The sequence below is a fragment of the Alkalihalobacillus phoenicis genome (assembly GCF_047302405.1).
In the GTDB taxonomy this organism is placed as follows: domain Bacteria; phylum Bacillota; class Bacilli; order Bacillales; family Bacillaceae_D; genus Alkalihalobacillus.
The window spans coordinates 1,903,157-2,018,499 of record NZ_CP154853.1 but is presented as its reverse complement, the minus strand read 5'-3'; the positions used below and the strand labels follow the sequence as shown (position 1 = coordinate 2,018,499).

The window sequence follows — 115,343 nt, the reverse complement described above, 5'->3', positions numbered from 1 at the left end:
GATAGCTATTTAGGTATTTATATCGTCGAACTTGGTGGGCCAGAATCGATGATCGGCTGGGCTTGGTTTATTGGTGTTGTCGCCGAGGCATTTGTATTTGCTTTAAGTATGAGATGGTTTAAAGATATTGAACCGATGAAGTTAATCATTGTCGCTGCTTTTATTTTTGTGATTCGTTGGCTCTTGATGAGCTTCTTTACAAATCCATGGTTTGTTATGCCGTTACAAGTGTTGCATGGGTTTTCATTTGGAATTGTTTATATTACGTCTCTTCAATATGTCAGCAAAATGTTTCCAGATCATCTTCAGGCAACAGGACATGTGTTATTTATTACCACTTTTTTTGCTTTATCAGGGATCATTGGGTCTTTAATTGGAGGAGCGATTATCGACTTAATCGGTGTTTCGGCTATGTACTTTGTGATGGGAATTAGTGCCTTTGTTGGGATGGTCCTCTTTATGGTTTATTATTCCGTTGATAAAAGAAAAGCAGCTACTCTTAAACAAATGACTTAAAAAAGTTAAGAGCAGCTTGCCACATATTTATTTTTTGTTAAACAAGGAGCTTACCTGTTGGACAATTGGTGACATTTCACTCACCGCTTTTGTGACTTGTTCAACCGTTTGGATCGTTTGACCTAAATCAAATTTTCCATCATGGCTCGTAAAAGCCTGCCTGAGAAAAGAAGGGGATTTAGCTTGTAAATTTCCTTCTTTTTGTTGTTGATTTTTTTTCGGTAATCCGAGTTTAAACCCTTTAGGTTGCTTTGGTTTTGGTTGCCCGTATGGATTAGGTGTTTGTAAGTTCGGATTACTTTGCCCCCCTCTCATTGGTAGCTGACCTATTCCTTGTGGATTTCTATCCATAGGAAATGGTTGGTTCGGCGGATAAGGATAGGGAGCTGTTTGGGGTCTATGCTGATAATGAGGCATCATTTGAGTAGGTTGACTAGGGTGCGAAAATGGAATTGGCTGCTGTGAATAAGGATGCCTTATATGCTGATTTGGGTTCGTATAATACATACACGTTTTCTCCTTTATTCCAAATTGATCGTTTTGTGTTTTTCCTGTAGCTTAATTTCTAACAACCCGTTATGAAAGTTAGCCTCAACTTTGTTATAATCAATAAGAAAAGGGACACGAATCGTTCGCTCACGCCTTTCATGCTTTGAACGAATCAATTGTTTCTCGTTTATTTTGTCTGTAATCCCCGTTTCTTCCTTATCATGAATAATAATTTGTACAGCCTGATGGTACACATTTAATTCGATTTGTTTTTTACTAACTCCCGCTAATTGAGCTGTTATATAAAATCCATCCGTTAGCTCGGCTACTCGAATTGGAATCGGTGAGACGAATAATGGTTGATATGGTAAGGAATCAAGTGAACGTGAAAAGAATTCATCAATTGACTGCATCATATGTTGAAACCCATGTCTCGCTTTTTCAGGTTGTTTTTGATCAGTCATTGTTTTAACCTCCATTAAATATTTTCGTTTTGTTATTCATATGTTAGAAAGCGAGATAAAGTGATTAATTCGCGGATAAGGAGTGTGGGCGATTGAGTATAAATTTAATTGACTCTCATTGTGACGTCTTGTTAAAGCTTATTCATGATAAAAAAAGAACTTTTTATTACGATGATAATATTCAAGCGAACTATTTGAATTTAAAAAAAGGTCAAGTGAAGGTACAGTTTTTTGCGATTTTCGTTGAGCCGGATATTGAACAAAATCAAAAGTTTCAAAATGTGTTAGAGCAGGTTGAGGCTTTTTATGAAAGAGTGTTAAAACCTAATCCCAATATGAAACATCTTAAAAATTGGTCTCAACTTGAACAATTAAAAGAAGATGAAGTTGGGGCAGTATTAGCTCTCGAAGGGTTGGATGCGATTGGAAATGATCAAACGAAACTTTCACTTTTATATCAGTTAGGTGTTCTATCAATCGGAATCACTTGGAATGGAGCGAATTTATGTGGGGACGGTGTTGGGGAGCCGCGCGGGGCTGGTTTGACCGAATTAGGGAAGACGATCGTCGCTAGAAATAATCAATATTCTGTTTTAACCGATGTTTCGCATTTAAGTGAAGCTGGTTTTTGGGATGTACTTGAACTTTCAACGTTTCCAATTGCCAGCCATTCGAATGCCAAAAGCATTTGTCCGCACCCGAGAAATTTAACGGATCGTCAAATTAAAGCACTTGTTCAAAAAGGTGGCTATATCGGCCTTGTTCTTTATCCATTATTTGTAAACGGAACAAAAAAAGCGACGGTTTCAGATTTAATTCGACATATTGAACATTTTCGTATGTTAGGGGCAGGAGAGCATATTGGTATTGGTTCCGATTTTGATGGAATTGATTGTTTTATTGATGGGGTGGAACACTCTGGGCAATACCCAACTTTATTTTCACAGCTATCCAATTATTTTTCTGATGACTTTTTAAAAGGGTTAGCCGAACAGAACTTTAAAGCTTTTTTAGCTAGGAAATTGGCCGATTAGATTTACACTATTTTTTAGAATTCACGTCATTTTGGCAGCTTAGAAGCTTGAAGCTAGATTTTACCTTCATACATTATGAAATCTTTTTTTACAATAAAATAAATTGTTGAAATTTGTTTTCCTTCCAAGTAAACGATTGAATGACGAACGTTGATTTATGATACAATAGGGACAGCTTTAACTATTGAAAGGGGTCTTTATTGAATGTATAAAAAATGGAAGATCGGATTATTTTCACTTCTAACTTTACTCTTACTTGTTGCTTGTAATAGTGGAAATGAAGAGGAAGCTAATAATTCTACAGGGGAAGAGCAAGAGCAAATGCCACAAGTAGAATTGGATACAGAAGATTATCCAGAAATAATCGCAACCGTAAACGGCGAAGATATTCTTAGAGAAGAATATGTGCCATTCCTTGAAAATCAAGCTGGTATGATTGTGGCGTTTATGGGAGTTGATATAGAAACGGAAGAAGGTCAAGAAGAATTACGAAACCTTGAGGAAATTGTTGCCGATCTTTTTGTCAACGATAAGCTCATCGAACAAGAGATTGCAGCAGAAAACTTTGAGGTCACAGAAGAAGAAGTTGATCAAAGAATGGAGTCCGTTATTTTACAACATGGTTCAGAAGAAGAACTTGAAAAAACTTTAGAGGAATACGGTTTTACGATGGATGAATTACGTTCTGATATTGAGGTTGAATTAAAAAGAGAGCAATTTTTAGCAGAACAAATTAACATTGAAGAAGTAACAGAAGAAGAATTGCAACAATTATATGATTCAAAAATCGAAAATGGCGAAGAAATCGGAGAATTTGCGGAGGTTCGAGATAATCTTGAAGCTGAAATTTTGAATTCTAGAGAGACAGAAGCCATCCAAAACTATCTAGATACTTTAAAGGAAAAAAGTGAAATTGAGATTCACTTATAGAATATATACTATCTAATAAAGCACCCCTTTATTAGGTAGTTTTTTTTGTTATATAAGTCTTTTTGCCCTTTTATTAAGAACTTCTTGCTAAATCAATCTTTTATCCTATAAACTAACAATAGATAATAAGAAATAGGACTTTGGGCTTTATATAGCTTATGAAAAAATTCCTTGTTCGTAGGCAACCGTAATATAGATGGAGGGGAAAGTATTGAGCCAAGATATTTTATTAGAAAGTGGTACAAATGAATTAGAAATTGTTATGTTTGAAGTGGCTGGAAGTACGTTTGGAATTAATGTTTTAAAGGTGAGGGAAATCATTAATCCACTTCCGATTACATCAACACCAAATAGCCATCAGCATGTGGAAGGAATTATTCGTTTACGTCAAGAAGTTATTCCTGTAGTGGACTTAGCAAAGGTATTAGCTCTACCAGCTTCTAACAAACCCGAAAATGATAAGCTGATCATTGCGGAATTAAATCAAATAAAAGTTGCTTTTCATGTACATACAGTCTCTCGCATTCATCGCATATCGTGGCAACAAATTGAAAAGCCAAGTGAATTATCAGCAGGTTTTGAAAATCATACAAACGGTATCGTTAAGATGGATGAACACTTAGCATTACTGCTTGATTTCGAAAAAATTATTGTTGATATTAATCCAAAGGCAGGCTTAAATCTGGATGCGGTAAAGGCGTTAGGAGAAAGAGGGCGCTCAAATAAACAGATTATCATTGCGGAGGATTCGGCGACTTTAAGGAAATTACTTGAAGACACTTTAACTACAGCTGGTTATGGGCAATTGCGCTTTTTTGAAAATGGCCAGCTTTTATGGAATTACTTAGAGCAACAACAAGATTTGCAAACTGATCCTCTCGATTTAATCATTACTGATATTGAAATGCCTCAGATGGATGGACATCATTTAACGAAACGAATAAAAGACCATTCATTGTGGGGGGATATTCCGGTTGTCATTTTCTCCTCAATTATAACTGAAGACCTTTATCATAAAGGCGAAGTTGTTGGAGCAAATGCCCAAATTTCAAAACCACAAATTGCAAAGTTGATTCAAACATTAGATGATTTATTTATTAAGCAAACAAATTAATCTTCACTCTAGGACTGTCTCAAAAGGTCATTTGGCGTTTTGAGAGGTCCTTTTTTTTATGAATGCCGCAAATTCCAACGAATGCCAGTCTCTTGTCAAAAAGCGAGAAGAGAGAAATGAAAAGTGAAAGGCTGTTGAATGAGAGCTGTAAAGGGAAATGAAGGGGGTCAATGAAGTCGAAAGCGGTAGAACCAAGGCAGCAAAAGGAATCATAGAGCCTGAATGAAGTCAAAAGCCGGTGAATCAGGGGTGCAAAGGGAATCATAGAGCTCGAATGAAGTCAAAAGCATGTGAATCAGGGGTGCAAAGGGAATCATAGAGCCTGAATGAAGTCAAAAGCATATGAATCAGGGGGGCAAAGGGAATCATACGAGCCTGAATTACTGCGAGGTCCGTATAAAAATATTTGTTTGACCAACATAATCAACACTTCTTAAAATACTCGGCATACAATGAAACATCACCGAGGAAAGAAGGGTATGTTGTGGCTAAAGCGAAAAAGAAAGTTCAACCGAAAATAACCGCACAAGAGAAATATCAATTTACGATGAAAAAGGTTACATCCGAGACGTGTATTGCTTGTAAACAGCAATGTAGTCGCGGTTTAGAATATATGGAAAAGATGAGCAAACCAGGAGCGATCGGAAAAGGGGTCCCTTGCCATTTAACAAAGGGTAGAGGCACAAAATAACAGTCGAATCTCATGCTGATTCGACTTTAGTTTTTAAAGAGAGTTAGACAAGCTCATCATTTTTTATTATTTTCTTTTTGTTGGTTTTGATTTATATAAATCATTCAAGTTTTCTACTTCGGATTGAGATAAAAGGCCAAGTTTTTTTAAGAAATAAGAATAAGCAATGATTTTCTTATTTGACATTGTTGTACCTCCTTTTTGTATCGTATTCAATTAGTGTCAAAAAGTTTCCTTAGGTAAACTTTTTTGTGTCGAACTTAAAAATGGACATCAGAAAAGGTGATTGATATGATAAGAAAGAGGGAATTAGTTTATGGAGTTCGTAGCTTGTATTTAGGAATAGGAGTGTTGAGAGTGGATATACATGTATCAAAACCAGCGATTCAATGGTTTAAAAAGGAATTTAATTTAGAAGGAAACGGAGAATATGTCCGATTTTTTGCGAGATATGGTGGATGTGGGGCTGTGCAATCTGGTTTTTCACTTGGGGTTAGTTTAGATAAACCTTCAACAATTGGAGCAAAAGAAGAAATTGACGGTCTCATCTTTTATGTTGAAGATACGGATCTTTGGTATTTTGATAGCCATGATCTTCGTGTTAAATACAGTCGTAAATTTGAAGAAATTGAATATGAATATGAGAAATCAACCCAAGAAAAGCAATGAACTCATTGCTTTTTTTGTTTATTTAATCCTTTATGGATACACTGTAGGTGAAGAGCAGGAGTAGGAGGGGGATTTGTTTGATGTTAGGTTATGCTTGTCTTAATTTATCTCTGCCTAGTTCTTTTCGAACATGCCGTTTGCAAACGTTAGAAACAAAGGGGATGGGTTATATAAAAGAACTAGCGTTACATAATGTGAATCAATTAAAGGAAATTCTCCTTTGGAATATCGAAAATCGTATTTTCTTTTTTCGGATTACAAGTGAGTTAATTCCTTTTGCCACTCATGAAAAAATGACTTGGAATTGGATGAAGGATGATGAGATGCTAAAGGCATTTAAGGAAATCAACCAATTACAAAAGGAATATCAGCTAAGGTTAACGGTCCATCCTGGTCAATATACACTTATTAATTCACCGCGTGAAGAAGTTTTACATAATGCAGTGAAAGATTTAAATTATCATGCCGAATTATTACAATTGGTCGGCGGAAGCGATATGATTATCCATACAGGTGGCGTTTATGGAGATAAGGAAGCTTCTATGCAACGTTTTATTCTTCATTACGAGCAATTATCGCAAAAGGTTAAGTCGTATTTAAGACTAGAAAATGATGATAAGAACTACTCTACTCAAGATGTATTAGACATTTATAAAAAATGTGGTGTTCCAATTTGTTTTGATCTTCATCATGAACGTTGTTTTGAAGCGGAGGAAAGAGAACTTCCTCTATTATTTAATCAGGTTGTTCAAACATGGGATGGTATACAAGCTGTACCAAAAGTTCATTTAAGTACAGGAAGGCAATCTATTACTGATCGATCTCATGCGTCTTACATCTCGGTAAGTGACTATTTGCTCTTAGAACAAATAACAGGTGGACAAAAGGTAGACGTCATGTTGGAGGCGAAAGCAAAGGATCAAGCATTGTTACAATTAAGAACAGACTTAGAGGCAACTTGATCGTCTTTTTCAAGCGACCATGCTATACTAATTTTTAAACAAATGAATTTAGGTGGAATGTTTATGTCAAATGCAATTGAAAAAGCGACATTTGCTGGGGGCTGTTTTTGGTGTATGGTGCAGCCATTTGATGAATTACCAGGCATCATTAAAGTGGAATCAGGTTATATGGGTGGTCATACACAGAACCCGACCTATGAAGAAGTCAAGACCGGTGAAACTGGTCATTACGAGGTTGTTCAAATTACATACGATCGTAATATCTTTCCATATGAACGCCTGTTGCAACTTTATTGGCCTCAAATCGATCCAACAGACCCAGATGGTCAATTCCATGATCGAGGTTCACAATATCGTACAGCGGTTTTTTATTATAACGCGTTTCAAAAAGAAGAAGCAGAAAAATCAAAAACACAACTAGAACAGAAAAACATTTTTAAAAAACCGATCGTTACGCAAATTTTACCTGCAATGAACTTTTACCGTGCGGAAGAAGAGCACCAAGACTTTTATAAAAAAGAACCTAGTCATTATAAAGAGGATCGTCAAAAATCAGGGCGTGATCATTTTATCGAGTCCCATTGGGAAAAGAAATAAGGAATAGTGATTTTACTCCATAGTTTATTTTTGAAAAAGAACTAGTGATCAAGATTTAATCGGTTCTTTATATGTATTTGATTTGCAAGGCTCAGCTAATTAAATTGGTTGGGTCTTTTCGTTATAGGCAAAAGATTAATGGGGCTTATTTAAATTAAAAAAATATGTCGATTTCTGAAAAATATGACTATATAATTATGTGAAATTCTAAAATAATATGATACAATATTAGTATAATAATATAATTCTAAAAAAGTAACAAACTATAGATGACATCAGGAAAGGGTGACAAATATGAAACTGGGTAGAAGGATGAAACGAATGTTTTTAGCTTTAGGCTTAATGGTCATTGGATTTGTCGCCACTATTGTCATCGTTGTTAATGTCATGTCCTATACAGAAGCAGGAAGAGTCCCAATTAAAACGGGTGTACTTTTACACGCGATTAATCATAATTTGGTTGCACCAGATATGAAGGTGCCTCGTATTTTTGCGGGTAAAGGAACAGCGACATTTACGAGTGACCTTCTAGAGATGCCTACAAGTGATGGGGAGAGTATTAACCTTAGAGTTTATCAACCCTTAAAAGAAGGTCCACACCCAATTATCCTTTATTATCATGGTGGGGCGTTTATTGAAGGCTACGGAAACATTGATACACATGATAATATCGTGCGCTCTTTAGCGGCACGTACCAATAGTGTAGTTATTGCAGTTGGATATCGAGTTGCACCAAAACATCCATTCCCAACGGCGATTGAGGATAGTTATGAAGCTTTAGTTTGGGCAAAAGAGAATGCTGATTTATTCAATGGGGACCCGAATAAAATGGCGGTTGTAGGCGATAGTGCGGGAGGCAATTTAGCGACCGTTGTTTCCTTAATGGCTCGAGACCGTTCTGGGCCAGAAATAGTAGCCCAAGCCTTATTGTATCCGCTAACGACATTTTCAGATGTTGAGTTTCATTCACGCGAACAATATGATAGTGGTTATTATTTATTATCTCGGAATGTGATGCTAAAAGCGCGTGAGTTATATACACCTGATCAGACCACTTGGACATCCCCATATACATCGCCTTTAGATGCGGAGGATTTAACAAATTTGCCGCCAGCTCTCGTCATCACGGCAGAATTTGATCCTTTAAGAGACGAAGGGGAAGCATATGCCCAAGCTCTTTCGGAAAATGGGAACTCCGTAAAAGCGATTCGTTATAATGGAGTCATGCATGGTTTTGTCTCTTTTTATCAAGTTTTATATCATGGCAATCATGGCTTAGCTCAAACATCAAATTTTTTAAATAGCGCTCTCCAAGATGATTATCATCAAGAATTTAAACCTTTTGAATTAACAGTTGTTAACGAGATTGACCAAGATAAAAAGTGGAGAGAAGAAATCGAAGCTTATGCGATCGGGACTTTCCTGATAGGGAAACAAATTATGCAAAGATTCGAATAGACCTCGGAGACTGTTCTAAAAATCATTTTAAGTGGAGGGGACCAGATAAGAGCTCATTTCTTTCTGGTCTCTTTTTTTATTGCCACTATCTATGGTTGTTGATTCCATGATCAATGTTTTCAAATTAAGTAGACAGCTTCTTAATTTGAAAACATTTTTATCTCTTGAAATACAAATGGAAGAACAAAGAAATCATCTCAAACGGATTAATCCCCATTTGAGACGATTTCTTACATTTGAGCACGTTTAACGAACCGTTCTTCATTTTCGATTAAACCACAAGCACCACATTGTACTTTGATAGTTGGACCTTGGTAAGGGAGATGAAATGGCTCTAATTGGTTAGCTTCATAAGTTTCGACGATATCGCCACTACTAGGATCTAGTTTGACCGCTTTGGGAACTTGTTCAATGATATGAAAACGACTTCGATTTGTTTTACAGCTAGGACAAGTATATGGTGAACTCAAATCGGACACCTCCTTTTTGTATAGCTTGCCCTCTTTTAATCATAATCACTCTTGTGAAAGGACGATTATCAGGTTAATAGTGAAGAAATTTTCTAGGGATATTTAATGGGGTCACTATTATTACGAAAAAGTACGTATTGGCCAGCATAAATATGACAAGTAAGTCTTTTAAGTCAAAAAGCTCGATGTTAAACAGCACAAATAAAAGCATCAATTTAAGAAGAGTCCAAAACCCAATTATATAATTTCATATACCATAATGAGTTAAAAAGAACCAAAATCCAGCTTAAGAAACATCTAAATCAAAAAGCTATCTCTAGAGGGGAAATATACCGTCTAAGAGATAGCTTTTTTGTTATACAAATGTCTTTTATTTAATTAAAAAGCCCAATTCCCATCACGGAAGACAGCTTCTTTTGAGCCGTCTGCTTTAATGCCATCGATGTTCATTTTGGCAGAACCCATCATGAAGTCAACATGAGTAATACTCGTATTTAAACCGTTTTCTTCGAGCTCAGCTTTTGACATTTCCTTACCACCTTCAATACTAAACGCATAGGCAGCACCTAAAGCTAAATGGTTAGAGGCATTTTCGTCAAATAACGTATTGTAAAAAAGAATGTTGGTATTCGAGATAGGTGAATCATGTGGAACGAGAGCAACCTCACCAATATAACGTGACCCTTCATCCGTTTCGATTAGGCGTTTTAGTGTCTCGTAGCCTTGTTCAGCTGTAAAGTCTACAACGGCACCATCTTTAAATGTTAAAGAGAAGTTATCAATGACTGTTCCACCATAATTTAATGGTTTTGTACTGTGAACCACTCCATTTACACCCGTCTTTTTGGCTGCTGTAAAAACTTCCTCTGTTGGCATGTTGGCAACAAAGGAATGGCCATCTTTATTGACACTGCCTCCACTTATCCATAAATGAGTTTCAGGTAATTCAATCGTTAAATCGGTTCCTTCACCTGTGTAATGAAGAGCGTCGTAATGTTTTTCATTTAAAATACTCATCTTTTGATCAAGTAAAGCTAAATGAGCCTTCCATGCTTTAACAGGATTTTCTTCGTTAATTCTCGTAGCCTGGAAGATTGATTCCCATAGTTTTTCAATTGCTTCTTCATCAGGTAGATCAGGGAATACTTTTTTCGCCCAACCTACTGAAGGGTTTGCGACAATCGACCAACTCACCTTGTCAGCCGTCATATAAGAACGGAACCCTTCCATTGCTTTTCCACTTGCTTTGTTCGCATTAGACACACGTTCAGGATCTACGCCTTTTAAAAGGTCAGGATCAGCACCTGTAATGCTTAAGAAGGCAGCCCCGTCTTCGCACATTTCCTCATACCCTTTTGCAATCCATTCAGGGAACTCTAAAAAGGTTTCGTCTGGTGCAAGATTGTACTTCAGTCTTGTAATTTCCTCGTCATTCCAATCGACATGCACGTTTTTAGCACCAATTTCATACGCTCTTTCTGTTGCAAGTCGAACGAGTGGAGCAGCAAATAATGGAGCACGAATAACTAATGTTTGTCCTTTTTGAACATTGACCCCAATTTCAACAGCTAAAGCGGCATACTTTTTTAATTTTTGATCAAAAGTTGTCATGACTATCCCTCTTTTTCTTTGAATTTTCAATCTTTTTACTTATGTAAGGTCAATGGATTGAAATATTGAACGAATTACATTCTTATCCAGTTGAACCAATTAACCATTCTAGTCATTATTTTAACAAAGCTTAAAAAGAATAGCTACCATTCATGTTTTTATGTTATGATGTTTGGTATGCTTTAGTGAAATTCGTACCATAAGAGGTTCGCAAACTCCCTCTATAAAAAACTATACAAGATCACTTTGTACTTAATTGAAGTACTTGGTCTTATTTTTTTGGATATTTTTTAATCGCTTTGATTTTCAAAGCTGGAGTGAACGGACGCTCTTTCTTCTAAAAACAAGGGGGGAAAGCGTAATGTTAAAAGATGAAAAAGCTGTTGTTGTATTTAGTGGAGGTCAAGATAGCACAACTTGTCTCGTTTGGGCACTGCAGACGTTTAAGGAAGTGGCTACGGTTACCTTTGATTATGGACAACGACATCGAGATGAAATTGAATGTGCAAAGGAAATTGCAGATGAGTTAGGCGTTTCCTTTAAAGTATTGGATTTGCAGCTCATTAGTCAATTATCGGCTAATGCACTGACAAGAGATGATATTGAAATTGAAGCTGGTAAAGACGGAGAACTTCCTTCTACTTTTGTTGAAGGTAGAAACCATTTATTTCTCTCTTTTGCAGCCATATATGCCAAGCAAATCGGTGCGAGACATGTTGTAACTGGAGTATGTGAAACCGATTTTAGTGGGTACCCAGATTGCCGTGATAGTTTTATTAAATCATTAAATGTCACCTTAAACTTAGCGATGGACCATCAGTTTGTGATTCATACGCCGTTAATGTGGTTAGACAAAAAAGAGACATGGCAATTAGCGGATGAATTAGGTGTTCTCGATTTTGTTCGAAATAAGACATTAACGTGTTATGAAGGAGTTAGAGGGGAAGGCTGTGGAAAGTGTCCAGCCTGTCAATTAAGAAAGAATGGTCTTGATTTATACCTCGAAGAAAAAGGGGAGGAATTATCATGATCTATAATTACTATCCTCAAGTTCCGCATTCATACCGTTATGAGTTAAATAAAGATATGCACTTATCTGCTGCTCATTATATCGATGATGATTTAGCAGGGAAATGTCAAAAAGTTCACGGTCATACGTATACGATAAATGTGACGATAGTGGGTGATGAACTCGATACAATTGGTTTTTTGATTGATTTTAAATTAATTAAGGATCAAATTCATAAAAAATATGATCATTCGATTTTAAATGATCATCCTGATTTTAAAGGGAAACACCCAACAACTGAAGTCGTAGCGGAAACGATAACGACGGAGATCAACCGGTTTTTAAAACAACAAACGAATCAGCCGAAATGTATTCAAACAATCGTTCGTGAAACACCGACAAGTTATGTTGTCTATCGTCCAAAGGCGAGTGAAATAGGATGAAGAAGATTCCGGTAATGGAGATTTTTGGTCCGACGATTCAAGGGGAAGGTATGGTCATCGGGCAAAAGACGATGTTTGTGCGGACCTCAGGCTGTGATTACAGCTGTTCGTGGTGTGATTCCGCCTTTACATGGGATGGCACCGGGAAAAGTACGTTGATGACAGCAGAAGCGATTGTCGAACAGCTTCAACAAATTGGCGGTGTTAACTTTTCTCATGTGACGATCTCAGGTGGGAATCCGGCTTTGCATAAAGGGATTGCGGCACTAGTTAATTTATTAAAAGAGAAACAAATACAAACAGCGATCGAAACCCAAGGTTCGATTTGGCAAGATTGGTTATTGGATATTGATGAAGTAACGATTTCACCAAAACCGCCAAGTTCGAAAATGGAAACCAATTTAGAAAAATTAGATGAGATCATTTATAAGTTAGCCAATCATAATATGAGTCTCAAAGTCGTTATTTTTGATGATGTTGATTTTGTTTATGCAGAAAACATTCACAAGCGTTATCCGAACATACCCTTTTATTTACAAGTGGGGAATGAAGACTCAAAAACGGAAGAGAATCACAACTTATTACAGCAACTTTTAAACCGTTATGAATGGTTAATTGAGAGAACGATTAATTCGCAAGTAATGAATGATGCAAAAGTTTTGCCACAATTGCACACACTATTATGGGGCAATAAAAGAGGCGTTTAGGAGGTTTTTATTAATGAGTGGTCGAAAAGATTCAGAATTAGATGGTGTGACATTATTAGGAAATCAAGGGACGAGCTATGAGTTCAGTTATAACCCAGGCATTTTAGAATCCTTTGATAATAAACACCCAAACCGAGATTATTTTGTTAAATTTAATTGTCCGGAATTCACTTCATTATGTCCAAAAACAGGACAACCGGATTTTGCAACGATTTATATTAGTTACATTCCAGGTGAAAAGATGGTCGAAAGTAAATCATTAAAGCTGTATTTATTCAGTTTCCGTAATCACGGAGACTTCCATGAGGATTGTATGAATATTATTATGAATGATTTAATTGAGCTCATGGACCCACGCTATATCGAAGTATGGGGCAAATTTACTCCTCGTGGTGGTATTTCCATTGACCCGTATACAAACTACGGAAAACGAGGAACAAAGTATGAGGAAATCGCGAATTATCGCTTGATGAATCATGACTTGTATCCGGAAAATATTGATAATAGATAATGGTGGGAAAAGCGAATTTGAATTCGGAAAGTGACCATTTGAGTGACCACTTTCAAACAAAAGTGACCAATATAAAAAATAATGAGTGACCAATTTAATATGTGATCATTGCCTATCGTTTGTTTAAGCGGTGGGCATTTTTGTATTTAAATTTAAAACTAGGGAGCTGATAAAATGACCACAACTACACGAACGCAAATCCGCTACAAAGTTGTCGCACAAGTTAAGGATTCTCAAATTACCACCAATGTTTTTACACAACGAGAAGTAAACAAAGACCAATTACGACCATTGGCCATTGCAAATGTACTCAACTATATGGAGCAAATGGAAATAGATGGTACTAAAGATGATATCAATTTAATCGGATTTCAAAATTTAGGAGTCTTTAACTAGGGGAGGGAAATTCATGACCACTTCAACTTTCAATTTTACCGAATTAGAAAAACAAACGTCAACGGAGTTTATTAAAGAGTTAAAAGACAATATCGACAATGATGTAATCGTTCGCTACTCTGTCGATCTACCATTTGTAAATTTATACACCAAAGATGCCCGTGGATTAAGTTTTAAAGTCATTATGGCCTATCACAGCAGCAACAAGCGAAAGGCATACTATACGTTCGATATTATCGATCACGTTGATTTTAGACGACTTGGATTAACGATCGAGGAGGATTAATTACATGAGTGAGAATGTTGCTATACGCTCTCACATCACAGTACAGACACAATTGTTATATACAGATGTAGAGTAGCTAGGAGTCTTAAAGACGAACCACACGCCATTTTAATCGAATCAGATGGCGATATATCGCTCTCAGTATTGAGGAAGCTGAGGAGCTAGCACATTCGCTTTTAGCATTGGTAAATCTAATCAAAAATTAAAATTAAAAAAAAGACACTAGGGGAGTTCACTGCTCCTCTAATGCCAACCACTGATAATATCTCACTGGTATTATTTTATCATACCCACCTCAAAAAAATCAACAGTTTTGTAGGTTTCTTTAAGTGTGTCGCAAAACACAACAGAGGGTGACAGGTTGGCAAGTGTCCTTTTATTCAAAGGAGACCAACAAAATGATCAATATCAATATTAATCCACTATTAAAACGCAATCCAGACTATGTATTATCAACAGACCGCCACACATTACAGTCACACGACACGCTAGATGGCTTAAATCAATCCGTATCCGCTCATATGGAGACTTTAAAGGCTTATTCATGTAAAGAGTCTATCGTGCAATTATTATCCATCATGAGTCAGCATAGCGTTGTTATACTTGGTGTTTCTTATATGTCCAACAAAACGATGGCCGATAAGCTAGGTGTCACGACTCGCACTATACAACGATATATTAAAGAGTTAGTCGATTTAAATATCATCACAGTCCATCAGACGCAAGATAATAGACGAAGAGGACAAACTAGTAATACATTTGTAATCGTTCCATTTGAGCCGATTGCAGAGGAATCTGAGCCTGTTGTGGAGCCTGTCACAGCCGATGTGCCGGCTACCTGTCACCCAAAACAATCTATTAATCTAACATCTAAAAAAACTAAAGATCATAATAACGTAACGCACGACAAATCTATTAAAAATCAGCTGATTTTGCCAACTTATATCCCTGAGCGCTTCGCCATGTATGCTAATTTAATCTCAAAAAACGAGAAAGATATCGTTAAACTCTACAACAAAGTCCAATTAGCTTACAGTAAGTGTGCTTTAGATTATTCGCTAGATAATTATTTGGACGCTGTTTATAGAGTATTAAAAGGTGTAGTTTACAAAGTTAAATATGGCAAAATCAAGAATGTATTTGGATATTTTTACCGTGGAGTATTGGCGACATTTGATAAGATTTTTGACGATGAGTTGGCTGCATTAGCTGAGGTGTCATCATGAATCTCATCAAACGATTTAGACGTTTAAATTCCGAGGAAAAATTCATTCTCATTTGCTCATTTTTACTATTAATTTGGCTCTTGTCTATTTAATGCCCTCTAAATCGCTCATATTTGCGTTGTGAGCAATTTTAGGATTGGGTATACTTATTACACTTGAAATGAATTAAAGTTTCTTAGGTGACGATTGTGGAGGTTGTTACTTTGCGGTGTAAGTCACTTTCATAGGGAGTTACACCACAAAGCACGACAGAGGGTAAGGATATGATGATCCGAGTTGGAACTCCATAATGTTAATTCAGGACAAGAAAAATAAGTTATTAAAATAGGTTAATTTTTTAACCTAAAATAGTTGACTTTATTATTTAATTGTTTTATTATCGTTATAGGCAAACAAGTTATCTGTTTTAAGAGGTGTTTAAAGTTGATTGGAATTGAATATATTTCAAGAGTATTTAAAATGAAGTATAAAGAATTAGCTGAGAAGATAGAAGTTAGTTCACCTACTTTGAATTATTGGGTATCAGGAAAGAAGAAAATACCAGAAAAAAGGTTAGAGCAATTATCTCAACTATTTAACCTTCCTTCGGATTATTTTCAAAAAGAATTAAATCGGGTTGAAATGGTGGATGTTGAATTAGCTTATTATGACAAACTCTCCAAAGAAGAAATGCAAATTGTAACTGAGACAGGGTTTGATTATGAAACGGAGGAGTATTATTCATATGAGGAAACGATTGACCCTTATGAATCAGAAAGAAAATATCTAAACCATAGGAGAGTCAAAGAAGGACTATTATTGCAAACTGAAAATATGCTTTTAAAGCCGATCGAAGTGCGTAAAGACGAAAATGAAGATTTAAGTGAATTAATGAACGTAATAAGAGATTCATCTTATATGGAAATGTTAGAGCATTTTAATAGAGTTTTTGAAAAAGGTGAATTTCAACATTTAGATGTATTGCAAGTAGTATTAGAGGCTCTTTGTATGTTTGGAAATTCACCCTCGGTAGCTAACAATGAAAAAACTAAACATCTGGCTGATGAGGTGAAGGAACTCCTTGCAAGTCATGGGATTTCAATACCGATTAAGAGAAAAAAATAAACCAATTAAGAGGAGAAAACATATGACTCAATCATTCGCAACACAATATAAAGCAATGTACTTAGCCTTATCCGAAGAAGATTATAAAGCAATTAATGACATAAATGAGTTTCCGGAAGTGGTTGATAGCGAAAGGGAATATGAGGAACTTTTAGCAGACTAGGGAGTTTAAATACTCCTTTACCTTAAAAATTAATTTTTATCAACGACAAATAAACCATTGACTTTGGTAGTCTAATAGTTCATTATCAAAGCACGACCCGAAAAAATCAGAGTTAGCCCTTTATTCATTTTTGAATTATCTTAAGTATAAAGGCTATCAACCTATAAGTCAATATAAAAATTATACACCGTATTATATGATAATTCGGAAATGAGAGGAGGTGAGAAAGATGTAAAGATAGCAGATTTACCTTAGTTGTACTTGTCACTGGTGTAATAAAAATAAACTAAAAATTGGAGGAAATATAACATGAAAAAAATTATCGATTTAAACAAGGTAAAGGAAGTAAAGAGCATGAGATTAGAAACGAAGTCAAAGCATTTTCCGGAGCAGAGTAAGGATGATGCGATGTTGGATATGGTTAAGGAGAGTGTGAAGTGGACAGAAAAATCTGTGGAACTAACAGAAAAAATCTCAAGTGATTATATAAAATTAGGTGAACAGTACAAATCAGATATGGAAATGTTAAAGAGTAGATTTGAAGTGCTGTTAGACTCAATTGATAGAATGGAGAATGATTATTCAATCGTAGCTGATTTTATTTGGGGCAGGGAAGATCTTCATGATGATTTTGTTTCCTATCTTAAAGATTTAAAGAGGTCGCCAGAAGGAGAGTATCAAAAAGGTAATATCGAAACTTTATTATCTGAGTATGGCGCAGATGAAGAGACAGAAAAGTGGTTGGCTGAAGAAATGAGAACTATGAATGGGGGAATGTAAAAATGGGATTCGCTAAATGTAAATGCGGAAATGATTCTTTTGGGATGGAAGATACAAAAGGTGTTTTGCAAACTAAGGCTGTTTTTTGTAAGGGTTGTAATGAAATTATTGGGATAGTTGAGGATATCGATTTCAAAGTTTGGAAAAATAAAATGTATTCAAATCACATGTTCTTTGAAAATAAAATAAATGAAATTCAAAATAAAGCTAAAAAATATAGGGATGAGAATGATGAAAAAATGATGTATCTTATTGAAAAAGTAGAAAGTTTACATCGCTTATTGAAATAAATGTGGAAATATTTTTCAAGGTGTGATCCTTCTTTCTTTATACCTTATTATGGCTTGAAACGTTTAATACATAACCAAAGGGGCTTCGGCTCCTTTAAATAAATAAAAATAAACTAAAAACTCGGAGGAATGTAAAATGGCAAATAATAAAAATGGATTTATTGGAGTAAAGGAATTTGAACAAATGGTAAGTGTGATTCACGGTAAAGCAAATGAATTTCTTGGTATGGATGAAGCTACTGCAAAGGGGTTTCAGTCTGAAATTACTTCAGCGTATTCAACTGAAACTTACAAACAAGCATTTGAAACGTTAGCTAAACATGTTAGAGGATGGGCAGAATATCATGATGATGGTAGTTTGCTAATGAGCTTAGTGATGGAGTCAAATGAAGATCTTGAAGATAAAAATGAAGACGCATTTGTTTTGATCGAACAAGCATTAACAAAAGGAGGGGTTCAATAATGAAAATGAACAATGATGATGTGTTATTAGGGTTAGTGACAAGACAACAAAGGTTTATTAATTACCTAAATGAATCATCCGAAAAAGATGGTTTATACCTAGAAATTATCAGTGGTTTTATCTTGAAAAATGAGCACTTGCATAATGATTATGTCGATTATTTAAAATCATTGAAGACAGAGCCATATTACGAAGGTTGCGAACGTGAGATCGAAACTTTACTTACTGAATATGGCTCTACAAAAGAGCATCTTAACAATCATTTAAAACTAATGAATACAATGGAAAGCAATCTAACTAATATCGAATATAGTGTGCTAAACAGAGCATTAGCTGATAATGATAAAATTGAATTAGAAATATTTAACAACTTGATTAATAATGAACGAGAAGTTAGCGGAATTGAGATTCAAGAATTTGTGAAAAAACATTTCCCTGATGAATATGATAAAGCAGCTAGAGAAGAATTGGGAGATATGATGTCTTATATTAACGAAGAGGCTGAAGTTGGGGGTGTTCAATAATGAAACAAGTATTAAAAAAAGACACAATGATTGCTGACTGGTTATTAATCGATAGCGAAGAGTTACCATCAGTTTACAAAGTGGTCAAAGAAGAAGATGAGAACCATACTATAGCTAGTTTGAGTCAGCTTGAAGATATTACGGATGTATTAAATAAGGCCGGACACAAAGATTCTTATAAATATTTATTTGAGAATAGAATCTTTGTAAAAGAAGGTGTTTTTGCTTGGAGTCCTTCACAAGCAAAATTTAATAAGTTAGAAGATAATTACGATGAAATTTCTTACAGTGTTAATGAATTCATTAACTATGACGAATTGTTATCAACTATTTATGATGTGATTGTAAATGTGCTTTATGAATATCGAAATTTTGAAGATATTGAAACTCATTTTGATTCCCTTTGTGTAAAATTTAAAGATATTAATGAAGAAATTGATGGTATGAAAATTGAAACGTTTTTAACAGACGAACTATACAATAGAAATATTGAGCTGCACAAACTAAATCTAGGTTTTTACTATCCAGATGGTGATACAATTTCTATCCAAATCCATGATTACACGAGAATTTCAAAAAGTCTGATCGAAGCATTGAGAAATTAATATAGAGGGGGCTTCGGCTTCCTCCATCAAATATAAAATAGAGGAGTGATTAGTTGAAATTAATGCTTGATTCGTGGGCATATAAAAGAAAGCCTACGCCAGATGATATAAGGAATCGAATCAACAAGAGTATTATAAAAAGCTCTATTGATATTAATGTGGAGCAGTTATCGAAAGAGTTAACGAGTGGTAAGACATTCATGTGTGGATATTTGGAGAAGGATTCAAATGGTGATATTAAGCGAACGGAGAGTTATTGGAAATCGCAACAAGTCATTGCATTAGATTTCGATAATGAGTACAGCTTCAGGAATGATGAAAATAAAAATGTAAAGGTTAGATATATTTCCGCAACGCTTGAACAGGCTCTGAACAATGAGTTTATTAAAAAATATGCAGCTTTTGCTTATCAGACATTTTCGCATACAGAAGAACATCCGAAATTTAGGGTAGTTTTTGTTTTGGATAGACCTATGTACAACCTAGAGAAATTTAAAGAGTTAATCAAGAAGTTGATAAATGAGAAGTTTCCAATGGTGGATATTTCTTGTACTGATGGAGCTAGATTGTTCTATGGAGGAAGGGGGTTGCATGTTGTCGCCTATGATAACAGGCTTCCTCTAGACCCCACCCTTTGGCAAGACATACAGGGTATAGAATATATATATCCGACAAGAGGGTGTAAAAGCAGTAAAGTGATTACACCTACAAATAAAAGTAAAGTTAAATCAATAACTTATAATACTAATAAGATAGCTAACAATTTAAAGTTAATTAATCAAAGAGATATTCAATCATTAAGAAGTGTTATTAATCCAATACCGATAACATTACATAACAAGAATCAAGTATACGACTACTTGAAGCAACAAAGTCTATTAATCTATCTTGGTACTCAATCAAATCAATTATACAACATATTCCACGATGAAGACAAGCCTAGTGGAAGTATTTATCAATCTAATTTAACAAATGGACACTGGTTATATAAATGTCATTCATTAAGTAATCCGTTTGTTGGAACAATTCTTCAAATTACAATGAAGCTTTTAGCTTGTACATTACCTGAAGCTGGAAAGTTTTTGATGGATGTATATGATATTACAATAGAAGAAAATGATGTTCAAAAACAGTTACGTGAAGAGATCGATGCTTATAAATACATATTGCAATCGGATGAGTTACAAGAACTCTATCCTAGTTTTTATAAAATGTTCAATAGATATGGATACATAGAAAATTTATATGTTTTGTTGGATTTAATTAAAGAAAATTTGCCAGCAGATAGTGATGATAAACGATTATTATTTTATCACTCGATTTCTACACTTTCAAAAAAGTTTAATAAGAGTAGAGCTGTAACAGGAGATAGAATGAATTTTTTTACTTTCTTTAATTTAATCTACAAGCTCCCTGAATCTGAGGTTCCTGAAGATATTATCAAATTTCAACTCCGTAATAAACGGAATAAAAAATATAAATATAGGAATTCGACATACCAAATGGAATTATACAGTTTCGACTTTTTTGCTGAATTGGATACTCGTTGTGAAGATTGGATGAAGAAAGGTTTAACTACAAAGTCGATGAATTATGAAGGAATTTTAAGGAATTACGGTCGTTCAGAAGCTGATAGAGTCTTTCCACAAGATCAAGGGAAAGTTATTGCTGAACTGAATGAGGACATAGTTTTACATATAGAAGTTTCGACATTGAATATCATAGGGCAAAAAGGTTGGGCAACGGAAAAGGAAATCCTTGAAGGTGTGAAGTCGTACTTTAAAGGACAAAAGAAATTCAAGGAGCAGCAACTTAAACGATCTATAGGAGAAATGTTGGATAAGTACAATCTAGAGATAGTTAGCTCCAACAAGTTGATTAAAGCAGAAATGAACATAACTGAGGAACATTTGAATAAGTCTAGTTTTCCTAAATTGATAAGGCCGATAAAAGAATAGTACATATGGAAAAAAAGTTAAACATAGCGTGTTGGATGAGAGAAGGGGCAAACGTTCTGCTCCCTCCTCTCAATAATTTAAAAATAGAGGGGTAGATGTGATTGACAGATAATAATAACTTATACATACCATCGATTAGTGCGGAAAGTATCTATAATATGAGTGTACGCGGCTTGGAAAATGTAATGAGATATGAATATAAAGGGATGATACCTTATTCATTAGAACTCATAAAACTCCGTTCATATAAACGGTTATTGTCGGAAAAGACCATTGAAAAAAATAATAAGGTTAAAAAATACTCGGATTCGATTATCAATATTAGTTTCATGGACAAAAAGAAGAATGGTGAGAAAATCCCTTCGTCTGTGCGTGATTATGATAGTGTGATGACACGATTACTGAATCAATATAAAAATTTGCGTAGAGAAGCCAGAAAGAATGAGGAGATTATCAAACAGATTAAGAATGCAAGGAAAAGAGAAAAGCTCCAAAAGAGTGTTAAGTATCTTAATAATAAAGCTGAACTTGTAAAAGACCACTTTAAAAGAATCAAAGAAAATAAGGATACTGATATATTCAATAAGATGGCAGCTCCTGATTTGCGTAAATATTTGTATACGAATGGATTTACTTTTAAAGGAAGGAAATATCGATTTTATAAACGAACTGCAAGCAAGTCAAGGCAATCTAATGCTCTTTTCATTTTAGATGAATTGTACGAGCCTATGATTGAGTGGTCGAATATGGGACTAGATTTAACTGGTAAGCTAGATGTAGCGAGTTTATTGGCCTATCAGTCTCTCGTTTCATCTTCAATTGAAACGACTATTGATATTAACCCAAAGAATATTTTTATTACTGACGATAAGTTTAGCATTTTTGAAGAAGGAGCAATTGAAGTAGGTAATGACCTTAAAGCGGTATACAATGAAAATGCAACGATTGAAAACAACATCTGGGATGGCGAAGGTTTGATTGAAAAATCGCTCCTAGATAATATTGGTCGAGGAGATAAAGGGATGATTCTCACTCGTCAGCATTTTTGGAAATCGTGCCTGTTTTCGTCCAATATCCAATTGTTTTTAATTGACAAGCATAAAGAGCTTACAGATCCGAATAATGCAAATTATGATCCGAAAGTAAACTCAGATTATCAAAAATGGAAGTTGACAGATACTTTTAGAAATAAGATATTAGCAAAAGATATACTTGTTATAAGTACGCCCAGCTCCACTAAATTCTTGAAATATGCTGACGGTAAGGAAAAAGAAGCTTATGCAAATTGGTGTAAGCGAGTGAAAAAAGACAAGTTTAAATTTGGTGTCTGTAAATCGGAAAAACCTTCCAAAAATGATGACCGCTCATATTCGTCTTATCAGATGATCAACACTCTAGATGTTGATGAAAGTGGAGTAAAAGATTTAGCTGAATTTGAAGTCGAACACATAAAATCTTTACAAGGTATTGTGGATGAGAATGGGAATGTAGATGATGAACCATTTATTGAGTATTTGGAAAATAATAAAGATATGAGTAACGCATATGAAATGTTGAGCGAGATTTATAAGATAAATCCAGATATTGTGAGAACTAAAATGTTTAGAAACTATAGAGCGAAGCAAATCAGTAATTATAAAACAAAAGTAAAGGGTGGTCGATTACTTTTGCAAGGTGATTATTGTACAGTTTGCAGCAATCCGTATGAATTGTTATTGAGTGTGGTTGATCAATTTGATAACGAATCTCATACCCTGCAAGATAATCAAGTATATACCACGCTATATGAATTTAATGAAAAATACATAGTCGCAAGAAACCCTCATAATTCTATGAATAATTATTTTGAAGTGGAAAATGTATATAATGAATTGCTTGAGAGGTACTTTAACTTTAAAGAAACGCCAAACATAATTGTTATCAATAGTATACGCAATAATATATTATCCCGACTTAATGGCATGGATATGGATTCTGACACTTTACTCGTTCTAAAAGATACGTATATGCAAAGTGCTGTCAATCATACCTTGAGTAATAGAATTTATCCAGTGATTTTAAACAAGATCAAATCGGAGCCTAATCCAACTGAGTTTAATTATAGTAATATTGCGGAGATTGATTTGAAGACGGAGAAATCTCAAAGTTGGATTGGTGAAACAACAAATGTTGCGCAGTATCAAGTTTCCTTATTTTGGGATGTGAAAATGAATGAAGATGATGGGGATTCAAAGGATGAGAAGCTTGAGCAAATACAAAAAAATATAGCAGTTGCGGTCGTCCTGTCGAATGTGGCTATAGATTATAGTAAAAAAATTGTTACTGTAGATGTTAATAAAGCGTTGCGTGAAATTCGTTCCTGCTACACAGCTAAATCATTACAGCCAGTATTGAATAAAGAAGGAGAAGAAGCTAGGTATAAAAGAAGTGGCGAAGTAAAAATGAAACTCAAAAGAAGGAATAAACCTGAATTTTGGAAATATGTTTCTAATTCGAATGTAAATAAAGAAGAATTTTATTGTCCTATGGATTTATTGATTAAGTATATTGATGAAATCGGCAAAGCGCCGTATCGGAAAAATCTTGCTTTTGAAAATTTATTAATAGATTTAGATAATGAAAAAGCGGATGAGCAACAAATCAATGACATAATTAACTTGGTAAAGGACTTTGATGAGAAGATAAAGAGGATTAACTCAAATGAAGAATGTGATAAAAAAGATGAAGAACTATATCAAGAAAAGAGGATTAAATTGGAAGAAGCTTACGACAATCTAGATGAAAAGCTTGCTAAAAAGACTATAAGGAGAGCCACAATACATAAGTTGTTAAAGTTGATTTCAATTGAAACGAATAAAAAGACTAGCACCAATCAATTATCTAGCATTTCTATTCATCTGTTAAATTCTCTCTATCGAACACATGGAAAGACATTTTTAAATCTCATAAAAAAGAAGTAAAAAATAGATATTTTCCCAAAAAAGTATATACATAACTGTCCATTTTCTTAATAAAAATGGGCTTTTTTCTTATTTTAAATTTCTACCCTAATGGAGAGAGGAGTGCACCACTGAATGACGATGAACCGTAAAGTCAGAGTAAGTGTAATTTTCCTCTTTATATTTTTTATTAAAAATGATTATTTATATCCATCTTTAGCATACCATTATTTTATATCAATAGCAATGATTATTTTTCATTAAATTTAAAATGCAATAAAACAGGTGATAGCGTTGAGCATTTTAAATTTAATGAAGGATTATCCAACATTAATCCTTTTTTTGTTTTATGAGTATCCATTACTAGTTTATGTATTTGTGATATTTTACAATCCCCCTGTTAATTGGGGCAGTTCTGACACTGCCCCCAATTTTTTAAATCAATTAATTTAATAAACATATTGAGTAAATATATTGAGTAAATATTAGGCGAAAGGAATGAAAGGATGATGACCAGAGATGAAATAACTTTATTATTTATGGAAAAGAAAAGAAAGAATATAACGAATAAAGCTTTAAGTGAACAGTTAAATTGTTCGCAACCGCTCATCAGTCGCTTTTTTAATTATCAATGCAACATTAGCAAAGAGAAAGAGCAAAAGTTGATAGCGATAATTAAAGAGGCTAAAGAGTATGAATGGCGAAAAGTACCGGTTGAGTAAGAGCCACGGACGTTATCGGTCATATAAGACTGCCCAGATTTACTTGCGTCCATTATAAATAAAAAGTAAATCATAAAATACATTTGCCATAAATGTATTTTCTCCGAGTTTTATTTTATTTTTAGTATGCATGAGAGGTAGTGGGCTAGATAATTGCTATCTAGCCCTGTTCGTGCATTCCTCGTATTATCCCCCTTCCTTAATTTTAAATTAAAAGAGATGAAAGGATAGATAAAATGAAACGTGATGAAATGGTGATTTTAACAAAAGAACAATTAGACGATATAATCTATTACACAACTAGACGTGCGGTAAAAGAACAGTTAGACAATTTATATAAAGGGTTGTCGCAAAGGTACTTTGAGCAATATGAAACTGATTTGCGTTTATTAAATGAAAAACTTGATCATGTGCTCGTACATGTGAAATATAAAAGTGAAACAAATGAGGAGAAGGAATCAACTTCTTTAAAAGACCAGGTCATTAATAAATCTGAGTTAGCTAGTCTCTTAGATAAAGCAAAGGAAAAAGGAATTGAATTACCTGAATTTAATCAAAGGGTACCAATGAATCACAACTTGCCAAAGATTAAATTAAGCGGTGTTCGATATGAGTAAAAAATATTTATATTTGTGTACTCCGCAAGATTTAGACAATGTTGAAGACATACGGCTATTTATTGCTGAAAATGAAGAGAAATGTGTTGAAGAAATCGCAAAGATTGAGAGCACAAATGAATTATTTAGGGAGAGCTATGAATTGATAAAGGGTGATTACTTCCAACTAGCTCTTAAACTTATTAAGAATGGAGAGTGGATGAAAGTAAACGTACGAAAGGTGGCTGAGATTGATGGAGCGGAAGAGTTCCAAGTATTGCACTAATTGCATGGTTATTGATGATAATAGCTATTGTGAACCCTGTGGAAATGAGAAAATAGAGATTGTCATTACCGTTCAAAATGGACGAAAAAACTATACCGATCCAGAATTTTATTCGAAAATGAGAAGTAACTATGAAATTATTGACAAAATAAAAGTGAATACGTTGCCTACATTACATGAGATAAAAGATTTTTATGAAGTACATATGTTTGATGATGGATACATAGGCGTATATAATACCGATTGGAAAAGGTATGTAAAACCGCATATTGGTGGTGATAGAACATATTATTTTCGCTACGGGTTGAGGAATAAAGATAATAGGTCTAAAACTGTGTATATGCATCGATTAGTTGGTTTGGGCTGGATTGATGGTTGGGCTGATGGTTTGGTTATTGACCATAAAAACATTAAGTTGTTCAGTAATCCTAAAGATAATCAACTTTTTAATTTAAAGGAAAATCTGGAATGGGTATTGCCAGAGGTTAATACTAAGCGAGCTGTTGCAAATGGATTGAGTGTAGGAAGACCTAAAGTTGAAAAGGTTATTAAGCCTAAATTGACGCTTTTAGAGAGGTCTGAAGCAACAAGAAATGGTAAAAGAGGATTGGATTACGAACAAGTTGATGAAGTATTTAAATTGTTTTCAAGTGGTTACGGTGTTGTGAAAATAGCTGAAATTTTTAATGTTTCACAACCATGCATAAGTCAAATTGTAAATGGTAAACGTTGGACAACCCATCCAGCGAGAGAGCGATATATGAGTATTGTTTGTTAAAGCTTATAAAAATGAAGGAATTGGATCAATTTCGCATTGATTGGAGGGAAAATAGAATGACAACCAAAGAACAGAAAGAAAGTTTTATCGCAGGATTAGAGCAATTTGCAGACATGATTGAAGCTCTAGAGGATAACGATACTGATATGAAAAAACAAGGTGACATTTATGAGTGAGGATTACTCTAAGTTTATGAGACAGCTTGAAGAGATGTTTGAAGAGTTAGAAAAAGATCCAAGATTAACTCAAGATGATGCAATTAATATCATAGATTCGATTTATGATGATCTTTCACATCATTTCATTGATGAAGATGATCTAGATGATAAAGATGAGTACATATTCGAACCTATCAAGTAAGTTAAATAAAGGGAGGTGATTGCGACCAATGCGATTACGTGAAAATGTAATGGATGTTTATAGTGCTTTAGTTAAAGACAAGGATTTGCTAAAACTATTGGTTTATCCTGCTAAAAATTTAAATGATAATGTGTTAATCGATACATTAGATAGGCCAGATATATTATCTCTTCCTGACAATGAAAAATGGGGAATTATCAATAGTCGAATTACTCCTACAGTCAGTGAAGTGGAATTAGAGACTGATGAAGTTCCCCGTGTTCTATTTTATCCTCACAATCGTTCCGCAACCGGTAACTACAAAACTGCCAGTCAAGATGTCATTATAGATGTTTTGGTTCCCCATTCATTTCAGAATGATTTCCGATTAGAGTGGATCTGTGACAAAATTGCAGATATTTTATTTAATAAACATGTGACGGGTTTAGGTAAGATGGATTTTGTAGGTGGCAGTCAAATTGGAGCCGTAAGCAAGCATTATGTAGGATTCAGGCTTCGTTTTGCTTTTGGGAGCGTTAAGTAATGCTTAAAAACTGGAAAGGTGAGCCTACTTATTTAAAAAGCATAGGTAATGTATATCCGATTAGGGTAAGAGATTATGATGAGTTCATGAAACTTGTTAGTATATTAACGCTTAACTATAATCATTTTGATGTTGATCACATGAAAAAAACCGTAGAAAATGAAGATTTAAAACTATTGGATTTACTTGGAGTTATTTCCATAAGCGATCCTAAAAGCAATGTAATAGATAATCTAATAAGATTATTTAAGCTCGTCATGCGAATTGATGATGTGAAATTGATATCGAGTCAACCAAGCTATCAATTAGCATTTAAGGTCGGTAGCAATGTCATCCATAGTAAAAATTATGATGCTTTGCGGGAACTTATTATGCAACAAAACCTAATCTTTGAGCCGCCTGTTTTTAAAAGTAAAATCAAGCAAGAATGGGCTGAAATGGTGTTGAGAGCAAGGGCTAAAAATGGGATAGATATGGACATAGAAGAATTTTTAACCACAATCCAAGTTGCAAGTGGTAAACATCCAAGTGAATTATTAGATTATACAGTTTATCAAATAAGGTCTGAGTTTGCTCGTGTAAATAAAATTAAATCTTATGAAGCTAATCTAGCCATGATTGGTCACGCAAAAGAAATTAGCAAGTTACATTTCGCTGAAAAAACTAATATCAGTAGCAACCCGTACGATGGATTATTCGTGAGTGGCGACAAGTTAAGCAATATAAAAGAGAGTATCAAGTAAGAGCAGTTAAATAGCTGGTCTTATTTTTTATTAAATAAAAAAATTAATGGAGGTTTTTTAATGTCTTTAGTAGCAGATGTATTTAAGGCTTTACTTATTTCAGCCGATGGTGAGGTTATCGCACAAGATGAGTTATCACAAGCGGATATCGGAATTGAAACAGAAACAAATGATGTAATTGCAGGAAGAAATGAGTTAATTGCCATTTTACACGGTAGACGTGAAATTACAATTGATTTCCAAACACCACGCTTTAACTTTAAAGCTTTAGCACAGCATGTGGGAACAGATGTAATCACAGGTGAGGGCGAAGCTTATGCAATGCCAAAGTGGTATAAAGTCGGAGAGGATGACACAATTTCCTTAGATAATACACCTCTTGGAGAAAAAGATATGGTAGTTGAGGATTCTGACGGGAAAGTAATAGCACATGAAAGAATCCTTATCACAGGAAAAGAAGTTGCATTTTCAAGCGGTGTGGAAGAAGGCGATTCTGTACGAGTTGTGACTTACAAATACAAAACACCTCAGACGACTCAAACAATTGAAATCGATTCTGGTAAATTTCCAAAGGATGTAAAGCTTGTTCTTGAAACTTTAGAAATCGATGATGATGAGCAAACAATGTCATTATTGCAATTTGAGTATCCTCGTGTTAAGCCTTCTGCAAACTTCTCAATTAGTACGGCTTCCGCTCGTGAAGCCGTAACACATGAAATGTCATTCCGAGTGCTGAAGCCAAAAGAACATTCTAAAATTGGAGCGTTCAAACGTATTCCAGTAACGGATACGCCCTAATAAACCCCAAGGATTAACAGTAAACTCCATAGATCATGAATCAGTAGAGTTTTCTTGGAGTCCTGTTGAATATTTTGGGGGAATTAAGCATTATAAGATTCGTAGAGATGGTCAAGTAATTGATACCGTTACGGATACGGAATATCATGATTCAGGATTAGATGAGGAAACAGAATATACCTATCGTGTATCTGCTGTTTCTGAGGACGGAGAGGAATCGGGATTGTCTGAACGATTAATCATAACAACCGATGAAGCCCCTCCTCCACCTGAACCAGATCCTGATGAGGAAGATTAATACATAATTAAGGGGAGTAACTTCCCCTTTTTATAAAAATAAAAGGTTTAAATAGTTTATATTTTCACGCTTTATTTTTATAAAAAAAGATTAAAAGGAGAATGATTAAACATGGCAAACAAGAAGAGTAAATTAACTATGACAAGTATCAACAATGCAGCTAAAAAGCTGAATAAAAAAGAGGAAGTTGAGCTATCAAATGGTAGTGTATTAGAGTTTTCTCCTAAATTCAAGGAAACTGATATTCAGGAGTTAATGAAGGAATTACAACAGAAAATTCTTTATGCAAACGATAAAAATATCACATTGGAAGCAGATTTTATTCCACAATATGTCATGTTTTTGTGCGTTAAATATTTTACTCATTTAAAGACAAGTGTTCCCGATGAATTTGAAAAGCAAATTATTTTCATGGACAACCTTATCAACAGTGGCTTTTATAAAGAAATTATTGAAGTTGCTTTTGATCCATCAGAGCTTGAAAAAGTTTGGGGATCTATGAGTGAAGTCGTAGCTCAAGCGAAAGTACAAGATGACTTTATGAAGCAAGCTGAACGGAAATTTACAGAATTAAAGATTGCGAATCAAGAATTGATTAATAATGCATTCAAAATTGAAGAGGAAAAAAGTGAGGAAGTGGGCTGATACGGTTCACTTTCTTTTTAATGGAAAGGAGAGTGACCGGTGAGCGATAATATTAGATTTCTAGTAACAGCGGATTTAAATAAAAAGTTGTCAACTACTGAGATTCAAAAAAGTTTAGATCTAATTGCATCCAATTTAGATTTGAATATTGGTGTTTCAACGAAAAACATTAAAGATATTCAAAAGCAAATTAATCAATTACAGCAACAAGTATTAAAAAATAATGGATTAAAAATTATCGATGATCAATCTGCTATAAAAGAGATCAATCAAAGTAAGCAAGGTGCTAAGGAGCTTTATACTGAAGTAGATAAAGCGGTAAAAAGATATTCCGAGCTTGGCCAAGTTAAAGTTGATAAGACGATTGATCCAGCGACAAAGCAAGTTAAAGAATTTCAATTAAACGTAGAGAAGGCTAATGGAACAGTAGAAAAATTAAAATTTAATCTTGTTTCGTTGAGTATGCCTGACGGGACTTTAAAGAATGGATTTGAGGAATCTTCACGAAAATTAGTTGATAATACTCAAAAAATAGCTGAACAGCAACTTCAAAATAGACAAAAGACGGAACAGGCTATAAAAAAAGAGAATCAACTACTAAATGAACAACTTCAAATTTTTAAACAAAAACAAACGTTGCAAGCCCAAGAATTAACGAGGAAATATCCTTCTGTTGATAAGGCGGCTTTAGATGCTCAATTAGCTTCTGTAAACAGGCTTAGAGCCGACACACCGAGATTAAAGCATGAAATGGATAAGCTTGCGTTATCTATGAGACAAGTTGGAGTTGATGCACGAAAAACTACTGCTGAGACAAATAGTTTAAGTTATGTTATTTCTAATGCTATGAAAAAATTTCCAATTTGGGTTGGAGCTTCATCGGCTTTTTATGGAGCGATACGTGGGTTAACATCTATTCGTGATATTATCATCGATGTAAATACACAATTAACTAGTATCGAAAAGGTTGCCCAAGACGGTACGAACATGGAAGCTATGCTATCTAATTCAATTGAGTTAGCTTTTGAATTAGGAAGGACTGTCGATGGCGTTTTGTCTTCTATGGAGACATTTGCAAAGATGGGATTCGACCAGATTGAAACAGAGATAATGGCAACTTCATCTTTATTACTAGCTACTGTTGGCGAGATGGAAGACGCTTATGCCAGCAACAGTTTAGTAGCGGCCATTAAGCAGTATGGGATGGATATTCAGGAAGTTACAAGGGTCGTTGATGTCTACAATGAAGTGTCGAATAATAGTGGAAGCACAAGTAAAGATCTAGCTGATGGTATTAGTAAGAGTGGTACTGCTGCTAAAACAGCAGAAGTCGATTTTGAGACGTTAACTGCTCAAATTGCTACAGTTACAGAAGTTATGAAAATTAGCGGTAAAGAAGCAGGTAACTTCTTAAAGACTTTCTACAATCGCATCCTTCGAGATACCACTATTTCTGATCTTGAAGATTTAGGTGTCGCTACAAAAGGTACATCTGGTGAACTATTAGCCGCTGATGTGATTATTCAAAACTTAGCTGATAGATGGGATACACTAAGTAAACAGCAAAAGAATGCTATTTCTCAACAATTAGGTGGAGTTTATCACGTCAATAAGGTTTCTTCTTTAATTGAAGGTCAGGCTCGAACAGTTGAATTACTTAATTATGCATATGATTCACATGGTTCAGCTCAAAAGGAAATGGAGATTTATTCAGAGTCGATTGCATTTAAGATTAATCAACTTACAGCAAGTTGGCAAGAATTAGCCTTAGTGATGGGTGACAACGGTGTAGAGTCTACAATTCGTGGTTTTATTAGTGTCGCTACTACTTTAACGCAAGGATTCACTGAATTAACCGATGCTACAAATGGGTGGAATATTAAACTTCCCCTATTGGCTGGTGGAGTATATGGATTAGTTAGAGCATTCCAAGCACTCAGTTTAGCTGGATTAGGAGCAAAGCTTTCATTAGGGTGGATTGGTGCCGGTTTAGTTGGACTTGAACTATTGGCAAGTGCTTTCATAGGTGGAGCTAGGGCATCTAATATTAATACAGATGCACTTGTTCAAAATGCTATTAAGAGTCAAGAGAGCACAGACAGGCTAAAAGATCTAATCGAGCAACATGATAACTTAAAAAATGAAGTATCCGATGGAGCCGACAAGCAAGATGAATTAAAAAATGTTCTAGAAGATATTCGTTCAATTTCTCCTCATTTAATTGAGTTAACTGGTCAATATGGTGATACATTAGAGCTTAACAATAAAAAAGCAAATGAATACATAACAACCCTTGAAAAAATGACCAATGAACAATTGAAGCAAACAAAAGCATTAGCTGAAATTGAATTAATTGAAGCTAATTCAAATGTTGCTGACATTGAAGAAGATTTAGGTCAAATAGAAGATAAAGTTAAATCATCTTATGATAAAATACAAAAATTTCAGGAGCAGTATAATGTTCATACTGTTCAGGAAGCCGATAAGCTACGAAGTGAGTTAGCTAAAAAAGTAAAAGATGCTGACACAGCTCAAGAACTTAAAGCCGCACATAAAGAGCTAAAAGAATATGAATCCCAGCTCCGTCATTTTAACAAAGCTATGTCTGATGATAAATTAGCTGAGTACACAAGCAAACATCAAGATTTAAATGAAGCAATATCAAATAGAGACGGTGTTCAACAACGCATAGAAACAATTGATCAATTAATTAATGGTACATATGACGGATCTGAAGCAATTGACGGGTTGATTCAATCTTTCGAATATGAAGAAGATGCTTTAAATGCTTCTAATAGTGCAATGGAAGAGAGAGTCGACATCACAGAATCTCTATTCGGAGTCACAAAAGAACTAACCGAAGCCAACGCACATCACGCTAACGTCTATTCTCTGCTTTCAGGTGAAGAAAATTTAAATAAACAACAAAAAGAAGCACTCTCTCAAGCTGTTCAACATTTATCCAAACAATATCCTCACCTAGTCAAAAATGGTCAAATACGTATCGATGCTATTCGTAATGAAATCAAAGCAGATGAACAACTATTAAAAGCCACTTCTGGTCTAGCTTCGGGTATGATGACCAATGAAGAAGCTAAAACAGCCAAACAGCTCATTGAGACTCAGAATAGAATTCAATTAATTAACGCTGAAATCAAAGCCTACAATGAAGCTAATCGCATGATGAGCAATGTAATGGCTGCTCTCAGTCCATCTGGTGTATTCGGCATAGCTAATCAAATGATTCACAACTCTGGTTATGGTGTATTTGCTAGAGCTATTGATCAGGTAAGTATACAATTACCAGAACTCACAAATCAAAAATACGACTTAGCCACATCATTAGATGAATTAACTTCTAGCACAGGATCGGCATCCAATGCAACAAAAGACAATTCCAAAGCTAATCAAGATTCTATCTACATAGCTGACAAATATAAAAATTCACTTGAAAAACTCAACGTTGAATTAGCAAAAGTCAATCAACTTAAATCGCAATATGCACCTCATTCAAAGAAATATCGTGATGCAGTTCAACAAGAAATCAAACTTTTAGAACAACAAATCAAACTCCAAAAAGATCAGCAAAAGAATCTACAAACTCAATTACGCACAAATAATTTCCAATCTACAGGAATGATCAACAATTCCTCCTCGTCTACGTCTTCATCTTCTTCATATTCTGGACGATATGCGAACGAAATTAATCAAGCGGCTCAAAAATATAATCTCGATCCAAACTTAATCGCAGCCGTAATCCAAGCCGAATCTAATTTTAATCCTAACGCTCGTTCTCATGCGGGTGCTCAAGGGTTAATGCAACTTATGCCTGCTACAGCTAGAGGATTAGGAGTATCTAACTCATATGATCCACTTCAAAATATCATGGGTGGAGCTAAGTATCTTTCTCAACAATTAAGTTCGTTTGGTGGAGATATTCAGAAAGCATTAGCCGCTTATAACGCAGGCCCCGGGAATGTACGTAAATATGGTGGTATTCCTCCATTTAAAGAAACTCAAAATTATGTACCTAAAGTATTAGGTTACTACAATAACAATAGTGGTGGTAACACATCCACTGTTTCAGCTCAAACTCAACAAGCACAAGTTCAACAAACAGCCGATCAAACTTTATCTGAGATTAACTCTATTACTCAAGATATTTTAAGAAGTCAAGATCAGATTCAACAACTTCATATGGAGTTAGTTAATTCAAAGGTGGCTGAGTTTGAATATCAAAAGCAATCGCTAAATGATCTGATTTCACTTGAAGAATATTACCTTTCTACTTATAAAGAAACAGATGCCACATATCGGCAAAGACAATCTTCTCTTGCTAACTTAAAGAAACAACAAGCTGATTATACTCAAAGCGCCATTGAATATATGAGTAAAGAGTTGAAGTCTAATAAGAATCTCAATCAAGCTCAAAAAGCTCAATTAAAAGATAATATCGCATCTGCTAAGTCTGAGTATTATGGGTTACTTCAAACAATTGATGACATCAACAGAAGCATTCAAGACTCATTTAATCGTGTAGCTGATGAAATCATAGAAGCCTATAAACAAGCCTATGAGAAACAAAGACAAATTGCTTTAGATGTTAATGAAAATGAAATGAAAATCTTACGTAAGAATCATGACGAGAAGATGAAGATGCTTGATGAAGAAATGGATCAATATGATCGTTTAATCAAAGCTAAAATTGACTCTATTGATAAAGAAGCAGATGAAGAAGATTATGCTAAGCAACTAGCTGATAGACAAAAAGAACGATTAGAAATTCAACGTCAAATTGACATCCTTTCAATGGATGATTCAATGGAAGCTAGAGCTAAAGTGGTTGATTTAGAAAAGCAACTAACTGACAAAGTTAGAGAAATTGAAGAATTTACTACTAATCGTGAGAGAAAGTTACGTAAAGATTCCTTACAACAACAACTAGACGATAGAAAAGAGTTAATTGACGCTGAACGAAAACTTGAAACCGATCACATGGAGCAACAGCAAGAACAACTAGAGACGGATAAAGAGAATATTGAACGTCATTATGATGATTTAATCAACGATGAACGTCAATTCGCCAAGATGAGAGAACAAGTCTTACAAGGCAATGTCAATAATATGATTAACACACTTAAAGATTTCTCAAAAGAAATCCAATCTAATATGAGAGTTATTGGTAAAAGTATTTCAAACAATCTGATTGATCAAATTTCAGAAGCACAGAAAATGTTGAATGGTATTAATCTCAGTGGAGGAAGTTATAACGTAACCACTCCTACTCCATCACCTAAGAATGTGTCAAGCTTTGCAAGTGGTGGATACACAGGTAACTTCAAAGGTGGTAAATTAGCTGTTCTTCATGAGAAAGAGTTAATTTTGAATAAGAGTGATACCGAGAATATGTTAAAAATGGTTGAAAAAGCTAGAAACATAGACTATAAATTACCAAAATTAAATAATTCTCATGCGGCTAATAACTCAACGACAAATAATACATCTAATCATTTTAACGTTGATGTCACTATGCACGGTGTTAATGACACTAAGAAATTTTACAAAGAACTTAATGATGGCCTACAAAGCAAGGGAGTTAGGTTTATCTAAACTACAATAGGAGGAACTAAAATGGAAGAAAATAATGAAAGTGTAGTTGAAACAGTCGAAACAAACGAAGAGGAAGTAAAACAGCCAGATGGAGTTGAGGAAGTAAAAGTCACAGATTTAACGGAATCAGAAAAAAGTGATGATGTTGATCATGAAGCTCAAGTAAAGGAGGTGAAAGATGAGTTAGATAAAGTCAAGGCTGATTATAATGAATTACTTAGCAAACAGCCAAAGGAGAAGTCAAAAGAAGAAATCGAACTAGAAAATCAAAAGAAAGAATTGTTCGATCAAAAAATTGCGTTTGAGTTTGAAAAACGTGGTTTATCTGAGTTTGCCGAACTAATTTCCATTACGGATGCTAAGGAAATTGAATCTAAGTTTGAGAAATTGCAAGCAGTCATTAATTCAACTGTATTGAAAAACTCATATGTTCCAACGGATCATAAGCAAGAAGATGCATATTCAGCAGCGGTTCAAGATGGAGATTATAAGAAAGCGATGAAAGAAAAATTAGGTAGTTTTTTAAAGTGGGGATAATTTAATCCCTGCTTTTTAAATATAAAAAAATTAAAAGAAAAGAGTGATTTATCAATGTTCAACACAACAAATTTCGTAGAAGGTCAGTCAGTAGATTTAAAGAATGAAATTATTTTAGCGAATCCAGTAGCGTTACCGTTTTCAACATTCGCATTAAACAAGACGGTGAAAGCTGATAGTGCAACAGTTAAATGGATTCAAGAAGAAATTGCTGATTCAGCAGTAACAATGGCAGAAGGTGGAGATGCACCTGCATATAAAAAAGATAACGCAGGATTATTGGAGAACTATTTGGAGATTATTGGTAATACAGTAACTGTTTCCAATACAGCACAAGCTTCTTCAGCAGTTGGAATTAACGATTTATTTCTAAGAGAGATTGATAAGAAGATTGTTGCCACAAAGAGGAAAACAGAGAATGTACTATTATATGGAGAGAAAGGGTTTGTAAATAGTACATATAAAACAGATGGTATCTTCAACTTAGTAAATGAAGAGCATCGTGTAGTAGGTGACATTACTTTAGCGAGTTTCAATGAAACGATTTCACGGTTGTATGATGCTGGTGTAGGTCATGAGATGCTTGCTTTCATGAACGCACATACAAAGCAAATTCTTAATGGTTATGCTGATGATGTAGTGTACCTAGGTAAAGACAAACAATACGGGTTTGATATCGCTAGTTATTCTACTGCTTTTGGCATGGTTTCATTTGTCGATGTGCCAATGATGAAGAAAGGTGATTTAGTAGTGCTTAATCCTAATTATATTGAAACTCCAGAGTTGATGAAATTAAATGTTAAGCCTGAACCTTCTTCAGGTTCTAAAAAATCAGCATACATGGAGCAACAGTTGGGGCTAAAACTATTAAACTCTAAAGCAGCAGCTACACTTCGACCTGAAACTGAAGAGAATGGCGAATAATAATTAAATAACAACTGTGGGATGAGCCTTTGTGCTTGTCCCATTTTTAATATATAGAACTTTAAAACAAGCATAGGCTATTAAGCTTGTATTTCTTTTAAAGTTCTAATAAAAAAGGAGAAATGAAAATGAACATTGACCAAGCACTAAGAAAAATCAAGGAAGATAAGTCTAGATATTTTAAATATAAGCATGATCTGTTTTTTAAAGACGAAGATAAGCCAGCAAATGATGAAGAATTTTTAGTTGCAACAAGAGCTAAAACATTAAATACATTTAGAAGATGGGAGCGTACTCCAGAATATGCGGCTCTATATGCTTTGTATTTGGAGGCACAATATCCTAGTGATTTGAGTAAAGCATATCAGCGAATGGCTGAGGGGAATGCAGATAAAGAGAGTATTGATGTCATGAGTAAACTATTAAAATTGAAAGAAGATATTAAAAGGAATGCAGATGAAGCAAGGAAAGAGTTAGGTTTTGGTAAGAGTAAAGGAACGAAAAAGACCGATGAATTAGATGATTTGGATACGAGTAAGTAGGAGGTGAAAGGATGGATGGTTATAATATCGAAGACTTACCGGTAAAATTACAATTAGTAATGAATGATTTTGAGTTGTTTGCTCGCAATTTCATTAAGATTATTGATAATAATAAAAATACCGTTCCTTTTATTCTGAATCCAGAGCAAAAGGAATTTTTAGAAAATATGGAAACTTATAATGCAATTCTAAAGGGTCGTCAAATTGGATTTACCACTTTCTCTTTAAACTATATGTTGTATTCAGCAATTAGACATCCAAATACTTCATATATGATCATGTCTCAGACAGCCTCTGTGTCTAAATCTATATTCAAGAAGTTAAAAGGTGTATATAAGAGATTGCCACATAAAGAGTATAAAGAGTACGGGATATTTCCTAAAGTGACGTTATCTAATCGAGATGAGTTTGAATTAGAGAATGGATCACGAATCGTAATTGCCACAGCAAATGGAGAGGATTCTATCTCTGGAAATACCTTCGAAATTATCCATTTTTCAGAATTTGGAAAATATAAACCATATGAGACTCAGGACGAGATTATTGCTACAGCTATTCCAGCCTTAGCCAAGAATGAAGATGCTCGTATTATCATTGAATCGACAGCAATGGGACATAATTATTTTTATGAGTTGTTCATGAAAGCATGGAAAGACAAAGATAGAAAAGATGAGATATGGACTCCATTCTTTTATAGTTGGCTTGCTAAAGCTTATGCGGATCAATACAAGCATACATATGATAAGGCCGAGAAATGGTTTAAGGGTCAAAATAAAGGTAAGCGTATGACTGAGGAAGACTTGACAGATGAAGAGTTAGAGTTAAAAGAAACATACGGTGCTAATTATCGCCAGTTAATGTATAGACGTTGGTATATACAGTTAAACAGCGAAGAAAAATTCAAACGTGAGTTTCCTACAACTCCTACAGAAGCATTTTCAACTAGTTCGATCAGTATGTTTAATATGGATACCATTATGGAGCGTATGCAGAATTTACCGAAACCGCTACCCAATAAGAAAGTATTAGAGAAAAGCGATTTTCCCGAATTGTTAAAGCAACACTTAGGGAAGTCGCTATTTTTATATGAGCTACCTTTGCATAAGAAATATTATGCTGGTGTGGATAGTGCATTGGGTAGAGGTGGAGATAGTAGTACAATTACAATCATTGATGAAGATGGCCGAGAAGTCGCTTATTTTAAAAGTAATAAAATTGAGTTGTACAAATTTGCGGACGTGGTTAATGCTTTGTGTCGTTGGTATAAGTATGCCTTAATTGCGGCGGAGAATAATGGCATAGGTAGTCCATTGGTTGAGAAGTTACGTGGTGAGTTACATTACATGAATATGTTGAAGTATAAAGCTTATGATTCCGGTGGTAGTGGAAGAGTACATCTTGGTTTCTATATGGATCGTGATACTAAGCATGTATTAATCCAGCAATTTAAAGAATACTTTGAGCGTGGAATGATACTGATTAACACTAAAGATACTCTTGATGAGATGTCTATTTTTATTGACATGAATGGAAAACTTGGAAATAAAAAAGGTGCAAAAAACCATGATGATTTAGTTATATCACATGCGTTAAGTGTACAAGCGTTAATTAAGGGACGAACAGGACTATGGTACGTTGAAGATCCACATGATTTTGGTAGAGAGGAGATAATTTAATGAAGAAAAATGACCGTTTGTGGTTTAAAGATTATGTCAATGATTATTCCAATAAAGCAAAAAAGAGAAGAATTATTGATTGGAATTCATATCTAAGTGGCAATCATAAAATTTTAAATGAACCTAATGAAATGTTTAACGGGAAAGAGTTAGAAGTGAAAAGGACAATTATCAATATTCCTAAAACGATTAATTTGTTCCATAAGACATATTTACTTGAAAATAATCTACAGATAACAGGCGAAGAAGAGATTGCTTCTGATTATAACAAAGTATATGAGAGAGGTGATTTCCATTCGTCTAATTTTAAGCTGTTAGATACGTTTATTAATCATGGTGAAGTGTATGAGTTTGTTTATAGTGATAAAAAAGGTATTATAAGATCTCATTTATTTAAGCCTCAGTATTCGTATCCGGTATACAATCATAAAAATGAGATGGAATCGTTTGTCTATCATTATACATACGGCAAAGTTGATTATTATGAAGTGTATTATTCAGATTTTGTTGAAACATATAGTACGGTTGGTAATGACTTATTGTTAACGAGTAGGAAGCCGAATGCATCAGGTATGTTGCCAATTCCATATTTACGTGAAGTGGATACTGAAGATGGAATTATTAAACCAGATATTGAGTTTTATAAAAGTTCAATTGATGACTTAGAATATTTAATCGCAAAGACTCACGATGCGGTGTATAAATTTATTACGGGAACCTTGCTGATACGTGGGCAAATGTTAACATTACCTGAAGGGATTAAAAATAGATTAGCGGGTTTTGCTCTTAATGTAGATGATAATGGTGATGCTGAATATATTCGTAATGATGTATTAGTAGAGGCTGCTAAATTCTTAAAGCAAACGTATATAGAAGATATTCTTAATACATCTGAGACTCCAGCTATTGCATTAAACCAAACAAGTATTGATAACATTAGTGAAGAATCCATTAGACACTTTTATAAAATTGCTGATAATAAAGCGTCTGAACATAAGAGATACTTGCGTAATGGATTTAATTTGAGACATAGAGCGATTAGGAAGTTATTAGAGTTGCAGGGTACGTCTTATTCAGATGATGAGTTTCATTCATTGAAGACCAACTTCCAAACTCTAAGACCGAATAATCATAAAGAGCAGATTGAAGTCATGAAGCTTTATCGTGAGGAAGGTGCGATGAGTAGTAAGACAATATTGGAGTACAATCCATATGTTACAGATAGCAAAGTGGAGTTGGAGAGAATTAAACAAGAGCAGGAAGAGGAGAAGGCAAGTCAAGGGAAAGATGAGACGGTTAGTGATCCTATGAATAGTGAGACATATATAATAGAAGAAACTGGTCAAGAAAGCGTAAAAGTTTAGGTGACAATTTAATAAGAATACTAATGTGGCAAGGGTTAGGGTGGTAAGGTACTATGCTATTTTGCACGCACCTGTTATATATACGGGTGGGGGTATATTAAATAGGGTAAAATCATCAAAATTCGACAAAATATGTCGAAAATGACCAAAAACGTTGATATATCAATGCTTTCGGCTGTTTTTGTCTACATATATCTTCATTTCATATGTTGAAAGGATAGCAGCATTGCATAGGTTAGGGACTCGGAATTTTAAAGAGTCCTTTTTTTATTTTATTATCAATATGTATTATTCATATAGAGACTTGAATGCGAACTAATCACAAAAGTTCGTATTCGTTTATTGTCTAAAATACTTATGTATCAAGGGTTACAAAAGATTTAGATAAATTTGTATTTCATATTGCTTCTTTGAATGCGAACTATTATAATTAAATTAGTAGTTAGTTCGTATTCGGAGGAGTGGTAAAAATGGCAAATGTAAAAGTTAATGGAGTCAGAAAAGCGGAGCAAGTTGAGCCAATCAAGAATAAGAAAGATGTCAAGAAGCTTATAACATATTTAAAAGCTACTAATGTTCGGAATTATACTATTGTAGTCGTTGGTATTAATGTTTTGTTAAGAGCGGGCGACTTACTTAATCTAAAATGGGCTGACATATTAGATGATGATAGGGATATTAAAGAGTATTTCTATATCACGGAAGATAAAACAGATAAAATTAGAAAAGTAGAACTAAATGATTCGTCTATTGAAGCGTTGAAGCTGCATAAAGATTCGATTAAGAACTTTAATATTAATAATTATATATTCGAGTCAAGAAAAGTTAATAAAGATGGTGAGAAGAAGCTTGATGTTAAGGCCTTGCATCGTATCATTAAAGAAACTTGCAAAGAGTTGAATATTAAAGGTAACTTTGGTACTCATACATTAAGAAAAACTGGTGCTTATCGTATTTATGCTGACAATATCGCTGAAAATCCTATGATTATATCGTATCTTCAAGAAATTCTTAATCATAGTTCGCAAAAAACAACCTTGAGATACATTGGAATTGAAGCAGAACGTATCACTAGCATCTTTAAAAACTTAAAACATTATTGAGACGGTCTAATTAGGACGGTCTTTTTCTTTATTCTCATCGTTATTAGACATTATCAGACGTGTATATCAAGCCATATAGCAATGTTAATGGAGCCAATACATATATGACTTGATAATCTAACGTTGGTTGTAGCGTGGCCTGATACCCCCTTAGAGCCGATTATTTCGCTAACATATGTCTTTACACACCCACGAAAAAAATAGAGAAATTTGGACTATCTAAAATTAAAATTAAATTTAAAAAGGAAAATTATCCTCTTTTGCCGAAATGTAGGTGAAAGGAGATGATTTATCCATGAAGAAACAATTAGGAACAAATGAGATTATATGTGATTATTGTAAAGATGATGTCAGAAAAGACAATGTTAAATTTAGCATAGAGTTGCCGCATGACATCATACCAAGAGAAGCAGTAGAAGCTTTAGTTGCCAATAGGATCGCTATTGCTAAAGGTGACTTTTGTAGTAACGATTGCTATAACTCAGTATTAGTCGATGAAACCATTAGTTACTTTCTGACTGCTGTATCGTTACCAGAGTTGAGTTTTCTTGATAAGAACTTTGAAAGTGATTTAAAAAAAGCAAAAGTCACATTAGAAAAGTTGAGAAATTACAAAGTTTCGAGAGAGCATCCGTAGCGGATGCTTTTTATATTCAAAATAACAAGGTGGAAAGAATCTTTCACAAAGTACCTCTTTAATTGTGATTTCAACCAACGCAAATTTTCGTTCGTCAGATTTTTTATAAAAAGTGGATTAGATGACAACCCAAATTTGGGTGCTGACCAATTTTTTATTACGGAGGTGAACCAATTGAACAACCGTTTAATCTATGCCACATCCCCTGAATCCTATAAGGATGCTGCAAATGAATTAAATATATTGTCGGAAGCTACATCCAGTATACATACATACTGCGTACAATGTATGAGTTTTATTAAAAAGGAAAAATGCTGTTCTAATAGCAAAGTTAATATAATTTCAATTACCGTACAGAAATAAGGAGGAAATAAATTGAACTACACTAATAAAGAGTTCCTTGCACTTGAAACTAAAGGAATCAATATCACAGATGAAGAATTAGAAATGTATTTTTACAAAGTAGGACTAGATTCAGCCGATACATATTCTAATGAAAATGAAAAGAAAATTCTAAAAGTTGCTGTCCTTATTCTTGAAAGCATTGCTAATCAACCTGATACAATGAAGGATTATAAGAATGATGATGGTATATCCGTCACGAAGTTTGCTGATAATCTTCATCGAAGAATCCAATATTTAAATGGAAAAATCCAAGAATTAGAACGGAAAGAAAATAGCCATTCAAATTCATCTGTCTTTTATATGTTTGATAGCTAAAGGAGGAAATTATGCCATCAATTAATCTATTTAAAAATTCAACAGTTGATGATTTTAGTTCAATATTGAATAATCTAGGGGAACCAATCCTAATCAATGATACTGAATCAATAGGAGTCGTTGCCACACCTACGCAAAGTCGTACTCCATCAGATGATGACCGATACATCACAACAAAGGATAAAATTAGTCGTGGAGATGTCATCAAATGGAGAGATAGAGAATGGCTTATCTTAAACGAAGTAGTGGCTGCACAAAAAGAATCATATAAATCACTCATGAGACACTTGGCTCATACTTTAAATATTCAAATCGGTATGAATCAAGGTGAAATCATAGGTTATGACAGTCTTGGCCGTCCTATTTATAGTGATCCGGAACCTATCTATGCTGAAATTGGAGTATTAGCCGAAGCAGAAAAGCAAGTTGCTGGGAATGGTTCTATTCGACTTGTAGACGGGAATATTAAGTTAATTGCACCAGACAATGAACAATCTAGGCTTGTTGAGGTCAATCATACATATACAATCGGAAACATTGAATATAGGATTTATGGAATTGATCCGACAGAAACTGGATTATTATTAATGTATTCAGAGAAGAAATAACTAAGGGTAGCTCGTTTAAATTAGAGCTACCCTATTTTTTTATTTTAATTATAGATATATAGTTCTATTCATTAGAATAAAATGGTAAAATAATAGTAAAAAATTGAGGAGAGTTGAGGGGATTTTATTGGGGTGTATAATTCCGGGTATTTTAATATTTTTTGGTTTATACCTTTTCACTATTGATGTTTGGTTAGGGACTTTTGCAACAATAGCATTTTTCTCATTAGCATTTTACTTTGTGTTTAAATCAGAGGGCAGTATACGAGAATTAAATAACACAAAAATGAAAAAACTATCTGATTTAAAAGGAAAGCTGGAAGGTTTTATTGAGTCCAAAGAGTTTGTCGCATATGATTTAGAGACTGCATTAATTTTAGATGAAGAAAATAGTAAACTTGCAATAATTAGACTAGAAGATGAGTATGTTAAAACTTACGACTACAGCGAGTTATTAGAATCTGAAGTGATAGAAGATGGTATAACGGTTAACAAAACATCTAGGAGTAGCCAAATTGGAGGTGCATTGCTCGGTGGTGTGCTCGCAGGAGGCGTTGGTGCTATTATCGGTGGTTTATCTGGGAGTTCAACATCAACTCAAGAAGTAAATAGTGTCGACATTAAAATTGTAGTCAATGATACTAGCGAACCAATATTTATAATCAATTTCGCTAAGGCCGATGTTCCCGATTTTAATGGAAAGCCATTTCCGATGAAGAAAGATGATGAAAAGTATAAAAAAGGAATTAAAAGTGCGAATTACTGGCATAGTTTAATTAGCGTTTTAATTAAAAAAGCAGATGACTTAGATAAGAAGAATGAAAAAGATGAAAATGAAGATTTCCAAAAAAGGCTACATGGTTCTGTGAAGTCCCATTCAATTGCAGAAGAGCTGAAGAAACTAAAAGAATTACAATTAGAAGGAATTTTAACTAGCGAGGAATTTGAATCTCAAAAAAAGAAATTATTATCATAATTAATTTCTAGGAGGATACTATGAATATTAAAAATAATAGTTGTAGCATTTGTAAATCTCAAACTAGTAAAGCGGTTGATGGAGTCAACCCATTTGAAGAAAAAGATCTTTCATTTGAGGGATATAATTTAGTGATAAAAGTTTTTGGGTTAAATAAAGATTCTTTCTGCAGTGATAAATGTCTTAATATTGCAACTCTTAAGCAAATGATTAATAATTATGAACTTGAAAATATATTATTTAATGAAACTGCTGATTTGCGTAGTAAAGATATGCAAGAGAAAGCAAAATTACTTCATCAAAAAGCTAAACAAATTTTAGCTGAATTAGAAACAAAGAGCTAATTTTTAAAAAGTAGGGCTACTTTAGTAATTGTTATTCATGCTTTTTGATTATTTTTTTAATTAAATACATAAACAGGGGGCGATTAGTTGAATTATAATAATGGAATTGGAAAGGTTTTATTTTACATTGGGGCAGGAGTAATTATATTTGGACTTTTGGCAGGTGTTATACTTGGCACGGAAGAAGTTGGATATAGTCGGTATGAATTTATTTGGAGTATTTTCTTTATTTATACTTTAAGTGGTCTAATAAGCGGGTTTCTTATAATCGGAATGGCTGAAATGATTGAAAGACAAACAGAAACAAATAAGTTATTGAAAAAATTAGTTTATCCTAATTCGGCATCAAATCAAGTAGCTGTATCGGTAGAGGAGAATGCTAATTCTGTTGAAGCAGTTAATTCAAACGAGAATAAATTGAAGCACAATGAAGTAGACTGGGATTTTGAAGGTGATGATTTAGTTAAGATACACGATTATGTTGAAAAGAGAGGTAACTTTATTCAAGATATCATTGCAACTCCTTTTAAATATAAGTATATAGCTGTCATCAAAAATGAACCTCAATTATTTATGATTGATAGTGAATACTCCAATAAATTAGTAAGCTTAAAATTATCAACGTATCCTAAAGTTGAGAAGTGGTGGAACGAATATAAGCATGAACTTAAATAAAATGAATCATTTCCCCTTTTAAAAGGGGATTTTTTTTATTTTTCATTCTTCATTCCTCTCTATACTCCCACAATTCATCTACTTTACAATCCAATCTCTTTGCCAGTTTAAAAGCCTGCTCTAAATTAGGCCTAGATTTCCCTGTTACCCAATTGCTAAATGTCATTTTGCCTACAGAAAACTCTTCAAAAATATCCACTTGTGTCAACTCTAACTCCGCTAATCTAACCTTTATTTTAGGTTTTAACATGATATTTCCTCCGATTAACCTCTTTTCACTTATTTTATATTCAATATTCCGAAGTATCAATCAATCAAATGAAAATAATATAAAAGAGCATGTAAATACAAATTAATTTTGTACTTTTTAGTTCTTTTTTTAATATTACCTGAGTATGATTTATTAATCTACTAATAAGGAGGTCATATTGAGCTATGACAAAATTACAATTCAAAGAAATGATTAAACAGATGCAACGAGCTGGGAAGATCTATTTGACAGAAGAAGGTAAAACTACAATTAAGAAGATGGGAGCAGATGCACATGGAAAAGCCAGAAGTAAAAAGCGTATCGTTCAATCTATCTGATCCGTATGAAAAGAAATTCTTTGACCATGCAATGAAATTTAAAGGCTTTTCTACTTATGTTAAGCGGCTCATTCATAAAGATATGGAAGGATGGCAAACGAATGATACCTCAAATAAGAACATTGTTCGTTCGGAAAGTGGAGGGATAAAGCTTGATTTGAGATAGTCATACTCCAGTAATACTCAACCTCCTCTCACTCCCCTTAACTTGTCCACTTTCAGACTAGGGGGCGAGGGGACTAGAGATAAGTTAGCAAACTCAACAAAATATAGGGTAGGGGAGTGGTTACTATTAAACTAAATCCTATGCTTAATCCATCTACTTCCACTAAAAAAGATAATTCACCAAGAAAGAAACGTTCGGATACTAAGGTGGATATACGTATTCCAGTAACTAAAGACAATTACAATTTCATTTTATATGCAGCTAGGAGCAGGAGAGAATCAATCACTAAATATAGCACGTCCTTATTGCTGAGTAGCCTAAGTCAAAACAATGATTTTCCAGAGCAAGAGTATTCCGTGACCGAATACATGGTGCACGTTAAACTGTCTAAAAATCAATATAGTTTACTTACGCATTTCTCCGTAAAATGGAATCTGAGTATAAGACGAACCGCACATAGAATATTTACAGATGCTATCTATAAAATACAGGGTGGTGTATATATAAGTGGCATACAGTGAGTGTGATTTAATTGATAAGGAGCTTAAACAAAATAGTTTTTTGAGTCGAATATTTGAGAGTAGAAATGTCCATGTAAAGCTGATGCTACCTAATGATATTTACTTTAGAGCTAAAGTGTTATGTGAAGACGTATATAACATGACAGATAAACATTTCACGTTAGATAACCTTGTCCAGATGCTTTGGAATGACTTTCTGAGCGATGTAATAGCCAAGCAAGACATAAAGTATATCTATAAATTATTACTTGACTATGACCGCGGTACGACTAATGTAAGACTAGAGCAATACAATGAGCAGAAAGTAGAAGATGTTCCATTATATCCAGTACGTAAGCGAGTAGATAAAGCAGAGCATGAAATATTTTATTGTAGATTGCCACGTAAAGATGTGCTAAGAGGAGAAGTGATGTTGTCGGACATAGATAAAGTTTACCCTAACCATCATTTAAAGATGGAGCGTGTGTTGGAGATATTATTGATTGACTTCATTGAAAAGTATGAGAAAGGTGAAGCCAAGTCGATAATTAAAGAATTATTAGTGGATGAATGAAGTAGAAGACCACTTAGCATTTATTTTGCAGAGTGGTCTTTTGTTTCATCTTCAAGTATTAGTAAATCGGCTATTTCAATATCAAGAACTTCACACATTCTGCCTATGGTTTCTTTCTGATATTGCCTAGATAAATTATGATACATGCGCCTAACAGTTTCATAATGAAGACCACTCAACTCAGTAAAACTTCTAATCGATATATTTCTTTCATCTAAAATATTTTTCAAATTTGAATTAACTACTTTTGCCATTATTTTCCCTCCCTCTATAATTAAATATATTATAACTAAAATAGGCTACATTTTGTAGTAATTAATTGTTGACTACAAAATGTAGCTAGGTTATACTTACATCAGACGACAAAATATTATTTAAATTGTGACAAGTTAGACTGGTTTGTGGGATATTTTGTTGTAAGATGTAATAGTGTGAAAAAATATGAGGGTGAAAAGGGGAAAATTAAAATGACAAATTCTTATTTAACAATTACATTACAGGTGCAAGTAGAAGACAACATTTCAAAAAATGAAAGCGAAGCAAGGGAGTATATTGGGAGACATGTGAGTGATGAAGTTCTAGATATTGTGGGCTTAGAAGTAAATCATGTATCAGGAAGAGAAGTTCCAAAATTAAATATTGAAGACTTTAGTATCGAAATTGATGATATTCAATTTGAAGGGACAGAAAAATAGAAAATAATCATAGTGTTCATAAGTTTTTGTTGTATTTTGATTTAGAATGTTGATAGAATAGTAGTAATCACATATTGTTGGTCACTCACTGAGGTGAAATGAGTGGCTTCGATCAAAAAAGACAAAAACGGCACATATTTCTTTATTTTTAATGTTGCTAATGATCCTGTTACTAAAAAAAGAAAACAGTATAAACGAAGAGGGTTTGAGTCAAAAGAAGAGGCAGAGTTAGCTTTAGCCAAACTTAGAATTGAGTTAAAACAGAATTTTGAGTTATTAAAAGGGACTAACTCTAAGTTCGATTCGTTTATAAACGATTGGCTCACAGCAAAAAAAATAAAACTCAAGCCAAGTACAATCAAGAACTATGAAGAACAATTACTTTATAATATTCTACCTTATCTTGGTGATATAAAGATTACTGAGATAAATGAGGATATTATTCAAAATTACATCATGAAGTTACATAAAGAGCGTAATTTGTCTCCAGCGACAATCAGGACAGCATATGGAATAGTTGCCGAGGTGTTAAAGAAAGCTCTAAAAAAAAGACTAATTAAAGAAGACTTTTTATCAGATATCTCATTACCAAGAGAGATAAAAAAAGATCGTGCTTGGAGTGAAGAAGATATTATAACTTTCTTAGATGCTCCAAAGCGGATTTTAAATCTAACTAGGCATTATATAGGATTTGTTATCTCTATACAAACTGGTATGCGAATGGGCGAAGTTCTTGGCTTAAGGTGGAAAGATATCGATTTTAATAATAATCTAATCTATGTTAAGCAAACTTTAGCCAAAAATCTTGATGGAAGTTATAGTCTTGTTAACGGTGGGAAATCTGATTCAGCTATAAGAGTTATTTATATTTCTGAATCACTTACAGACTTGTTGCATCAGCATAAAAGGTTCCTTGACAACGAAATAGATATTATAGGTAATGATTATCACAAGTATAATCTAATTGTTTGTACTCAAACAGGAAATTGGGTGCATCCTAACAACTTTAGGAGAGCATTTAGAGTAACCGTTAAACAATTAGACTTGCCAAGGATAAGGATGCATGATTTACGTCATACTCATGCCACTTATCTACTCTCTAAACGAATTAATCCAAAGATTATTCAAGAGAGACTTGGTCATAAAAATGTCAACATTTTATTAAACACATATTCTCATGTATTACCGTCAATGCAAATTGAAGCAGTAAGTAAACTTGATGAATTATTTAGTAAAAGTGACCAAAAAAGTGACTTGAGTTAAATAAATCGTAAGACAAGTTACTGTATCAATGTTTTTTACACGGAGACTTCCATGAGGACTGTATGAATATTATTATGAATGATTTAATTGAGCTCATGGACCCACGCTATATCGAAGTATGGGGCAAATTTACTCCTCGTGGTGGTATTTCCATTGATCCATATACAAACTACGGAAAACCAGGAACAAAGTATGAAGAAATAGCGAATTATCGTTTGATGAATCATGACTTGTATCCGGAGAATATTGATAACAGATAATGTTTGCTTACTAGCTGTTTTTTTGTTACTTTCTCTTTAAGTTCAAGGCAGTGAAAATAAGCATCGCTTTCTTTTATCCACCAGTTTCGGTCATGGTTTTATTGATTTGTACGAAAGATTTATCGCTTAATGAATGGAAAGCATAAAAACACCGCTCCTTCACAACAAAATGTGTGAAAGAGCGGTGTTTTTTGTTGCTTCTTATTTTAATAATCATAAACATGACGCAACGTGATTAGTTCATACTCTTCCATATACTGTTCAAAATACTTCATTACTTCATCCACATAGTCTTGACTTTGATTATAGGCAAATAGCGCTTCCTCATAGTGACCATTTGCTGCCCCGTGATCAGCCAAATATTTAGCGGCAGAATGAGTAGCGTCCACAATATTAAACGGATCGGCAATTCCATCACCATCACCATCTACCCCGTAGCCCCCGTGCTCTGCAATTAAAGAAAGTTCCGTAATGTCCACTTCATCTTCAATTTCACCGAGTGAACCACCAGGGTATGTCCATCCAACCCATGTGCGAGGCATAAATTGAAAATGGCCTAATGCTCCTACTGGGCTCACAAGAGGGTCCATCGTGGAAAAAATCGTTTCCACCCGATGAACAGAGGCGAGTAACTCCCAAGGGATATCATATTTATCCGCTGCTTCATTATAGAGCTCAAGATAATCCTCAGGAATTTGATGTTGGCTAATAAAGCTACGATAACTAAACTCGCGAATTTTATCCGTAGGTGTCATTATTAATACAACGACCAAAAGAACTAAGAAGGAGAAGAAAATGAAGAATATCTTTTTTAACATTCAAAACGACACCCTTCTATTCATCCTCTCAACATTATAACGGACAAAAACCCGAATGAAAATCCTTTTTAAAGGAATAAATAAGTTATGGGTTTAATTTCCTCTCATCTCTTCCGCAATTTCATGTAAAAGCTCTTGATAAACTTCAGGCGTTTCCAAATCTGTAGGTTTCCAATTTTTTTTGATCCATGCTAATAACGCGGGAGGAGTGTCAAAAATTCGTCCACTTCTATCCTCCGTTTGAATCATATAACGCTGATTATCGGTATCAACGGTTATTAAACTACTGTTATGTTCGTCCTTATGCTGGACAAAATATTCCATGATCCACCTCCTTTTTCATTAGGATGAAGGAAAGAGGTCGTTTTTATACACAAATAGTAAAATTTGGATTGGAACGTTTTACTTAATTGAAAAAACCTTATACAATATAGGACGGTAAACAATTGGGTAATGGAAAAGGAGCAAGAATATTGATTGATTTGAATTTTGAAAAATATAAAGAATTTGCATTAAAACCGCTCAAAATAGTAAGAGAAGAGCAAATCCAGTATTGGAACCATTATGTGATCCAGTTTGAGACTAATGACCTACCTGATGATTTGGTGGAACCGGAAGCCTTATTAATCGTTAATCAAGATAAGGAAGTGCTTCAAGTTGTTCTTCTAGAAGAAGGGTGTGATTGTGCCAACTATCAATTTACAGAGAATGAAAAAAAACAACTCATTAATTGGTTTCAAAATCAAAATCTATAAATAAATGAATGAACAGTTGGATAAAAATTATACCTGGACAAATGATTCATTATTTGGCAACAAAAAAGATAGAATGACAGCCTTTTTGTATAAGATTTTCTAAGCAAAAAGAGAGTAAAAAAGAATCCACTGAAACAGTAAGGTTTATATGTCTAATTGAGAAGAGGTGTATATCTGCTTACTTAATCGTTGTTGATTCATAATAAAGAACAAATCAATGGTGTGATCGGAGTATATCTAATGTTTTACTCAAAAATTTTATCTCTTTCAGTGGGCTTAAATAAGTATTTTCTCTTATCAAAATTGACAAAGTAAACAAACTTTTTGTGCTTGTTTGTTAATAGTGAAAAAAAGTTACGAAATTAAGAATATTTTATGACAAATCACTAGATTTTCAGAAAAAAAAGATTTACACTCTAATAGGATGATTAAATTCACTTACAAGGCTTTAAAAATGTAACAAAAGTCGTAATTTGAAAAATCGTTAGACAAATCTATGAATTTGGATAGATAACCTTTGAGTCATCCACTTATTCATGATAAAATGTCAATGAAAGCGTTATTTTATTCAACTTCTGATGATTTGACTTAAAAGTAACTTAGGAGGTTTTTGTCACATGTCCAGCAAGGAGAACAAACCAAGTGAGTCATGGAAAGGGTTTCATGGTCCGAACCTTGGCGTTGCGATTGAACTTTATGAGGAGTATACAAAAGACCCAGATGCGGTTGATGAAGAGCTTAGAGCACTCTTTGATACGTTAGGTCCGCCACCATCGTCAAATGACGAAGAAAGGTTCATTGCAGCAGAAGTTCCAGCAGCTAAACAAACTGTAGGAACGGACATGATGAGGAAGATTGTTGGTGCTGTGAAATTAGCAGATACCATTCGAATGAAGGGCCATTTGGCTTCTGACATTCATCCGATTCAAAAAGAATTTAAAAATGAAGAATTGCTCCAGTTAAGTCGTTATGATTTAACAGAAGCAGATTTAAGACAAGTACCTGTAGATATGCTCTGTCCTAATGCTCCTTCTTATGTGAAGGACGGTTTTGAAGCGATTGAACATTTAAAAAAGGTCTATACCCAAACGGTTGCCTTTGAATTTGGACATGTTCAAGACGAAGAGGAAAGAAATTGGTTATATAAGATGGTAGAATCTGACTTATATTTACCGAATTTATCGACACAACAACGAATTAATTTATTAAAGCGATTAACACAAGTAGAAGGATTCGAAAAATTTATTCATCGTACATTCGTTGGGCAAAAACGATTTTCTATAGAAGGTTTAGATGTTCTCGTACCAATGCTAGATGAAGCCGTTCGTGAATCTGTTCATGAAGGGACAGAAAACATTATGATTGGGATGGCCCACCGTGGACGTTTAAATGTCTTAACGCACACATTAGGTAAACCTTATCATATGATTTTCTCTGAATTTTTACATGCTCCTAAAGAAGATTTATCGTCTGAAAGTGCAACAGGGATTAACGGTTGGACAGGCGATGTGAAGTATCATTTAGGGGCCGATCGCCAAATTAAAGAAGAAAATACAGTTGAAGCAACAGTCACATTAGCGAACAATCCAAGTCATCTTGAATTTGTTAGTCCGATTGTCGAAGGTTATGCAAGAGCAGCCCAAGAAGATCGTTCAAACAAAGGTGAACCCGTTCAAGATATTTTAAAAGCGTACTCCGTTTTAATTCATGGGGATGCTGCTTTTCCTGGACAAGGAATTGTAACTGAAACTTTGAATTTAAGTCGCTTAACAGGGTATCAAGTTGGTGGCTCATTACATATTATTGCCAACAATAATATTGGTTTTACAACGGAAACGTATGATTCTCGTTCGACTACATATTCAAGTGACCCGGCTAAAGGATTTGAAATTCCAATCCTTCATGTAAATGCTGATGACCCTGAAGCATGTATGGCCGCTATTCATTTAGCATTCCAATATCGTAAACGTTTCAAAAAAGATTTCTTAATTGACTTAGTTGGGTATCGCAGGCTAGGTCATAATGAAACAGATGATCCATTTGTGACTCAACCTGAAACGTATAATCGTATAAAAAAACATCCAACTGTACGTGCCATTTATGCGGACTATTTAACAGAGCAAAACGTGATCGAAAAAGGGTACGGAAGTGATTTGGATAAAGAAACATTAGAATACTTACGTACTGAGTATGATAAGGTAGCTTCAAAAAAATCTGAGCATAATGTAAAAATCTCGCAACCGGACTTTATTGTAAACGGGTTACCTAAAGTTAAGACGGCTGTAGATTTTGACACATTAAAGCAGATCAATGAAGACTTATTAAAGTGGCCAAATGAATTTAAAGTGAACGATAAACTAGGCAAAATATTAAAAAGACGTTTAGATGGATTTGAAGAGGGTGGAAAGAATCGACTGGGCTCATGGGGAAGTCTTAGCCTTTGCTTCGATTATTTCTGACGGTACGCCTGTTCGTCTGTCTGGTCAAGATTCTGAGCGTGGTACATTCGTACAACGACATCTTGTCTTACATGATAAAGACTCTAATCAACTTTATACGCCATTAAAAGAACTTGAAAGTGCGAAAGCATCCTTTGCTGTCTATAATAGCCCATTATCTGAAGCGGCAGTAGTTGGATTTGAATACGGCTATAATGTCCAATCTCCTGAGACTTTAGTCTTGTGGGAAGCTCAGTTTGGTGATTTTGCCAATGGAGCACAAGTAATGTTTGACCAATGGATTGCGGCTGGACGTGCAAAATGGGGACAAAAATCAGGCCTTGTTGTTTTATTACCTCATGGTTATGAAGGTCAAGGACCCGAGCATTCAAGTGGCCGGGTGGAACGTTTCTTAGTATCGGCTGCTGAAAACAACTGGACGATTGCCAACTGCTCATCCGCTGCTCAATATTTCCATCTTTTACGTCGTCAAGCGGCGATCTTAAAGAAGGATTCTGTTCGTCCACTTATTATTATGACGCCGAAGAGTTTATTAAGAAATGCTTATGCTTCTTCTGATGCACAAGCCTTTTCTGAAGGCGAGTTTTTACCTGTGCTTGAACAGCCTGGCTTAGGTGAAAAAACAGATAAAGTGGAACGCATTCTCTTATGTAGTGGAAAAGTTTCGATTGATTTAGCAGAACGTATCGACAAAAAATCAGATGATGAGAATTGGGATTGGCTTCATATTGCCCGTGTGGAGGAACTATATCCGTTCCCTAAACGTCCAATTCGTGAATTATTTGCTAACTATAAGAACTTAAAAGAAGTTATTTGGGTTCAAGAAGAGCCAAAAAATATGGGAGCTTGGCCGTTTATGGAGTCACGCATCCGTGATATTACACCAGAAGATGTGAATGTTAGTTATATTGGAAGAACATTCCGTTCAAGTCCTGCTGAAGGAAATCCAATTGCCCATAAGACAGAGCAAGAGCGCATCATTACAGAATCTTTGACTCGCAAAAAATAAGGAGGCCGTAAGTCGTGATTGAAATTAAAGTACCTGAATTGGCAGAATCGATTACAGAAGGAACAATAGCACAGTGGTTAAAAGAAGTTGGGGAATATGTAAATCAAGGCGATTTCATTGCTGAATTAGAAACAGACAAGGTGAATTTAGAAATAACTGCTGAACACTCTGGTGTCATTAAAGAATTAAAAAAGGAGCCAGGTGACACGGTTGAAGTTGGTGAAGTAATCGCAGTGATTGACGATAACGGCTCTGAGAGTGGAGATTCAAGCAGCACTTCAGCTGAAGAACCAAAAGTTGAAGCAAAACAGGAAGAAAAATCGGAGCCTAAAGGAGAGCAAAAAGAAGAGGATTCTTCTTCTGAAGGTGGTCGTCCATTAGCGTCTCCAGCTGCTCGCAAATTAGCTCGTGAAAAAGGCATTAATTTAAATGATGTTTCAACGAATGACCCAACAGGTCGTGTGCGTAAGCAAGATGTTGAAAACTATCAACCGAAAAAAGCAGAAAAGTCAGCTCCAGCACCGAAAAAATCAGTAGCACCTGCTGCCACTACTTCTGATGATGGAAAACCAGCAGAACGTATTAAAATGACACGCCGTCGTCAAACAATCGCAAAACGTTTGGTGGAAGCCCAACAAACAGCGGCCATGTTAACGACTTTTAATGAAATCGATATGACAGCTGTTATGGACGTACGTAAACGTCGTAAAGATGCTTTCTTAGATAAAAATGGTGTTAAATTAGGATTTATGTCATTCTTTACAAAAGCCGTTATTGGGGCATTAAAAGAATTCCCTCTTTTAAATGCGGAAATTCAAGGTGACGAAATTTTATTGAAAAAGTTCTATGATATCGGTATTGCTGTATCAACAGATAACGGATTAGTTGTTCCAGTTGTACGTGATGCAGATAAATTAAGCTTCGCTGGAATTGAAAAAGAAATAGGAGAGCTTGGTAAAAAAGCTCGTGATAATAAGTTGGCTTTAGGTGATCTGCAAGGTGGAAGTTTTACGATTACAAATGGTGGTACATTCGGTTCGTTAATGTCGACACCAATTCTAAATGCTCCACAAGTTGGGATTTTAGGAATGCACAAAATTCAATGGCGTCCTGTTGCTATCGATCAAGAAAACTTCGAAAACCGTCCGATGATGTATATCGCTTTATCCTATGATCATCGTATTGTTGATGGGAAAGAAGCAGTTGGTTTCCTAGTAAGAGTAAAAGAATTACTAGAAGATCCAGAATCATTATTATTAGAAGGTTAATATCATTAGAAGGGTCAGCTTAATAGCCTCCTTCAAACGAAACGACGAGAAGTTAATGGAAACCTCTCGTCGTTTTTTATGTTATATTCGAGATTGACGATGGTCCTTTAAACTAGCATCAAATTGAAAGTCCCCCCCTATAACAGCATCAGAAGGCACTGAAAAACAACCTGAGTATTAAATAGCTCTGAGTATTTGGCATACTTTGCTCATTGTAGATGAATATTTAAAGAGAAAAAAAGCTAACATTAATATCAACAACTCATCTTTTTTTAATTGAAAATATAAAGTCCAAAACGGAGCCAGCGGAATACCCGGAGACTCCTGCGGAAAAACGGGCTGATGAGACCCCGCAGCGAAGTGAGGAGGCTCAGCAGTTCGTCCGCGGAAAGCGAAGGGTATTCCGCTGGCGGAGTATATCAAATAGCAATTCCTAAAAAGGTGTTTTTCAGTGGGCATTGTTATACAATGGAGCCTTTGCAAATGATTCAAAAGCTAATATAATATAAAGAAGAAAAGCTATATAAGAAAGGTGGCAATAAAATGATTCATCAAACGTGGCAAGAGGCAAAAACGATTCGTGAAATTGAATGTGTACATACAGAGGCGAAAAAATTTAAGGTGAATGAAGCTTTAACGGCTGGAAAAAAATATGAGTTAAAAAATGAAACAGAAGAATTTTATTTTGTAATTGATAATACGGGTAAAATTGGCGGTTATTATAAAGAATATTTCCGCAACCTTTGAGCTAGCTAATGCTGGCTTTTTTTTTAGGGATCGTTCTTTCCTAAAAAGGGTTATTCTTTCCTTTTTTTCTCTTAATCAGTTACACTATTAGTATAATATGAGATGTTTTAAGGAAAGGGATTGGAGCGATGGATTTAACAACGGTTTATCAGTTTATTCTAGAGCACGGATATGCCGCATTGTTTATTCTTTTTGCAATTGGATTATTTGTTTTTCCAGTTCCTAATGAAGTGTTATTAATGGCAGGAGGGTATTTTTCAACGTATTCTTTTTTATCTCCTTTGCCTGCCTTCCTAACTATTTTTTCGGCGATTTTTTTGCATGGAACGATTTTATATTCAATTGGTTATTTTGCAAATAAAAAAGTTATACCTCATACGGAAACAGCAAAGAAGCCAACCGTGTGGACAAAACGAGCAATAAAAGGAATGGAGCTTTTAGAGCGTTTCGGATTAAAAGCGGCCTCATTCAGTTATTTTTTTCCATTTGCTCGTCATGCGGTTCCGTTTAGTGTAGGCTTAGCGCGCTTTCGCTATTTACACTTTGTGTTAATTGCACATTCATCAGCCTTAGTTTGGTTAAGTCTGTATTTTTTTCTTGGATTTCACTATGGTCGTACGATAACCGATTGGACGTCTTTTGTCGAGCAACTTATTTTTACCCTCGTTGGTGTAGCCTTGGTCGTATTAACGATACTGATCATTAAAAGCAAGCGAAAAAAGTATCAAGCCACAAATAAAGTTGCTGAATAAAAAAACCTCAAGAATTCTTGAGGTTTTTTACTACAATTATTTTGTTTCTAAATATTCATTATAGCTTTGCTCACTGTCGATGATGCCTTCTTCTGTAATTTCAATAATTCGGTTCGCGACCGTTTCATTAAATTGGTGGTCATGAGAGGAGAAGATAAGTGAACCTTTAAAGTTGATTAAACCATTATTGACAGCTGTAATCGATTCTAAATCAAGGTGGTTTGTTGGTTCATCCAATAAAAGTACATTCGCTCCACTTAACATCATTTTTGAAAGCATACAACGAACTTTTTCTCCTCCTGATAAAACAGAAGCTTTTTTCTTTACTTCATCACCAGAGAAGAGCATGCGACCTAAAAATCCACGTAGAAACGTGTCACTATCATCTTGAGGTGAATATTGTCTTAACCAATCAACTAAATTTAAATCACTGCCTTCAAAAAAGGCAGAGTTGTCTTTTGGAAAATAAGCTTGTGATGTTGTAATACCCCATTTATAAGAGCCTTCGTCTGGCTCGATTTCACCAGCAAGAATTTTAAATAAGGTTGTTTTAGCAATTTCATTTTTTCCAAGTAGAGCAATTTTATCGTCCTTGTTTATAACAAAGCTGACATTGTTTAATACTTTTACACCATCGATTGTTTTAGAAAGGTTTTCAACTCGTAATAAGTCGTTTCCAATTTCACGTTCTGGTGTAAAATGAACATAAGGGTATTTCCTTGATGATGGTCGAATATCATCGAGCTCGATTTTATCTAAAAGTTTCTTCCTTGAAGTTGCTTGTTTGGATTTCGAAGCATTGGCACTAAATCGGGCAATAAAGCTTTGAAGTTCTTTGATTTTTTCTTCTTTTTTCTTATTAGCGTCATTAGCCATTCTCGAAGCTAATTGGCTTGACTCATACCAGAAATCATAGTTCCCAACGTAAATTTGAATTTTACTAAAGTCTAAGTCGGCAATATGGGTACAAACTTTATTTAAGAAGTGACGATCATGAGATACAACGATGACCGTATTTTCAAAGTTAATTAAAAACTCTTCTAACCATTGAATGGCTTTAAGGTCAAGGTGGTTTGTTGGCTCATCTAGTAATAGCACATCTGGTTCACCAAATAAGGCTTGAGCAAGGAGTACTTTTACTTTATCTGAACCGGAAAGCTCACTCATTTTTTTCGTGTGAAGCTCTTCAGTGACACCAAGTCCTTTTAAAAGAATGGCTGCTTCAGATTCCGCTTCCCAACCATTAAGTTCAGCAAATTCTCCTTCAAGTTCGGCTGCTTTAATGCCATCCTCATCGGAAAATTCTTCTTTCATATAAATCGCATCTTTTTCTTTCATCACTTCGTAAAGTCTAGCGTGTCCCATAATGACAGTACTTAAAACTTCAAATTCTTCGTATTCAAAATGGTTTTGTTTAAGAACAGCAAGTCGTTGGCCTGGTTTTAATGAGACATCTCCTTGTTGAGGTTCAATTTCACCTGATAAAATCTTAAGAAAGGTCGATTTACCAGCTCCATTGGCTCCGATTAAGCCATAACAATTTCCTGGTGTAAATTTAATATTTACTTCTTCAAATAATTTTCGGTCTCCGTATTGTAGACCTACATTTGTGACGGTTATCATATTCGTCTCTTTCCTCCAATATTTTAAACTCGAATAAAGAATTATACCATGATTGTACTATAACGGGGAGCATTCGTAAAAAAAATAAAAGAAATTGTATTATTTTTTTCTTTTTGTGAGGAATAGGAGATACAGTGAGAGAATAATAGGAAGGATTTTATCTATTTCTGAAGAAGAAAAATATAGATATAGAGTGTTGAGCTTGAAACAGAAAAGCTTGACCATATTATTTCGGACTATGGTCGAGTTCGAGATGTTATGATTGTTGATGAAGCTTTATTTTTTATTACAAACAATTTAGATGGTAGAGGAAATCCGAGTGCGGATGATGATCGATTCATACGGAGTGATCATTAAACATTGAATAATTAATGAAGGGTGTTTTGAATGCTAAAAAGGGGAATGAAAGAGGCAAGACTCGTTCTTAAAGATGTATATGGTTACAGTGATTTTCGTTTAGGTCAAAAGCAAGTGATTGAACAAGTATTACAAGGTGAAGATACGTTAGCGATCATGCCGACTGGAAGTGGAAAATCGTTATGTTATCAAATTCCCGCTCTTATCTCAGAAGGAATAACACTTGTCATTTCTCCACTGATTTCTTTAATGAAAGATCAAGTGGATGCTCTTGCCCAACTTGGTGTGAAAGGAACGTATATAAACAGTACATTAACAAAGAAGGAGGAAATGAATCGATTAGAAAACCTATCAGCAGGAGTTTATAACCTAGTCTATGTTGCTCCTGAAAGATTACATCATCCGTCCTTTATGAATATCATCAAAAAAATCGAAATTTCTAATGTGGCCATTGATGAAGCTCATTGTCTCTCAGAGTGGGGGCATGATTTTAGACCTAGCTATATGCAAATCCCCAATTGGCTTTCGACGCTTACAAATAGGCCGACGGTTTTAGCTTTAACAGCAACAGCGACAGATGAGGTCAAAGAGGATCTACGCAAACATTTACAAATACCGGCGAGTAATGTCGTTTCTACTGGTTACAAGCGTGAGAATTTATCATTAACCTTATTTAAGGGAGTCGATCGCCCCTACTATTTGAAACAATTATTAAATCAAAAACAAGGACAGTCGGGAATTATTTATGCGACAACCCGTAAAGAAGTGGAAAGTCTGTATCATACAATATTAAAACTCGGATTTTCAGTTACATATTACCATGGTGGATTGTCAGAGGGCATAAGACAGGAAAATCAAGAAGCATTTATTAATGATCAAAAGTCATTAATGGTTGCAACGAATGCTTTTGGGATGGGGGTTGATAAATCAAATGTACGATTTATTATCCATTATCAATTGCCAAGAACGATTGAAGCTTATTATCAAGAAGCGGGTCGTGCTGGGCGTGATGGGGAGGAAAGTGAATGTATTTTGTTTTTTTCTCCACAGGACATTCGTACACAGCAATTTTTAATCGAACAATCAGAAGCAAGTGAAGAACGTAAAGAACAAGAGTATGGAAACTTACAGAAGATGGTTTCATATTGCCATACGGAGCTCTGTTTACAATCGTATATTTTACGATATTTTGGGGATGAGGAAGTTTCAAATTGTGGAAAATGTAACAATTGTTTAAATGAAAATGAACAAATAGAGCGAACGACAGAAGCTCAAAAAGTCTTTTCATGTATTAAGCGGGTTAGAGAGCGGTTTGGAAAAACAATCATTGCTCAAATTTTAGTTGGATCATCCAATCAAAAGCTCAGACAATTTCAATTAGAACAGTTGCCAACCTATGGGTTAATGAAAGAATGGACCATGAAGGAGGTTGCTTCCTTTATAGACTATTTAAGTGCAGAGCAATACATTAAACCGACAAATAGTGGGTATCCTACATTACAATTAACAAATAAAGCAGTTAATGTTTTAAAAGGGGAAGAGAAAGTTTACCAACGAATCGTCAAAATAAAAAGGGAAGTAAAAAGTGATGATGAAGTGTTTGAGGCGTTAAGGAATAAAAGAAAAGAGCTGGCTGATAAACAAGGGGTGGCTCCTTATTTAGTCTTTTCTGATAAAACGCTCAAACAGATGAGTCAAGTTATACCAGTAACAGAGGAAGAGATGAGTCAGATTTCTGGAGTTGGAACGATGAAACTTGAGCAATATGGTCAGGCGTTTATAGACGTTTTGCTCCAATATCAAGAGCGAAAAGTGTCGGACGTTAACCATGTTGGTGAGCCATCTAGTCAATCTCGAAAGTCATGGAATTATCTTCAATCTGTTGAGGCATTTCTAGACGGAAAAACGGTAAAAGAAATGGCTAAGGAGCAGAACTTGACGGAACGAACGATTCAATCTCATTTAATTAAAGGTCTACACAATGGGGAAATCGATACTTTAGAAAAGTATGTGGATCCATGGAAGGTTGAGCAGATCAAACAAGTGGTTAAGGTCGTAGGAACAGAAAAATTAAAACCAATAAAAGAACAAGTAGATGAAACCATTAGTTATCAAGAGATTCGATTTGTGATAGGCAAATAAAAATAGAACGAATCTTTCAATCAGGGGAAGTGTGCATGTGGATGTGTGATAATCGTCCTAATAATGCTGAAAAAAGAAAGAGGTTTTGTTCTGAAAAAGGGCTTTCATCTAAAGGCTAGCAAGAAATAATCATTCATAAAAAATCCCTATCATTCCTTCTTCGACCTATGTTATGATGAGGAAAATGCAGTCTTATTATCACAAGTTAAAAGTAGTAGTAAAAAGTATTGATAGAGAAAAATTATGCTGTATTGAAAAAGAACCATTTAAATGGGAGTTAAGGAGTTAATTGAATGACTATTCGCATTGTAACGGATTCAACCTGTGATTTACCAAAAGAATGGATAGAGGAATTTGACATTGAAGTGGTCCCTTTATCTATTACGGTCGATGGACAAACTTATTTAGATGGGATTGATATTACAAAGGGTGAATTTCTGGAAAAGTTAGTGAAATCAAAAGAATTACCTAAAAGCTCGCAACCGGCTATCGGTGTTTTTCAGGAAGTTTATTCACGTTTAGCAAATGAGCATGAAGATACTCAAATTATCTCTATTCATTTGACGGAAGGAATGAGTGGAACTTTTCAAACGGCACAACTTGCTTCTACGATGGTGGATGCAAATGTAACAGTGATAAATTCTTCCTTTATTTCACATGCGCTTGGGTTTCAAGTATTAGAAGCAGCTAGATGGGCAAAAGACGGAAAGTCGGTTGAAGAAATCGTAGCTCATTTAGAGGGTGTAAAGGAAAGTTCTTCTCTTTATCTAATGGTGGATACGTTAGAATATTTGGCGAAAGGTGGGAGAATTGGAAAAGGGAAAGCTCTTTTAGGTTCTTTGTTAAAAATTAAACCAATTGCCTCTTTAGCTGATGGCGTGTACACACCCGTTGAAAAAGTACGAACACATTTACAAATGATAAAATTATTAACGAAAAAGTTTGAAGAAGATACGATTGAAAAAGGGAAACAAGCTAAAGCGGTGGCCATTGCTCATATTGGAGCTGAGCCATTAGCTGATAAGCTTAAGGAGTCTATTGACAAAATTTCCAATTTATCTTCTAATATTTTAATTACCGAAACATCTCCGATTATCAGTACTCATACGGGTCCAGGAGCAATCGCTTTAATGTATTACACAGAATAGGAAAAAAAATTTCAAATTTATGGTTGCAAAAGTGGATGATAAGAGCTATCTTATAATATGAAGATTTTGATTAGTATTTTATAGAGGTGATCCAAGTGGCAGTCATTAAGGAATTGACGACTGAAAACGAATGGAACGATATGTATAGAAAGTCGAATGAAAAAAAGGTTTATGTATTTAAACATAGTACTCAATGTCCTATTAGTGCTGAAGCTAACGAAGTATACGAAAAGTATGTTTCTAATTATACAGATGATGACGCTGAATTCTGTTTAGTGAAGGTAATAGAATCGAGACCTATTTCAAACTTAATCGCCAATGATTTAGAGGTGACTCATCATTCCCCGCAATTAATTATTGTGGAAGATGAATCTCCATCATGGTGTGATACGCATCGTAACATTACAATTGAAAGTATCAAAACAGCATTGAATGAAGTTTAATGTCAGAGAAGGGCTGTCCTAAAAGCCCTTAAATAGAAAAACCGATGTATTTTACAACGAGTAAAATTACATCGGTTTTTTCTATTTTTGAATGAGAATAGCTAGGTGGACATGGAGCGATGTTCACCGCCCCCGAAAATCATGATCCGCTTCCTGTAGTGTGGTAACTCCACTCTAAATGAAAGAGCGATTCTTTTGGTTTTTTGATAGAAAATGAAACTTAGCGTGCCCCCATCCCGGGAGCGGTGTCTTACCACTCACTTTATAACATTCATTTGAAACTTTATTGTCTATGTTGGCGTTTTATAGATAAAAATGGTAAGAAGGTGGAATGATGAAGTTTAGAACAATGATCGTAATTCTTTTAACTGTTGTTTGTTTTATTTTGATAGGGTGCAAACAACAAGATTCTCCTCAAGAAGAAGCAAATATGGGGGTTTATCCTGATCAGCCCCAAACCGAATCGTCAAATGATTATTCCGAAAATGAATTAGTAGCAGTTGAAATAAGTGAGGATGCGGATAGGGCTATTAGTCAAGGGGCTGAAGTTGAAGACAGGAAAATCATTTATTCCTCTTATTTAACGATTGAAGTCAGTGATTATGAAGAAGCAGAAAAGCGGTTAACCAATGAAGTCAATCAGTTAGGTGGTTATGTCGTTCAATCATTCTTTAATGAATATGATGATATGGTTAATGGACAATTAACCGTACGAATACCAACGACTGAGCTCCATGATTATATTTATCTGATAGAGGATTCAGATTATCATTTAAAAGAAAAAGAAATGAACGGCCAAGATGTAACAGAAGAGTATGTTGATTTAGAAGCTCGTTTAAGATCTAAAAAAGTAGTAGAAGAACGATTGTATCAATTTTTAGAAAGTGCTGAAGAAACGGAGCAATTATTAAAAATTTCAAATGATTTAGAACGTGTTCAGCAAGAAATCGAACAAATAGAAGGTCGGATTATTTTCTTGAATAATCGAACAGATTACGCAGAAGTTACTATTCAACTCGTTGAAAAGAAAATAATCGTTGACCATATTCAAGGAAATGATGATTTAAATACGGTGGAAAAGGCGAAGAAGTTATTTATCGAAACGATTAATTTCCTTTTATCCTTAGCATCTGGTTTGATTGTAGTGATTGTAGGTTTGTCCCCATTATTAGCCCTACTTGCGATTATCTTGACAATTGTTTTTATATATTTAAGAAAAAAGAAGAGTAAGAATAAGGAACGCAAGGAGTAAAGGTTAATATGTTTGAATAGGAATCATAAAAGGAAGAGTACGTAGAAAAGAACATGTTGAATGAGGAGGGGATGATATGTGGTACAAACGGTTAATGGTGGCTACATTTCTTCTTTCACTTGTCGCTTGTAATGTAGAAGTGGAGAATGATAGCGAGCAGGAGGACATCGAGGAGTCTCCATCAAGTGAAGTTAATGAGCCTGAAGAGTCGAATAATGGAGGAGAGTCTTCAGAAGAAGAAGTTGAATTACCAGTTGGAGAAAACGATGGAATTGAATCACAATCAGGAAGTTATTTTAATAGTGAATTAGGGTATCAAATTTATGTTCTCGATGATTATGCCTTTACATTAGAAGAGTCAAGAACGGATCAAATATATCATGATGCTCAAAGTGAGTATTTCCTTCGTATTGTGGATAATGGAAAGAATGCTGATCTAGAAGCAATGGAAGGAAATTTATTGGAACATAGCCAAGGAGAAATAGCTGAATATGATATCGAATTAAAAGATCTTGAATATGCATATGTTGAGCATTATCAATCAGAAGAAGGAGATTCTCAAATTTATCATCTTGCGAAAAAATATCAAGAAACGGTTGTTAGCTATACAATTTTTTTACCGCAAGGCGATGATATGGAGGCGATTAAAGTAGAGTTTATTAGGATGATTGAGACGGTTCAATTTGATTAAAAAAGGATGATAAGGTTAGAAAACCAGCTCGTTAGGTAAGATGACCTATCCGAGCTGGTTTATTTTATGCATGAGGATAACAAGCAATCGCACCTGATTGTTCAGCACGATTGAGTTCAATCGTAAATTCATGTTTTTTATAAAAATGGATAAGTCTATCAAGATGGTTCCAGTCTCGCTTAGCGATATCACCTTTAATCACTTGCACATTATGCAAACAGGCGTGGTCTTTTAAATAATTCATACAGATACTGCCAAAGCCTTTATTTGCTTCGCCTTTTATATCACCGATGTGAATCGTATAATCATTTTCATATTGAGCTTGAATCGAAAAATCCCAAGTACCTCGGTAAGCTTTATCATTTGAATTAAGCATAATTTTACAAGAGTTGCCATCATCAAGCAATGATACAATCACCCATTCTTCGTTATCGAGTTGTTCAAAACCTAATATATGCCACTTTTTAGCTATTTCCTTTAAGTTATCTTGTAACCGTAACATTTGGAATTCCATGTCTTCTACCTTTTGTTTTAATAACTCAGGTTTATCTGTTGACAATGGCTTTGTTAATAGCACCTAATCACCTCACTATAATCCGTTCATACAAGTTAAATATTATAAAGCGTAAATAGGAAAATAGCAAGCGTTATGACAACGTATTAAAAAAATTAACGAGTAAGATGGTCGTTTATCCATTCGTGGAGCAGCATCACGGTATGGCGTCTTTGCACTTCAGTTGAGATTAATGATTCTCCATCACCTGACTGTTGACCATAAGAGCCAAAATAAGCGTGATTGCCACCTTCAATAATAAAGTGATGATGTTCTTTTGAAAAAAAGTCCGATGCTTGCTCTAGGTTTTTTTTATTAATAACTTTATCTTCACTTGCTGTTAGTAATATTGAAGGTAAGGAAGTGGAACGTAGGCTTCCTTTTTTATCAGGGTACGAAGCAAGAAAGAAAACGCCATCCAATTTTTCTTCAAATTCTAGGGCAAACCTCGAGGCAAATACAGCACCAAGGGAGTGACCACCTATAAAAATCGGCTCATCTTGATACTTATCTACTATCGGATTGGCCTTATCTTGTCCAAGGAAGGCAAGGTTCAAAGGCATTTTAATAATAAAAACACGATGTTGATTTAAAGCTAGCTCTTCTGCAAGCAAGCTATAACTTTCAGGTTTGACTAATCCCCCTGGGTAAAGAATGATCGTCGACTGGATCTCATCGCTTGTTGGTTCAAACTTATACCAATCATTCTTTTGTTCAATTCGATAATCATCGGATTTTTGCTGGAAGACCATTAGGGCCTCTTGTGTTGCTGGATAAGGTCGTAAATAAATAATCGCCCCAATAATAATTGTTAAAAGAAGAAGTGTAACCGCAATGAGGCTAATTTTTTTATTGAAAATTTTAAACATGGGCAGAATGAGCTGGATTATAAGTGATTTTTAATTCATAGGTGTTTAAAACATTCTCAACAGTAGCGGGCTCATGAGGTAGTTTTGCATCATCAAACATATAAGATTGTAATTCTTCAATTTCACAAATAATAGTGGCTAGTTTTTTGCTGAGTACAACGGATTCAAAACCTGCTTCTAGTTTTTTGAAGTATCGTTTATAGCTAGGGTCAACTTCATTTCTAGCTAAAACCTCATATAAGTTCTCGACCGTTCGATACGTTTGAATTAATGGCAAAGCTGATTTTTCGCCAACACCAGCACAACCCGGAATATTATCGCTTTTATCCCCTAATAAAGCTTTGACGTCAATCCATTGTGCCGGGGTGATTTGATAGTCTTTTTCAAAATCGGCTAAACTGTAATGGACTTCACCCGCTTTTGTTGCAATGATTTGAGTGGTGGATTCGTTAATGAGTTGCAATAAATCACGATCGTTACTATAAATGGCACAAGGTGCCTCAAATTGTTTTTTCCACATCTGTGCTAAACACCCAATGATATCATCTGCTTCATAAGGAGAGATGGTTAATTGAGCAACTCCTATTTCGTCAAGAATAGAAGTACAAGTTTCATATTGTTGAATAAGAGCATTCGGCAATTCTCCACGAGTTGCTTTATAATCAGGGGCATATTGACGGCGAATCGACTCTTCTCGTTTCACATCCCATGCAACAATCACATGCGAAATAGGTTCTAAGCGGACGAGTTGAAAAAGCTTTTGAAAAAAGACTCGTAATCCATTTGTATATTGGCCATTTGAGTTTTTACTTAACTGATCCTCTTCACGACCGTATGAAGTCGCAAAATAGCCACGGCTTAATAAGTTAAAGCCATCTACGACTAATAATTTATTATGTTCTTTCATTTTAGGTAACCCCTCTAAATTCATTTATAATTTTCATTTAGTGTTTATTATATCATGAAAAACGAACGATTTTGCTCGTATAAGCAGATTAATGAAAGAAAAAAACTACCAATAATAAAGTCTTATAGAAGGGGCTTCAGAACTAGTAATTTAGTTACAAAATAGGTCTAAAGAATTAGTCAATATTTATTTATATTAAAAATAAACAAAAACGATACAAAAAAACGAAAAAAATAATAGTATAAATGACACGGTTCATATAAAATATAGGAGAAAAGCTAGTTAATTTTGTAATGGTATGACAGAGAGGAGGAAAATGATGAAAAAAAGGATAGGAAAAAAGGGTTTTAAATTTTCTTTTGAACGGCTCTTTTTTTGGCGGAATTTTAAATTAGGTGCCAAATATGGTTTTGCGTTTATGATTACGATTATGCTCTTTTGCGTAACTTGTATTTTAGTTGTCGTAAGCCTTAACCAAATTAAAGAAGAAATGACTCAATTTGAAAGAAGTGCAGATAGGTCTGCAATGATTTCAGAGATGAGTGATGTGTATCAAGATTTGATTATGCTCACATTGAGTTATATTAATCGAAGCGATGAATTAACGATTCAGACTTTTGAGGAAAATTCAGAGCATTTATCACATTTAGTTGCTCAAATTGAGCCATATTTGGATGAGCGAGAAATGATAAATAAATTAAATTATGCTCAAGGAAATCAGGAACAAATTACCTCGATTTTTCAAAATGATGTTCTTGATGAACGGATGTTGAATAACCAAGCTTTCCAAAGCTATACATACACACGAATTGAACGGTTAAGAGACCAAACTGTTGGTGCGTTATCAGAATTAAAAGAAATTGTAGATGATAAAAGAGTTGCGGATGCGGCCAATGCAAGAGCACAAATTGATTTTACGATTACACTTACGGTTGCTGCTTTTATTTTATCTTTAATTGTTGGAGTAACTTTAATTCTTTCTATTAATCGAATGGTTAAACGTTCTTTAAAAGAAACATTACACTTTAGTCAAAAAATTGCGGACGGTGATTTAACAGAACAACCTTTACAAATTCGAGGCAAAGATGAGTTTGCTGTGATAGGTGCTTCATTGAATCAGATGCAAATAAGTTTAGTGGAAGTAGTTAATCAGTTAAGAGAAGTTTCTAATGATGTTAATAACCAAGGTCAAAGTTTAGATCAATCGGCGGTAAGTTTAAATGAAGAAAGTATGCAAATAACGGACACTCTTAACCAGTTATTAGCCGTTTCTGAAGAACAAACTTCGACGACTTTTGATATTTCACAATCAGCAACAACTTTTAATAATCAAATTAATACGATTGATTCATCAGGGCAAAACATTCGTACTTCATCAGAAGGTATTATCGAGCTCACTAATAACGGGAATACTAAGATGCAAAATTCGATTAAAAAGATGAATCATATCCATCAAACGATCGAGGAAGCGACCGATAATATTAAACTTCTTGCGAAACGCTCTTCTGAAATTAATCAGATTGTTGATGTCATTCGTGGTGTAGCGGACCAAACGAATTTATTAGCTTTAAATGCCTCAATTGAAGCAGCAAGAGCTGGAGATGTTGGGAAAGGCTTTGCGGTAGTTGCGAATGAAATCCGCAAGCTTTCAAATGAAGTGAGTAATTCGATTGAAAAAATCGTCACTATTACTTCAAGCGTTCAAAATGAGACTGACCGCGTAAGTAATGTGTTGTTGGCAGTAAATCATGAAACCCAGGATGGAATGGAGATGGTGGAACGTACGGGTCAAGACATTCAAAATATTGAGCGTTCGATCCATTCAATGGGTGAAGAAATTAAAGTCATTACCGAACAAATTTCGGCGATGGCAACCGAAAGCTATGGCATTCAAGAGGCGGTCAATCAATTAGCTGCAGCAACTGAGCAGACCACAGCTAGTATTGAAGTTGCTTCACGTTCAGTAAGTCAACAAAACGATTCAACAGAAGTGGTCGTCGAAAATACGACATTGCTAAAAGAATCGATCGAGCAATTAAAACAACAAATGGCGAAATTCCGCTTATAAAAAATGAAGACTTTCTCAAAAGGTCAATCGGCCTTTTGAGAGGTCTTTTTATGTTGAGAATGAGTGAAAAGGTGAAATTAGGGTGCGAATAAGGCTGGATAAGTAATGCAAAAAGTGAATGAACAAAATTAGGATGCGAAAAACCAGAAATAGGTAATGAAAAAAGCAGAATACCAAAATTCGGGTGAAAATAGCAGGCCGATTGCTAACTACACCTGAAGCTAGCTTGGTTATGAATACCGAACTGAATGCCACATAAAATAGCAAACATAGGCCAACAGTTAGCTATAAATCAAAATAATCGACCCTATACAAAAAAAGGCTCCTAAAAGTTCATAAATAACTTTTGAGGAAGCCTTATTTATTTAATCGTTAAAAGGATAAACCCAAAACCGTTCATAATGTAACCACTCTAACGCGGCCGCTTCCTTGGCGACAATTTTCGGCTCAAGTTCTGCTAACATCCAAGCGGTTTGTGAAATATGTGCTCGCATTGTATTTAGCTTTTGTTCGGCAAATGAAGAGACATCCACTAAGAGGTTAGGTGGGCCGATCTCTTCTTCATGTCCGTTTGAAAAAGCTAGACAATGTACTTTTGGTCGTGAGGATTTATCTAGACGTTTTACTGCTTCGATAACCGCTCGGCCAGTTGCATCATGGTCGGGGTGGACCGCATATTCTGGATAGAAAGTGATCACTAATGATGGGTTTAACTCGGTAATTAAGTCGGTAACAACCCGAACCATTTTTTCATCCTCTTCAAATTCGAGCGTTTTATCACGGAAACCAAGCATTCGTAAGTCGTCAATCTTCATCGCAGCAGCAGCTTGTTCGAGTTCTTTTTTTCGAATATGGGGTAATGATTCTCTTGTAGCAAACGGTGGATTCCCTAAATTTCTCCCCATTTCACCGAGGGTAAGACAAGCATAGGTTACGGGAATTTGTTTGGCACGATAAGCAGAAATGGTACCAGAAACGCCGAAAGCCTCATCATCAGGATGGGGAAAAATTACGAGTACATGCCTTTCATTTTCCATTTTAGTTATTCTCCTTTCACTCAAAAGGGGTTTCGCTAATTTGTAAGGCAACAGCTAGTTTTCCATCAAAGCCATGGCCAGCCATTAATAAGCGCCCTTTTTCATCTTTTTCAAAGTGAGTTAAGCCTTCTGCATAGACCCAACCAATTCCTGCTAATTTTAAGCCAACGCGATATGGACCATCACCGGCTATTTTTCCATGTTCATATGTAATCTGAGCATTACGAATATAAGCACTGGCCGAGAAAAAATTTTGATCATTGTGTGTGGCATAAGCCCCGTTTGTTGTTTCTAAATGAAGGTATTGTGGTCTTTTAGCAAATGAATTAAGTAAGTTTTGAACTTCTGTTTTATGGACGATCGGTTCCATCATTTAACCCCCTTAAAAAATCATCGATCATTATTAATTATTGTATCGCTCTCGATCCTTTAGAGCAATCATTTCAACTTTCAGAACTTTTCAAGCGATTCACTATTCGTCTGCTTTTTAGAAATGGTAATATAAGAATAAGTATATAATACCGAATAAAAGGAGCGTTTATGTGACAAAAAACGATGAGTCCAATATAAATAAAAAGAACGTAGAACAGGTTGAGTATGAAGAACCACCGTTAGAGGCTTTTTTGGAAGAAGAGGAAGACCCAAAAGATAAAGAAAGACGAAGGAAAAAAAAGCGGTTGATATATACTAGTGTTGCCGTATTGCTCAGTTTTGGTCTACTCTTTCAAGTTTTTGCGGTTTGGTTTGATTTATTTAATATCGATAGTCTGAGATTAAGACAAGCTTCTGAACTATTATCAGAGGATGAAATTGTGAGTCAAAGTCAGGATGCGGTAGTGCTTATTCAAAATGGCACAAGCAGAGGAACAGGTTTTGTTATTTCAGCGGATGGTTATGTATTAACAAATGACCATGTTGTTGATAATGCAGGTGGAATTGCGGTTCATTTACCAGACGGACAATCATTTATGGCAGAAAGGGTAATGAGTGACGGAGACTTAGATGTTGCTTTACTTAAAATAGAAGGTAAAGAATTGGAATATTTAACGTTAAGTACGGAGAAAAGTGAACAGGATGATGTCATTTATGTCATTGGGAATCCATTGTTGCAAGCCCAAATTGCTAATAAAGGTACGATGATGGAGGAGCGAGATGGCTATGATGTATTAAGAATTTCGAATCCTATTTATCCTGGTCACAGTGGGAGTCCGGTTATTAACGAAGGTGGAGAAGTCGTTGGCGTCGTTTATGCGAGAACTATTCCAACTTTTGACAATGATAGTGAATCAGTCGGGTTAGCCGTGCCAATGGAAGCAATCTTTAATCAAATGGAGCGATTAGAACAAGTATCAAAATAAGAAAGTTGATTTTTAAAAGGGAGTGGACATATGAATACAGAACCAATCATCCCCACAAAGGAAGAACGTCATGAACTTTTAACGAAGGCGATAAATGATTTCCCTCTTTTTTCCGAAAAAAATGATGAACAAGCTCGATTTCCTTTTGAAAATATTGAAAAGCTTAAAGAAATTGGTTATCCGAAGTATAATGTTGCCAAGGAAGATGGGGGTTATGGCGTTTCCTTAAGCGAGTGGCTTCAGTATCAAATGTTAATAGCAGAAAAGGATGGGGCTACATCACTTGCGATTGGGTGGCATATGGGGCTCATGCAACAATTACGCGATTATCGGAAATGGGATTCAAGTACTTACCAAACGTTAATCAAAGAAGTGGTGGAAAAGGGAGCTTTAATTAATGCGGCGGCAACAGAAGCAGCAACAGGTAGTCCAACTAGAGGTGGAAAACCAACAACAACCGCGCGAAAAGAAGCTGGTCAATGGATTATTAATGGCCGAAAAACATTTACTACGATGGCTCCTGTGTTGGATTATTTTCTTGTTTCGGCAACGATTGAAGACGAAGATAAAGTCGGGAATTTTCTTATTCCCAAAGATACTGTTGGGTTAGAAATTGAGGAAACGTGGAATATGCTAGCCATGAGAGCGACAGCCAGTCATGATTTACATTTAACGGATGTAAAACTGGATTTACATAGGATGGTTGAATATATTGAACGAAAAAAAGTAGCCGGGTGGCTTTTACATATCCCAGCGTGTTATTTAGGAATTGCCAAAGCCGCTCATCGATATGCGATTCAGTTTGCTAAGAGTTATTCCCCGAATAGTATTCAGCAAACGATAAGTGAATTGCCGAATGTCCAAGCAAAAATTGGGGAAGCTGAATTACTGATTCGTCAGTCAGAAGCATTTCTGTTCTCGGTATCGAGTAAATGGGATCAAACGGTCAAAGAAAATCGCGATCATTTACAAGCCGATTTAGGAGCCGTAAAACATGGTGTCGTCAATCAAGCGATTCAAGTGGTTGATTTAGCAATGCGTGTAGTTGGAGCCCAAAGTTTAAAAATGGATTCCCCCTTGCAACGCTATTATCGTGACGTCCGAGCCGGTTTGCATAACCCGCCAATGGATGATATGACGATTCAATTATTAGCACAGGAAGCGATTCAATCAACAAGTTGACATTCGATTGACTTATACAAGAGTTATAGTGAGCAAATGAAATGAGAATGAACCAAGGAAGGGAACCTGGATGGAACGGATTTTAATTATAGAAGACGAAAAAGCGATAAGCCAAGTATTAAAAGCTTATACAAAAAAAGCGGGCTATCAAGTCGAACAAGCTTTTGATGGGAAGGAAGCGTTAGACGCCTTTTTATCGTTTAGACCGGATTTAGTTCTTCTTGATGTTATGCTGCCTTATAAAAATGGCTGGGAATTATTAAAGGAAATTAGGAAACGCTCCATGTGTCCAGTTATTATGCTGACGGCATTAGATGATGTTTCAGATAAGTTGTTAGGCTTACATGAAGGGGCTGATGATTACATTACGAAACCATTTATTGGGGATGAAGTGATTGCGAGAATTCAAGCTGTGTTAAGAAGGGCGCCATCGTTTCGAGAAAATGAGGAAATTCATTTTGGTCATTTGGCGATTGATTATAAAGCCCATCGTATTTATCTGTTTGATGAGGAAGTTGATTTAACACCACGAGATCGTTCTTTATTTTTATTTTTAACAAAACATCCAAATCAGACGTTCACACGTGAGCAATTATTAAATCATGTTTGGGGTTTAGATTATGATGGCAGTGATCGGGCCGTTGACTTGGCAATTAAACGAATCCGTAAAGAATTAAAAAGCTGGCCAATTGAACAAGGGGAAATCCGAACATTAAGAGGTTTAGGGTATCAATTCCGTGTTGAATAATCAAATAAAAAAACGTAAATCATTGCTTCATTTATGGACGAGAAATTACGTAATAACCCTTGTAATTGGTTTGATTGTTATCTCGGTGATATCAGTTATGTGGATTCGTCATACTACTTTAGAACATCGTTTAAATATGACCGTGCTTCTTGGGGAGGAAATTGCATCCCGTTTTGTTGAGGTGAATGGTGGAGAGCCCGAGCAACATGGGGATGTTCCTGGTTATGTAACTGAGCGTAATGAATTGTTAGATTTGGAAAGTGATCCGACGATTTATATAACTTCACCTGATGGAACGATTGTTTCAGTAAGTGATCAGCAAGAGCGATTATTTAGGTTTTATATCCCATCTCAGCTAATCCATTCAGAAAACACGGTTCAGCAATTGAATTTTAGTGAAGCAAATGTAGGTAGTTATTATATGGTGAAAACCCCGATTCTTTTTTATGAACAGCTCGTCGGTTGGGTTGTCTTAATCGAATCAAAAGAAGTTTTAACGAAAGTCAATCAAGAATATCAATTGCTTTTGATTATTGTCATTAGTTTAGGGTTATTAGGATGGGCAGCTATTTATTTTCTTTCAAAAAAGTTTGTTAAACCGATCGAACAAGTCGCTTTTGCAGCTAAACAAGTTGAGCAAGGCCAATATGATGTTCGATTGCCGGTTGAACCAGTTGAACAGGAACTGCATGAATTAGTGGATTCCTTTAAAAACATGACGGACCGACTTGAACAATTAGAGTCGTTAAGAAAAGAATTATTAGCAGGCGTCACTCATGAATTAAAAACCCCGGTTACTTCAATAAGCGGCTTGCTACAAGCAGTGAAAGATGAAGTTGTGACAGGTGAAGAAGCAAAGGAATTTCTTGAGATTTCACTAAAGGAAACGAATCGTCTCCAACATATGATTGGTGATTTAGTCGAGTTTAATTCCCTTCATGCGAAACAATTTCCGATCCGAACAGTTAAAATGGAGATTAATCAACTCATTAATGAACTAGTAAAACAATGGAAAATCACACAAGATGAACCTGTTGATTGTATAGTGAAGCCTCTAGATGAAGATTTATTTATAAAAATAGATTCAGCAAGGTTACAGCAAATTATCGTAAATCTATTAAATAATGCTAAACATTCATTTGATAAGACGGAGGCTCGAATTGAGATCTTGTTAAGGCAAAAAGGAAATTCACTCGAAATTGAAGTCAAAGATAATGGAGCAGGAATACGAGAAGACGAACAAAAAAACATCTTTGAACGTTTTTTCCGAGGTGAGGAAAAGAAATATAAAGTACGTGGACTTGGATTAGGTTTGCCCTTTAGTAAATTAATCGCTCAAGCTATGGATGGCGATTTAATTTTGAAAGAATCATCGAAAAAAGGGACAAGTTTTTTATTAACATTACCGATTCATAAATAAAATAGGTGGAGGAGTATTTTATGAGTAAACCATTAGCGGGGAAAAAGGTTACACTAACAGCTTCACGAAAAACAGAAGAAATGAAGGCGTTGGTTAAAAAGCAAGGAGGGGAAGCCTCGGTACGCTCTATGCAAGGTACGGTCTTTTTTGCGGTTGATCAATTAGAGAAAGATTTGTCTGTTTTTATTCAACAAGAAGTTGATTGGCTTATTTTGACGACCGGAATTGGGACAAATGCTCTTGTGGAGGTCGCAGAAAAACTTGGACAAAAGGACTTGTTTTTACAAAAAATGAAGAAGGTAAAAATAGCGGCAAGAGGTTACAAAACGATTGCAGCCCTTCATAAATTAGGTATAAAAGCAGAGGTTGTTGATGATGATGGTACAACCTCAGGGCTTATTTCAGCTTTAAAGGACACTTCATTTTCAAATCAAAATGTGACGGTTCAATTACATGGTTTAAGTTCGCCGCCTTTAATTGAATTTCTTGAAAGCAAAGGGGCAAACGTTACTCAAGTCCTACCTTATCAACATATCGCACCAGAAGAGGAAACCGTTGAGCTTTTACTAAATGAGATTTTAACTTCACAAGTGGATGCTGTCTGTTTTACGACTTTTTTACAAGTGAGAAGTTTATTTGATTATGCAAAAAGGTTTGATAAACAAACCCTTTTATTAGGAGCCTTTGAAAAACATGTTGTTGCTGTAGCGGTCGGCAAAGTAACAAAAGAAGAACTGACAGTCTCAGGAGTTGAGCGCATTGTTGTTCCCACTTTAGAACGTATGGGGGCGATGATTATTGAGCTGGCTCGATATATAAAAGAACAGAATAATCCCTCGATACATTAAACACTCCTCTAATTTCACCTTCTCATTCCGTTCATTTTAGGGGGCTGGCTCAAAAGGTTATGAAAATGACCTTTAAGAGTTCAGCCCTTTTTTAAAATTTATATAGTGAGAGGTAAGACACCCCGTCCGCTAAGTTTCATTTTCTATCAAAATGGCACAAAAAATCGTACTTTTCTTAAGAATAAAATTACTTCACCTCGAACCAACTCTATCTTCCTAAAACGTAGATCGATATGACTACACAAGAGACTTTAAGATTTATGAGTGTGAATCATGCCCCGTCTCCTGTAGCCCAGTGGAGCATGATTTTCGGGAGTGGTGAACATCGCTCCATGTCCGCCCAACTAATCCTATGTAAAAATATCATTGACTCTTTCAATTTAGTACTCGGTTCTGTCCCGACTACTTTTTTTCTATATTAAGGGCTTTTTTTGACAGTTCCCTCATTTTTTCTCTTTTATCGATATTGTTAAATAAACAAATATTAGTTGTTTTTTTTGAGCATGGTAACTAAAAGACTTTGTGACGATTTCTCACAAGGTTATGGAATATCCAGAGCATTTTCGATATTCTTTTCAAAACTAAACGAATATTCATTTTATTTAAATCAGCTGCTTTTATAGACAGGAGGAGGTAAGATTGGCTGAACTGATGAACTCCCTCTTAGCGAAAATTGTTCAGGCGGATGCCGAAGATTATGTAGCAACCATTGTCCATGTGGAAGGCTCCAGTTATCGAAAAGAAGGAGCGATGATGCTTTTTCAATCAAATGGAATTAGACATGGTATGTTGAGTGTTGGCTGTTTAGAAGAAGATATTTCTTCACGGATTGAAAACGACCAATTGGAAGATGCCCAAGTACTCTCCTTTGATATGAGAGCAGAGGATGATTTAGGGTGGGGGATAAGTTCGGGATGTAATGGAATTATTTATGTCTTAATTGAACGCTGTTGTGAGCAGGTACGAAAAGGATATGAGCAAATCTTACATGAGCTTAAGTTAGGGAAGGAAATCACTCTTTTTAAAAGAATAACAGATGGTAAAACACCCTTTAAACAAATTTTACAATCAGATGGTCGATTAATCTTGAACAATTGGAGAGGTGAGATTCCATCCCTTGTGACAGCGTACAACAGCGCGTCCCCCTTAAAAAATGGACGCTTTATAAATGTTGAATTAAATGAAACGATATATGTCCAAACGTTTAGACCATTAAAAAGATTAGTTATTTTTGGTGCAGGAGATGACGTAATCCCACTTGTGCAATTGGCAGGAAAATTGGATTTTTATATTTTATTAGTAGATTGGCGGGAAGCACTGCTTACAGATACTCGATTTAGCGAAGCGAATGAAAAAATTCTCATAAAAAAAGATGAGTTATTTGCTAACTTAGAAGTAAAGAATGAAGATTTTGTGATCATTATGACCCATCAATTTCAGCAAGATCAATTGATTTTAAAAGGACTATTAAAGAAACAACTTGGCTATATTGGATTATTAGGGTCAAAAAATCGGACAGTTCGTTTATTAGAGGGAGCACCTATTCCTGATTTTGTTTATAGTCCAATTGGGGAAATGATAAAAGCAGAAGGTCCAAATGAAATCGCGATAAGTATCGTGGCACAGCTGATTAAGTTTAAAAATACGGAACCAAAAAAGGTGACATTTTATCAATGAAGACACATCGAATTGTTGGCCTCTATTTAGCGGCTGGACTATCAACGAGAATGGGAACGTCTAAGTTTCTTTTACGTGTTAATGATGAGGTCCTAGGGGTTATCGCTTTAAAAAAAGCGTTACAAAGTTCACTCGAACATATTTTTGTCGTGATTTCCAAGACCGAACAAAAAGAGGAAGTAGAGTCATCATTAACAAAAAAAGAAAGGAAAAAAATGAGCTTTGTTTTTAATAAAAATCCTAATTTAGGCCAGTCACAGTCGTTAAAGTGTGGTCTAAAGATGGCGATTGAGGATGATGTTGACGGAGTTATGATATTACTTGCTGATCAGCCTTTGATGACGAACCAAATGATCGATTTGTTAATAAACAAATATGAATCAGTCATTCAAAAGGGCCAGTCAGTTGATTACATTGTTTCAGAATGTCAGAATATCATTCAACCACCGATTTTATGTTTAAGATCAACATTTGAACAGCTATTTTTATTATCAGGAGATCAAGGTGCAAAAAAGTTGATTCAACAAACGAATGCTCATAAAGTGGTTAAACTCAAATATGATCAGAAAGAATTATTTTTCGATATAGACACAAAAGAACAATTTGAATGGTTCATAAATAGGAGTGGTAAAAAATAATGGGAGAAGCAAACTTCATTCAAAAACCATCCAAAATGTGGTTTCCAAAAACAGTAGAAGAAGCTTGGGCAATTAAAAAAAAGTATAATAAAGAGGCTTCTTATATCGCAGGGGGAACTTTTTTACAACTTCAGCAGGAAAAAGGGACGGTTCTCCCTCCTCATTTAATTAGTTTGAAAAAAATTCCTGAATTACAATCGATTGATCTTTGTCAGGCTCAAGAAAAATCAGTTGTGATTGGATCGAATGTTACTTTAAATAACCTATTAAAGTCACCACTACTTTTACCTTATCAATCTAGTATGATGAAAACAATCCTTCAGATAGCGGCCCCAGCTATTCGTAATTTAGCAACGATCGGTGGTAATTTAGCTCATGGATTTGGTGATTTATTTCCGAGCTTATTGACGATGGATGCACAGATAACTTGGTTTAATGGAATCGACAAACAAACAAAACCATTGGCAGATTTTATTCACTACAAACAGGTTGATCCGGCAGCTTTTGAAAATATTCTCATTATGCGAGTTTTATTACCTGAATATTCGGGTTACTCGGATGAGAATTACTATTTTGAGAAGTTAGGACGACGCGAAAGTTTTATTCCAGCAATCGTTAGTGTTGCTGCAATGCTTGAATTAGATTCGAACCATGTCGTTCATTCAGCCCGGCTTGCATTATCCGGAAGTAATCATCTCCCTAAAAGGCTTTTTCAAACCGAACAAGTTTTATTAGGGAAAGAAGTGACAACAGAGCTATTACAAAAAGTGTATCAATCGATTTTACAAGAGTACCAACCAATTGATGAGCTGTTGGTAAATAGCAACTATAAAACGAAGGTTGCAGCGAATATGTTCTGTTCGGAAATTGTGAGCCGGATCACTAAGGGGAAAGAAGGTGAAAGAGATGCGTCTTCGTTCTGAAATTTCTCAATCAAGAAAGCGTCTAAGACCTGATGGACGAGAGAAAGTGACGGGAAAGTTGACTTATCTAACCGATTTATATTCCACACAAATGTTATATGGGAAAGTTCTGCGAAGCACTTATCCCCATGCTAAAATTGTTTCGATTGATGTAAGAAAAGCCGAAGCATTAGACGGGGTTAAAGCGATCTTAACAGCAAAGGATGTTCCAGGATTAAACGGGTTTGGGATTGTCACACCGGATCAGCCTGTATTTTGTGATCAAGTTGTTCGTTATGTAGGAGATGCGATTGCAGCAGTTGCCGCGACGTCACTTGAAATAGCCGAAAAGGCACTAGACTTAATTCAAGTCGAATATGAAGCTTTACCTGTGATTAACTCACCTGAAGAAGCTTTAAAAGAAGAAGCCCCTTCGCTTCATAAGAATGGAAATGTGCTTCATGAAACAGGTTTTTCTTATGGACAGTTAGATAAAGGCTTTCAAGAATGCCGTTATATCGTTGAGGAAATGTATCAACTCCCTAGACAAATGCATGCTTATATGGAAACGGAGGGAGGAATTGTCGTACCAGAGGAAGATGGTTCGATTACGGTTTATATTGGGACACAACATGGATATAAAGATCGGTTTCAATTATCGAGAATATTAAATATGGAAGAAGCGAAAATTCGAATTGTTTCAAGTCCAATGGGTGGGTCGTTTGGTGGCAAGGACGAGTTAAATGTTCAACCATATGCAGCCCTGCTTGCTTTAAAAACAAACTTGCCTGTAAAAATGCATAATAAACGAACAGAGTCTGTAAAAGCGGGCTTAAAAAGGCACCCAATGAAAATAAAAATGAAAACAGGAGCTGATGATAACGGGCGGATTATCGCCCATCAAGTCGAAATTATCGCGGATACCGGTGCTTATTCTTCATTAGGTCCTGCCGTTTTAGACTTTGCTGTTGAACATGCAACCGGTCCTTATGTGATTAATAACGTACAAGTGAAGGGGAAATCAGTTTTTACAAATAACGGTGTATCGGGTGAATTTCGTGGTTTTGGTGGAAACCAAGTCACTTTTGCTTTGGAAGGACAAATCGATCGCTTAGCCGAAAAGTTAAACTTATGTCCTCTTGAGCTACGAAGACTTAATATTCGCCAAGCCGAAGATCGTGGCTCCTTAGGGCAAAGGATTGCCAAAACTACCGGGGCAGAGGATGTGTTAGCTGTGCTCATAAACGATGCCAATGTGAGTAAACAGAAGAAGCATCATGAGCCAAAAAAACCATGGTTAAAGTACGGAGTAGGGTATGCCATCACTATGCATGGTGGTGGTTTAGGATATGGACGTCTTGATCCGGCAGGAGGGCGAATCGCATTAAATGAGCAAGGAAAAATTGAAATTTCCTTTGGGTTTGAGGAATTTGGTCAAGGTGTATTAGCGGTGATTGAGACAATTGTAACAGAAGAGATTGGTTGTCATGTCGATGATTTAACGATCACAATTGGAGATACGTCAAAGGTCCCTTCATCGGGTTCATCAACTGCATCTAGAGCGACAAGTATGGTCTGGCATGCCGTGCAACGACTAAAACGACCATTTATTCAGTCGCTTTTAGAAACGGCGGCCAAGCAATTGAAGGTTCAAAAAGAAGTGCTTACCATTGGTGCGGGCGGGATATATCAATTAGATAGACCGAACCAAATTCAATTGTCCTTTTTACAATTAACAAAAATAAATCAAGAGATGTCGGTATCAACTAAATTTGATTTTCCAACGACACCAGATCCGATTGATTCGGGCCATTTCCTCTTTACTTTTGCAGGCGTAAAAGCAGAAGTAGAGGTTGATACGAGGACAGGAAAAGTAAAAGTTTTACAGCTTCACCAAACGATATCAGCTGGTCCTGTCGTTAATGAACTAGGGTATTTAGGCCAAATTGAAGGGGGAGGGGTGATGGCTCTCGGTTATTCATTAATGGAGGAGGCTGTAATTGAAGAAGGCCATTATTTAACGGATAATTTTGATACGTATTTAATTCCAACGATTTGTGATATTCCGGACGAATTAACCGTTGAAGCTATTGAAAAATTAGACAAAGACGATCATTTTGGTCCAAGAGGTGTCGGAGAAATCGGAACAGTCGCAGTCGCACCCGCTATTATAAAAGCAGTTGAGCAAGCAACAGGCGTTTGGTTAAATCAATTGCCCATATCTCGTGAAGTGTTAATTTCATCAATGGTTGTGGAGGAGGAATTGAATTGGATAAAAACGATGTAATCGCTCCGTATCTAGCCTTAGATGTAGAAATCGATCATGTGCCCTATCATTTAGAAGTAGAAGCAACTAAGCGTTTAATTGATATTTTAAGAGAAGATTTACAACTGGCGAGTACAAAAGTATCCTGTGAAATTGGACGATGTGGGGCTTGTTCCGTTTTAGTCAATGGACGTTTAGTCAATGCTTGTTTAACACTTGCCTATCATTTAGATGGCGCAAAGGTGGAAACGATCGTGAGTCTATCAAAAGGGAAGCTTGATCCGATCCAACAAGCTTTTATGGAAGAGGGTGGGTTTCAATGTGGATATTGCACACCGGGAATGGTGATGGCGACAAAAGCTTTATTAGATGAAAAACCGAACCCAACTAGGGAGGAAATTAAACAAGGTTTGTCAGGGAACTTGTGTCGTTGTACGGGTTATGCAGGTATTATTCGTGCAGTTGAAAAGGCTGCTCAAATGACAAGTAAACAATCGTAACGATCTTAACGTATAACCTCAATAATATGGGTTGAGGGTCTCTACAAGGAACCGATAATTCCTAGCTACGTTAAAGGCAATAGATGTCTTTAATTGTGGCTATTTGTCGTGTCTAAAACAATAGAGAATGGAGCATGAGGATGAAGCGTATTCTGATTCAAAATGTTGAAATCATTACGATGAATCAAAAGAATGAAATTTTAAGAGGGGATGTTTTAATAGAAGGGAACCGTATAAAAAAAATCGGGCAAAATATCGAAGTAGAACAAGTCAATGAATTAATTGATGGTACGAATAAAACGGTTATCCCTGGGTTTGTTCAAACCCACATCCATCTTTGCCAAACTGTTTTCCGGGGAAAAGGCGATGATTTAGAATTGATGGATTGGTTACGTAAACGTATATGGCCACTCGAGGCGGCTCATGACAAGGAATCGCTTTATTATTCTGCTTTATTAGGAATAGGTGAGTTAATTCAAAGTGGGACGACGACCATTGCTGATATGGAAACTGTTCATCATAGTGAGTATGCTTTTCAAGCGATTGCCCAAAGTGGAATACGTGCTTTATCTGGGAAAGTGATGATGGATAAAGGGGATGACGTCCCAAAAGCTTTGCAGGAAAAAACGGAACAATCACTTCAAGAAAGTGTCGACTTATTAGAAAAATGGCATATGTATGATGAAGGTCGGATTCAATATTCCTTTGCCCCCCGTTTTGTCATTTCTTGTACGGAACATTTGTTAAAAGAAGTAAGCCAACTATCGAAACAATATGGCGTGAGAGTTCACACACATGCTTCTGAAAATCAAGAGGAGATTCGGATTGTTGAAGAAGAAACGGGAATGAGAAATATTGTGTATCTCGACCATTTAGGTTTAGCTAATGAACGATTATTACTGGCCCATTGTATTTGGTTAAATGAGGAAGAAAAACGAATTATTAAAAATAAAGGAATTCATGTAAGTCATTGCCCTGGTTCTAATTTAAAGTTAGCTTCTGGGTATGCTGATGTTCCCGAAATGTTGGAGCGTGAGATATCCGTTTCACTAGGAGCAGATGGTGCCCCTTGTAATAATAATCTTGATATGTTTAACGAAATGAGGCTCGCTGCTTTAATCCATAAACCTACCCATGGTCCAACGAGTATGAACGCTCATGAAGTATTTAAAATGGCCACAATAGGAGGAGCAAAGGCGTTAGGGATGGACTCACAAATTGGAAGTATTGAAGTTGGTAAAAAAGCAGATCTTGTGATCCTTGATTTAAATCAATTCCACACGTTTCCTCGTTATGATGTTGATCCAGTTTCAAGGATTGTTTATTCGTCTACACGTGCCGATGTTGAAACGACGATAATTAATGGGGAAATCGTTATGAAAAATCGAGTGATGAAAACAATCGATAAAGACAATGTATTAACAGAAGCCGATCGATCAATTCGACGTTTAATCGAGCGAATTCCACATTTAGCCCAAAAAGTAACTTGAATAAAATCGTTTTAAAAGGCTGCTCCATCTGGTCATAACCATGATCTTATGGGACAGTTTTTTGTGTTTTTTTGAGGAGGAGAAGTGAAATGAAGCAGAAGTTTGAATAGGTTGTGGCTTTGGCAGCCGCTCCAGAAATAACGCTCCGCGTCCTGCGGGGGAGCGCTGAGCCTCCTCGGTCTGACCTGCGGGGTCTCAGCCCTGCTCCTAAATCCCGCGGGAGTCTCCGCGTTATTTCTTCCGCTCGGAAATAGCAGCTAACTCAAATTTTTATTCTCGTTGATGTCGGGACGTATTTTGTTTCTGTATTTGTGATTTAGAAGTGAAATGAAGCAGAAGTTTTGGATAGGTTGTGGCTTTGGCAGCCGCTCCAGAAATAACGCTCCGCGTCCTGCGGGGGAGCGCTGAGCCTCCTCGGTCTGACCTGCGGGGTCTCAGCCCTGCTCCTAAATCCCGCGGGAGTCTACGCGTTATTTCTGGAGCTGGAGAATAGCATCACTAACTCAAAATTAGTAAGCCCGTATTCAAACCACGCCTATCATCCATCAGCCCCTCCTGCTACGATAGGTCTATCAAATAAAGGAGGGGCTTTCCTATGTCTAAAAACCCATTAAGCTGCATTCCGAAAACGATTCCTCTTTTGTTCAGCGCCCGCCGGAGGGTGCAAGCCCCCCATCCCGGGAGCGATCGGATTTCCTCTTACTCATTGAAAGAGTTTTTTTATTTCGGGATTACCAAAATTTTTTGCTAATAAATGGACCCTATCGTTTTAGGATGACCAAAACGAAACTAGCTGAATGTCGGGAGCTGGCGGAGTATGCTAACTAATGAAACCATATTTAACAAATAGATCTTTTTCACCGCTCTTACTTGTGGCGTAGAGCCGTCATTTAGAACTGCTGAAAAAACACTTACTAAAATATATTTACTTCTATTTAAAATGTTCACGAGATTGACAAGCACCGATTATCATTTTAACGTATAATGGGGGATGTGAAATTGATTATAAAATCTAGTCTATCGAAATGTGGGGTAGGTAAATGAATAAGAAAACTGAAAATATCATGCTTTTAGGCTGGGTTACTTCCTTAATTGCAATGTTAGGTTCGTTGTATTTTTCGCAAATTAAACAATTTGTGCCATGCACTTTATGTTGGTATCAACGGATCATGATGTATCCAATTGTCCTTATTTTGTTAATTGGTATTATTCGAAAAGATAAAAATTCAGCGATTTATTCGCTTGTATTTGCAGGTATTGGTTTATGTATGTCCGTTTACCATTATTCGCTCCAAAAAGTCAGTTTCCTGCAAGATGTAGCCCCATCGTGTGGTCAAGTGCCATGTACGGGTCAATACATTAATTGGTTTGGTTTTGTGACGATCCCATTTTTAGCAGGAACTGCTTTTATTATCATTATCATTTGTAATGTCATTGTGTTAAGAAGTCGAAAGGGGTAATAAAGATGAAAAAGATCCTTATTTTTGGTGGCGTGATTGTCCTTATTTTTGCAGCATTAGCTTTCGTCACCACGAGCCAAAACAAACAAAAAGCAGAAGGGAATCCTTATGGGAAAGCGACCTTAAGTCCTTCAACGATCGCTCAGCTTGATGATCCAAATTATCAAAATTTGATTCTTCCAGATGAATTAGAAGAAAAGCTTGAAAATGGAGAAGATGTTACCGTCTACTTTTACAGTCCTGATTGTGGGTATTGCAAAGAAGTAACGCCAAGGCTTGCTCCACTTGCAGAAGATTTGAATGTTGATATGGTACAGTTTAATTTACTTGAATTTAATGAAGGCTGGAACAAATATGGAATTGAAGCAACACCAACGTTAATTCAATATAAAGACGGCGAATTTTATCAAGGCATTCGAGGTGCCGCCTCAACGGAAGATTATGAGCAATTTTTTAAACAATATACATTAAATGAAGAAGAGTAACATAAAAACAAGCTAGCTAGAACATACAAATTGGCTTAGCACTATAGACAAAATGCTTCTGAGGAACAATACCTCAGAGGCATTTTTATAAAATAATATAAGTTTGAAACTTTTAACTGTTTTTCTAAAGGAAGAAATCATTCCAAAACATAAATGATGATGTGTCACTCAACATAAAGTTTCGTTGCTGATATCATACATGCTAATAACCGAAACGGGGTGAGTGGAGTGCGAGGAGGCTCCCGACTCACTCGCGCAGTTGGCTAACTAATGTAATCCTATTTTTAACGTGTAGACCGTTCTTCAGTTGTTTAAGACCTAGCAGGTATCAAAGCCACAGCTCGTCATCAAGGAGGTCTTGTTGACAAGTTAAAGCCAGTTAGAACAAAGATTTTAATTAAGAAATAAAAAATCAAGAGGTGAGCTATGGAAGAGAAGCATTTATTATTTGTCTATGGAACGTTACGAAAAGGCGGGACGAATGACTTTTATTTAAAAAATGCAAAATGTTTAGAAAATAATGTTTCGGTTCAAGGTGAATTATATGATTCAGGATTAGGTTATCCCATTTTATACTTAGAATCTAATAGAATAACTTATGGAGATTTATATGAGATTAATGAGCAACAATTATTCGAAATTGACCGCTTAGAGGACTATCAACAAGGCCGGTTAAATAATGAATATGAACGTGTGGAAACGCTTCTTTTAAATACTGAATATTATGTGAATATATCTGTTCTTGTTTATATTGCGGGGAAGTCATTTCAGAAACAAAAGCTCCCACTTATTTCGTCTGGTGATTGGCTTCTGTATATTAAGAGAGACATTATAAAGTAGAACACTTCATTTTCCTTTTCTTATGATGGTTATGAAGTCATTTCAAGCTTGTGTTTCTTGATCTGTTCGATTATAATCTGTATTTGATTGTTTCTATTTAAATAAAATCAGATTAAATAGATAAGTATCATTTTCGGATAATTTTTTTTATAATAGAAATGATAAAAAGAAATAAATCGAGGGTGTCGACAAAGCCTAGTCTGGAACTTTGTCGTTTTTTCTAAATAGGGAAGAGTTTATAAGTTGATGTACGACGAATGCAATCGTTTTTCTATTGTGTATAGTAGAAATCATAGCTTTTTTGTCCCTTTTTATATTTACTTCTTTTTTATTTACGATATACTAAATACAATGTTGCTTTAACGTAGTAGAGAAAAAAGAGAATATTTTTGGATAGGGAGATTAGATATACATATAATGGCAGGTAGACTGACCGGGATAGAGAGGAATTGAATAAATGATGAACAAAATTGTACAACCGAAAACAAGTATTATTTTATTTGGTGCAACGGGTGATTTAGCTAAAAGGAAATTATACCCTTCAATATACAGCTTATTTTTATCAGGGAAATTATCAGACAGTTTTGTTGTCATTGGTGCTGCGAGAAGACCATGGTCTGATGCTGAACTACGCGATAATGTCAAAAAGGCGATTGAAGAAACCCATTTATCAAATGAAAAAATTGATGAATTTTGTCAACACTTTTTCTATTTACCATTTGATGTAACTAATACGGAGTCTTACTTAAAATTAAAACATAAACTTGAAGAGTTAGAAACTGAATTTGAAATTCCTGGTAATCGAATTTATTATATGGCAATGGCCCCACAGTTTTTTGGAACGATTGCGATTCAATTAAAAAAAGAAGGGGTTACACAATCAGAAGGTTGGAATCGTTTAGTCATTGAAAAGCCATTCGGTCATGATCTTCCTTCTGCTCAGAAGTTAAATAATGAAATTCGTGAAGCTTTTTCTGAAGATCAAATTTATCGAATCGATCATTATTTGGGAAAAGAAATGGTTCAAAACATTGAAGTGATCCGGTTTGCTAATGCGATATTTGAACCTTTGTGGAATAATCGACATATTTCGAATATCCAAATTACCTCAAGTGAAGTACTAGGCGTAGAGGACCGTGGTGGTTATTATGAGACATCCGGAGCATTACGAGATATGGTGCAAAATCATTTGTTACAAATGGTTCTTTTGTTATCAATGGATCCGCCAATTCGTCTTGCAACTAATGAAGTAAGAAGTGAAAAAATTAAAGTGCTACGTGCGATTCGACCGATTTCGACCGATGAGGCGTCCGATTATTTTATTCGCGGACAGTATGCAGCTGGTGAAATTTCTGGTTCAGAAGTGCCTGGGTATCGCCAAGAGAAAAACGTTAAAGAAGATTCGACAACAGAAACATTTGTCGCTGGAAAGTTATTAATTGACAATCACCGTTGGGCTGGGGTGCCATTTTACGTCCGAACAGGAAAACGTATGGCAGTAAAGTCAACGAAAATCGTTGTACAATTTAAAGACTTACCATTAAACGTCTATACACAAAAAAGTGAAGATATGACGATTCACCCGAATTTACTCGTTATTCATATTCAACCAGATGAAGGAATCACTCTTATTTTAAATGGGAAAAAAATCGGGTTATTAGGGGAAACGATACCGGTTGATCTAGAATTTAAAAATAATAGTATCGATGGTGTAAATACACCAGAAGCGTATGAGCGTTTGATTTATGATTGTATGTTAGGTGATGCGACAAATTTTGCACATTGGGATGAAGTGAATTTATCTTGGGCTTTAATTGATCCAATTTCAAAAGCTTGGGCAGAGTCAAATGAAGAAATTGAACAATATGTATCGGGTACGATGGGACCAAAATCGTCTGAACAATTGTTAGCAAATGATGGATTCAAATGGTGGGCATTAAAGGATTTGTAATAAGGTGACAAAAAACCTATCCTTTTAATCTAAAAGGGATAGGTTTTTTGTCTTGTGTCATTGGTCGGGAAAAGAAAGGAGTTAATGGAATAGTGAAAGGTCTTTTGAACGTTTTTTTGTTTTTTGCTGGAAAATGTCTAAAAAGATGAAACAAATAACTGTTTCAAATCGTCATATAAATACTAGGCTCGGTTGAGTTGTTGTCGATTTTTGTAACAATAATATCTCATGATCTTACACATTATATCTATTGACTTATAATTCCAATCCGCTAAGATAGTAAATGTTCACAAAAAAATGAAATGAGTCAAATGAGAGAAGTTTACCATGGACATCATACAAAAGAGATAGAGATAAAAAAGGTATGATATGTCTGCTAGTAGGGAATTAGGAAGGGGAAAGATTATGGAAAGGATAAAGAATTTATTATATCGACTAAGGTTTTTTGCACTAGCTGTCTTTTTTTTATGGATAAAAACGTACATCATTTATAAGGTTGGATTTGGAATTCCTTCTGATAATCCATTACAAGAGTTTTTGCTATTTATTAATCCATTAAGTTCAGCCATTTTTATATTAGGAATTAGTTTCTTTTTTGCAGCTAAATGGCGAAAAAAAGCTGTTATTATATTAGCGACGATTGCTTCATTCGTTTTATATTTTAATTTATTGTACTACCGCTTTTTTACGGACTATATTACGATTCCTGTTTTATTTCAAACGAGTAATATGGGGGATTTAGGTTCAAGTGTATTTGAACTAATCCATTGGTATGATGCCTTTATTTTTATTGATATGGCGATTTTGATTTACTTAGCCCAAAAACGCAACAGTCCTGCATTACGTCCATTAAAAAGAGAACCATTACTCATTATGTTAGCGGCTGTGGTATTATTTGTAACGAATTTAACGCTTGCTCAAGCAGAGCGACCACAATTATTAACACGTTCGTTTGACCGTGATCTAATTGTTAAAAACATCGGGATCTTTAATTATCATATTTATGATGGGTACCTCCAGTCGCAAACGCGAGCACAACGTGTTTTTGCCGATAGTTCTGATATTATTGAAGTGCAACGACATGTTAAAGCGAAACACGAAGAGCCAGATCCTGAATTATTTGGCATTGCAGAAGGGAAAAATGTCATTGTTATTTCAATGGAATCTCTGCAATCATTTGTGATTAATGAAACCGTAAATGAGGATGAAAATGGTGAGGGTGGAGAGGTTATTACACCATTTTTAAACTCTTTAATCGATGAAAGTATTTACTTTGAAAATTTTTATCATCAAACCGGTCAAGGGAAAACATCTGACTCGGAGTATTTACTAGCAAATTCGATGTATGGTCGTGATAGTGGCTCTGTGTTCTTTACACATGCAGGAAACGCCTTTGATGCTTTACCAAGTAATGTAAGTGAAAATGGCTATTACGCTTCTATTATGCATGCGAATAATAAAAGCTTTTGGAATCGTGATATAATGTATCAATCCCTCGGTTATGACCGTTATTTTGATATAATGAGCTATGATGTTCATGAAGAGAATTCAGTAGGTTGGGGATTAAAAGATGTTGATTTCTTTGAACAATCTATTGACCTATTAAAATCGCAGCCAGAGCCTTATTATACGAAGTTTATTACGTTAACGAATCATTTTCCTTTTGAGTTAGATGAGGAAGATAAGTTTATTGAAGAAGGGGACTATCCTAGCCGAACGTTAAATCGATATTTCCCAACTGTGCGTTATATGGATTATGCTTTGGAATACTTTTTTGAGCGCCTAAAAGAAGAAGGAATGTATGAGGATTCCATTTTTATTATGTACGGTGATCATTACGGTATCTCTGATAATCATAACCGTTCAATGGCAATGTATTTAGATAAAGAAGAAATTACACCTTTTGATTCCGTTCAATTGCAGCGTGTGCCAATGTTTATTCATATTCCTGGGTATGATGGGAATAAGGTGATGGATACCGTCTCAGGACAAATTGATTTAAAACCAACGATTCTTCACCTGTTAGGAATTGAGACAAAGGGTATGTTCCACTTTGGTACAGATTTAACTTCACCAGAGCGTGACTCATTTACGATATTACGTGATGGAAGTTTTATAAGTGATCATTATGTTTTCACAAGAGGTGCTTGTTACGATAAAGAGTCAGAAGAAGAAATAGAGATTGAATTTTGTGAGCCGTTTTTTGAGGATGTAAATCTTGATTTAGGCTATTCTGATAAAATATTGTATGGAGATTTATTAAGATATAAAGATCAGGATCATGAACAAGAAGAAATTATGACACAAAATGACTAACTAGTTAAAAGTAGAAGAGAGGGTTATCCCTCTTTTCTGCTTTTTTTAATGATCTTATATTTATCGTTTTCGTAACTCGCTATTTTTGCTATAATGAAAATATTATATGAATGTTTTGAATATTTTGGAGGAGAATCTGATGAAGGTTGTGCAACTTAAAGAGGTCAGTTTCAGAAGATGGAATAGACTTATTCTAAATAAAATCAATTGGCATGTTCAAAAAGGGGAGCATTGGGTCTTATTAGGATTAAATGGTTCTGGCAAAACGTCATTATTAAAATTGATTACAGGTTATGAATGGGCCTCCGAAGGCGAAATAACGGTCTTAAATGAACGGTTTGGGCAAACGAATATTCACGAATTACGAAAGACCATTGGTTGGGTCAGTTCTTCATTAGATGAGCGTTTTGCTGCGAGAGCGAGTGATACGACATTAGAAGTCGTTTTAAGTGGGAGACACGCCTCTGTTGGGTTCTACGAAGACATGACTGACGCAGATAAGGAAGCTGCGATTCGATTTTTACGTTTACTTAAAATGGAGGCTTACAAAGACTCTGCCTTCCATACACTTTCACAAGGGGAAAAAAGAAGGACAATGATTGCAAGGGCATTGATGTCTGAGCCCCAAATTTTAATTTTAGATGAACCGTGTAATGGATTAGATGTCTACATAAGAGAGCAACTATTAGAGACGATTGAAGGGATTATGGAGTTAGAGGGTGGCCCGACTATTTTATATGTAACTCATCATTTGGAAGAAGTGTTGCCAAGGATAACGAATGCCCTACTCTTACGTTCTGGTCAAATCATTGCTAAGGGTCAAAAAAAGGAGATCTTAACAGAGCCTTACCTAAGTGATTGTTTTCAACTACCTGTAAACATCCAATGGCAAAAAGGACGACCGTGGCTTACGATAAAAAAATAGAATTTTTATTACTTTTTAAAACATACTTGACACATATGATTAATCTGAATAATAATATAAATACAAATTCAATATTTAATGCTGATCGGACAACCGAAGGCCTTAGCTAGAACTAATGATCTCTAGTTAAGGCTATTTTTTTAGAATAAATCCGACTTAACCTGTCGTATTACTTATAATTAAAGAGGTGACTCAAATGAGAGTATCTAGTAAAGGGGAATATTCGTTAAGAGCCTTAATTGTTTTAGCTAAGCATTCTGAAAGAAGATTAAAAGTAAAAGAGATTAGTGAAGAAATATTAGTTCCAACACCATATCTTGAAAAACTTTTAGCTCAATTAAAAACCTTAGATTATATAACGAGTAAAAGAGGCATGGATGGTGGTTTTCAATTAAAAAAAGAAAGTTCTGAGATTTTTATCGGAGATGTGATTCGAAAGCTTGAAGGTCCACTAGCACCGATGGGCTGTGTCAGTGTCACTTCTTATGAAGCTTGTTCACTTGAACCTACTTGTTTATTACAACCGTTATGGGGGCTAGTACGGGACACGGTTGCGGATGTTCTTGATGCGACAACTTTGCAAGATTTACTTGATCAAAATATCCAAATGAAAGGGGAAAGGACAGATGGGTTTTTACGATAAACAAAAGGAAGAGGAGATTAAAAAAGCAATCGAAAAAATTGAATTTGGAACGGTACTCATCACAATTCATGATAATCAAATTACTCAAATTGATGCTACTGAAAAAGTAAGGTTTACTCAACAAAAGAAAAATAAATTTAAATAATAAGTGGAAAGAACATCTAGGACTACCAGTTTGCAAGATATAGTTGGTCGTCCTAACGGGTTCGATTAGGAGGCGGAAGGGCAGATGAAAAGAACGAAACGGTTTGTTTTATTAACGTCATTAGTTTTGACAGGACTTTTAGCGGCGTGTTCTTCAAATGGAGCTAATTCGGGTGATGGAGACAGAGTAGAAATCTTAAATGTTTCCTATGATCCAACAAGAGAGCTTTACCAAGATTTTGATAAACAGTTTGCTGATTATTGGAAGGAAGAAACCGGTCAGACTGTCACCATTAATACGTCACACGGTGGTTCAGGAAGTCAAGCGAGGTCGGTTATTGACGGATTAGAAGCAGATGTGGTGACACTTGCTTTAGCTTATGATATTGATGTTTTACATGAGAATAGAGAATTAATTCCTGCTGATTGGCAAACAAGGTTGGATGATAATTCAACTCCATATACGTCCACGATTGTCTTTTTAGTAAGGAAAGGAAACCCATTGAATATCCAAGATTGGGATGACCTCGTTCAAGATGACGTTTCCGTTATTACTCCTAACCCTAAAACATCAGGTGGAGCAAGGTGGAATTATTTGGCGGCGTGGGGCTATGCACTTGAAGAATATGGGACAGAAGAGGCGGCAGAAGAGTTTGTCACAAAGCTCTTTCAAAATGTGGAAGTGTTAGATTCAGGAGCACGTGGATCAACAACAACTTTTGTGGAACGAAAAATCGGTGATGTTTTCCTTTCATGGGAAAATGAAGCGTACTTAGCGATTAATGAGCTTGGAGAAGATGAATTTGAAATCGTCAATCCATCGATAAGTATTTTAGCAGAACCGCCAGTATCTGTCGTTGATGCAAATGTTGATAAAAAAGGAACAAGAGAAGTAGCTGAGGCGTATTTAGAGTTTTTGTATACGGACATAGGTCAAGAACTAGCAGCTGAGCATTATTATCGTCCAAGAAATGAAGAAATTTTAGCACAATATGATATTTTCCCAGATATTCAATTGTTTACGATTGATGAAGTATTTGGTGGTTGGCAAGCTGCACAAGAAACCCATTTTAATGATGGTGGCATTTTTGACCGAATTTACCAACCATAGAAATGAAAAGGGGGTCACCCCCTTTTCTTCTTAATTAAAGCATACAGCTAGACGGAGAGGTGTAACGATTTTGGCAAGAAAAAGAAAATGGAAACAGTATAGTGTCTTACCAGGGTTTGGACTATCAATGGGTTTTACGATGATGTATGTGACATTGCTTATTTTTATCCCCCTTTCAATGATTTTTCTTAATACAGCCACAATGGGCTGGGGGAGCTTCTGGGCAGTTGTGACGGAACCGAGAGTTGTCGCTTCTTATAAATTAAGTATTGGGGCGGCTTTTGCGGCAGCGTCCATTAATGCCGTATTCGGTTTATTAATCGCATGGGTGCTCGTTCGATATAAATTCCCAGGTAAAAGATTTATTGACGGATTAATTGATTTACCATTTGCGTTACCAACAGCGGTTGCCGGTATCGCTCTGACTACTTTATACGCCTCAACAGGTTGGGTTGGTCAGTATTTAGATATTTTTGGAATTCGTGTTGCTTTTACACCACTTGGCGTTATTGTGGCTTTAACATTTATCGGCTTGCCATTTGTCGTACGAATGGTTCAACCTGTGTTAGAGGGCATTGAAAAAGAAGTAGAGGAAGCTTCAGCAAGCCTTGGAGCTAATCGTTTTCATACGTTTTTTAAAGTGATATTACCTGTAATTTTTCCTGCATTATTATCAGGTTTTGCCTTAGCATTTGCTAGAGCGTTAGGCGAATATGGGTCGGTTGTCTTTATATCGGGAAATATGCCCATGCGAACGGAAATTACGCCATTGTTAATTATGACAAAGCTAGAACAATTTGATTACATTGGAGCAACAGCGATCGCTGCGGTGATGCTTGTCTTCTCGTTTATTATGCTGTTAGTCATTAATTTAATTCAATGGTGGAGTCAAAGAAGATATGCGTAAAAAGGAGTTAACATGATGGCTGGTTTACAAACTCAAACAAATCAACAAACAATTCAAGCAAAGGCGTTAAAAGAGCCAAATTGGGTAAAATGGCTGCTCATTTCTATCGCTCTCGTCTTTCTTATTCTCTTTTTGTTATTACCATTAATTGCGATCTTCTTTAAAGCATTTGAACAAGGAATTGCGACTTATCTAGCAGCGATAACGGAACCAGATGCGATGTCGGCAATTAAATTGACGTTATTAGTAGCGGTTATTGTCGTCCCTTTAAATACGATTTTTGGAGTGGCAGCTGCTTGGCTTATTTCGAAATACCGCTTTCGTGGTAAAAGCTTTTTAGTTACTTTAATTGATTTGCCATTCTCTGTCTCACCTGTCATTGCCGGTTTAGTTTTTATTTTATTATTTAGTGCCCATGGTCTTTTTGGTCCCTTTTTAATGGAGCAAGGTTGGAGAATTATATTTTCTGTGCCAGGTATTATTTTAGCGACATTATTTGTAACAGTTCCATTTGTGGCAAGAGAATTAATTCCTCTCATGCAGGCACAAGGAACTTCTGAAGAGGAAGCATCGGTATCACTAGGGGCAAACGGTTGGAAAACTTTCTTACACGTCACTTTACCGAATATTAAGTGGGGGCTTCTGTATGGAATGATTTTATGTAATGCGAGAGCGATTGGCGAATTTGGAGCTGTTTCGGTCGTATCAGGGAAAATTCGTGGAATGACTAATACGATGCCACTCCATGTGGAAATCCTTTACAATGAATATCAATTTACAGCAGCTTTTGCCGTTGCATCTCTTATGTCATTATTGGCGATTATCACGATTATTATAAAAAATACAATTGAATGGAAAGCGAATCAACAAAAGGCGGTGTCATCGTAGTTATGTCGATTAAAATAGAGAATATCTCAAAAAACTTTGGCTCATTTGCCGCATTAACGGATGTCGATTTAAACATTGAATCGGGGGAATTAGTGGCTCTATTAGGCCCCTCAGGTTCAGGGAAAACATCGTTATTACGGATTATTGCGGGACTTGAACAGCCGGATCAAGGAAATATTTACTTTGGTGAACAGAATATGACGGATGTTGAAGCGATTAAAAGACAAGTCGGTTTTGTCTTTCAGCATTATGCTCTATTTTCTCATATGAGTGTCGCCGAAAATATTTCTTACGGATTACGAGTAAAACCAAGAAAAGAAAGACCTACCAAAAAGGACATTAAAGATAAAGTAAAAGAATTACTTGAATTAGTAAAGCTTGATGGTTTAGAAAACCGCTATCCAAGTCAATTATCTGGAGGTCAAAGGCAAAGAGTTGCGTTAGCAAGGGCACTAGCTGTCCAACCAAAAGTGCTGCTGCTTGATGAGCCATTCGGGGCATTAGATGCGAAAGTACGAAAGGATTTAAGAAGGTGGTTAAGAAAACTTCACGATGAGTTTCATATAACAAGTGTTTTTGTCACTCACGACCAAGAAGAGGCTTTAGATGTTTCAGACCGAGTCGTTGTGATGAATGATGGTCAAATTAAACAAATTGGTACACCTGATGAAGTCTATGAAAATCCAAATAGTCCGTTTGTCTTTGATTTCTTAGGCAATGTCAATATTTTTAAAGGAAGAGTACAAAACGGTATTTTCCAATCATCTGGGGATGAAATTTATCATCGTGATATCGCAGCAACGGTGCAAAATACCAAAAAGGAAACATTTGCTTATACGAGACCCCATCAATTTGATATTCAAACGGTTGAGCAAGGGGAAGGCTATTTACCAGTTTCAATTCAATATATTCATGCAGTAGGTCCAATCGTATTTATTGAGGCGAAGCGAGAACAAGGGGATTTAATTGAAATTGAATTAGAAAAGAGTAAGTTTATTGATTTAGGGATTACACAAGGTCAAGTCGTTTTTGTTAAACCGAAACAAATTAAAGTGTTCACACCAGAGGAATTTTCCATATAATTAAATAAATAAAAAGACTGATCGGATCACCGAAAGCTTTTATTCACAATGAATAGAGGCTTTTTTTCGTAGATAATATTTGAAGGAGGGATTTATGTGAAGTGGGGAAGGTTATTGTTGAAGTTTTTCTTGTTTATCCCCTATTTTATTGCGCCACCGGCCCTTTTGTTTAATGAAGATTTTATGAGAACATATACAAAATATACGAGTTGGAAAGAAATGAATATGGACTATCAAGAGGAAATATCGATTATTTGGCCGCTCGTTCTGCAAGTGGAATCAGAAGCGTGGGAACAATTTGTTCTGAATCAAACCGCTTTTCAATCGTGGGCAGATATGCGAGAAAAAGCGGAACAGTTTTATTTAAGTCATCATCCTTATGGGCCCTTTTATTAAACTGAATGGAGATAAACAACTGCATAACCGACTAGTTTACTAGAGGTCTTAATTTCTTTATTTGAATTATCAAATATGGACATTAGGACCTTATCTTTTTTTAAAGAGATTTCCTAAAAAAATGAAAGGGAGAGTGTGAAATGAGCATTTTAAATGAACAGGAAAACAAAACAAAGGTTGAGGTAAAACAAATTTCAGGAAGAATTGGTGCCGTAGTGTCAGGGATTGAACTTTCAGGTTCGTTGGATGCGGAAACGACTAAAATTGTCCAGGATGCTTTACTAAAACATAAAGTTTTGTTCTTCCGTAATCAAACGCATTTAACAGATTCAGAACAAGAAGCCTTTGCGAGGTTACTTGGAGAGCCAATTTCACACCCTACTGTCCCAGTCAAAGAAGGAACAAAACATATTTTAGAATTAGAATGATCGCTAGAAAAGTCCGGTTAGTCAATTAAAAATAAAAAATTTGGAGGAGTGTTTTCAAATGACGAACCAACGTGAAATGAAATTAGGGGCCTTCTTTATGGTGCCGGGACACCATGTAGCGGCATGGCGTCATCCGAATAGTGAGATAAATAGCTTACAAAAGCTTTCTTTATATAAAAAATTAGCGACAACGGCTGAACGGGGCCTATTCGATATGATCTTTTTTGCCGATGGATACGCATTAAATGAGCAGCTTGATACGGCTGTATCTCAATCGGTAGCTGTCAGACCAGATCCGCTAGTTTTACTATCGGCTTTAGCGGCTGTAACAGAAAAAATCGGTTTAACGGCAACTGTATCGACCACATTTAATGAACCTTTTCATGTCGCGAGGAAATTCGCTTCACTGGACCATATAAGTGGGGGGAGAGCAGCTTGGAATGTTGTCACTTCCTCACGTCTTGCTGAGGCACGTAACTTTAATCAAGAGGAACATTTGCAGCACGCTCTTCGGTATGAACGAGCGGAAGAATTTGTTGAAGTGGCCAAAAAATTATGGGATAGCTGGGAAGATGATGCCTTGATTTTAAATAAAGAACGTGCTGAATTTGCAGCACCGTCCAAAGTGCATGCGATATATCATAAGGGGACTCATTTCTCTGTTCAAGGACCTTTAAATGTGTCTAGGCCGGTTCAAGGTCATCCTGTCGTCGTGCAAGCTGGTTCTTCTGAAGCCGGGAAAGAATTAGCAGCGAAAACAGCTGAAGTTATTTTTACAGCTTGGCAAACACTTGAGGAGGCACAAAGTTTTTATCGTGATATCAAACAACGTCTGACCAAATACGGTCGTTCCGCCAATCAATTAAAAATTATGCCAGGTGTCTTCCCGATTATTGGCAAGACAGAAAAAGAAGCTCGGGAGAAACAACAATATTTACGTGAGTTGATTCCAGAGAAAGTAGGAGTCGGTTTATTATCCGCCTTAATTAATGTCGATTTATCTCCATATCCGGTTGATGGTCCTCTCCCTTCCTTGCCTGAAGTAACGGAAATAAACGGAGCGCAAAGCAGATTCCAGCTCATAAAAGATTTAGCGGAGCGTGAGCATTTAACGATTAAACAATTATATGGTCGGATTGCAGGAGCGAGAGGACATCGTGAAATATTTGGTACAGCCTCACAGATTGCTGATCAAATGCAAGAATGGTTTGAGAACGGGGCAGCAGATGGCTTTAATGTCATGCCACCTTTTTTACCAGATGGATTAGATGACTTTGTTGATCAAGTCATTCCTGAATTACAAGAACGAGGTTTATTTAGAACGAAATATACAGGCTCGACTTTACGAGAGCATCTAGAGTTAGAGCGTCCGATTTCCCAATATACAAAGACGGAAGTAAAAAAGGAAAACGTACAGTAATTTGTCGAATGGAGGGGGAGCGTAAATGGAATTAGTCCGATTTAGATGGGTGCTTGTACTTGCTGTTTTAAGTTTATTTTTGGTTGCATGCCAAGAAACATCAACGGGTGCTACGAGTGATGACGGTGAGTTAGAAGTTGAGACTCTTAAATATTTAGGAGGAGCAGGGACGGTGAGTTATTGGGAGTTAGCTGAAGATTTAGGCTATTTAGAGCCACTTACATTAGAATGGGTCGGGAATACAACAAGTGGACCTGAGAACATTCAAGCGACTGTAACAGGAAGTATTGATTTTGGTGGTGCTTTTAATGGGGCGATTGTTAAATTAGTGGAAGCGGGTGCCCCGATTACCTCAGTGATCGGTTATTACGGAGTCGATGATGAAACGTGGACGGGATATTTTGTTTTAGATGATAGTCTAATCCAAGAAGCGAAGGATTTAATCGGAAAAAAGATTGGAGTGAATACATTAGGAGCCCATCATGAATTTGCGATTGTCGAATATTTACGTCAGGAAGGATTAACAGAAGAGGAGATTGAGCAAGTTTCGTTAGTTGTGATTCCCCCCGTTAATGGAGAGCAGTCCTTGCGCTCAGGACAATTAGATGTCGCAACCCTTTCAGGGATTTTACAAGATGTTGCTTTAGAGCGTGGTGGGGTTAGACCTTTATTTACAGACCGAGATTTATTCGGAAACTTTACAGCAGGCAGCCTCGTTTTCCGAGATGACTTTATTCGAGATAATCCGAATACGGTGAAAAAATTTGTGGAAGGAATGGCTCAAGCGATTGAATGGGCACGAGAAACCCCTGTTGAAGAAGTAAGGGAAAGAATGGTTTCCATTATTGAAAAACGAGACCGAAATGAAGATACAAATTTAGTTCAATATTGGAAAAGTGTTGGTATCGAAGGGGCTGGAGGACAAATTTTAGAACCTGAATTTCAAGTTTGGATTGAGTGGCTAGAGCAAGATGGTTTTTTAAATAAAGGAGATATTGAAGCGAAAGAGATTTATACAAATGAGTTTAATCCATATGGAGAATAAAGAGGGGATGAAAATGAGCAAAATTCAAGTTGTGAATATTAATAAGCAGTTTTTAACAAAACAAAGAAAACAAGTTGATCATAAGCCGTTTCAGGCGATAACCGATGTATCTTTAGATATTAAAGCGGGTGAGTTTCTTGTAATTGTTGGTCCGAGTGGTTGTGGCAAATCCACCTTATTAGATTTACTAGCAGGCTTAACTTTACCGACAAGTGGTACGATTACACTCGACGGTAAAGAAATAACTGGTCCATCGTTAAATCGAGGCATTGTCTTTCAACAATATGCCCTCTTTCCGTGGTTAACGACTTTAGGAAATGTCACATTTGGATTAGAAGAAAAAGGCTATTCAAAGCCAGAACGGATTAAAAAAGCAAAAGAATATATAAAGCTTGTTGGATTAGAAGGTTTTGAAAGTCGTTACCCACATGAATTGTCCGGTGGTATGAAACAAAGAGTGGCAATTGCAAGAAGCCTTGCTTATGAACCAGACGTGTTAATGATGGATGAACCATTTGCAGCACTAGATGCCCAAACGCGAGAAACGTTACAAGAAGAATTGTTGAGAATTTGGAAAAAAACGAAAAAGACGATCGTGTTTATTACACATGGTATTGATGAGGCAGTCTTTTTAGGGGAAAGAGTGGCGGTAATGACTTCACGCCCTGGGCAAATCAAAGAAATTGTAGAGATTGATTTACATGCTTTACAATCTGAAAGTGATATTCGCTCCTTGCCTGAATTTGGTGTTTATCGCCACCGGTTATGGACGCTGTTACAAGATGAAGTGAGTAAGGCACAAAGACAAGAAAAGATAAACATCTCTTAAGAAGAAAGGAAGAATAAAATGGCTCGCACGGACACGGTTATTCGTTTACGAAAAAATCAAACGATCCGATTGAAACCACTAAATGGTTTGTATCAATCGGGAAAAACGATAGTTTCAAAATCAATTGTGATAGTCCTCTTTCTCGCCTTGTGGGAAGTCATCCCGAGGTTAGGGCTAGTAGAAGTCGCGTTCTTTCCTCCCATTTCAGTAGTATTGAGTGGGTTATGGGAGCTAATGACAACTGGTCTGTTAACTACCCATTTGGTCGCCAGTTTAACACGTTCAGTCGTTGGATTTACACTTGCTCTAATTGTTGCTATTCCAATCGGTTTATTGATTGGCTGGTTTAAACCAATTTCGGATTTATTTAATCCGATTTTAGAGGCGTTTCGAAATACAGCGGCACTCGCGATTCTCCCTGTCTTTATTTTATTACTCGGAATCGGCGAAGCGTCAAAAGTGGCCGTTGTTTTATATGCTTGCTTTTTTCCGATTTTGTTAAGTACGATAAGCTCTGTACGAAATGTTGATCCTTTATTTATTAAATCGGCACGCTCTATGGCATTGAGTCCTTTTCGGTTGTTTATAAAAGTGATTTTGCCAGCTGCAATTCCGACTATTTTTGTAGGGATCCGATTAGCGGCAGCGGGTTCTATTCTCGTCTTAATGGCCGCCGAAATGATAGGAGCAAAAGCTGGCCTAGGTTATTTAATTATTAATTCACAGCATAGTTTCCAAATCCCATACATGTATGCTGGAATTATTACGATTTCGGTCATTGGTATGCTTGTCAACTATTCACTCTTACGTTTAGAAAAACGATTAACACCTTGGAAAGTAGATTAAATAAGTGTATAGGGATTGCTATTCACCACTTTTATTGATATAATTCTTATTAAACAAGTAGGAATATTAAGAATTAATAAGAAGTGTGGGGATGAGACGATGTCATATCAAATAACGATTATTGAAGTACCCACTAAGGAGCCTTCATTAGATTGTATTCATACAGCATTAAAAAGCCAATTAGATAAATTCGGCGATATTATTTCTACCGTATCTGTTGAAGATTTTTTGAACATTAGAAAAGAAACGAAAGCATTACAAGCTATTGACAAAGCCAATTTAGTTGTTCTTTTATTTGAGGCTAAAGAAGGACCTTATAAAGAAATGAAGGCTTTTTTAAATGAACTTGATAAAAGTATTTTTAAAGGAAAAATGATTTTACCGGCCATAATTGGGGGGACGAGAGTCCATGCTTCGGTAATTGAATTTAGCCTTAAACCTGTTCTTACTAGTTTAGCTACTACTGAATTAATACCAACGATTTATGTCATGGATGAAACGAAAAAATCTCCTTATCCATGTGAACGAAAAGAGTCAGAGCATGAAATAAAAGAATATCTATTTTCGATTTTAAAAAAACATATCCCAATCACCTATTATATTTAAAGGCATAAAATAAATGAAATAATTCGACCGACTGGATGACCAGAGGCATAGTTGTTAAATAACAGCTGTGCCTCTTTTTCAAGAGGAAAAGGAGGAAGATTAAATGCTCCATATCGTTATCATTTCGGGCAGTCCATATAAATCGTCTCGTTTAAATGGGTTAATCACATATGCACAACAGTTTTATGCTCGTAAAGGCGTTAAAGCGGAAGTTTTGCATGTGACAGATATCCCAGCAGAGGCTCTTATTCAAGCTCAATTCAATCATGAAAAAGTAAAAGAATTTAATAAAAAAGTCGATAAAGCGGATTTAGTCATTGTCGCCTCGCAAGTATATAAAGCCTCATTTACTGGAGTACTAAAGACGTATTTAGATTTATTGCCGCAAGATGGCCTAAAAGACAAATCTGTATTGCCCTTTGTTATTGGGGGAAGCTTAGCTCATTTATTAATGGTGGATTATAGTTTAAAACCCGTTTTATCTGCTTTAGGGGCTAAATGGATTGCCAAAGGTTTATATACCGTTGAAAGCGATGTAAATTGGGATGATAGTAAGGAATTAGTCCTAACCAAACAAGCGAAAGAGAGAATCGATCGAACACTAGCTGAGTTTATCAAGTGATTATAAGGTCGAAATATATGGCAGTAATCAGGTTTAAGAGTTCATTTCAATTGAATGAAAACCGTGGTTACGGACAAAATAAACACGCAAATTAAAAATGAGCGTGTCGGTCCTAAACGAATGGTTTTTAGTTTATTGCGGGCTAGAAATAACATGGATGTTATGTTATGTTATAAAAACACGTCGTTTGAATCGGCGTGTTTTTCCTGTTTTTGGGGAGCTATGTCTCCTAAAAAGGGATATTTTCAAAGTTATTGAAGGGAAAGGAACTTTACATGAAAAATAAGTCACTTGTATTTTATTTATCTGTTTCTTTATTAATGATCATTGTTTTGTTTGGAATTTTTGCTCCAAAACTTTTAGAAGAATGGACCGGTCAATTAACGGCTTTTATATCGTCATCCTTTGGGTGGTATTATTTAATTTTAGTGACGGTTATTGCACTTGTATGTCTCTATTTTTTAATAAGTCCAGTTGGAATGATAAAATTAGGGAAGCAAGAGGATAAACCTCAATTTAATCGGCCAACATGGTTTGCTCTTTTATTTAGTGCAGGTATGGGAATTGGTCTTGTGTTTTGGGGAACGGCTGAACCATTAAGTCATTATGCGGTTAGCTCGCCGACTGGTCAAGAAGGGGCAACGCAAGGAATGCGAGATGCATTGCGATTTACGTTCTTTCATTGGGGCATTCACGCTTGGGCTATTTATGGTTTAGTTGCATTAGTTATTGCCTATTTTACATTTAGAAGAGGTGAGAAAGCGTTAATAAGTGCAAGTTTGAGACCATTATTAGGTAAAAGAGTGGACGGTGGATGGGGAGTAGCGATCGATGTTATTGCCGTATTTGCTACAGTTATCGGTGTTGCGACAACTTTAGGATTTGGAGTTTCCCAAGTCAATGGAGGAATGAGTTATTTATTTGGCTTGCCATTAAATTTTTGGATTCAATTAGCTATTTTAGTTGTGGTTACGGTCTTGTTTATGATTTCCGCTTTAACAGGTATTGAAAAAGGGATACGTATTTTAAGTAATTTGAATATGATCTTAGCTTTAATTTTATTGTTATTTGTCTTTATCTTTGGACCGACTGTTGCGATTCTTAATCTATATACGGATACATTAGGTGGTTATATTCAAAACTTTTTCCAAATGAGTTTTCGAATCGCTCCTTTTAATACAGAAGCAAGAGAATGGATTGATGGGTGGACGATCTTTTATTGGGCATGGTGGATTTCATGGGCTCCTTTTGTTGGGATTTTTATCGCACGTGTTTCCCGAGGTCGCTCCATTCGAGAATTTGTTTTTGGAGTTTTATTTTTACCTTCTTTAGTAGGGTTTTTCTGGTTTGCTACATTTGGTGGTACGGCTATGATGTATGAGCATACTGGCGTGGCGATGCTTTCCAATTTAGCGACAGAAGAAAGCTTATTCGGTGTTTTAGCGAATTTTCCACTTTCCTTAATCATGTCCTTGTTAGCCCTTGTTTTGATTGCGATCTTCTTAATCACTTCAGCTGATTCTGGTACATATGTGTTAGGTATGATGACGACCAATGGTTCACAAACGCCAAGTACAAAAATTAAATTAACATGGGGAATTATGGTTGCAGCTATTGCTTTAGTTTTGCTTTATTCTGGCGGATTGCCCGCTTTACAAAATACGATGATTTCTGCTGCCCTTCCATTCTCGCTTATTATGTTATTAATGACGATTAGTTTATTAAAAGCCCTTCATAAAGAAGCAAAAGAACTTGGCCTTGGACGAATCAAAAAACAACCGAAAATGAAATAATAACGGAAAATAGTAAATAAGAGAGCCTCATTTTGTTATAACGACAAAATGAGGTTTTTTGGTGTTGATTATGAGGGGAAACGACTTTAAAAAGTTGCTTTTCAAAGTGATTTGGCCGTGGTTGGTGTGTGAAAAAGCAAGAGGAAGCCCGCCCAAGAAGACTATGGCCATGGAAAAAGGCCTGTGTTCAACTTTAATGAAAAAGAATTCTAGTTAACTAAGTTATTAACTCAACTTTCGCATCGAGAAAATCCGTTCAATTAGTTGGCCGAGCAAAAGGGAAGCTCTTAAACAAATGCCCTTGACACGTTTGAAAAGCGAGAACGCACTATCACACCAAACGGATAAACTGCGCATTAAGAAAAAAATAATAGGCCCTCCGGCGGTCGCTACCAAACAGACACCAGACATGGGAGTGATTTATGATCTACTTGTTTCATGCCCTCCGGCGATCGCTCCCAAACAGACACTCCGCGTCCTGCCGGAACCTCATGAGCCTCCTCAGCGTTTCACGCTTGCGGGGTCTCATTGGACGGTTTATTCCGGCGGGAGTCTCCGTGTCTGTTTGTCCGCTAGATCATGGAATCGAATCTAGGTTCGGTTTTCTCATTGAATAAAAAAACAGTCATGACTTCAAAGGACATTAGCTTGAGAATGATTTTTTCTCCTTCAATGATTAATTCCGTTACAGTTGTAAACAAATCAGTGTTGATGCTCTGTACGTTAGCTAGATGATGGAGCTTGTTTCGATTTGAATCATATCTTTTCATGACGGCAGACTTAGGAAAAAAATAGGTGGCAACTCCCTATTTAGTTCCATAACCAACAAAGTGAAAAAGAAGGTTCTTCTGCGTTAGAAATAGCTGATTGAGAATGGCCCTATCATCAAGCATCTCCCCTACACTTAGCGGACAAAACCATACGGAGACTCCCGCGGGAATAAACCGTGGAGCGAGACCCCGCAAGGCTTGCCGAGGAGGCTCGCCAGGTTCCCGCAGGACGCGGAGTATGGTTTTGGTAGCGACAGCCGGAGGAGCCTCATTTTAGTGAACAGTTTCCTTCAACAGTCTACGAAGAGATGTGTTCAGACTGTCAACGATTGAACCGTTCATGTAAAGTTAATTTGATTATTGTATCGCCCTAAAATCAATCTCTATCAACGGTTAAGAGTCAATCATACTCTGTGAAAGTTGAGTTATTTATTAAAGTGCTAATTAAAGCTTTAAACAAAACGGAGTCTGTGTAATACCCGGTTCACCCTCAGAACGCGTAGGGTATGGAGCTGGCGGAGTATAGTTAACTCATGTAACCCTATTTTAACGAGTAGACCGTTTTTAGTGGCCCCAGAGATTTGGTCGGGCTAATTATGTAAAAAACAACAGCCTCTGTCCAATAGAGTTACAATGTCTCGACTGTATCCACTTCCCACAATTTTTGATAACTGTCGCCACTTTTGACATCTAACTGACTTATTCCTGTTTTACAGTAGTATCAAAGCTTAGACAATAAAGTTGTAGGTGGTGAGTGTATGGAGACTGAACAAGAACAAGTTTCTAAAAAGGAAAGTAGAGCAAATAATAAAAAGAAAGGACGTTCTTTTATTAAGACGGTAAGTGCGGGTGTACTTGGCTCGGCGATTACATTAATGGTTATACCTCAAACAGGCTATTATGAAAATATCGTCGCCAATCAAATGTCACTTGCTCTTAATGAAGAAGTAACTGTAAATGAACAGTCGAGTAATGAAGAGAATTCACTTCCTGTGCAAAATATATCGACAGGAACGGCGGATTTAATGGATATGATTGAAGAGGCATCAGAGTCTATAGTAGGAGTTGTTAATCTACAAAGTCAGCAAGGTTATGGAGGTTTTTTTCAAAATCAGCAAGGAAATGAACAAGAAGCCGTTGAAGCAGGGACAGGATCAGGTGTCATTTTCAAAAAAGAAGGCGATAAAGCTTTTGTGATTACCAACCATCATGTCATCGAAGGAGCCGACGAAATAGAAGTATCGTTGCCATCAGGTGATTCAGTTCAAGCCCAAGTAGTTGGCTCAGATGCTTTGACAGATATAGCTGTCTTAGCCATTGATTCACAATCCGTTGATTCTGTCATAACGTTTGGTGATTCAGATGCACTTCGCCCTGGGGAGCAAGTACTGGCGATTGGAAACCCTCTTGGCCTTGATTTATCCAGAACCGTTACTCAAGGTATTATTTCAGCGGTCAATCGTACCATTCCAGTCACAACATCAGTAGGAGAATGGGATTTAGATGTTCTTCAAACGGATGCCGCTATTAATCCAGGAAATAGTGGTGGTGCTTTAATTAATACCAGGGGAGAAGTGATTGGGATTAATAGTTTAAAAATCGCTCAAAATGGGATTGAAGGTCTTGGTTTTGCGATTCCAAGTAATGATTTGATTCCTTTAGTGGAAGAAATTATTGAAAAAGGAGAAATTAGTCGACCTTATTTAGGCGTAGGGTTAGCGAATTTAAATGAGATTCCTCAAGGGTACTTAGGAGAGCTACCAGAAGAATTGACAGAGGGTGTAGTCATTACAACAGTTGAGCCGCAGTCAGCCGCTGAGCGAGCGGGTTTACGTACTGGTGATATTGTCACCTCTATTGATGAGAAAGAAGTAAAAAATGCCAATGATTTACGAAAAGTTTTATATCGAGATCTTGAGCTTGGTCAAAATGTTGAAATTAGCCTTTATCGAAATGGAGAGCTAATCAAAGTAAATTTAACATTAACAGCCAATACATCCTTATAAGAAAGTAGGAATGATAAATGAAAAAAACGATAGTGATAATTAGTAGTGCCATTGTTTTAGTTGGAGCCATTGCGTTAGGGGTATACGTATCCAATTCAACAAATGTGCTAGCAACAGTAAACGGTGAAAAGATAGAACAAAATCAAGTTGAACAATTGGTGATGGCACAACATGGGGCCACAGCTTTAGAAACATTAATTACCGATAAAATGATTGAATTAGAGGCAAAAGAGCAAGGAATCACTGTGTCTGAAGATGAAATGGCAGCTGAAATGGAAAATTATTATGAGATGTACAACGGAGAAGAGGCTTTTGGGGCCATGCTTAGTCAAAATGGAATGAGCATTGAAGAGTTAGAAAAGGATGTACATTATTACCTGTTAACCAAAAAGTTAATGAGTCCAATTATAGAAGTGACAGAAGAAGAGAGAGAAACGTATTTTGAAGAAAATAATGAACAATTTAATCAAGAAGAACAAGTTGAAGCAAGTCATATTTTAGTAGAAGATGAAAACACAGCTAATGAAGTGAAAGAAAAACTAGCAGAAGGAGAAGATTTTTCAACGCTAGCCGCTGAATATTCAACAGATGAAGCTAGTAAAGAAGAGGGGGGTCAATTAGGTTACTTTTCAAAAGGTGAGATGGTCGAACCCTTTGAAGAAGCTGCTTTTGAACTAGAGGTGGATCAAATTAGTGAACCGGTTGAATCGGAACATGGTTTTCATATTATAAAAGTAACCGGGAAAAATGAAGCTAAAGAAGCCATATTCGAAGAGCATCAAGATGAGATTGAAGATATACTTTTTAATGAAAAGTTCCAAGCAGAGTATGGACCATGGGTTAATTTATTAAGAGAACAATATAACATTGATTATAATTAAAGTGCGGGGCTGCTTGAGTCAAATCAAGTAGTCTTTCTTTATGTGGAACTAAATAAACTATAACAAAGAAAATAAAAAAATTTTAGAATGAATTTCAGAAAAAACCAAAAAGATTGAAACGCTTTCTTTCTTGTAGTAACAATATTCTTACGGTTTTCTTTGACAATTTAGCAGTAATATGTCTTTCGTTTTGAGTGTAACGTGAAACATTTTTATTCTTGAAATCTTCAGAATGAACTTTTAAAATGTGATTAGTGGTCAAAAGGAGATGAAGAAATTGAGTGGAGAGAAATTACAAATCATCCGTACAATGCATCCAAAGGAAAAGCCAGATGTGAACAAAGTGAAATTCGGTTCTGTTTTTACTGATCATATGTTTAAAATGAACTATACAGTTAATAAAGGTTGGCATGATCCAAAAATCATTCCTTATCAGCCTGTCACATTGGATCCAGCAGCGATGATTTTTCATTATGGACAAACCGTTTTTGAAGGGTTAAAAGCATATCGCACCGAGGATGATCAGATCTTACTTTTTAGGCCTGACCAAAACTTCCAACGCTTAAATCAATCAAGTGAGCGTCTTAGCATTCCGCATGTTGATGAAGAAGAAGTATTATATTATTTAAAACAGCTCATTGCTTTAGAAAAAGAATGGGTTCCAAAAGGGGAAGGCACATCTCTTTATATTCGTCCGTTTATTATTGCGACTGAGAACAATTTAAGTGTGCATCCTTCAGCCTGTTATACATTTATGATCATCTTATCACCTGTAGCAGCTTATTATCCAGAAGGTATTAATCCTGTCCGAATTTATGTGGAAGAAAACTTCACACGTGCTGTAAAAGGAGGAACAGGAACAGCGAAAACAGCTGGCAATTATTCCGCTGCTTATAATGCCCAAAACGCGGCGACAAAACAAGGTTTTTCTCAAGTGCTTTGGTTAGATGGTGTTGAGAAAAAATACATTGAAGAAGTTGGCAGTATGAATGTTTTCTTTAAAATTAACGGAGAGATTGTCACCCCAGCTCTAAACGGAAGTATTTTAGAAGGGATTACCCGTAAATCAATGATTGAATTATTACAATCATGGGATATGCCGGTTATTGAAAAGAGAATTTCTATGGATGAGCTGTTAGAAGCATACAATCAAGGTTTATTGGAAGAAGCGTTTGGTACTGGAACAGCGGCTGTCATTTCACCAATCGGAGAACTCATTTGGCGTGACCAAAAAATGAAAATTAACGGTGGGGAAACTGGGAATGTATCCAAACGATTATATGATACGTTAACAGGCATTCAAACCGGTAAAAAAGCAGATTCTTTTAATTGGACGATCCAAGTGAATTCATTAGATGAAACAGTTTCCAATTAAATTATCATATGAAAAAGAAGGGGCTGTCCCAAAGATCATGAAAATGACCTTTGAGGGTTCAGCCCCTTTTTTTTGTGCTGCAATTGGTATTGTGATGAGTGGTTTAAGTTTCTATGCTAGTTGAGATTGAATAGGATAAATTTGGTTGGTTACACTACCGTTAAAATGAGTGAAATTTTGGAGGGGATAGGTTGTACAAAATTTCGAGCTATGAATTATTTTGGGTATTAACGCTTATGTCAATCGGCATGACGGTCTTAATCACAATTCAACCTGCCATTCAATATGCAGGAAACTACGCATGGCTCTCCGTCTTGATCGCTGGCGTTGCGGCTACTCTAATTACCTATCAAGCAACCTTATTAGCAAGAGCTTATCAAGGGAAAACATTTGTTCAACTTTGTGAGTCGCTTCTTGGAAAATGGTTAGCAAAACTCGTCATTCTAAATTATTTAATTATGTGGACGAGTGTGACGGCGATTATTTTGCGAATGGCTAGTGAATTAATTTATGAATATATTTTGTATAAAACGCCACTCATTGTCATTATTTCTTGTTTAAGCGTGTTAATTTTTTATGGCGTGCATCTTGGCATTGAAGTACTTTCCCGTAGTGCGACGATATTTGGGCCGCTTGTTTTATTAAGTATCATTGTCACAATCGTTTTTAATATTCAAAATGTCGAGGTGGCTCATGTACAGCCCAGCTTTGTAAACATTCAAATAAAGCCTTTATTAGAAGGGGCTTTAACACCTGTTGCGTTATTAGGGGAGTCTGTGATTATTATTGCCTTAACCGCTTTTATAAAAGATATTAAAATGAGCCAAGGAGCATTTATGGGAGCCATTATCATTACAGCTCTTGGATTAACACTTGTTACTTTTATGGTTGTTGCCGTTTTAGGGGTTCCATTTGCGGTTAATCAAATTTTTCCTTATTTTACGATGGTTCGAAAAATCTCTCTTTTTAATATTTTACAAAGGTTAGATGCTTTGGCGATCGTTGTTTGGTTGATGAGTGTTTATTTTAAAATGACCTTGTATACGTATTGTTTTAGTCATGTGATGAAGGATGCCTTTCGTCTAAAAAATCGTTCTCTGATCGCTTTCTTTTTTGTCCTCGTTGTAACGATTTTATCGCTCATTCCGAACAATTACCTTACAGATGAATATTTGTATCGAACCACTTATTGGATACGATATGCTCTTCCCGTTAACATGGTAGGCATTCCCTTTCTCTTGTTAATGATTCACTGGATTAAATCAAGAATGAATGGTTCAAGGCAAAAACAACAAGACCAAGAGACGGTTTCTTCATAGAACGAAAAGAGGGAAAAGGATGCATAGATTAACATCAATTTGGAAAAAAAATCGTTCCTATCCAATTTCAAAAAAAGAAACGCCAATTAACGAAAAAACCACCCCGCTTTCTATTTTTAAAGATCTACATAAAAACGAACGTTATATTAAGGAAAAAACAGGATTTAGTGAAGATATCTTGTTTCGAACCTTTACTATTCAAGAAGAAGATCAGTTTGTGATTGCGGTTGGTTATGTTTCAGACCTAAGTGATCAAACATTCATTGAACAATTTATTAGCAATGTCATTTTGAAGGATGTTAAAAGCTATTTAGGAAAGGAGGAATATCCTTCTCATTATAAACTTTTCCAATATTTACGCCATTATGCGATGCCGATACATGATTTGACACAGCTTGATTATATAGAAGATATGTTTGATTTTTTACTAACAGGTGATTTAATCATTTTTGTTGATGGGATTGCTCATTGTTTAGTTATTAGTGCTGAACAAAAAGAAGGCAGAGGGGTAGAAGAGCCAACATCGCAAACGCTAGTACGAGGTCCTAAGGATGGTTTTACGGAAGGCATTAATGTCAATAAGTCGCTTATTAGAAGACGGATCAAATCACCAGACTTATGGGTTGAAACCCTAAATGTTGGCAGGAAAACGAAAACGGAACTTGCTGTTATCTATTTAAAATCCGTTGTCAAAGATTCGATGGTCGATGAATTACGAAGTCGGATTAAAAAAGTGGATATTGATGGTTTACTCGAGGGAGGGCAGTTAGAAGAATATATTCAAGATGCTACTTATTCTCCTTTTCCAACGTTATTAAACACCGAAAGACCTGATGCGGCTTCTTCTGCTATTTTAGATGGTAAAATTGTCGTCATTGTTGATGGCTCGCCTTTTGTTCTTATTTTACCAGCTTTATTTGTTAACTTTTTTGAAACAAATGAGGATTATTACCAACGGGTCGACATAAGCATTGCTTTACGCTTTTTACGTTATTTTTCTTTTTTTCTCTCCTTGCTCGTTCCGGCAACGTTTATTGCCGTCACTACGTATCATCAAGAAATGCTGCCAACACCGTTGTTAATAAGTTTGGCAGCTCAGCGTGAAGGCGTCCCTTTTCCAGCCATTATAGAAGTGTTTTTGATGGAGATTACTTTTGAAATTTTACGGGAAGCGGGTGTGCGACTGCCTCGTGCGGTTGGTTCGGCGATATCAATTGTCGGAGGGCTAGTTCTGGGGCAAACAGCAGTTGAAGCCGGTATAGTTTCATCGGCCATGGTCATTGTCGTATCCCTTACAGCTATAAGCAACTTTGTCTCTCCTTCTTTTAATATGGCAATCTCTGTGCGGCTTTTACGTTTTTTATTTATTATTTTAGCTGGAGTTTTGGGGTTATATGGCATTATTTTAGGGTTAATTGCTTTAGTTCTTCATTTAACGAGTTTGCGTTCTTTTGGTGTTCCATATATGACACCATTTGCTCCATTTATATTGAAGAATCAAAAAGATGCCTTATTTCGCTTTCCATTATGGTCCCTTAAGGAACGCTCATTATATATAACGGAAAAAAATCAAAACCGTGCGAATACGAAAAAGCCTGCACCACCAAAAGGAGCCAATTTGGAATGAGGAAAGGAAGAGAAACACTCGTTATTTTATGTTTGATTTGTCTATTATCAGGTTGTTGGAGCAAAACCGAATTAAATGAAATTGGGATTGTGACCGCGATAGGAATAGACTTAATTGAAGATGAGTACATCATTTCAGTACAAATTTTGAATCCATCTGAAATTGCTCAAATTGCTTCTTCTAATCAAATTCCAGTTTATGTTTATTCGATAAAAGCCAATTCCATTTTAGAGGCGATAAAAAAAATGAGTACGATCGTTTCACGAGAAATTTATATTGCTCATACGAGAATGGTCATTATTGGAGAGGAACTAGCCGTAAACGGAATTAGCAATATACTTGATTTTTTTACCCGTTACAATGAATTGCGTCCTGACTTTTATCTTGTCATTGCTAAAGATTATCGAGCTGAAGAGATCATAAGTGTTTTAACTCCACTTGAAAAAATTCCAGCTAATAAAATGTATACGTCTATGATCCTCTCAGAAAGAATTTGGGCTCCGACACGTGGTGTAAAAATTGATGAGTTAATTAACACGATTTTATCGGACGGAATGGAGCCTGTTTTAACAGGGGTAACCTTATATAAGAGTGGGAAGTCTGAGGGTGATTCTGAATCAAATGTTAAAAATGTGAATCAATATGAAGATTTACAACTGACGCCGTTTAGTGTTTTTCAGCAAGACCGTTTAATTGGTTGGTTAAATGAACAGGAAAGCAAAGGGGTAAATTATTTAAATGCAGATGTGATCTCTACTGTGGGACCGATCGATTGTCAAGAGGACAACCGGAATTTTACGACTGAAGTGACGAGTGCAAAAGCAGATGTAAAAAGTAAAATTGTCAGCGGGAAGCCTGTATTTTTTGTTCATATATCGCTTTCAGCTGAATTAAAAGAAACCTCATGTCGTATTGATCCAACTAATCGGGAGTCGATAAAAAAATATGAACAGTTAATGATAAACGAACTCCGTCATACGTTAGCCCAAACTTTTGCGGCTGTTGAACATTATCAATCGGATTTTTTAGGGTTAGGGGATCTGTTAAAAAGACAGCAACCATCTTATTGGGAGGAAAATAAACAAAGTTGGCAAGAACAGTTATCGAAATTATCGGTTGAATATCAGTTAGATGTGTCGATTGAACGGATTGGGACTACAACGAAGCCTTATCAGTTTGAGGAAATAAGAAATGGGAATTAATGACATGGTCAAAATGGTCTATCATTGTTACACTAAACGATTGTAGAGGGTACGTGTGTATCATTAATTTATATTTGAATAAGGAGTCTTTATTTTTATGGGAAAAGTTTTAGTAAACAAAAAAGAAAATATTGAAATTTCTAGGGTGATTCGTTCGAAAAAAAAGCGAATCCGTAACAAAGTGGCAAAGCGTTTAAATGAACAACTTGGAACGAATCAAGTAGAAATTCTATCAAAAGAAGAGGAGATTACGCCAAAAGCAAGTAACGAAACGGTGTCGGTATCAGGGTTACCCGTTACAAAATTATTGAAGCTTGGAAAGGCGTTCTTTAAAGAACAAGAGGTTATTAAATATTATTATACCGTGGACAAAGAGCCTTTTTATAAAAATAAGGAATTATTAATCGAAACGATAGAGCAAGAAGCCGTGAAGCTTCCAGTTTCAGAATATGACCATTTTCTAAAAGAGCTTTCAAATTTAAAATAATCAGCAGACGCCTTTATTTCAATATGAATGGAGGCGTTTTTTTGTACGAAAGGATATGAATTCGTTATACTTAAAAAGAGATTTGAAATAGGGGGACGTAATGAAATGGCGTATAAATCAAAGGAAGATTTTTTAGTAAGTTGGAAAATGGAAGCGGAAAAAACAAATGAAGTGTTCGCCGCTCTCACAAATGAGAAACTTTCGCAAGCGATTGTTGATGGGCATAATTCACTTTCATGGCTAGGTTGGCACTTAGTCGTCTCTATTTCTGGATTAGGACAACTTGCGGGTATACCTTTTACATTCGAAAAGCAGCAAGATGATAATCCAAATGATGTAGAGGAGTTCTTATCTTCTTATCAACGAGTAACTAATGATGTATTAGAGTATGTTGAGACAAACTGGAATGATGAAAGTTTTTTACAAGAAGTTGATATGTATGGTCAAAAAATGAGCATTGGTCATCTTTTGTTTACGATCGTTATGCATCAAGTCCACCATCGTGGTCAAATGACCGTATTGTTGAGACAAGCTGGCTTAACGGTACCAGGTTTATTTGGGCCAACGATAGAAGATTACGCGTAAGGAATTGCGTTCGTGTTATCATTATCCATTTTCATTAATGTTCGTATCGCTTTACCATTGTTGTCTGGTGAATAAAAGAGATAAAGGGGAAATGCCAAATGGATCGATTTCGTGCTTTATTAATTGAATTAGACGAAGAAACAAAAGAATTGAATAAAAAGGTTACGGAATTAACAATAGATGATTTGCCAGTAGGAGAAGTGCTCATCAAAGTGCAATATTCCAGTGTCAATTATAAGGATGGGATGGCACTTTTGGAAAATAACAAAGTAGTCACAAGCTATCCGATGATACCTGGTATTGATTTAGCAGGTACGGTCATGGCATCAGAAGATTCAAGGTTCACAAAAGGACAAGAGGTTATTGTGACAAGTTATGATCTTGGGACTGGTCATTTCGGTGGTTATTCTGAGTATGCACGAGTTCCAGCTGATTGGATTGTACCATTGCCAGAGCGGCTTTCCTTAAGAGAGGCTATGATATACGGCACAGCAGGCTTTACAGCAG

118 protein-coding genes, 2 pseudogenes and 2 riboswitches (2 of these 122 running past the window's edge) are annotated in these 115,343 nt (G+C 35.8%); of the genes and pseudogenes, 106 read left to right on the top strand and 14 right to left on the bottom strand.

Features of this window, described 5'->3' with window-relative positions; translation table 11 throughout:
- A protein-coding gene (locus tag AA0017_RS09590) for an MFS transporter (protein WP_413381304.1) crosses the window boundary here: on the top strand, nucleotides 1-516 show its end. Its footprint begins 675 nt before the window's first position; 516 of the gene's 1,191 nt are visible here — the last part of the coding sequence; its start codon lies off the left edge, out of view; the stop codon is at nucleotides 514-516.
- A 27-nt stretch (nucleotides 517-543) separates the two neighbouring features.
- Here AA0017_RS09590 and AA0017_RS09585 read toward each other — a convergent pair whose 3' ends face one another.
- Nucleotides 544-1,023, bottom strand: coding sequence for a hypothetical protein (locus AA0017_RS09585; RefSeq protein ID WP_413381302.1), 480 nt, complete (start codon nucleotides 1,021-1,023; stop codon nucleotides 544-546).
- Between the two features lie 14 nt (nucleotides 1,024-1,037).
- Entirely contained in the window at nucleotides 1,038-1,469 is a 432-nt protein-coding gene (locus AA0017_RS09580; RefSeq protein ID WP_413381300.1) for an Hsp20/alpha crystallin family protein, read from the bottom strand.
- A 92-nt stretch (nucleotides 1,470-1,561) separates the two neighbouring features.
- On the opposite strand from AA0017_RS09580, the gene AA0017_RS09575 reads away from it, so the two are divergent.
- The 8 genes from AA0017_RS09575 to AA0017_RS09540 all read left to right on the top strand — a co-directional run bounded on the left by AA0017_RS09575 (nucleotide 1,562) and on the right by AA0017_RS09540 (nucleotide 8,924).
- Nucleotides 1,562-2,503, top strand: a complete 942-nt coding sequence (locus AA0017_RS09575; protein WP_413381298.1) for a dipeptidase — start codon at nucleotides 1,562-1,564, stop codon at nucleotides 2,501-2,503.
- A gap of 204 nt (nucleotides 2,504-2,707) precedes the next feature.
- Entirely contained in the window at nucleotides 2,708-3,433 is a 726-nt protein-coding gene (locus AA0017_RS09570) for a SurA N-terminal domain-containing protein (protein ID WP_413381296.1), read from the top strand.
- A 211-nt stretch (nucleotides 3,434-3,644) separates the two neighbouring features.
- Nucleotides 3,645-4,547, top strand: a complete 903-nt coding sequence (locus tag AA0017_RS09565) for a chemotaxis protein (RefSeq protein ID WP_413381294.1) — start codon at nucleotides 3,645-3,647, stop codon at nucleotides 4,545-4,547.
- Between the two features lie 484 nt (nucleotides 4,548-5,031).
- The gene (locus AA0017_RS09560) at nucleotides 5,032-5,238 is read left to right on the top strand and encodes a hypothetical protein (RefSeq protein WP_003324453.1); all 207 of its coding nucleotides are present in this window, start codon (nucleotides 5,032-5,034) and stop codon (nucleotides 5,236-5,238) included.
- A 357-nt stretch (nucleotides 5,239-5,595) separates the two neighbouring features.
- Entirely contained in the window at nucleotides 5,596-5,907 is a 312-nt protein-coding gene (locus tag AA0017_RS09555; RefSeq protein WP_413381292.1) for a HesB/YadR/YfhF family protein, read from the top strand.
- 80 nt (nucleotides 5,908-5,987) lie between these two features.
- The gene (gene uvsE / locus AA0017_RS09550) at nucleotides 5,988-6,869 is read left to right on the top strand and encodes a UV DNA damage repair endonuclease UvsE (protein WP_413382522.1); all 882 of its coding nucleotides are present in this window, start codon (nucleotides 5,988-5,990) and stop codon (nucleotides 6,867-6,869) included.
- 63 nt (nucleotides 6,870-6,932) lie between these two features.
- The gene (msrA, locus tag AA0017_RS09545; protein WP_413381290.1) at nucleotides 6,933-7,466 is read left to right on the top strand and encodes a peptide-methionine (S)-S-oxide reductase MsrA; all 534 of its coding nucleotides are present in this window, start codon (nucleotides 6,933-6,935) and stop codon (nucleotides 7,464-7,466) included.
- Between the two features lie 321 nt (nucleotides 7,467-7,787).
- Nucleotides 7,788-8,924, top strand: a complete 1,137-nt coding sequence (locus tag AA0017_RS09540; protein WP_413381288.1) for an alpha/beta hydrolase — start codon at nucleotides 7,788-7,790, stop codon at nucleotides 8,922-8,924.
- A 230-nt stretch (nucleotides 8,925-9,154) separates the two neighbouring features.
- Here AA0017_RS09540 and AA0017_RS09535 read toward each other — a convergent pair whose 3' ends face one another.
- Both AA0017_RS09535 and AA0017_RS09530 read right to left on the bottom strand, forming a co-directional pair.
- Complete coding sequence (locus AA0017_RS09535) at nucleotides 9,155-9,394, bottom strand: DNA alkylation repair protein (protein ID WP_413381287.1); 240 nt, start codon at nucleotides 9,392-9,394, stop codon at nucleotides 9,155-9,157.
- Nucleotides 9,395-9,772: 378 nt separating this feature from the next.
- Nucleotides 9,773-11,005: an aminopeptidase gene (locus AA0017_RS09530; RefSeq protein WP_413381285.1), complete on the bottom strand. Its 1,233-nt coding sequence runs from the start codon at nucleotides 11,003-11,005 to the stop codon at nucleotides 9,773-9,775.
- Between the two features lie 197 nt (nucleotides 11,006-11,202).
- A riboswitch (PreQ1 riboswitch) is annotated at nucleotides 11,203-11,246 on the top strand.
- A gap of 120 nt (nucleotides 11,247-11,366) precedes the next feature.
- Between AA0017_RS09530 and queC the strand changes: the two genes are divergently transcribed.
- The 39 genes from queC (at nucleotide 11,367) to AA0017_RS09335 (ending at nucleotide 45,874) form a co-directional block, all read left to right on the top strand.
- The gene (gene queC, locus AA0017_RS09525; RefSeq protein WP_413381283.1) at nucleotides 11,367-12,035 is read left to right on the top strand and encodes a 7-cyano-7-deazaguanine synthase QueC; all 669 of its coding nucleotides are present in this window, start codon (nucleotides 11,367-11,369) and stop codon (nucleotides 12,033-12,035) included.
- Nucleotides 12,032-12,457 (top strand): 6-carboxytetrahydropterin synthase QueD, encoded by a 426-nt coding sequence (gene queD, locus AA0017_RS09520; RefSeq protein ID WP_413381281.1) that lies wholly within the window; start codon nucleotides 12,032-12,034, stop codon nucleotides 12,455-12,457. The genes queC and queD overlap by 4 nt, the downstream gene beginning before the upstream one ends.
- Entirely contained in the window at nucleotides 12,454-13,164 is a 711-nt protein-coding gene (gene queE / locus AA0017_RS09515; protein WP_413381279.1) for a 7-carboxy-7-deazaguanine synthase QueE, read from the top strand. Before queD ends, queE begins: the two co-directional genes overlap by 4 nt.
- A gap of 13 nt (nucleotides 13,165-13,177) precedes the next feature.
- Nucleotides 13,178-13,675 (top strand): preQ(1) synthase, encoded by a 498-nt coding sequence (gene queF, locus AA0017_RS09510; RefSeq protein WP_413381277.1) that lies wholly within the window; start codon nucleotides 13,178-13,180, stop codon nucleotides 13,673-13,675.
- Nucleotides 13,676-13,849: 174 nt separating this feature from the next.
- Nucleotides 13,850-14,071: a hypothetical protein gene (locus AA0017_RS09505; protein WP_413381275.1), complete on the top strand. Its 222-nt coding sequence runs from the start codon at nucleotides 13,850-13,852 to the stop codon at nucleotides 14,069-14,071.
- 13 nt (nucleotides 14,072-14,084) lie between these two features.
- Nucleotides 14,085-14,357 (top strand): hypothetical protein, encoded by a 273-nt coding sequence (locus AA0017_RS09500; RefSeq protein ID WP_413381273.1) that lies wholly within the window; start codon nucleotides 14,085-14,087, stop codon nucleotides 14,355-14,357.
- Nucleotides 14,358-14,755: 398 nt separating this feature from the next.
- Nucleotides 14,756-15,583 carry a helix-turn-helix domain-containing protein gene (locus AA0017_RS09495; RefSeq protein ID WP_413381271.1) on the top strand — a complete coding sequence of 276 codons (828 nt, stop codon included), beginning with the start codon at nucleotides 14,756-14,758 and terminating at the stop codon, nucleotides 15,581-15,583.
- Between the two features lie 423 nt (nucleotides 15,584-16,006).
- Entirely contained in the window at nucleotides 16,007-16,687 is a 681-nt protein-coding gene (locus AA0017_RS09490) for a helix-turn-helix domain-containing protein (protein WP_413381269.1), read from the top strand.
- A gap of 22 nt (nucleotides 16,688-16,709) precedes the next feature.
- Nucleotides 16,710-16,850 (top strand): hypothetical protein, encoded by a 141-nt coding sequence (locus tag AA0017_RS09485; RefSeq protein ID WP_413381267.1) that lies wholly within the window; start codon nucleotides 16,710-16,712, stop codon nucleotides 16,848-16,850.
- A gap of 309 nt (nucleotides 16,851-17,159) precedes the next feature.
- Nucleotides 17,160-17,630, top strand: a complete 471-nt coding sequence (locus AA0017_RS09480; protein WP_413381265.1) for a hypothetical protein — start codon at nucleotides 17,160-17,162, stop codon at nucleotides 17,628-17,630.
- A gap of 2 nt (nucleotides 17,631-17,632) precedes the next feature.
- On the top strand, nucleotides 17,633-17,920 hold the full coding sequence (locus tag AA0017_RS09475) for a hypothetical protein (protein WP_413381263.1): 288 nt from the start codon (nucleotides 17,633-17,635) through the stop codon (nucleotides 17,918-17,920).
- Between the two features lie 136 nt (nucleotides 17,921-18,056).
- Nucleotides 18,057-18,383, top strand: coding sequence for a hypothetical protein (locus AA0017_RS09470; protein ID WP_413381261.1), 327 nt, complete (start codon nucleotides 18,057-18,059; stop codon nucleotides 18,381-18,383).
- Complete coding sequence (locus AA0017_RS09465) at nucleotides 18,383-18,907, top strand: hypothetical protein (protein ID WP_413381259.1); 525 nt, start codon at nucleotides 18,383-18,385, stop codon at nucleotides 18,905-18,907. Before AA0017_RS09470 ends, AA0017_RS09465 begins: the two co-directional genes overlap by 1 nt.
- Nucleotides 18,907-19,512: a hypothetical protein gene (locus AA0017_RS09460; protein WP_413381257.1), complete on the top strand. Its 606-nt coding sequence runs from the start codon at nucleotides 18,907-18,909 to the stop codon at nucleotides 19,510-19,512. The genes AA0017_RS09465 and AA0017_RS09460 overlap by 1 nt, the downstream gene beginning before the upstream one ends.
- A gap of 53 nt (nucleotides 19,513-19,565) precedes the next feature.
- Nucleotides 19,566-21,470: a hypothetical protein gene (locus AA0017_RS09455; RefSeq protein WP_413381255.1), complete on the top strand. Its 1,905-nt coding sequence runs from the start codon at nucleotides 19,566-19,568 to the stop codon at nucleotides 21,468-21,470.
- Between the two features lie 101 nt (nucleotides 21,471-21,571).
- Nucleotides 21,572-24,430, top strand: a complete 2,859-nt coding sequence (locus AA0017_RS09450) for a hypothetical protein (RefSeq protein ID WP_413381253.1) — start codon at nucleotides 21,572-21,574, stop codon at nucleotides 24,428-24,430.
- Nucleotides 24,431-24,918: 488 nt separating this feature from the next.
- Nucleotides 24,919-25,131 (top strand): XRE family transcriptional regulator, encoded by a 213-nt coding sequence (locus AA0017_RS09445; RefSeq protein ID WP_413381251.1) that lies wholly within the window; start codon nucleotides 24,919-24,921, stop codon nucleotides 25,129-25,131.
- 236 nt (nucleotides 25,132-25,367) lie between these two features.
- Nucleotides 25,368-25,748 (top strand): hypothetical protein, encoded by a 381-nt coding sequence (locus AA0017_RS09440; RefSeq protein ID WP_413381250.1) that lies wholly within the window; start codon nucleotides 25,368-25,370, stop codon nucleotides 25,746-25,748.
- Nucleotides 25,741-26,013, top strand: coding sequence for a hypothetical protein (locus tag AA0017_RS09435; protein WP_413381248.1), 273 nt, complete (start codon nucleotides 25,741-25,743; stop codon nucleotides 26,011-26,013). Before AA0017_RS09440 ends, AA0017_RS09435 begins: the two co-directional genes overlap by 8 nt.
- Nucleotides 25,982-26,791 (top strand): hypothetical protein, encoded by an 810-nt coding sequence (locus tag AA0017_RS09430; protein WP_413381246.1) that lies wholly within the window; start codon nucleotides 25,982-25,984, stop codon nucleotides 26,789-26,791. The genes AA0017_RS09435 and AA0017_RS09430 overlap by 32 nt, the downstream gene beginning before the upstream one ends.
- Nucleotides 26,792-26,959: 168 nt before the next feature.
- Nucleotides 26,960-27,151: a hypothetical protein gene (locus AA0017_RS09425; protein WP_413381244.1), complete on the top strand. Its 192-nt coding sequence runs from the start codon at nucleotides 26,960-26,962 to the stop codon at nucleotides 27,149-27,151.
- A gap of 28 nt (nucleotides 27,152-27,179) precedes the next feature.
- Nucleotides 27,180-27,674 carry a hypothetical protein gene (locus AA0017_RS09420; RefSeq protein ID WP_413381242.1) on the top strand — a complete coding sequence of 165 codons (495 nt, stop codon included), beginning with the start codon at nucleotides 27,180-27,182 and terminating at the stop codon, nucleotides 27,672-27,674.
- The gene (locus tag AA0017_RS09415) at nucleotides 27,674-28,417 is read left to right on the top strand and encodes a hypothetical protein (protein WP_413381240.1); all 744 of its coding nucleotides are present in this window, start codon (nucleotides 27,674-27,676) and stop codon (nucleotides 28,415-28,417) included. The genes AA0017_RS09420 and AA0017_RS09415 overlap by 1 nt, the downstream gene beginning before the upstream one ends.
- Nucleotides 28,418-28,477: 60 nt before the next feature.
- Nucleotides 28,478-29,215 (top strand): hypothetical protein, encoded by a 738-nt coding sequence (locus tag AA0017_RS09410; RefSeq protein WP_413381238.1) that lies wholly within the window; start codon nucleotides 28,478-28,480, stop codon nucleotides 29,213-29,215.
- Nucleotides 29,205-29,513 carry a fibronectin type III domain-containing protein gene (locus AA0017_RS09405; RefSeq protein ID WP_413382519.1) on the top strand — a complete coding sequence of 103 codons (309 nt, stop codon included), beginning with the start codon at nucleotides 29,205-29,207 and terminating at the stop codon, nucleotides 29,511-29,513. The genes AA0017_RS09410 and AA0017_RS09405 overlap by 11 nt, the downstream gene beginning before the upstream one ends.
- A 111-nt stretch (nucleotides 29,514-29,624) precedes the next feature.
- On the top strand, nucleotides 29,625-30,158 hold the full coding sequence (locus tag AA0017_RS09400; RefSeq protein ID WP_413381236.1) for a hypothetical protein: 534 nt from the start codon (nucleotides 29,625-29,627) through the stop codon (nucleotides 30,156-30,158).
- Between the two features lie 39 nt (nucleotides 30,159-30,197).
- The gene (locus tag AA0017_RS09395) at nucleotides 30,198-35,768 is read left to right on the top strand and encodes a phage tail tape measure protein (RefSeq protein WP_413381234.1); all 5,571 of its coding nucleotides are present in this window, start codon (nucleotides 30,198-30,200) and stop codon (nucleotides 35,766-35,768) included.
- A 21-nt stretch (nucleotides 35,769-35,789) separates the two neighbouring features.
- Nucleotides 35,790-36,305: a hypothetical protein gene (locus tag AA0017_RS09390; protein ID WP_413381232.1), complete on the top strand. Its 516-nt coding sequence runs from the start codon at nucleotides 35,790-35,792 to the stop codon at nucleotides 36,303-36,305.
- A gap of 54 nt (nucleotides 36,306-36,359) precedes the next feature.
- Nucleotides 36,360-37,229 (top strand): DUF5309 family protein, encoded by an 870-nt coding sequence (locus tag AA0017_RS09385; RefSeq protein ID WP_413381231.1) that lies wholly within the window; start codon nucleotides 36,360-36,362, stop codon nucleotides 37,227-37,229.
- A 128-nt stretch (nucleotides 37,230-37,357) separates the two neighbouring features.
- Nucleotides 37,358-37,771, top strand: coding sequence for a hypothetical protein (locus AA0017_RS09380; protein WP_413381229.1), 414 nt, complete (start codon nucleotides 37,358-37,360; stop codon nucleotides 37,769-37,771).
- An 11-nt stretch (nucleotides 37,772-37,782) separates the two neighbouring features.
- Nucleotides 37,783-39,447 carry a DNA packaging protein gene (locus AA0017_RS09375; protein WP_413381227.1) on the top strand — a complete coding sequence of 555 codons (1,665 nt, stop codon included), beginning with the start codon at nucleotides 37,783-37,785 and terminating at the stop codon, nucleotides 39,445-39,447.
- Nucleotides 39,447-40,811 carry a phage portal protein gene (locus AA0017_RS09370; protein WP_413381225.1) on the top strand — a complete coding sequence of 455 codons (1,365 nt, stop codon included), beginning with the start codon at nucleotides 39,447-39,449 and terminating at the stop codon, nucleotides 40,809-40,811. The genes AA0017_RS09375 and AA0017_RS09370 overlap by 1 nt, the downstream gene beginning before the upstream one ends.
- 470 nt (nucleotides 40,812-41,281) lie before the next feature.
- Entirely contained in the window at nucleotides 41,282-41,914 is a 633-nt protein-coding gene (locus AA0017_RS09365) for a tyrosine-type recombinase/integrase (RefSeq protein WP_413381223.1), read from the top strand.
- Nucleotides 41,915-42,209: 295 nt separating this feature from the next.
- Nucleotides 42,210-42,551: a hypothetical protein gene (locus tag AA0017_RS09360; protein ID WP_413381221.1), complete on the top strand. Its 342-nt coding sequence runs from the start codon at nucleotides 42,210-42,212 to the stop codon at nucleotides 42,549-42,551.
- A 375-nt stretch (nucleotides 42,552-42,926) separates the two neighbouring features.
- Entirely contained in the window at nucleotides 42,927-43,271 is a 345-nt protein-coding gene (locus AA0017_RS09355) for a hypothetical protein (protein ID WP_413381219.1), read from the top strand.
- Between the two features lie 11 nt (nucleotides 43,272-43,282).
- Entirely contained in the window at nucleotides 43,283-43,879 is a 597-nt protein-coding gene (locus AA0017_RS09350; RefSeq protein ID WP_413381217.1) for a hypothetical protein, read from the top strand.
- A 127-nt stretch (nucleotides 43,880-44,006) separates the two neighbouring features.
- Nucleotides 44,007-44,855, top strand: a complete 849-nt coding sequence (locus tag AA0017_RS09345) for an SHOCT domain-containing protein (protein ID WP_413381215.1) — start codon at nucleotides 44,007-44,009, stop codon at nucleotides 44,853-44,855.
- A gap of 20 nt (nucleotides 44,856-44,875) precedes the next feature.
- A complete protein-coding gene (locus tag AA0017_RS09340; protein WP_413381213.1) occupies nucleotides 44,876-45,199 on the top strand; it encodes a hypothetical protein in 324 nt (107 codons plus the stop codon).
- 87 nt (nucleotides 45,200-45,286) lie between these two features.
- A complete protein-coding gene (locus tag AA0017_RS09335; protein WP_413381211.1) occupies nucleotides 45,287-45,874 on the top strand; it encodes a hypothetical protein in 588 nt (195 codons plus the stop codon).
- A gap of 49 nt (nucleotides 45,875-45,923) precedes the next feature.
- On the opposite strand, the gene AA0017_RS09330 is transcribed toward AA0017_RS09335, so the two are convergent.
- On the bottom strand, nucleotides 45,924-46,124 hold the full coding sequence (locus tag AA0017_RS09330) for a helix-turn-helix transcriptional regulator (RefSeq protein ID WP_413381209.1): 201 nt from the start codon (nucleotides 46,122-46,124) through the stop codon (nucleotides 45,924-45,926).
- Nucleotides 46,125-46,309: 185 nt separating this feature from the next.
- Between AA0017_RS09330 and AA0017_RS09325 the strand changes: the two genes are divergently transcribed.
- The 3 genes from AA0017_RS09325 (at nucleotide 46,310) to AA0017_RS09315 (ending at nucleotide 47,702) form a co-directional block, all read left to right on the top strand.
- Complete coding sequence (locus tag AA0017_RS09325) at nucleotides 46,310-46,462, top strand: hypothetical protein (protein WP_413381207.1); 153 nt, start codon at nucleotides 46,310-46,312, stop codon at nucleotides 46,460-46,462.
- A complete protein-coding gene (locus tag AA0017_RS09320) occupies nucleotides 46,419-46,628 on the top strand; it encodes a hypothetical protein (RefSeq protein WP_413381205.1) in 210 nt (69 codons plus the stop codon). The genes AA0017_RS09325 and AA0017_RS09320 overlap by 44 nt, the downstream gene beginning before the upstream one ends.
- Nucleotides 46,629-47,135: 507 nt before the next feature.
- Entirely contained in the window at nucleotides 47,136-47,702 is a 567-nt protein-coding gene (locus AA0017_RS09315; RefSeq protein WP_413381203.1) for a hypothetical protein, read from the top strand.
- 20 nt (nucleotides 47,703-47,722) lie between these two features.
- Here the strand turns inward: AA0017_RS09315 and AA0017_RS09310 are convergent, their stop codons facing one another.
- Nucleotides 47,723-47,956: a helix-turn-helix domain-containing protein gene (locus tag AA0017_RS09310; RefSeq protein ID WP_413381201.1), complete on the bottom strand. Its 234-nt coding sequence runs from the start codon at nucleotides 47,954-47,956 to the stop codon at nucleotides 47,723-47,725.
- 213 nt (nucleotides 47,957-48,169) lie between these two features.
- Here AA0017_RS09310 and AA0017_RS09305 point away from each other — a divergent pair, with 213 nt between their 5' ends.
- The 3 genes and pseudogenes from AA0017_RS09305 to AA0017_RS09295 all read left to right on the top strand — a co-directional run.
- Nucleotides 48,170-48,397, top strand: coding sequence for a hypothetical protein (locus tag AA0017_RS09305; RefSeq protein WP_413381199.1), 228 nt, complete (start codon nucleotides 48,170-48,172; stop codon nucleotides 48,395-48,397).
- Between the two features lie 102 nt (nucleotides 48,398-48,499).
- Entirely contained in the window at nucleotides 48,500-49,660 is a 1,161-nt protein-coding gene (locus AA0017_RS09300; RefSeq protein ID WP_413381197.1) for a tyrosine-type recombinase/integrase, read from the top strand.
- A 38-nt stretch (nucleotides 49,661-49,698) separates the two neighbouring features.
- A pseudogene (locus AA0017_RS09295) lies at nucleotides 49,699-49,920 on the top strand (NADPH-dependent 7-cyano-7-deazaguanine reductase QueF); the annotation flags it as partial.
- Between the two features lie 206 nt (nucleotides 49,921-50,126).
- On the opposite strand, the gene AA0017_RS09290 reads toward AA0017_RS09295, so the two are convergent.
- Both AA0017_RS09290 and AA0017_RS09285 read right to left on the bottom strand, forming a co-directional pair.
- A complete protein-coding gene (locus AA0017_RS09290) occupies nucleotides 50,127-50,738 on the bottom strand; it encodes a lytic transglycosylase domain-containing protein (protein WP_413381195.1) in 612 nt (203 codons plus the stop codon).
- 93 nt (nucleotides 50,739-50,831) lie between these two features.
- A complete protein-coding gene (locus AA0017_RS09285; RefSeq protein WP_413381193.1) occupies nucleotides 50,832-51,062 on the bottom strand; it encodes a hypothetical protein in 231 nt (76 codons plus the stop codon).
- A gap of 149 nt (nucleotides 51,063-51,211) precedes the next feature.
- On the opposite strand from AA0017_RS09285, the gene AA0017_RS09280 reads away from it, so the two are divergent.
- From AA0017_RS09280 to AA0017_RS09260, 5 genes and pseudogenes are all read left to right on the top strand, one after another.
- On the top strand, nucleotides 51,212-51,493 hold the full coding sequence (locus AA0017_RS09280) for a hypothetical protein (RefSeq protein ID WP_413381191.1): 282 nt from the start codon (nucleotides 51,212-51,214) through the stop codon (nucleotides 51,491-51,493).
- A gap of 617 nt (nucleotides 51,494-52,110) precedes the next feature.
- Nucleotides 52,111-54,961: pseudogene (locus tag AA0017_RS09275) on the top strand (2-oxoglutarate dehydrogenase E1 component).
- Between the two features lie 14 nt (nucleotides 54,962-54,975).
- The gene (gene odhB, locus AA0017_RS09270) at nucleotides 54,976-56,229 is read left to right on the top strand and encodes a 2-oxoglutarate dehydrogenase complex dihydrolipoyllysine-residue succinyltransferase (RefSeq protein WP_413381189.1); all 1,254 of its coding nucleotides are present in this window, start codon (nucleotides 54,976-54,978) and stop codon (nucleotides 56,227-56,229) included.
- Nucleotides 56,230-56,772: 543 nt separating this feature from the next.
- Nucleotides 56,773-56,976: a DUF6501 family protein gene (locus tag AA0017_RS09265; protein WP_413381187.1), complete on the top strand. Its 204-nt coding sequence runs from the start codon at nucleotides 56,773-56,775 to the stop codon at nucleotides 56,974-56,976.
- 128 nt (nucleotides 56,977-57,104) lie between these two features.
- A complete protein-coding gene (locus AA0017_RS09260) occupies nucleotides 57,105-57,728 on the top strand; it encodes a DedA family protein (protein WP_413381185.1) in 624 nt (207 codons plus the stop codon).
- A 36-nt stretch (nucleotides 57,729-57,764) separates the two neighbouring features.
- Here AA0017_RS09260 and AA0017_RS09255 read toward each other — a convergent pair whose 3' ends face one another.
- Nucleotides 57,765-59,351, bottom strand: a complete 1,587-nt coding sequence (locus AA0017_RS09255; RefSeq protein ID WP_413381183.1) for an ABC-F family ATP-binding cassette domain-containing protein — start codon at nucleotides 59,349-59,351, stop codon at nucleotides 57,765-57,767.
- A gap of 387 nt (nucleotides 59,352-59,738) precedes the next feature.
- On the opposite strand from AA0017_RS09255, the gene recQ reads away from it, so the two are divergent.
- From recQ to AA0017_RS09230, 5 genes are all read left to right on the top strand, one after another.
- Nucleotides 59,739-61,850 carry a DNA helicase RecQ gene (gene recQ / locus AA0017_RS09250; protein WP_413381181.1) on the top strand — a complete coding sequence of 704 codons (2,112 nt, stop codon included), beginning with the start codon at nucleotides 59,739-59,741 and terminating at the stop codon, nucleotides 61,848-61,850.
- A gap of 293 nt (nucleotides 61,851-62,143) precedes the next feature.
- Complete coding sequence (locus AA0017_RS09245) at nucleotides 62,144-62,998, top strand: DegV family protein (protein WP_413381179.1); 855 nt, start codon at nucleotides 62,144-62,146, stop codon at nucleotides 62,996-62,998.
- A 95-nt stretch (nucleotides 62,999-63,093) separates the two neighbouring features.
- Complete coding sequence (gene ytxJ / locus AA0017_RS09240) at nucleotides 63,094-63,441, top strand: bacillithiol system redox-active protein YtxJ (protein WP_413381177.1); 348 nt, start codon at nucleotides 63,094-63,096, stop codon at nucleotides 63,439-63,441.
- A 334-nt stretch (nucleotides 63,442-63,775) separates the two neighbouring features.
- Nucleotides 63,776-64,693 carry a DUF4349 domain-containing protein gene (locus AA0017_RS09235; protein WP_413381175.1) on the top strand — a complete coding sequence of 306 codons (918 nt, stop codon included), beginning with the start codon at nucleotides 63,776-63,778 and terminating at the stop codon, nucleotides 64,691-64,693.
- Nucleotides 64,694-64,769: 76 nt separating this feature from the next.
- Nucleotides 64,770-65,384, top strand: coding sequence for a hypothetical protein (locus AA0017_RS09230; protein ID WP_413381173.1), 615 nt, complete (start codon nucleotides 64,770-64,772; stop codon nucleotides 65,382-65,384).
- Nucleotides 65,385-65,448: 64 nt separating this feature from the next.
- Here the strand turns inward: AA0017_RS09230 and AA0017_RS09225 are convergent, their stop codons facing one another.
- The 3 genes from AA0017_RS09225 to AA0017_RS09215 all read right to left on the bottom strand — a co-directional run bounded on the left by AA0017_RS09225 (nucleotide 65,449) and on the right by AA0017_RS09215 (nucleotide 67,713).
- A complete protein-coding gene (locus AA0017_RS09225) occupies nucleotides 65,449-65,898 on the bottom strand; it encodes a hypothetical protein (RefSeq protein ID WP_413382517.1) in 450 nt (149 codons plus the stop codon).
- Between the two features lie 155 nt (nucleotides 65,899-66,053).
- A complete protein-coding gene (locus tag AA0017_RS09220) occupies nucleotides 66,054-66,806 on the bottom strand; it encodes an alpha/beta hydrolase (protein ID WP_413381171.1) in 753 nt (250 codons plus the stop codon).
- Nucleotides 66,799-67,713 carry a 5'-3' exonuclease gene (locus AA0017_RS09215; RefSeq protein WP_413381169.1) on the bottom strand — a complete coding sequence of 305 codons (915 nt, stop codon included), beginning with the start codon at nucleotides 67,711-67,713 and terminating at the stop codon, nucleotides 66,799-66,801. The genes AA0017_RS09220 and AA0017_RS09215 overlap by 8 nt, the downstream gene beginning before the upstream one ends.
- A gap of 319 nt (nucleotides 67,714-68,032) precedes the next feature.
- Between AA0017_RS09215 and AA0017_RS09210 the strand changes: the two genes are divergently transcribed.
- A complete protein-coding gene (locus AA0017_RS09210) occupies nucleotides 68,033-69,781 on the top strand; it encodes a methyl-accepting chemotaxis protein (protein ID WP_413381167.1) in 1,749 nt (582 codons plus the stop codon).
- Between the two features lie 365 nt (nucleotides 69,782-70,146).
- Here AA0017_RS09210 and bshB2 read toward each other — a convergent pair whose 3' ends face one another.
- Together bshB2 and AA0017_RS09200 are read right to left on the bottom strand one after the other, a co-directional pair.
- Nucleotides 70,147-70,818 carry a bacillithiol biosynthesis deacetylase BshB2 gene (bshB2, locus tag AA0017_RS09205; RefSeq protein WP_413381165.1) on the bottom strand — a complete coding sequence of 224 codons (672 nt, stop codon included), beginning with the start codon at nucleotides 70,816-70,818 and terminating at the stop codon, nucleotides 70,147-70,149.
- A gap of 16 nt (nucleotides 70,819-70,834) precedes the next feature.
- Nucleotides 70,835-71,188, bottom strand: a complete 354-nt coding sequence (locus AA0017_RS09200; protein ID WP_413381163.1) for a YojF family protein — start codon at nucleotides 71,186-71,188, stop codon at nucleotides 70,835-70,837.
- 172 nt (nucleotides 71,189-71,360) lie between these two features.
- Between AA0017_RS09200 and AA0017_RS09195 the strand changes: the two genes are divergently transcribed.
- The 41 genes from AA0017_RS09195 to AA0017_RS08995 all read left to right on the top strand — a co-directional run.
- On the top strand, nucleotides 71,361-72,176 hold the full coding sequence (locus AA0017_RS09195; protein ID WP_413381161.1) for a S1C family serine protease: 816 nt from the start codon (nucleotides 71,361-71,363) through the stop codon (nucleotides 72,174-72,176).
- A gap of 30 nt (nucleotides 72,177-72,206) precedes the next feature.
- A complete protein-coding gene (locus tag AA0017_RS09190; RefSeq protein ID WP_413381159.1) occupies nucleotides 72,207-73,358 on the top strand; it encodes an acyl-CoA dehydrogenase family protein in 1,152 nt (383 codons plus the stop codon).
- A 70-nt stretch (nucleotides 73,359-73,428) separates the two neighbouring features.
- Nucleotides 73,429-74,106 carry a response regulator transcription factor gene (locus tag AA0017_RS09185; protein WP_413381157.1) on the top strand — a complete coding sequence of 226 codons (678 nt, stop codon included), beginning with the start codon at nucleotides 73,429-73,431 and terminating at the stop codon, nucleotides 74,104-74,106.
- On the top strand, nucleotides 74,096-75,526 hold the full coding sequence (locus tag AA0017_RS09180) for an ATP-binding protein (RefSeq protein ID WP_413381155.1): 1,431 nt from the start codon (nucleotides 74,096-74,098) through the stop codon (nucleotides 75,524-75,526). The genes AA0017_RS09185 and AA0017_RS09180 overlap by 11 nt, the downstream gene beginning before the upstream one ends.
- A gap of 20 nt (nucleotides 75,527-75,546) precedes the next feature.
- Nucleotides 75,547-76,374 carry a uroporphyrinogen-III synthase gene (locus AA0017_RS09175; RefSeq protein ID WP_413381153.1) on the top strand — a complete coding sequence of 276 codons (828 nt, stop codon included), beginning with the start codon at nucleotides 75,547-75,549 and terminating at the stop codon, nucleotides 76,372-76,374.
- A gap of 639 nt (nucleotides 76,375-77,013) precedes the next feature.
- Complete coding sequence (locus AA0017_RS09170) at nucleotides 77,014-78,051, top strand: XdhC family protein (protein ID WP_413381151.1); 1,038 nt, start codon at nucleotides 77,014-77,016, stop codon at nucleotides 78,049-78,051.
- Nucleotides 78,048-78,689 carry a nucleotidyltransferase family protein gene (locus AA0017_RS09165; RefSeq protein ID WP_413381149.1) on the top strand — a complete coding sequence of 214 codons (642 nt, stop codon included), beginning with the start codon at nucleotides 78,048-78,050 and terminating at the stop codon, nucleotides 78,687-78,689. The genes AA0017_RS09170 and AA0017_RS09165 overlap by 4 nt, the downstream gene beginning before the upstream one ends.
- Entirely contained in the window at nucleotides 78,689-79,612 is a 924-nt protein-coding gene (locus AA0017_RS09160) for an FAD binding domain-containing protein (protein WP_413381147.1), read from the top strand. The genes AA0017_RS09165 and AA0017_RS09160 overlap by 1 nt, the downstream gene beginning before the upstream one ends.
- A complete protein-coding gene (gene pucD, locus AA0017_RS09155) occupies nucleotides 79,596-81,878 on the top strand; it encodes a xanthine dehydrogenase subunit D (protein WP_413382514.1) in 2,283 nt (760 codons plus the stop codon). The genes AA0017_RS09160 and pucD overlap by 17 nt, the downstream gene beginning before the upstream one ends.
- Entirely contained in the window at nucleotides 81,860-82,357 is a 498-nt protein-coding gene (locus tag AA0017_RS09150; RefSeq protein ID WP_413381145.1) for a (2Fe-2S)-binding protein, read from the top strand. Before pucD ends, AA0017_RS09150 begins: the two co-directional genes overlap by 19 nt.
- Nucleotides 82,346-82,445, top strand: a riboswitch (purine riboswitch). It overlaps the preceding gene by 12 nt.
- 52 nt (nucleotides 82,446-82,497) lie before the next feature.
- The gene (locus AA0017_RS09145; RefSeq protein WP_413381143.1) at nucleotides 82,498-83,847 is read left to right on the top strand and encodes a 5'-deoxyadenosine deaminase; all 1,350 of its coding nucleotides are present in this window, start codon (nucleotides 82,498-82,500) and stop codon (nucleotides 83,845-83,847) included.
- Nucleotides 83,848-84,887: 1,040 nt separating this feature from the next.
- Entirely contained in the window at nucleotides 84,888-85,307 is a 420-nt protein-coding gene (locus tag AA0017_RS09140; protein WP_413381141.1) for a disulfide oxidoreductase, read from the top strand.
- Nucleotides 85,308-85,312: 5 nt separating this feature from the next.
- Nucleotides 85,313-85,792, top strand: a complete 480-nt coding sequence (locus tag AA0017_RS09135) for a thioredoxin family protein (protein ID WP_413381139.1) — start codon at nucleotides 85,313-85,315, stop codon at nucleotides 85,790-85,792.
- Between the two features lie 426 nt (nucleotides 85,793-86,218).
- Complete coding sequence (locus tag AA0017_RS09130; protein ID WP_413381137.1) at nucleotides 86,219-86,632, top strand: gamma-glutamylcyclotransferase; 414 nt, start codon at nucleotides 86,219-86,221, stop codon at nucleotides 86,630-86,632.
- 457 nt (nucleotides 86,633-87,089) lie between these two features.
- Complete coding sequence (gene zwf / locus AA0017_RS09125) at nucleotides 87,090-88,583, top strand: glucose-6-phosphate dehydrogenase (RefSeq protein WP_413381135.1); 1,494 nt, start codon at nucleotides 87,090-87,092, stop codon at nucleotides 88,581-88,583.
- 405 nt (nucleotides 88,584-88,988) lie between these two features.
- Nucleotides 88,989-90,899, top strand: a complete 1,911-nt coding sequence (locus AA0017_RS09120; RefSeq protein ID WP_413381133.1) for an LTA synthase family protein — start codon at nucleotides 88,989-88,991, stop codon at nucleotides 90,897-90,899.
- Nucleotides 90,900-91,038: 139 nt separating this feature from the next.
- Nucleotides 91,039-91,824, top strand: a complete 786-nt coding sequence (locus AA0017_RS09115) for an ABC transporter ATP-binding protein (RefSeq protein WP_413381131.1) — start codon at nucleotides 91,039-91,041, stop codon at nucleotides 91,822-91,824.
- A gap of 196 nt (nucleotides 91,825-92,020) precedes the next feature.
- Entirely contained in the window at nucleotides 92,021-92,467 is a 447-nt protein-coding gene (locus AA0017_RS09110; RefSeq protein WP_413381129.1) for an RrF2 family transcriptional regulator, read from the top strand.
- Nucleotides 92,451-92,612, top strand: coding sequence for a YezD family protein (locus AA0017_RS09105; RefSeq protein WP_413381127.1), 162 nt, complete (start codon nucleotides 92,451-92,453; stop codon nucleotides 92,610-92,612). The genes AA0017_RS09110 and AA0017_RS09105 overlap by 17 nt, the downstream gene beginning before the upstream one ends.
- Nucleotides 92,613-92,696: 84 nt before the next feature.
- Nucleotides 92,697-93,722, top strand: coding sequence for a sulfate ABC transporter substrate-binding protein (locus AA0017_RS09100; RefSeq protein ID WP_413381125.1), 1,026 nt, complete (start codon nucleotides 92,697-92,699; stop codon nucleotides 93,720-93,722).
- Between the two features lie 70 nt (nucleotides 93,723-93,792).
- A complete protein-coding gene (gene cysT / locus AA0017_RS09095) occupies nucleotides 93,793-94,629 on the top strand; it encodes a sulfate ABC transporter permease subunit CysT (RefSeq protein ID WP_413381123.1) in 837 nt (278 codons plus the stop codon).
- A 15-nt stretch (nucleotides 94,630-94,644) separates the two neighbouring features.
- Nucleotides 94,645-95,517, top strand: coding sequence for a sulfate ABC transporter permease subunit CysW (gene cysW, locus AA0017_RS09090; protein ID WP_413381121.1), 873 nt, complete (start codon nucleotides 94,645-94,647; stop codon nucleotides 95,515-95,517).
- Between the two features lie 2 nt (nucleotides 95,518-95,519).
- Nucleotides 95,520-96,599: a sulfate/molybdate ABC transporter ATP-binding protein gene (locus AA0017_RS09085; protein WP_413381119.1), complete on the top strand. Its 1,080-nt coding sequence runs from the start codon at nucleotides 95,520-95,522 to the stop codon at nucleotides 96,597-96,599.
- A 96-nt stretch (nucleotides 96,600-96,695) separates the two neighbouring features.
- The gene (locus AA0017_RS09080; protein WP_413381117.1) at nucleotides 96,696-96,995 is read left to right on the top strand and encodes a hypothetical protein; all 300 of its coding nucleotides are present in this window, start codon (nucleotides 96,696-96,698) and stop codon (nucleotides 96,993-96,995) included.
- Nucleotides 96,996-97,135: 140 nt separating this feature from the next.
- Nucleotides 97,136-97,423, top strand: a complete 288-nt coding sequence (locus tag AA0017_RS09075) for a TauD/TfdA dioxygenase family protein (protein WP_413381115.1) — start codon at nucleotides 97,136-97,138, stop codon at nucleotides 97,421-97,423.
- Between the two features lie 58 nt (nucleotides 97,424-97,481).
- On the top strand, nucleotides 97,482-98,843 hold the full coding sequence (locus AA0017_RS09070; protein WP_413381113.1) for an LLM class flavin-dependent oxidoreductase: 1,362 nt from the start codon (nucleotides 97,482-97,484) through the stop codon (nucleotides 98,841-98,843).
- Nucleotides 98,844-98,868: 25 nt separating this feature from the next.
- Nucleotides 98,869-99,888 (top strand): ABC transporter substrate-binding protein, encoded by a 1,020-nt coding sequence (locus AA0017_RS09065; RefSeq protein WP_413381111.1) that lies wholly within the window; start codon nucleotides 98,869-98,871, stop codon nucleotides 99,886-99,888.
- Between the two features lie 13 nt (nucleotides 99,889-99,901).
- Complete coding sequence (locus AA0017_RS09060) at nucleotides 99,902-100,717, top strand: ABC transporter ATP-binding protein (protein ID WP_413381109.1); 816 nt, start codon at nucleotides 99,902-99,904, stop codon at nucleotides 100,715-100,717.
- An 18-nt stretch (nucleotides 100,718-100,735) separates the two neighbouring features.
- On the top strand, nucleotides 100,736-101,563 hold the full coding sequence (locus AA0017_RS09055) for an ABC transporter permease (RefSeq protein ID WP_413381107.1): 828 nt from the start codon (nucleotides 100,736-100,738) through the stop codon (nucleotides 101,561-101,563).
- Nucleotides 101,564-101,662: 99 nt separating this feature from the next.
- On the top strand, nucleotides 101,663-102,169 hold the full coding sequence (locus AA0017_RS09050) for a hypothetical protein (protein ID WP_413381105.1): 507 nt from the start codon (nucleotides 101,663-101,665) through the stop codon (nucleotides 102,167-102,169).
- A gap of 103 nt (nucleotides 102,170-102,272) precedes the next feature.
- Complete coding sequence (gene ssuE, locus AA0017_RS09045; protein WP_413381103.1) at nucleotides 102,273-102,791, top strand: NADPH-dependent FMN reductase; 519 nt, start codon at nucleotides 102,273-102,275, stop codon at nucleotides 102,789-102,791.
- A 275-nt stretch (nucleotides 102,792-103,066) separates the two neighbouring features.
- Nucleotides 103,067-104,584, top strand: coding sequence for a BCCT family transporter (locus AA0017_RS09040; protein ID WP_413381101.1), 1,518 nt, complete (start codon nucleotides 103,067-103,069; stop codon nucleotides 104,582-104,584).
- 1,528 nt (nucleotides 104,585-106,112) lie between these two features.
- A complete protein-coding gene (locus tag AA0017_RS09035; protein WP_413381100.1) occupies nucleotides 106,113-107,360 on the top strand; it encodes a S1C family serine protease in 1,248 nt (415 codons plus the stop codon).
- A 17-nt stretch (nucleotides 107,361-107,377) separates the two neighbouring features.
- Complete coding sequence (locus tag AA0017_RS09030; protein WP_413381098.1) at nucleotides 107,378-108,241, top strand: peptidylprolyl isomerase; 864 nt, start codon at nucleotides 107,378-107,380, stop codon at nucleotides 108,239-108,241.
- A 277-nt stretch (nucleotides 108,242-108,518) separates the two neighbouring features.
- Nucleotides 108,519-109,616 carry a branched-chain amino acid aminotransferase gene (locus AA0017_RS09025; RefSeq protein ID WP_413381096.1) on the top strand — a complete coding sequence of 366 codons (1,098 nt, stop codon included), beginning with the start codon at nucleotides 108,519-108,521 and terminating at the stop codon, nucleotides 109,614-109,616.
- A 191-nt stretch (nucleotides 109,617-109,807) separates the two neighbouring features.
- A complete protein-coding gene (locus AA0017_RS09020) occupies nucleotides 109,808-110,935 on the top strand; it encodes a GerAB/ArcD/ProY family transporter (RefSeq protein WP_413381094.1) in 1,128 nt (375 codons plus the stop codon).
- Nucleotides 110,936-110,954: 19 nt separating this feature from the next.
- The gene (locus AA0017_RS09015) at nucleotides 110,955-112,562 is read left to right on the top strand and encodes a spore germination protein (protein ID WP_413381092.1); all 1,608 of its coding nucleotides are present in this window, start codon (nucleotides 110,955-110,957) and stop codon (nucleotides 112,560-112,562) included.
- On the top strand, nucleotides 112,559-113,764 hold the full coding sequence (locus AA0017_RS09010) for a Ger(x)C family spore germination protein (protein ID WP_413381091.1): 1,206 nt from the start codon (nucleotides 112,559-112,561) through the stop codon (nucleotides 113,762-113,764). Before AA0017_RS09015 ends, AA0017_RS09010 begins: the two co-directional genes overlap by 4 nt.
- A 97-nt stretch (nucleotides 113,765-113,861) precedes the next feature.
- Nucleotides 113,862-114,251 carry a hypothetical protein gene (locus tag AA0017_RS09005; RefSeq protein WP_413381089.1) on the top strand — a complete coding sequence of 130 codons (390 nt, stop codon included), beginning with the start codon at nucleotides 113,862-113,864 and terminating at the stop codon, nucleotides 114,249-114,251.
- A gap of 105 nt (nucleotides 114,252-114,356) precedes the next feature.
- Nucleotides 114,357-114,836, top strand: coding sequence for a DinB family protein (locus AA0017_RS09000; RefSeq protein ID WP_413381087.1), 480 nt, complete (start codon nucleotides 114,357-114,359; stop codon nucleotides 114,834-114,836).
- A gap of 98 nt (nucleotides 114,837-114,934) precedes the next feature.
- Nucleotides 114,935-115,343, top strand: the start of a protein-coding gene (locus tag AA0017_RS08995) for an oxidoreductase (protein WP_413381085.1). 587 nt of this gene lie beyond the right edge of the window; 409 of the gene's 996 nt are visible here — the first part of the coding sequence; it begins with the start codon at nucleotides 114,935-114,937; the stop codon falls past the right edge of the window.

What these genes read in the sequence shown, in the direction of transcription:
- AA0017_RS09580 (WP_413381300.1), bottom strand. Translation starts at nt 1,469, where the DNA reads ATGACTGATCAAAAACAACCTGAAAAAGCGAGACATGGGTTTCAACAT.
- AA0017_RS09500 (WP_413381273.1), top strand. Translation starts at nt 14,085, where the DNA reads ATGACCACTTCAACTTTCAATTTTACCGAATTAGAAAAACAAACGTCA.
- queD (WP_413381281.1), top strand. Translation starts at nt 12,032, where the DNA reads ATGATCTATAATTACTATCCTCAAGTTCCGCATTCATACCGTTATGAG.
- pucD (WP_413382514.1), top strand. Translation starts at nt 79,596, where the DNA reads ATGCGTCTTCGTTCTGAAATTTCTCAATCAAGAAAGCGTCTAAGACCT.
- AA0017_RS09135 (WP_413381139.1), top strand. Translation starts at nt 85,313, where the DNA reads ATGAAAAAGATCCTTATTTTTGGTGGCGTGATTGTCCTTATTTTTGCA.
- AA0017_RS09145 (WP_413381143.1), top strand. Translation starts at nt 82,498, where the DNA reads ATGAAGCGTATTCTGATTCAAAATGTTGAAATCATTACGATGAATCAA.
- queF (WP_413381277.1), top strand. Translation starts at nt 13,178, where the DNA reads ATGAGTGGTCGAAAAGATTCAGAATTAGATGGTGTGACATTATTAGGA.
- AA0017_RS09440 (WP_413381250.1), top strand. Translation starts at nt 25,368, where the DNA reads ATGAAACGTGATGAAATGGTGATTTTAACAAAAGAACAATTAGACGAT.
- AA0017_RS09375 (WP_413381227.1), top strand. Translation starts at nt 37,783, where the DNA reads ATGGATGGTTATAATATCGAAGACTTACCGGTAAAATTACAATTAGTA.
- AA0017_RS09055 (WP_413381107.1), top strand. Translation starts at nt 100,736, where the DNA reads ATGGCTCGCACGGACACGGTTATTCGTTTACGAAAAAATCAAACGATC.
- AA0017_RS09225 (WP_413382517.1), bottom strand. Translation starts at nt 65,898, where the DNA reads ATGGAATTCCAAATGTTACGGTTACAAGATAACTTAAAGGAAATAGCT.
- AA0017_RS09305 (WP_413381199.1), top strand. Translation starts at nt 48,170, where the DNA reads ATGACAAATTCTTATTTAACAATTACATTACAGGTGCAAGTAGAAGAC.
- uvsE (WP_413382522.1), top strand. Translation starts at nt 5,988, where the DNA reads ATGTTAGGTTATGCTTGTCTTAATTTATCTCTGCCTAGTTCTTTTCGA.
- AA0017_RS09115 (WP_413381131.1), top strand. Translation starts at nt 91,039, where the DNA reads ATGAAGGTTGTGCAACTTAAAGAGGTCAGTTTCAGAAGATGGAATAGA.
- AA0017_RS09175 (WP_413381153.1), top strand. Translation starts at nt 75,547, where the DNA reads ATGAGTAAACCATTAGCGGGGAAAAAGGTTACACTAACAGCTTCACGA.
- AA0017_RS09200 (WP_413381163.1), bottom strand. Translation starts at nt 71,188, where the DNA reads ATGGAACCGATCGTCCATAAAACAGAAGTTCAAAACTTACTTAATTCA.
- AA0017_RS09070 (WP_413381113.1), top strand. Translation starts at nt 97,482, where the DNA reads ATGACGAACCAACGTGAAATGAAATTAGGGGCCTTCTTTATGGTGCCG.
- AA0017_RS09165 (WP_413381149.1), top strand. Translation starts at nt 78,048, where the DNA reads ATGAAGACACATCGAATTGTTGGCCTCTATTTAGCGGCTGGACTATCA.
- AA0017_RS09290 (WP_413381195.1), bottom strand. Translation starts at nt 50,738, where the DNA reads ATGTTAAAAAAGATATTCTTCATTTTCTTCTCCTTCTTAGTTCTTTTG.
- AA0017_RS09245 (WP_413381179.1), top strand. Translation starts at nt 62,144, where the DNA reads ATGACTATTCGCATTGTAACGGATTCAACCTGTGATTTACCAAAAGAA.
- AA0017_RS09330 (WP_413381209.1), bottom strand. Translation starts at nt 46,124, where the DNA reads ATGTTAAAACCTAAAATAAAGGTTAGATTAGCGGAGTTAGAGTTGACA.
- AA0017_RS09385 (WP_413381231.1), top strand. Translation starts at nt 36,360, where the DNA reads ATGTTCAACACAACAAATTTCGTAGAAGGTCAGTCAGTAGATTTAAAG.
- msrA (WP_413381290.1), top strand. Translation starts at nt 6,933, where the DNA reads ATGTCAAATGCAATTGAAAAAGCGACATTTGCTGGGGGCTGTTTTTGG.
- AA0017_RS09265 (WP_413381187.1), top strand. Translation starts at nt 56,773, where the DNA reads ATGATTCATCAAACGTGGCAAGAGGCAAAAACGATTCGTGAAATTGAA.
- AA0017_RS09220 (WP_413381171.1), bottom strand. Translation starts at nt 66,806, where the DNA reads ATGTTTAAAATTTTCAATAAAAAAATTAGCCTCATTGCGGTTACACTT.
- AA0017_RS09160 (WP_413381147.1), top strand. Translation starts at nt 78,689, where the DNA reads ATGGGAGAAGCAAACTTCATTCAAAAACCATCCAAAATGTGGTTTCCA.
- AA0017_RS09370 (WP_413381225.1), top strand. Translation starts at nt 39,447, where the DNA reads ATGAAGAAAAATGACCGTTTGTGGTTTAAAGATTATGTCAATGATTAT.
- AA0017_RS09065 (WP_413381111.1), top strand. Translation starts at nt 98,869, where the DNA reads ATGGAATTAGTCCGATTTAGATGGGTGCTTGTACTTGCTGTTTTAAGT.
- AA0017_RS09445 (WP_413381251.1), top strand. Translation starts at nt 24,919, where the DNA reads ATGACCAGAGATGAAATAACTTTATTATTTATGGAAAAGAAAAGAAAG.
- AA0017_RS09530 (WP_413381285.1), bottom strand. Translation starts at nt 11,005, where the DNA reads ATGACAACTTTTGATCAAAAATTAAAAAAGTATGCCGCTTTAGCTGTT.
- AA0017_RS09285 (WP_413381193.1), bottom strand. Translation starts at nt 51,062, where the DNA reads ATGGAATATTTTGTCCAGCATAAGGACGAACATAACAGTAGTTTAATA.
- AA0017_RS09470 (WP_413381261.1), top strand. Translation starts at nt 18,057, where the DNA reads ATGGCAAATAATAAAAATGGATTTATTGGAGTAAAGGAATTTGAACAA.
- AA0017_RS09570 (WP_413381296.1), top strand. Translation starts at nt 2,708, where the DNA reads ATGTATAAAAAATGGAAGATCGGATTATTTTCACTTCTAACTTTACTC.
- AA0017_RS09475 (WP_413381263.1), top strand. Translation starts at nt 17,633, where the DNA reads ATGGGATTCGCTAAATGTAAATGCGGAAATGATTCTTTTGGGATGGAA.
- AA0017_RS09495 (WP_413381271.1), top strand. Translation starts at nt 14,756, where the DNA reads ATGATCAATATCAATATTAATCCACTATTAAAACGCAATCCAGACTAT.
- bshB2 (WP_413381165.1), bottom strand. Translation starts at nt 70,818, where the DNA reads ATGGAAAATGAAAGGCATGTACTCGTAATTTTTCCCCATCCTGATGAT.
- AA0017_RS09130 (WP_413381137.1), top strand. Translation starts at nt 86,219, where the DNA reads ATGGAAGAGAAGCATTTATTATTTGTCTATGGAACGTTACGAAAAGGC.
- AA0017_RS09435 (WP_413381248.1), top strand. Translation starts at nt 25,741, where the DNA reads ATGAGTAAAAAATATTTATATTTGTGTACTCCGCAAGATTTAGACAAT.
- AA0017_RS09185 (WP_413381157.1), top strand. Translation starts at nt 73,429, where the DNA reads ATGGAACGGATTTTAATTATAGAAGACGAAAAAGCGATAAGCCAAGTA.
- AA0017_RS09035 (WP_413381100.1), top strand. Translation starts at nt 106,113, where the DNA reads ATGGAGACTGAACAAGAACAAGTTTCTAAAAAGGAAAGTAGAGCAAAT.
- AA0017_RS09120 (WP_413381133.1), top strand. Translation starts at nt 88,989, where the DNA reads ATGGAAAGGATAAAGAATTTATTATATCGACTAAGGTTTTTTGCACTA.
- AA0017_RS09110 (WP_413381129.1), top strand. Translation starts at nt 92,021, where the DNA reads ATGAGAGTATCTAGTAAAGGGGAATATTCGTTAAGAGCCTTAATTGTT.
- AA0017_RS09460 (WP_413381257.1), top strand. Translation starts at nt 18,907, where the DNA reads ATGAAACAAGTATTAAAAAAAGACACAATGATTGCTGACTGGTTATTA.
- AA0017_RS09260 (WP_413381185.1), top strand. Translation starts at nt 57,105, where the DNA reads ATGGATTTAACAACGGTTTATCAGTTTATTCTAGAGCACGGATATGCC.
- AA0017_RS09310 (WP_413381201.1), bottom strand. Translation starts at nt 47,956, where the DNA reads ATGGCAAAAGTAGTTAATTCAAATTTGAAAAATATTTTAGATGAAAGA.
- AA0017_RS09140 (WP_413381141.1), top strand. Translation starts at nt 84,888, where the DNA reads ATGAATAAGAAAACTGAAAATATCATGCTTTTAGGCTGGGTTACTTCC.
- AA0017_RS09390 (WP_413381232.1), top strand. Translation starts at nt 35,790, where the DNA reads ATGGAAGAAAATAATGAAAGTGTAGTTGAAACAGTCGAAACAAACGAA.
- AA0017_RS09540 (WP_413381288.1), top strand. Translation starts at nt 7,788, where the DNA reads ATGTTTTTAGCTTTAGGCTTAATGGTCATTGGATTTGTCGCCACTATT.
- AA0017_RS09075 (WP_413381115.1), top strand. Translation starts at nt 97,136, where the DNA reads ATGAGCATTTTAAATGAACAGGAAAACAAAACAAAGGTTGAGGTAAAA.
- AA0017_RS09380 (WP_413381229.1), top strand. Translation starts at nt 37,358, where the DNA reads ATGAACATTGACCAAGCACTAAGAAAAATCAAGGAAGATAAGTCTAGA.
- AA0017_RS09085 (WP_413381119.1), top strand. Translation starts at nt 95,520, where the DNA reads ATGTCGATTAAAATAGAGAATATCTCAAAAAACTTTGGCTCATTTGCC.
- AA0017_RS09465 (WP_413381259.1), top strand. Translation starts at nt 18,383, where the DNA reads ATGAAAATGAACAATGATGATGTGTTATTAGGGTTAGTGACAAGACAA.
- AA0017_RS09040 (WP_413381101.1), top strand. Translation starts at nt 103,067, where the DNA reads ATGAAAAATAAGTCACTTGTATTTTATTTATCTGTTTCTTTATTAATG.
- AA0017_RS09235 (WP_413381175.1), top strand. Translation starts at nt 63,776, where the DNA reads ATGAAGTTTAGAACAATGATCGTAATTCTTTTAACTGTTGTTTGTTTT.
- AA0017_RS09430 (WP_413381246.1), top strand. Translation starts at nt 25,982, where the DNA reads ATGGAGCGGAAGAGTTCCAAGTATTGCACTAATTGCATGGTTATTGAT.
- AA0017_RS09000 (WP_413381087.1), top strand. Translation starts at nt 114,357, where the DNA reads ATGGCGTATAAATCAAAGGAAGATTTTTTAGTAAGTTGGAAAATGGAA.
- AA0017_RS09410 (WP_413381238.1), top strand. Translation starts at nt 28,478, where the DNA reads ATGTCTTTAGTAGCAGATGTATTTAAGGCTTTACTTATTTCAGCCGAT.
- zwf (WP_413381135.1), top strand. Translation starts at nt 87,090, where the DNA reads ATGATGAACAAAATTGTACAACCGAAAACAAGTATTATTTTATTTGGT.
- AA0017_RS09030 (WP_413381098.1), top strand. Translation starts at nt 107,378, where the DNA reads ATGAAAAAAACGATAGTGATAATTAGTAGTGCCATTGTTTTAGTTGGA.
- AA0017_RS09215 (WP_413381169.1), bottom strand. Translation starts at nt 67,713, where the DNA reads ATGAAAGAACATAATAAATTATTAGTCGTAGATGGCTTTAACTTATTA.
- AA0017_RS09415 (WP_413381240.1), top strand. Translation starts at nt 27,674, where the DNA reads ATGCTTAAAAACTGGAAAGGTGAGCCTACTTATTTAAAAAGCATAGGT.
- AA0017_RS09485 (WP_413381267.1), top strand. Translation starts at nt 16,710, where the DNA reads ATGACTCAATCATTCGCAACACAATATAAAGCAATGTACTTAGCCTTA.
- queC (WP_413381283.1), top strand. Translation starts at nt 11,367, where the DNA reads ATGTTAAAAGATGAAAAAGCTGTTGTTGTATTTAGTGGAGGTCAAGAT.
- AA0017_RS09480 (WP_413381265.1), top strand. Translation starts at nt 17,160, where the DNA reads ATGAAAAAAATTATCGATTTAAACAAGGTAAAGGAAGTAAAGAGCATG.
- AA0017_RS09340 (WP_413381213.1), top strand. Translation starts at nt 44,876, where the DNA reads ATGAATATTAAAAATAATAGTTGTAGCATTTGTAAATCTCAAACTAGT.
- AA0017_RS09425 (WP_413381244.1), top strand. Translation starts at nt 26,960, where the DNA reads ATGAGTGAGGATTACTCTAAGTTTATGAGACAGCTTGAAGAGATGTTT.
- cysW (WP_413381121.1), top strand. Translation starts at nt 94,645, where the DNA reads ATGGCTGGTTTACAAACTCAAACAAATCAACAAACAATTCAAGCAAAG.
- AA0017_RS09015 (WP_413381092.1), top strand. Translation starts at nt 110,955, where the DNA reads ATGCATAGATTAACATCAATTTGGAAAAAAAATCGTTCCTATCCAATT.
- AA0017_RS09320 (WP_413381205.1), top strand. Translation starts at nt 46,419, where the DNA reads ATGGAAAAGCCAGAAGTAAAAAGCGTATCGTTCAATCTATCTGATCCG.
- AA0017_RS09060 (WP_413381109.1), top strand. Translation starts at nt 99,902, where the DNA reads ATGAGCAAAATTCAAGTTGTGAATATTAATAAGCAGTTTTTAACAAAA.
- ssuE (WP_413381103.1), top strand. Translation starts at nt 102,273, where the DNA reads ATGCTCCATATCGTTATCATTTCGGGCAGTCCATATAAATCGTCTCGT.
- AA0017_RS09230 (WP_413381173.1), top strand. Translation starts at nt 64,770, where the DNA reads ATGTGGTACAAACGGTTAATGGTGGCTACATTTCTTCTTTCACTTGTC.
- AA0017_RS09190 (WP_413381159.1), top strand. Translation starts at nt 72,207, where the DNA reads ATGAATACAGAACCAATCATCCCCACAAAGGAAGAACGTCATGAACTT.
- AA0017_RS09505 (WP_413381275.1), top strand. Translation starts at nt 13,850, where the DNA reads ATGACCACAACTACACGAACGCAAATCCGCTACAAAGTTGTCGCACAA.
- AA0017_RS09210 (WP_413381167.1), top strand. Translation starts at nt 68,033, where the DNA reads ATGAAAAAAAGGATAGGAAAAAAGGGTTTTAAATTTTCTTTTGAACGG.
- queE (WP_413381279.1), top strand. Translation starts at nt 12,454, where the DNA reads ATGAAGAAGATTCCGGTAATGGAGATTTTTGGTCCGACGATTCAAGGG.
- AA0017_RS09420 (WP_413381242.1), top strand. Translation starts at nt 27,180, where the DNA reads ATGCGATTACGTGAAAATGTAATGGATGTTTATAGTGCTTTAGTTAAA.
- AA0017_RS09400 (WP_413381236.1), top strand. Translation starts at nt 29,625, where the DNA reads ATGGCAAACAAGAAGAGTAAATTAACTATGACAAGTATCAACAATGCA.
- AA0017_RS09105 (WP_413381127.1), top strand. Translation starts at nt 92,451, where the DNA reads ATGGGTTTTTACGATAAACAAAAGGAAGAGGAGATTAAAAAAGCAATC.
- AA0017_RS09350 (WP_413381217.1), top strand. Translation starts at nt 43,283, where the DNA reads ATGCCATCAATTAATCTATTTAAAAATTCAACAGTTGATGATTTTAGT.
- AA0017_RS09005 (WP_413381089.1), top strand. Translation starts at nt 113,862, where the DNA reads ATGGGAAAAGTTTTAGTAAACAAAAAAGAAAATATTGAAATTTCTAGG.
- AA0017_RS09325 (WP_413381207.1), top strand. Translation starts at nt 46,310, where the DNA reads ATGACAAAATTACAATTCAAAGAAATGATTAAACAGATGCAACGAGCT.
- AA0017_RS09255 (WP_413381183.1), bottom strand. Translation starts at nt 59,351, where the DNA reads ATGATAACCGTCACAAATGTAGGTCTACAATACGGAGACCGAAAATTA.
- AA0017_RS09100 (WP_413381125.1), top strand. Translation starts at nt 92,697, where the DNA reads ATGAAAAGAACGAAACGGTTTGTTTTATTAACGTCATTAGTTTTGACA.
- AA0017_RS09585 (WP_413381302.1), bottom strand. Translation starts at nt 1,023, where the DNA reads ATGTATTATACGAACCCAAATCAGCATATAAGGCATCCTTATTCACAG.
- AA0017_RS09365 (WP_413381223.1), top strand. Translation starts at nt 41,282, where the DNA reads ATGGCAAATGTAAAAGTTAATGGAGTCAGAAAAGCGGAGCAAGTTGAG.
- AA0017_RS09360 (WP_413381221.1), top strand. Translation starts at nt 42,210, where the DNA reads ATGAAGAAACAATTAGGAACAAATGAGATTATATGTGATTATTGTAAA.
- AA0017_RS09010 (WP_413381091.1), top strand. Translation starts at nt 112,559, where the DNA reads ATGAGGAAAGGAAGAGAAACACTCGTTATTTTATGTTTGATTTGTCTA.
- AA0017_RS09050 (WP_413381105.1), top strand. Translation starts at nt 101,663, where the DNA reads ATGTCATATCAAATAACGATTATTGAAGTACCCACTAAGGAGCCTTCA.
- recQ (WP_413381181.1), top strand. Translation starts at nt 59,739, where the DNA reads ATGCTAAAAAGGGGAATGAAAGAGGCAAGACTCGTTCTTAAAGATGTA.